91 protein-coding genes, 4 tRNA genes, 2 rRNA genes and 1 other RNA gene (2 of these 98 running past the window's edge) are annotated in these 115,343 nt (G+C 39.0%); 80 read left to right on the forward strand and 18 right to left on the reverse strand.

The genetic code is table 11. The features are described 5' to 3' along the window. The 43 genes from PYS62_RS02480 to PYS62_RS02690 all read left to right on the forward strand — a co-directional run. Positions 1–1,832 (forward strand): 23S ribosomal RNA (locus PYS62_RS02480) (it extends 1,069 nt beyond the left edge of the window). Between the two features lie 102 nt (positions 1,833–1,934). Beyond that, a 5S ribosomal RNA gene (gene rrf, locus PYS62_RS02485) occupies positions 1,935–2,051 on the forward strand. Positions 2,052–2,168: 117 nt separating this feature from the next. After that, positions 2,169–2,873 carry a response regulator gene (locus PYS62_RS02490; RefSeq protein WP_066713845.1) on the forward strand — a complete coding sequence of 235 codons (705 nt, stop codon included), beginning with the start codon at positions 2,169–2,171 and terminating at the stop codon, positions 2,871–2,873. A gap of 15 nt (positions 2,874–2,888) precedes the next feature. After that, positions 2,889–4,226 (forward strand): sensor histidine kinase, encoded by a 1,338-nt coding sequence (locus tag PYS62_RS02495; RefSeq protein WP_156422956.1) that lies wholly within the window; start codon positions 2,889–2,891, stop codon positions 4,224–4,226. Between the two features lie 12 nt (positions 4,227–4,238). Further along, positions 4,239–5,537 (forward strand): UDP-N-acetylglucosamine 1-carboxyvinyltransferase, encoded by a 1,299-nt coding sequence (murA, locus tag PYS62_RS02500; RefSeq protein WP_066713840.1) that lies wholly within the window; start codon positions 4,239–4,241, stop codon positions 5,535–5,537. Beyond that, a complete protein-coding gene (locus PYS62_RS02505; protein ID WP_066713837.1) occupies positions 5,537–6,001 on the forward strand; it encodes a 23S rRNA (pseudouridine(1915)-N(3))-methyltransferase RlmH in 465 nt (154 codons plus the stop codon). The genes murA and PYS62_RS02505 overlap by 1 nt, the downstream gene beginning before the upstream one ends. Positions 6,002–6,141: 140 nt before the next feature. Continuing rightward, positions 6,142–6,570: a 30S ribosomal protein S12 gene (gene rpsL, locus PYS62_RS02510; RefSeq protein WP_066713859.1), complete on the forward strand. Its 429-nt coding sequence runs from the start codon at positions 6,142–6,144 to the stop codon at positions 6,568–6,570. 128 nt (positions 6,571–6,698) lie between these two features. Next, positions 6,699–7,169, forward strand: a complete 471-nt coding sequence (gene rpsG, locus PYS62_RS02515; protein ID WP_066713834.1) for a 30S ribosomal protein S7 — start codon at positions 6,699–6,701, stop codon at positions 7,167–7,169. Between the two features lie 27 nt (positions 7,170–7,196). Next, the gene (gene fusA / locus PYS62_RS02520; protein WP_066713831.1) at positions 7,197–9,263 is read left to right on the forward strand and encodes an elongation factor G; all 2,067 of its coding nucleotides are present in this window, start codon (positions 7,197–7,199) and stop codon (positions 9,261–9,263) included. Between the two features lie 108 nt (positions 9,264–9,371). Continuing rightward, positions 9,372–10,574 carry an elongation factor Tu gene (gene tuf, locus PYS62_RS02525; protein WP_066713828.1) on the forward strand — a complete coding sequence of 401 codons (1,203 nt, stop codon included), beginning with the start codon at positions 9,372–9,374 and terminating at the stop codon, positions 10,572–10,574. A gap of 64 nt (positions 10,575–10,638) precedes the next feature. Beyond that, a complete protein-coding gene (gene lon, locus PYS62_RS02530) occupies positions 10,639–13,260 on the forward strand; it encodes an endopeptidase La (protein ID WP_156422955.1) in 2,622 nt (873 codons plus the stop codon). 6 nt (positions 13,261–13,266) lie between these two features. Then, complete coding sequence (locus PYS62_RS02535) at positions 13,267–13,938, forward strand: IMPACT family protein (protein ID WP_066713823.1); 672 nt, start codon at positions 13,267–13,269, stop codon at positions 13,936–13,938. Positions 13,939–14,131: 193 nt separating this feature from the next. Further along, positions 14,132–16,420: a protein translocase subunit SecD gene (gene secD / locus PYS62_RS02540; protein WP_066713820.1), complete on the forward strand. Its 2,289-nt coding sequence runs from the start codon at positions 14,132–14,134 to the stop codon at positions 16,418–16,420. A gap of 83 nt (positions 16,421–16,503) precedes the next feature. Further along, positions 16,504–18,693 carry a single-stranded-DNA-specific exonuclease RecJ gene (locus PYS62_RS02545; protein ID WP_066713817.1) on the forward strand — a complete coding sequence of 730 codons (2,190 nt, stop codon included), beginning with the start codon at positions 16,504–16,506 and terminating at the stop codon, positions 18,691–18,693. 39 nt (positions 18,694–18,732) lie between these two features. After that, positions 18,733–21,216 (forward strand): RelA/SpoT family protein, encoded by a 2,484-nt coding sequence (locus tag PYS62_RS02550; RefSeq protein WP_082714306.1) that lies wholly within the window; start codon positions 18,733–18,735, stop codon positions 21,214–21,216. Positions 21,217–21,304: 88 nt separating this feature from the next. Continuing rightward, entirely contained in the window at positions 21,305–22,009 is a 705-nt protein-coding gene (locus tag PYS62_RS02555) for a response regulator transcription factor (protein WP_066713816.1), read from the forward strand. Positions 22,010–22,069: 60 nt separating this feature from the next. Next, a complete protein-coding gene (locus tag PYS62_RS02560; RefSeq protein ID WP_082714305.1) occupies positions 22,070–24,097 on the forward strand; it encodes an ATP-binding protein in 2,028 nt (675 codons plus the stop codon). Further along, positions 24,084–24,965, forward strand: coding sequence for a pseudouridine synthase (locus PYS62_RS02565; RefSeq protein WP_315572789.1), 882 nt, complete (start codon positions 24,084–24,086; stop codon positions 24,963–24,965). Before PYS62_RS02560 ends, PYS62_RS02565 begins: the two co-directional genes overlap by 14 nt. Beyond that, the gene (locus PYS62_RS02570; RefSeq protein ID WP_315574210.1) at positions 24,958–25,794 is read left to right on the forward strand and encodes an RluA family pseudouridine synthase; all 837 of its coding nucleotides are present in this window, start codon (positions 24,958–24,960) and stop codon (positions 25,792–25,794) included. The genes PYS62_RS02565 and PYS62_RS02570 overlap by 8 nt, the downstream gene beginning before the upstream one ends. A 17-nt stretch (positions 25,795–25,811) precedes the next feature. Next, positions 25,812–29,003 (forward strand): DNA polymerase I, encoded by a 3,192-nt coding sequence (gene polA, locus PYS62_RS02575; protein WP_066713799.1) that lies wholly within the window; start codon positions 25,812–25,814, stop codon positions 29,001–29,003. A 42-nt stretch (positions 29,004–29,045) separates the two neighbouring features. Next, the gene (gene coaE, locus PYS62_RS02580; RefSeq protein ID WP_066713796.1) at positions 29,046–29,654 is read left to right on the forward strand and encodes a dephospho-CoA kinase; all 609 of its coding nucleotides are present in this window, start codon (positions 29,046–29,048) and stop codon (positions 29,652–29,654) included. Between the two features lie 47 nt (positions 29,655–29,701). Next, positions 29,702–30,043, forward strand: an RNA gene (gene rnpB / locus PYS62_RS02585) — RNase P RNA component class A. 139 nt (positions 30,044–30,182) lie between these two features. Then, positions 30,183–31,157, forward strand: coding sequence for a class D sortase (locus tag PYS62_RS02590; RefSeq protein WP_066713792.1), 975 nt, complete (start codon positions 30,183–30,185; stop codon positions 31,155–31,157). A 159-nt stretch (positions 31,158–31,316) separates the two neighbouring features. Continuing rightward, positions 31,317–31,490 (forward strand): 30S ribosomal protein S21, encoded by a 174-nt coding sequence (gene rpsU, locus PYS62_RS02595; protein WP_066713789.1) that lies wholly within the window; start codon positions 31,317–31,319, stop codon positions 31,488–31,490. Positions 31,491–31,542: 52 nt separating this feature from the next. After that, positions 31,543–31,631: transfer RNA gene (locus tag PYS62_RS02600), tRNA-Ser, on the forward strand. Positions 31,632–31,886: 255 nt separating this feature from the next. Beyond that, positions 31,887–32,621 (forward strand): pyruvate formate-lyase-activating protein, encoded by a 735-nt coding sequence (pflA, locus tag PYS62_RS02605; protein ID WP_066713785.1) that lies wholly within the window; start codon positions 31,887–31,889, stop codon positions 32,619–32,621. Beyond that, positions 32,605–32,934, forward strand: a complete 330-nt coding sequence (locus PYS62_RS02610) for a thioredoxin family protein (RefSeq protein ID WP_066713782.1) — start codon at positions 32,605–32,607, stop codon at positions 32,932–32,934. The genes pflA and PYS62_RS02610 overlap by 17 nt, the downstream gene beginning before the upstream one ends. Before the next feature lie 250 nt (positions 32,935–33,184). Further along, on the forward strand, positions 33,185–35,185 hold the full coding sequence (pflB, locus tag PYS62_RS02615; RefSeq protein ID WP_082714303.1) for a formate C-acetyltransferase: 2,001 nt from the start codon (positions 33,185–33,187) through the stop codon (positions 35,183–35,185). 56 nt (positions 35,186–35,241) lie between these two features. After that, on the forward strand, positions 35,242–35,475 hold the full coding sequence (locus PYS62_RS02620; protein ID WP_066713779.1) for a glycine radical domain-containing protein: 234 nt from the start codon (positions 35,242–35,244) through the stop codon (positions 35,473–35,475). Between the two features lie 87 nt (positions 35,476–35,562). Next, positions 35,563–35,880, forward strand: a complete 318-nt coding sequence (locus PYS62_RS02625) for a helix-turn-helix domain-containing protein (RefSeq protein WP_066713776.1) — start codon at positions 35,563–35,565, stop codon at positions 35,878–35,880. Positions 35,881–36,050: 170 nt separating this feature from the next. Further along, complete coding sequence (gene secG / locus PYS62_RS02630) at positions 36,051–36,281, forward strand: preprotein translocase subunit SecG (RefSeq protein WP_066713773.1); 231 nt, start codon at positions 36,051–36,053, stop codon at positions 36,279–36,281. Positions 36,282–36,374: 93 nt separating this feature from the next. Continuing rightward, entirely contained in the window at positions 36,375–38,117 is a 1,743-nt protein-coding gene (locus PYS62_RS02635; protein ID WP_066713770.1) for a ribonuclease R family protein, read from the forward strand. After that, on the forward strand, positions 38,098–39,528 hold the full coding sequence (gene mtaB / locus PYS62_RS02640) for a tRNA (N(6)-L-threonylcarbamoyladenosine(37)-C(2))-methylthiotransferase MtaB (protein ID WP_066713765.1): 1,431 nt from the start codon (positions 38,098–38,100) through the stop codon (positions 39,526–39,528). The genes PYS62_RS02635 and mtaB overlap by 20 nt, the downstream gene beginning before the upstream one ends. 50 nt (positions 39,529–39,578) lie before the next feature. Beyond that, positions 39,579–39,842, forward strand: a complete 264-nt coding sequence (locus PYS62_RS02645; RefSeq protein ID WP_066713760.1) for an IreB family regulatory phosphoprotein — start codon at positions 39,579–39,581, stop codon at positions 39,840–39,842. Then, entirely contained in the window at positions 39,839–40,264 is a 426-nt protein-coding gene (gene ruvX / locus PYS62_RS02650; RefSeq protein ID WP_066713758.1) for a Holliday junction resolvase RuvX, read from the forward strand. Before PYS62_RS02645 ends, ruvX begins: the two co-directional genes overlap by 4 nt. A gap of 178 nt (positions 40,265–40,442) precedes the next feature. Further along, entirely contained in the window at positions 40,443–43,349 is a 2,907-nt protein-coding gene (uvrA, locus tag PYS62_RS02655; protein ID WP_066713755.1) for an excinuclease ABC subunit UvrA, read from the forward strand. Positions 43,350–43,419: 70 nt separating this feature from the next. Then, positions 43,420–45,975, forward strand: a complete 2,556-nt coding sequence (locus PYS62_RS02660) for an ATP-dependent Clp protease ATP-binding subunit (RefSeq protein ID WP_315572769.1) — start codon at positions 43,420–43,422, stop codon at positions 45,973–45,975. Between the two features lie 333 nt (positions 45,976–46,308). Then, the gene (locus PYS62_RS02665) at positions 46,309–46,590 is read left to right on the forward strand and encodes a hypothetical protein (RefSeq protein ID WP_066713751.1); all 282 of its coding nucleotides are present in this window, start codon (positions 46,309–46,311) and stop codon (positions 46,588–46,590) included. A gap of 20 nt (positions 46,591–46,610) precedes the next feature. Beyond that, complete coding sequence (locus tag PYS62_RS02670) at positions 46,611–47,303, forward strand: ZinT/AdcA family metal-binding protein (RefSeq protein ID WP_066713748.1); 693 nt, start codon at positions 46,611–46,613, stop codon at positions 47,301–47,303. 131 nt (positions 47,304–47,434) lie between these two features. After that, positions 47,435–48,757 (forward strand): metal ABC transporter substrate-binding protein, encoded by a 1,323-nt coding sequence (locus PYS62_RS02675; RefSeq protein ID WP_082714301.1) that lies wholly within the window; start codon positions 47,435–47,437, stop codon positions 48,755–48,757. Then, the gene (locus PYS62_RS02680) at positions 48,754–49,425 is read left to right on the forward strand and encodes a metal ABC transporter ATP-binding protein (RefSeq protein WP_066713744.1); all 672 of its coding nucleotides are present in this window, start codon (positions 48,754–48,756) and stop codon (positions 49,423–49,425) included. The genes PYS62_RS02675 and PYS62_RS02680 overlap by 4 nt, the downstream gene beginning before the upstream one ends. Then, positions 49,419–50,216: a metal ABC transporter permease gene (locus PYS62_RS02685; RefSeq protein ID WP_066713742.1), complete on the forward strand. Its 798-nt coding sequence runs from the start codon at positions 49,419–49,421 to the stop codon at positions 50,214–50,216. The genes PYS62_RS02680 and PYS62_RS02685 overlap by 7 nt, the downstream gene beginning before the upstream one ends. Positions 50,217–50,313: 97 nt before the next feature. Next, positions 50,314–51,348 carry a serine hydrolase domain-containing protein gene (locus PYS62_RS02690; protein ID WP_066713739.1) on the forward strand — a complete coding sequence of 345 codons (1,035 nt, stop codon included), beginning with the start codon at positions 50,314–50,316 and terminating at the stop codon, positions 51,346–51,348. 88 nt (positions 51,349–51,436) lie between these two features. Here PYS62_RS02690 and PYS62_RS02695 read toward each other — a convergent pair whose 3' ends face one another. Together PYS62_RS02695 and PYS62_RS02700 are read right to left on the reverse strand one after the other, a co-directional pair. Beyond that, positions 51,437–52,102, reverse strand: coding sequence for a uracil-DNA glycosylase (locus tag PYS62_RS02695; protein ID WP_066713736.1), 666 nt, complete (start codon positions 52,100–52,102; stop codon positions 51,437–51,439). Between the two features lie 128 nt (positions 52,103–52,230). Next, a complete protein-coding gene (locus PYS62_RS02700; protein ID WP_066713733.1) occupies positions 52,231–54,903 on the reverse strand; it encodes a BspA family leucine-rich repeat surface protein in 2,673 nt (890 codons plus the stop codon). 594 nt (positions 54,904–55,497) lie between these two features. Here PYS62_RS02700 and PYS62_RS02705 point away from each other — a divergent pair. The 14 genes from PYS62_RS02705 (at position 55,498) to PYS62_RS02770 (ending at position 73,017) form a co-directional block, all read left to right on the forward strand. Beyond that, positions 55,498–55,571: transfer RNA gene (locus PYS62_RS02705), tRNA-Arg, on the forward strand. Between the two features lie 133 nt (positions 55,572–55,704). Beyond that, entirely contained in the window at positions 55,705–56,802 is a 1,098-nt protein-coding gene (gene ychF / locus PYS62_RS02710; RefSeq protein WP_066713731.1) for a redox-regulated ATPase YchF, read from the forward strand. 240 nt (positions 56,803–57,042) lie between these two features. After that, positions 57,043–58,761, forward strand: a complete 1,719-nt coding sequence (locus PYS62_RS02715) for a magnesium chelatase domain-containing protein (protein WP_066713729.1) — start codon at positions 57,043–57,045, stop codon at positions 58,759–58,761. Continuing rightward, positions 58,754–60,091 carry a DNA-processing protein DprA gene (gene dprA, locus PYS62_RS02720; RefSeq protein WP_066713727.1) on the forward strand — a complete coding sequence of 446 codons (1,338 nt, stop codon included), beginning with the start codon at positions 58,754–58,756 and terminating at the stop codon, positions 60,089–60,091. The genes PYS62_RS02715 and dprA overlap by 8 nt, the downstream gene beginning before the upstream one ends. A gap of 40 nt (positions 60,092–60,131) precedes the next feature. Beyond that, positions 60,132–62,438: a type I DNA topoisomerase gene (gene topA, locus PYS62_RS02725; RefSeq protein WP_082714300.1), complete on the forward strand. Its 2,307-nt coding sequence runs from the start codon at positions 60,132–60,134 to the stop codon at positions 62,436–62,438. A gap of 17 nt (positions 62,439–62,455) precedes the next feature. Then, on the forward strand, positions 62,456–63,880 hold the full coding sequence (trmFO, locus tag PYS62_RS02730; RefSeq protein ID WP_082714299.1) for a methylenetetrahydrofolate--tRNA-(uracil(54)-C(5))-methyltransferase (FADH(2)-oxidizing) TrmFO: 1,425 nt from the start codon (positions 62,456–62,458) through the stop codon (positions 63,878–63,880). An 81-nt stretch (positions 63,881–63,961) separates the two neighbouring features. After that, positions 63,962–65,023 carry a tRNA preQ1(34) S-adenosylmethionine ribosyltransferase-isomerase QueA gene (gene queA / locus PYS62_RS02735; protein WP_066713724.1) on the forward strand — a complete coding sequence of 354 codons (1,062 nt, stop codon included), beginning with the start codon at positions 63,962–63,964 and terminating at the stop codon, positions 65,021–65,023. Positions 65,024–65,044: 21 nt separating this feature from the next. Next, entirely contained in the window at positions 65,045–66,223 is a 1,179-nt protein-coding gene (tgt, locus tag PYS62_RS02740) for a tRNA guanosine(34) transglycosylase Tgt (RefSeq protein ID WP_066713720.1), read from the forward strand. Positions 66,224–66,353: 130 nt separating this feature from the next. Next, positions 66,354–66,692 (forward strand): preprotein translocase subunit YajC, encoded by a 339-nt coding sequence (yajC, locus tag PYS62_RS02745; protein ID WP_066713717.1) that lies wholly within the window; start codon positions 66,354–66,356, stop codon positions 66,690–66,692. A 17-nt stretch (positions 66,693–66,709) separates the two neighbouring features. Then, a complete protein-coding gene (scfA, locus tag PYS62_RS02750; RefSeq protein ID WP_066713714.1) occupies positions 66,710–66,856 on the forward strand; it encodes a six-cysteine ranthipeptide SCIFF in 147 nt (48 codons plus the stop codon). Positions 66,857–66,962: 106 nt separating this feature from the next. Continuing rightward, positions 66,963–68,456, forward strand: coding sequence for a thioether cross-link-forming SCIFF peptide maturase (gene scfB, locus PYS62_RS02755; RefSeq protein ID WP_082714298.1), 1,494 nt, complete (start codon positions 66,963–66,965; stop codon positions 68,454–68,456). A gap of 34 nt (positions 68,457–68,490) precedes the next feature. Further along, the gene (dnaG, locus tag PYS62_RS02760) at positions 68,491–70,413 is read left to right on the forward strand and encodes a DNA primase (protein WP_066713711.1); all 1,923 of its coding nucleotides are present in this window, start codon (positions 68,491–68,493) and stop codon (positions 70,411–70,413) included. A 453-nt stretch (positions 70,414–70,866) separates the two neighbouring features. Beyond that, a complete protein-coding gene (gene rpoD / locus PYS62_RS02765) occupies positions 70,867–71,958 on the forward strand; it encodes an RNA polymerase sigma factor RpoD (RefSeq protein ID WP_315574086.1) in 1,092 nt (363 codons plus the stop codon). An 18-nt stretch (positions 71,959–71,976) separates the two neighbouring features. After that, positions 71,977–73,017, forward strand: a complete 1,041-nt coding sequence (locus tag PYS62_RS02770; protein ID WP_066713708.1) for a tRNA (adenine(22)-N(1))-methyltransferase TrmK — start codon at positions 71,977–71,979, stop codon at positions 73,015–73,017. Positions 73,018–73,091: 74 nt separating this feature from the next. On the opposite strand, the gene PYS62_RS02775 is transcribed toward PYS62_RS02770, so the two are convergent. Then, positions 73,092–73,175, reverse strand: a tRNA-Leu gene (locus tag PYS62_RS02775). Positions 73,176–73,242: 67 nt separating this feature from the next. Next, positions 73,243–74,448, reverse strand: a complete 1,206-nt coding sequence (locus PYS62_RS02780) for a helix-turn-helix domain-containing protein (RefSeq protein WP_066713705.1) — start codon at positions 74,446–74,448, stop codon at positions 73,243–73,245. A gap of 158 nt (positions 74,449–74,606) precedes the next feature. Between PYS62_RS02780 and PYS62_RS02785 the strand changes: the two genes are divergently transcribed. From PYS62_RS02785 to PYS62_RS02800, 4 genes are all read left to right on the forward strand, one after another. Next, on the forward strand, positions 74,607–75,809 hold the full coding sequence (locus PYS62_RS02785) for a M20 metallopeptidase family protein (protein WP_315572749.1): 1,203 nt from the start codon (positions 74,607–74,609) through the stop codon (positions 75,807–75,809). Positions 75,810–75,915: 106 nt separating this feature from the next. Continuing rightward, a complete protein-coding gene (locus PYS62_RS02790) occupies positions 75,916–76,617 on the forward strand; it encodes a DUF5058 family protein (RefSeq protein ID WP_066713703.1) in 702 nt (233 codons plus the stop codon). A 12-nt stretch (positions 76,618–76,629) separates the two neighbouring features. Beyond that, positions 76,630–77,298, forward strand: coding sequence for a hypothetical protein (locus PYS62_RS02795; RefSeq protein WP_066713701.1), 669 nt, complete (start codon positions 76,630–76,632; stop codon positions 77,296–77,298). A gap of 31 nt (positions 77,299–77,329) precedes the next feature. Further along, on the forward strand, positions 77,330–78,457 hold the full coding sequence (locus PYS62_RS02800; RefSeq protein WP_066713699.1) for a M20/M25/M40 family metallo-hydrolase: 1,128 nt from the start codon (positions 77,330–77,332) through the stop codon (positions 78,455–78,457). Positions 78,458–78,626: 169 nt separating this feature from the next. Here the strand turns inward: PYS62_RS02800 and PYS62_RS02805 are convergent, their stop codons facing one another. From PYS62_RS02805 to PYS62_RS02815, 3 genes are all read right to left on the reverse strand, one after another. Further along, a complete protein-coding gene (locus tag PYS62_RS02805; protein ID WP_066713696.1) occupies positions 78,627–78,911 on the reverse strand; it encodes a hypothetical protein in 285 nt (94 codons plus the stop codon). Between the two features lie 500 nt (positions 78,912–79,411). Beyond that, the gene (locus tag PYS62_RS02810; RefSeq protein WP_082714282.1) at positions 79,412–80,299 is read right to left on the reverse strand and encodes an IS3 family transposase; all 888 of its coding nucleotides are present in this window, start codon (positions 80,297–80,299) and stop codon (positions 79,412–79,414) included. Then, positions 80,230–80,793, reverse strand: coding sequence for a helix-turn-helix domain-containing protein (locus PYS62_RS02815; RefSeq protein WP_066713357.1), 564 nt, complete (start codon positions 80,791–80,793; stop codon positions 80,230–80,232). The genes PYS62_RS02810 and PYS62_RS02815 overlap by 70 nt, the downstream gene beginning before the upstream one ends. Positions 80,794–81,260: 467 nt before the next feature. On the opposite strand from PYS62_RS02815, the gene PYS62_RS02820 reads away from it, so the two are divergent. From PYS62_RS02820 to PYS62_RS02845, 6 genes are all read left to right on the forward strand, one after another. Next, entirely contained in the window at positions 81,261–82,565 is a 1,305-nt protein-coding gene (locus PYS62_RS02820; protein WP_082714283.1) for a methionine gamma-lyase family protein, read from the forward strand. 108 nt (positions 82,566–82,673) lie between these two features. Further along, positions 82,674–84,746: an HlyD family efflux transporter periplasmic adaptor subunit gene (locus tag PYS62_RS02825; RefSeq protein ID WP_066713363.1), complete on the forward strand. Its 2,073-nt coding sequence runs from the start codon at positions 82,674–82,676 to the stop codon at positions 84,744–84,746. A 29-nt stretch (positions 84,747–84,775) separates the two neighbouring features. Then, a complete protein-coding gene (locus tag PYS62_RS02830) occupies positions 84,776–85,237 on the forward strand; it encodes a cell division protein SepF (RefSeq protein ID WP_315572743.1) in 462 nt (153 codons plus the stop codon). Between the two features lie 21 nt (positions 85,238–85,258). Next, on the forward strand, positions 85,259–86,365 hold the full coding sequence (locus PYS62_RS02835) for a glycosyltransferase family 2 protein (protein ID WP_066713368.1): 1,107 nt from the start codon (positions 85,259–85,261) through the stop codon (positions 86,363–86,365). A gap of 32 nt (positions 86,366–86,397) precedes the next feature. Then, complete coding sequence (locus tag PYS62_RS02840; RefSeq protein ID WP_066713371.1) at positions 86,398–88,251, forward strand: DUF3810 family protein; 1,854 nt, start codon at positions 86,398–86,400, stop codon at positions 88,249–88,251. Between the two features lie 4 nt (positions 88,252–88,255). Further along, positions 88,256–90,229 (forward strand): radical SAM protein, encoded by a 1,974-nt coding sequence (locus PYS62_RS02845; RefSeq protein ID WP_066713375.1) that lies wholly within the window; start codon positions 88,256–88,258, stop codon positions 90,227–90,229. Positions 90,230–90,393: 164 nt separating this feature from the next. Here the strand turns inward: PYS62_RS02845 and PYS62_RS02850 are convergent, their stop codons facing one another. From PYS62_RS02850 to PYS62_RS02860, 4 genes are all read right to left on the reverse strand, one after another. Beyond that, a complete protein-coding gene (locus PYS62_RS02850) occupies positions 90,394–90,660 on the reverse strand; it encodes a hypothetical protein (RefSeq protein WP_066713378.1) in 267 nt (88 codons plus the stop codon). 50 nt (positions 90,661–90,710) lie between these two features. Continuing rightward, positions 90,711–90,815, reverse strand: a complete 105-nt coding sequence (locus PYS62_RS07470; protein WP_082714284.1) for a helix-turn-helix domain-containing protein — start codon at positions 90,813–90,815, stop codon at positions 90,711–90,713. Positions 90,816–90,997: 182 nt separating this feature from the next. After that, on the reverse strand, positions 90,998–92,641 hold the full coding sequence (locus tag PYS62_RS02855; RefSeq protein ID WP_066713380.1) for a phospho-sugar mutase: 1,644 nt from the start codon (positions 92,639–92,641) through the stop codon (positions 90,998–91,000). A gap of 55 nt (positions 92,642–92,696) precedes the next feature. Then, positions 92,697–93,266 carry a hypothetical protein gene (locus PYS62_RS02860; RefSeq protein WP_066713382.1) on the reverse strand — a complete coding sequence of 190 codons (570 nt, stop codon included), beginning with the start codon at positions 93,264–93,266 and terminating at the stop codon, positions 92,697–92,699. A gap of 201 nt (positions 93,267–93,467) precedes the next feature. Here PYS62_RS02860 and PYS62_RS02865 point away from each other — a divergent pair, with 201 nt between their 5' ends. From PYS62_RS02865 to nagB, 5 genes are all read left to right on the forward strand, one after another. After that, entirely contained in the window at positions 93,468–94,454 is a 987-nt protein-coding gene (locus PYS62_RS02865; protein ID WP_066713384.1) for a GMP reductase, read from the forward strand. Positions 94,455–94,678: 224 nt separating this feature from the next. Beyond that, on the forward strand, positions 94,679–95,368 hold the full coding sequence (locus PYS62_RS02870) for an ECF transporter S component (RefSeq protein WP_082714286.1): 690 nt from the start codon (positions 94,679–94,681) through the stop codon (positions 95,366–95,368). An 8-nt stretch (positions 95,369–95,376) separates the two neighbouring features. After that, the gene (gene coaBC / locus PYS62_RS02875) at positions 95,377–96,579 is read left to right on the forward strand and encodes a bifunctional phosphopantothenoylcysteine decarboxylase/phosphopantothenate--cysteine ligase CoaBC (RefSeq protein WP_066713388.1); all 1,203 of its coding nucleotides are present in this window, start codon (positions 95,377–95,379) and stop codon (positions 96,577–96,579) included. A 14-nt stretch (positions 96,580–96,593) separates the two neighbouring features. After that, a complete protein-coding gene (locus PYS62_RS02880) occupies positions 96,594–97,385 on the forward strand; it encodes a type III pantothenate kinase (RefSeq protein WP_066713391.1) in 792 nt (263 codons plus the stop codon). Positions 97,386–97,450: 65 nt separating this feature from the next. Beyond that, positions 97,451–98,152 carry a glucosamine-6-phosphate deaminase gene (nagB, locus tag PYS62_RS02885; protein WP_066713394.1) on the forward strand — a complete coding sequence of 234 codons (702 nt, stop codon included), beginning with the start codon at positions 97,451–97,453 and terminating at the stop codon, positions 98,150–98,152. Between the two features lie 98 nt (positions 98,153–98,250). On the opposite strand, the gene PYS62_RS02890 is transcribed toward nagB, so the two are convergent. Continuing rightward, positions 98,251–99,684: a C69 family dipeptidase gene (locus tag PYS62_RS02890; RefSeq protein ID WP_066713397.1), complete on the reverse strand. Its 1,434-nt coding sequence runs from the start codon at positions 99,682–99,684 to the stop codon at positions 98,251–98,253. Between the two features lie 128 nt (positions 99,685–99,812). Here PYS62_RS02890 and PYS62_RS02895 point away from each other — a divergent pair, with 128 nt between their 5' ends. Beyond that, on the forward strand, positions 99,813–100,685 hold the full coding sequence (locus tag PYS62_RS02895) for a nitrilase-related carbon-nitrogen hydrolase (protein WP_066713400.1): 873 nt from the start codon (positions 99,813–99,815) through the stop codon (positions 100,683–100,685). 97 nt (positions 100,686–100,782) lie between these two features. Here the strand turns inward: PYS62_RS02895 and PYS62_RS02900 are convergent, their stop codons facing one another. From PYS62_RS02900 to PYS62_RS02920, 5 genes are all read right to left on the reverse strand, one after another. Beyond that, complete coding sequence (locus PYS62_RS02900) at positions 100,783–101,538, reverse strand: Crp/Fnr family transcriptional regulator (protein ID WP_066713404.1); 756 nt, start codon at positions 101,536–101,538, stop codon at positions 100,783–100,785. 128 nt (positions 101,539–101,666) lie between these two features. Further along, positions 101,667–102,338 (reverse strand): response regulator transcription factor, encoded by a 672-nt coding sequence (locus PYS62_RS02905; protein WP_066713407.1) that lies wholly within the window; start codon positions 102,336–102,338, stop codon positions 101,667–101,669. Position 102,339: 1 nt separating this feature from the next. Next, positions 102,340–103,389 carry a sensor histidine kinase gene (locus PYS62_RS02910; RefSeq protein WP_066713410.1) on the reverse strand — a complete coding sequence of 350 codons (1,050 nt, stop codon included), beginning with the start codon at positions 103,387–103,389 and terminating at the stop codon, positions 102,340–102,342. A 1-nt stretch (position 103,390) separates the two neighbouring features. Then, positions 103,391–104,221 (reverse strand): hypothetical protein, encoded by an 831-nt coding sequence (locus PYS62_RS02915; protein ID WP_066713413.1) that lies wholly within the window; start codon positions 104,219–104,221, stop codon positions 103,391–103,393. 2 nt (positions 104,222–104,223) lie between these two features. Beyond that, entirely contained in the window at positions 104,224–105,138 is a 915-nt protein-coding gene (locus PYS62_RS02920; protein WP_066713415.1) for an ATP-binding cassette domain-containing protein, read from the reverse strand. A 129-nt stretch (positions 105,139–105,267) separates the two neighbouring features. Here PYS62_RS02920 and PYS62_RS02925 point away from each other — a divergent pair. Beyond that, a tRNA-Thr gene (locus tag PYS62_RS02925) sits at positions 105,268–105,340 on the forward strand. Positions 105,341–105,429: 89 nt separating this feature from the next. Continuing rightward, on the forward strand, positions 105,430–107,007 hold the full coding sequence (locus PYS62_RS02930; RefSeq protein WP_066713417.1) for a C39 family peptidase: 1,578 nt from the start codon (positions 105,430–105,432) through the stop codon (positions 107,005–107,007). Between the two features lie 66 nt (positions 107,008–107,073). Here PYS62_RS02930 and PYS62_RS02935 read toward each other — a convergent pair whose 3' ends face one another. Continuing rightward, a complete protein-coding gene (locus PYS62_RS02935; RefSeq protein WP_066713420.1) occupies positions 107,074–107,478 on the reverse strand; it encodes a pyridoxamine 5'-phosphate oxidase family protein in 405 nt (134 codons plus the stop codon). 166 nt (positions 107,479–107,644) lie between these two features. Here PYS62_RS02935 and PYS62_RS02940 point away from each other — a divergent pair, with 166 nt between their 5' ends. The 5 genes from PYS62_RS02940 to pheT all read left to right on the forward strand — a co-directional run. Then, complete coding sequence (locus PYS62_RS02940) at positions 107,645–109,609, forward strand: transketolase family protein (RefSeq protein WP_082714289.1); 1,965 nt, start codon at positions 107,645–107,647, stop codon at positions 109,607–109,609. Positions 109,610–109,623: 14 nt separating this feature from the next. Further along, positions 109,624–110,592, forward strand: coding sequence for a prolyl aminopeptidase (gene pip, locus PYS62_RS02945; protein ID WP_066713423.1), 969 nt, complete (start codon positions 109,624–109,626; stop codon positions 110,590–110,592). A 27-nt stretch (positions 110,593–110,619) separates the two neighbouring features. Continuing rightward, complete coding sequence (locus PYS62_RS02950) at positions 110,620–112,734, forward strand: acyltransferase family protein (protein WP_066713426.1); 2,115 nt, start codon at positions 110,620–110,622, stop codon at positions 112,732–112,734. Between the two features lie 132 nt (positions 112,735–112,866). Then, positions 112,867–113,901 (forward strand): phenylalanine--tRNA ligase subunit alpha, encoded by a 1,035-nt coding sequence (locus PYS62_RS02955; protein ID WP_066713428.1) that lies wholly within the window; start codon positions 112,867–112,869, stop codon positions 113,899–113,901. A 26-nt stretch (positions 113,902–113,927) separates the two neighbouring features. Beyond that, on the forward strand, positions 113,928–115,343 hold the 5' portion of the coding sequence (pheT, locus tag PYS62_RS02960; protein ID WP_066713430.1) for a phenylalanine--tRNA ligase subunit beta. It continues 1,047 nt past the right edge of the window; the window shows 1,416 of its 2,463 coding nt (coding positions 1–1,416); its start codon is at positions 113,928–113,930; its stop codon lies beyond the right edge, outside the window.

The following is a 115,343-nucleotide window of genomic DNA, read 5'->3' on the forward strand; positions in this document are numbered from 1 at the left end:
AAGGATGTGAGTTTGCATAGACAGCTAGGATGTTGGCTTAGAAGCAGCCACTCATTAAAAGAGTGCGTAATAGCTCACTAGTCGAGTGAATTTGCGCCGAAGATAAACGGGGCTAAGCTGTATACCGAAGCTACGGAATCGAGAGATTGGTAGGGGAGCGTACTGTAAGCAGGAGAAGCATGAACGGAAGTACATGTGGATGTATCAGTAGTGAGAATGTTGGAATAAGTAACGAGAGCATAGTGAGAATCTATGCCGTCGAAAATCTAAGGTTTCCTGGGGAAGGTTCGTCCGCCCAGGGTTAGTCGGGACCTAAGACGAGGCCGAGAGGCGTAGCCGATGGAGAACAGGTCAAAATTCCTGTACCGCCGTTATATGTATAAGAGAGGCAGGGACACAGGAGGATAATTTAGCTCACTGCAAAAAGAGTGAGTTCAAGCAGAGAAGCTGGGATGTAGTAAAGAACGCATCCAAAGGCAAGCTGTGATGAGGAGGGAAATAAAGTACCGAAGTAAATGATTCCACACTGGCGAGAAAAGCTGCTATTTAGTATAAAGGCGCCCGTACCGTAAACCGACACAGGTAGATGAGGAGAGAATCCTAAGACGAGCGGGAGAAGCGTTGTTAAGGAACTCGGCAAATTAACCCCGTAAGTTCGCGAGAAGGGGAGCCTAAGCAATTAGGTCGCAGAGAAATGGCTCGAGCAACTGTTTAGCAAAAACACAGGTCTCCGCTAAATCGAAAGATGAAGTATGGGGGCTGACGCCTGCCCGGTGCTGGAAGGTCAAGGGGAAATGTTAGAGCAATCGAAGCATAGAACTTAAGCCCCAGTAAACGGCGGCCGTAACTATAACGGTCCTAAGGTAGCGAAATTCCTTGTCAGGTAAGTTCTGACCCGCACGAATGGCGTAATGACTTGAGCACTGTCTCAACAACGTACCCGGTGAAATTGTAGTACTTGTGAAGATGCAAGTTACCCGCAACTAGACGGAAAGACCCCATGGAGCTTCACTGTAGATTGTTACTGGGATTCGATATTATCTGTACAGCATAGGTGGGAAGCTGAGAACTTGAGTCGTCAGATTCAAGGGAGCTAACGGTGGGATACCACTCTGATGATATTGAATTTCTAACCAGTTGCCATAATCTGGCAATGGGACAATGGCAGTCGGGCAGTTTGACTGGGGCGGTCGCCTCCAAAAAAGTAACGGAGGCGTTCAAAGGTTTCCTCAGCACGGTTGGAAATCGTGCAACGAGTGCAAAGGCATAAGGGAGCCTGACTGCGAGACGTACATGTCGAGCAGATACGAAAGTAGGACTTAGTGATCCGGCGGTAGAAAGTGGAATTGCCGTCGCTCAACGGACAAAAGTTACCCTGGGGATAACAGGCTGATTCCTCCCAAGAGTTCACATCGACGGGGGAGTTTGGCACCTCGATGTCGGCTCATCACATCCTGGAGGGGAAGTCCCTTCCAAGGGTTCGGCTGTTCGCCGATTAAAGTGGTACGCGAGCTGGGTTCAGAACGTCGTGAGACAGTTCGGTCCCTATCTGTTGTGGGCGTTGGAAATTTGAGAAGAGCTGTCCCTAGTACGAGAGGACCGGGATGGACAAACCTCTGGTGTACCAGTTGTCATGTTCATGGCACAGCTGGGTAGCTAAGTTTGGACGGGATAAACGCTGAAAGCATCTAAGCGTGAAGCCTCCTTCAAGATGAGATTTCCTAAACCTTCAAGGTTATAAGATCCCTGAAAGACAAACAGGTTGATAGGTCTGGAGTGGAAGACAGTAATGTACGTAGCGGACAGATACTAATGATCGAAGACTTGACCACAATTTCAAAAGAGAGTAGTCTTAAAGATGACGAAGAACTTGAGGAAGTTATAGAGTTTACTAAGAGCTCTGTGTAGTTTTGAGGGTGTTTCACCCTTACCATTCCGGTGAAGATAACGAGGAGGCCACACCTGTTCCCATTCCGAACACAGAAGTTAAGCTCCTTTGTGCCGAAGATACTTGGCTGGAGACGGCCCGGGAAAATAGGTTTTCGCCGGATTTTTTTATGTCCTTTTTTATTAATATTTTTATTCCATTGCTTGCTACTATTGTGCGCAATGTTGTTTAGATAGCGTTTTTTTGCTATTATTTAAGTACTACGTAGAGGGTTATGGGTATGAGCTTTAAAATCTTAATTGTTGATGATGAAAAGAATATAGTTGATGTTTTGTCAACTAATTTAGAGCGTGAAGGTTACTTTACTCGTGCAGCTTATGATGGTTTGCAGGCACTTGAAATGATCGATAAGGATGTACCTGATCTGATTATTCTTGATTGTATGTTGCCAGGTATTGATGGCCTTGACGTTTGTAGACGTGTGCGCAAGAAGTTCCAAATGCCTATTATCATGCTTACTGCGAAGAGTGAGGAGATTGATAAGGTTTTGGGTCTTGAACTTGGAGCTGATGATTATATTACCAAGCCGTTTAGCATCCGTGAGGTTTTGGCACGTGTTAAGGCTTCTTTGCGTAGATCTAATCTTGGTGAAGTTGAGAACAACGATTCTAAGGTTATGAAATTCGGCGAGATTGAGATCGATTCTGACTGCTATGAAGTTAGACGTAATGGCGTAAATTTGCATTTGACTTTACGTGAATTTGAACTTGTACGTTTCTTGGCTGCTAATGCTGGACAAGTTTTCTCACGTGAAGATTTGTTATGCAAGGTTTGGGGCTATGAATATTATGGTGATGTTCGAACAGTTGATGTTACTATTCGACGTACCCGTGAAAAATTAGAGACCAATCAAGGTGATTATCGTTATATCATGACTAAGCGTGGTGTTGGCTATTATTTTGAGAAGAAGCCAGTAGTAGATTAGTTGGTTGAGGTTGCCTTGGATCCGTTATTAGTTGTTGGTTTAGCTTTGTCTTTTACAATTGTCTGTTTAATCTTGTTTTTGTTGCTCTTACGTAGGCATAAGCGACTTAGACAATTGTTTTTGCACTTTTTACCTTTCTTAGATTTCAGTTCGACGAATGATAAGGAGGCTAGCTTAGAGCTAGCAGCTTTTTCTGGTTTGCATTTAGGCATTATTTATTTTGATAAAAATGGTAAATGTACTTTCGTTAATAAAAGTGCTTTAGAGCTCTTATCTTTGCATGAGGAGCCTAGTTCTTTGACAGATATGTTGACTCTGTTTGGGCATGTACCTGGTATAAAGAGCTTATTTTTAATGCAAGTCAATCCAAAGTCTATTACGTTTACAGTTAACGATAAGTCTGTCAATTTAGCTGTTAAGACTAATTATCAGGATAAGCAACTTTTAAATACTGTAGTTGTCGTGCAGGATTTTACACAGCAAGAGTTACTAAATAAACAGCGAAAAGAATTTGTGGCGAACGTTTCACATGAACTTAAAACCCCGATTACAACAATTAAGGCTTATACGGAATCGCTATTAGATTGGGGCATTAAGGAAAAGGATAAGGCACAGATTAAACAAGATGTTGAAAAAATCCGTGATGATGCTTTTAGAATGGAAGCATTAGTCGGCGATTTGCTCTTACTGTCTAGTATTGATGGTAACAGACGTCAATCACACGTAGAACTTACTGAGGTTGAGCCTTTAATTAGAAGCCTGATTGATCGCTTTTCTATACAAGCTGCTGAAAAAGAGATTACTGTTAATTGCTATGTTTTGAATAAAGTGCCGATGATTTTTGCTGAACCTGATTCTTTATCTCGTGCTTTTGGTAATATTATAGGTAACGCTATAAAATATGGTGTACGCGGTGGCAAGCTTGATATTTATATCAGCTGTTTGCTGGAAGATGTTACAATTAAGTTTGCTGATAACGGTATTGGAATTTCTGAGGAGCATTTGCCTTACATATTTAACCGCTTTTATCGTGTGGATAATAGTGGAACAAGGCAAAGTGGCGGAACTGGTTTGGGACTTTCTATTGTCAAAGAACTGGTTAAGATGCATCATGGCGAGATTTTGGTACAGTCGGTATTAGGTTCTGGTACTGAGTTTACGATTATTTTGCCAGCGGAAGGTAGCATGTATCGTTCTATGATTAAAGCTGCAAATAAGAGTGATACGCTTACTGATCCATGGTTTATCGCAGCTAAGAATGAGTTGTTAGCGCAGGCCAAAGACTATGGCGTTGAAATTAAGAATATAGCTGATGTAAGTGATGCAGATTTGAAAATTGTTTTAGAACAGTAATGGTGTGTGACGATGACTAGTTATTATGTTAAAGGTGGACATAGGTTAAAAGGCGAGGTAACAGTTAGCGGTTCTAAGAATGCTGCTTTAGGTGTTATTTCTGCTAGTGTTTTATTGGATGGACCGTGTGTAATTGAAAATGTGCCCATGATTTCGGATATTGTATCTTTAGTTGAGATTATTCGTGATTTAGGCGCTGAAATAGAATTTAACAATGGTACTTTAAGAATAGATCCAACGACTATTAACACACATATAGTTACAAATACACGTGCTAGAGAGATTCGGGCTTCATACTATTTATGGGGTGCAATTTTAGGGCGTTTTGGTAAGGTACAGTGCTTTTTGCCAGGTGGCTGTAATTTTGGCACGCGTCCATTTGATTTGCATATTAAGGGCTTTAATGCGTTAGGTGCTAAACATTCTATTAGTTATGGCAAAATCAATTTTACAGTTGAGCGTTGCTTGACTGGTAATAAGATTTATATGGACAAAGTCAGTGTTGGTGCAACTATGAATTTGATGATTGCAGCAACTAAAGCTTTTGGCCGAACTGTGATAGAGAATGCTGCACGGGAACCACATATCGTTGATACAGCTAACTTTTTGAATGCTATGGGTGCTCAGATTCGTGGCGCTGGTACGGATGTAATACGTGTTGAAGGTGTTTCTTGTTTGCTTGCTAATGCTACATATTCAATTATTCCTGACCAGATTGAAGCTGGTACGTTTATGATTGCTGCAGCTATTACGCAGGGTAATGTTATTGTTAAAAATTTGATTCCTAAACATATGGAACCTTTAACTTCTAAATTTAAAGAGATGGGTATAGCTGTGATTTCCGGTGATGATTATTGTCATATCATTGCTGATTCAGAGAAAAAGTTTCATGCTACTTCTTTTATGACGTTGCCATATCCTGGCTTCCCAACTGATTTGCAACCGCAAACGGTTGTTTTATTAACTCAGGCTGTTGGTATCAGTAGGATGTTTGAAAACGTATGGGATAATCGTTTCCAATATGTGGATTATTTGCAGCAGATGGGAGCGCATATTCAGATAGCTGATCGTATGGCCTTGATTGAAGGGCCTTGTCAATTGACAAGCTCTGTTGTGGAAGCACATGATCTGCGTGCTGGAGCTGCGATGGTTTTGGCAGCATTAATTGCTAAAGGTGAAACTGAGATCTTTAAAGTAAGTTCCATTGAGCGTGGTTATGAGAATTTCGTGGAAAAACTGCAAGGTCTGGGTGCGGATATTTCAATTCGTAATGAATCTGAAGAAGCTTATTTTTCACAGGCAGGCGATTGATGCAGGTACAGATTGTAGCTGTTGGTTCTGTTAAGGAAAAATACATTCTCACGGGTATTAGTGATTTTCAGAAACGCTTAAGACGTTTTTGCAATTTAAGTATAGTTGAAATTACTGCACAGCCTGATCAGATGGAAGCTAGACGGGCACTCAAGATAGAAGCTGATTTAATTCGGCAAAAGTGGCTTACGAAAGCTTATAAGGTTGCTTTAACACCACATGGTAAAGAACTTAGCTCAGAAGAGTTAGCAGCGAAGCTACCTAAATGGTTGGAGCAAGGAAATTCGGAGCTTACATTGATAATAGGTTCTTCAAGAGGTCTTGCTGCTGATATAATTAAAGAATGTCAGGCGACATGGGCGTTTGGCCCTTTAACCTTAACGCATGGTGTAGCTAGATTTATTGCAATTGAACAAATTTACCGTGCATATAAAATAAATGCGAATGAAGCCTATCACAAATAGGCTGATTAGGTTGCGTAAAAGCTAAATTTTACGTGTTTTTTGGTCAAATTGGCCTTTTCAAAATACAAAAAGAAGATTATAATTGTGAAGATTGGTTTTGTGCCAATCTATTAGTTTTGCCTGTGAAAGGAGGAGTATTGATGCCAACGTTCAATCAGTTAGTTAAGCAAGGACGCAGCTCAAAGACTTACAAGCCAAAAGCACCAGCTTTGCATGTAAAGATGAATACTTTGAAGAAGCGTACAAGCAACGTTGTTTCACCACAAAAGCGCGGTGTTTGCACTGTCGTTAAGACAACAACACCAAAGAAACCAAACTCAGCTATGCGTAAGGTGGCTCGTGTTCGTTTGACTTCAGGTTTGGAAGTAACTTCATACATTCCTGGTATTGGTCACAACTTGCAAGAGCACTCAGTTGTTTTGATTCGTGGTGGCCGTGTTAAGGATTTACCTGGTGTTCGTTATCATATCATTCGCGGTACATTGGATACTGCTGGTGTTGCTAACAGAATGCAGGGTCGTTCTAAGTATGGTGCTAAACGACCAAAGTCAGCTAAGGTTAAGAAATAATCGGATCAGGTTGAACTCAAAGATCAGTACTCACATTTATACATGTGATGGCCTGACAGTCGCATTAGCGATTTGAGTACCTGTGATGGCGATGAAATTCGCACTATCATGTAAAGGAGGGAAGACAAGTGCCAAGAAAAGGACATGTCCCAACAAGAGAAGTTCTTCCTGATCCCCTGTATCATGATGTTAGAGTCAGTAAGTTGATCAATAACGTCATGTTGGACGGGAAGAAAGGTTTAGCCCAGAGAATCGTTTATGAAGCTCTTGCTATGGTAAACGAGAAAGCAAATACAGAGGGCTTAGAGATTTTTGAAAAAGCTTTAGAGAATACGATGCCACAATTGGAAGTTAAGGCTCGCCGTGTAGGTGGTGCTAACTACCAAGTCCCAGTCGAAGTAAGACCAGAGCGTCGTCAAACATTGTCACTGCGTTGGATCGTTGATTTTGCACGTAAGCGTAGCGAGAAGACTATGGTCGAGCGCTTAGCAGGTGAGCTTTTGGATGCAAGTAACAGTACCGGTGGTGCATTCAAACGTAAAGAAGAGATGCATCGTATGGCAGAAGCAAACCGTGCCTTTGCCCATTACAGATGGTAATTGCATTTAACAAAGGAGTAGTAATTAATGACAAGAGAATTCTCACTTGAGAATACACGTAACATTGGTATCATGGCGCACATCGATGCTGGTAAAACTACTACAACAGAACGTATCTTGTACTACACAGGTCGTATCTATAAGATGGTAGAAACACACGATGGTGGTGCAACCATGGACTGGATGGCACAAGAGCAGGAGCGTGGTATCACAATTACATCTGCTGCTACAACTGCACAATGGAGACATTGCCGCATCAATATCATTGATACTCCAGGTCACGTTGACTTTACAGTTGAAGTTGAACGTTCCTTGCGCGTCTTGGACGGAGCTGTCACAGTTTTGGATGCTAAGAGCGGTGTTGAGCCACAAACAGAGACTGTTTGGAGACAGGCTGATCACTATGGCGTTCCACGTGTCGTGTACATTAATAAGATGGATGTTACTGGTGCGGATTTCTATAAATCTGTGCAGTCAATTTACGATCGCCTACATGCTAATGCAGTACCTATTCAGATTCCAATCGGTACAGAAGATACATTCATTGGCGAAATTGATTTGATGACAATGAAGGCATATATCAGCCATGGCGAAGATGGCAAGGAAGTTGAAGAGACTGATATTCCAGCTGAGTATGTTGATTTGGCTAATGAGTGGCACGATAAGATGGTCGAGAAGATCGCAGAGTCTGATGATACTTTGATCGAGAAATACTTAGACGGCCAAACATTGACAATTGATGAGATGAAGGATGCTATGCGTAAGGCAACATGCCGTTGCGAGATGATCCCAGTAGTTTGTGGTTCTTCATATCGTAACAAGGGCGTTCAGAAAGTTTTGGATGCTGTTGTTGACTTCTTACCTTCACCATTAGATGTGCCACACATTAAGGGCGTAAATCCAGAAACTGAAGAAGAGGAAGAGAGACCATCCGATGATAATGCACCATTTGCTGGTTTAGCGTTTAAGATCGCTGTTGATCCGTTCGTAGGTAAGCTTTGCTTCTTCCGTGTTTATTCAGGTCATTTGGAAGCTGGTTCTTATGTTTTGAATGCAACAAAGAATAAGCGTGAGCGTGTCGGCCGTATCGTGCAAATGCATGCTAATCACCGTAAAGAGATCACTGATGTTTATGCTGGTGATATTGCAGCTATCGTTGGCTTTAAGGAAACAACAACTGGTGATACAATCTGCGACCCAGATCATCCAATCGTCTTGGAGTCAATGGAGTTCCCAGAACCAGTTATTTCTGTTGCTATTGAGCCAAAGTCAAAGGCATCACAAGATAAGATGATGATTGCTTTAGGTAAGTTAGCTGAGGAAGATCCTACATTTAGAACATATACTGATGCTGAAACAGGACAAACAATTATTTCTGGTATGGGTGAATTACACCTTGATATTATTGTTGATCGTTTGTTCCGTGAGTTTAAGGTTGAAGCTAATGTTGGCGCTCCACAAGTTGCTTACAAAGAGACTGTGCGTAAGCCTGCAAGAGCTCAGGGTAAGTTCGTACGTCAGTCTGGTGGTCATGGTCAATATGGTGACGCTGTTATCGAAATTGAACCTAATGAACCAGGTGCTGGTTATAGCTTTGAGAACGTAACAGTTGGTGGTGTTGTTCCTAAGGAATTTATTGCACCAATTGACGCTGGTGTTCAGGAAGCTATGAAGGCTGGTATCTTAGGTGGATATCCAGTTGTTGACGTTAAGGTTCGCTTGGTTGATGGTTCATATCACGAAGTTGACTCTTCTGAAATGGCATTTAAGGTCGCTGGTTCTATGGCTTTCAAGGAAGCTATGCGTAAGGCAGATCCAATTTTGTTGGAGCCTGTAATGCGTGTTGATATTACTGTACCTGAAGAGTACATGGGCGATGTTATGGGTGATATTAGCTCACGTCGTGGCCGTATCGAAGGTATGGAAGCTTTAACTGGTGCCCAAAAGATTAAGGCTATGGTTCCATTGGCTGAGATGTTTGGTTATGCTACAGCTTTGCGTTCTAAGACACAGGGCCGTGGTACATTCCAGATGCAAATTGACCACTTCGAAGAAGTGCCTAAGTCAATTATGGAAAAAGTATTAAAACAATAATCAAAGTGACGAAGTGACTTGCAAATTTTGTAAAAATCTTTAATATTAAGATATTGGCTTTTGCCGATTGTCATTTTAGTTGCGTTTAGCAAAAGGAGGATCCTTCATATGGGTAAGAAGGTTTATGAGAGAAAAAAGGACCACGTCAACATCGGCACGATTGGCCACGTTGACCACGGTAAAACAACTTTGACAGCTGCTATTACAAAAGTATTAGCTCTCGCTGGCGATGCAGAATACACTTCATACGATAACATCGATAAGACACCAGAGGAGCGTGAGCGTGGTATCACAATTAACTCTACACACGTTGAGTATGAGACTGAAAAACGTCACTATGCACACGTTGACTGCCCAGGGCACGCTGACTATGTTAAGAACATGATCACCGGTGCTGCTCAGATGGATGGTGCTATCTTGGTTGTTTCCGCTGCTGATGGTGTTATGCCTCAGACACGTGAGCACATCTTGTTAGCTCGTCAGGTTGGCGTTCCAACAATTGTTGTTTTCATGAATAAGACTGACCAAGTCGATGATGAAGAATTACTTGACTTAGTTGAGATGGAAGTTCGTGACCTCTTGAATGAATACGATTTCGATGGCGATAACACACCAATCGTTCGTGGTTCTGCTTTGAAGGTCTTGGAGAGCTCATCTACAGATATTAATGCTCCTGAGTATCAGTGCATTCTTGAATTGATGAAGAATGTTGATGAATACATCCCAACACCAGATCGTCCTATCGATCAACCATTCTTGATGCCTATCGAGGAAGTCTTCACAATTTCTGGTCGTGGTACTGTTGCTACTGGCCGTGTCGAGCGTGGTCAAGTCAAGTTGAACGAAGCTGCTGAAATCGTTGGTTTGAACGATGAGCCTGTTTCGACTGTTGTTACTGGTATTGAAATGTTCCACAAGAGCATGGAATTCGCACAAGCTGGTGAAAACATCGGTACATTGTTGCGTGGTATTGCTCGTGATGGTGTTGAGCGTGGTCAAGTTTTGGCTAAGCCTAACACAATTCATCCACATACTAAGTTTGAAGGCCAAGTTTACGTCTTGACACAAGCTGAAGGTGGTCGTCATAAGCCATTCTTTGATGGTTATCGTCCACAATTCTTCTTCCGTACAACAGACGTTACTGGTTCTATCAAATTGCCAGAAGGCACAGAGATGTGTATGCCTGGTGACCATATCAACATGGATATCGAATTGATTTACCCAATCGCTATTGAGCAAGGTTTACGTTTCGCTGTTCGTGAGGGTGGTCGTACAGTTGGTGCTGGTACAGTTGCTAAGATTTACGAGTAATCTATACTGTGTGATTATTTAAGGGTGGCTTACGCCACCCTTTTTTACTATATTGGTTGTTTATATGGCTAGGAAAAAGGTTAAATTAGATTTATTTGCTATTTATCAAGATGAGATGAATTATTTTGCTTCATTGCGTTCTAATGGGCAGACTTCTAACCAGCATGAAGTTTTCTTTAGGCAACTTTCAGAGCATGAAAAAGATAATGAACTATTGGTTATGCCTCAATTATCTGTGTATGAGAGTTGTGTTTTACCTGGAAGTAATGGTGTCTTTGATTGTGCTGATTATATTGCTTATCAAGGTGCGATGCGGAGCTTAGACGGTAATGGACTTGTTTTCATTGCTTCTTTGCTGGATGAGTCCGAGAAAGCTAGTTTAGCTGATTTTGCTAAATCTCAACATGTTACTAATAAAACTAAAGAACCTGAGTTTATTAGTTTCCGCGATAGTGAGTATAAACAACTTAAAGTCGGTGTGATTGGGCAGATTTTATCATTGCAGGACGATGATGATAATAATTCCACGCGTGTGATGATACAGGTACTTTGCCGTGCGGAACTAGTTGAACGGCAATCTGATGGGCAAATAGATCTGGTTCAGGTCAGATTGTTAGCTGATGATTATCAATTTAAAACTATCAATCGTTCGACTTTAGAGAAGCAAATCGGCTTTTCCTTACCTAAATCCGGTACAAAACTGAAAAACAATGATTTAGCTGCCTTGCAGGCTATTCTGCGCCTTTATTTTGAAAAATGGTTAGCTGAAAATAAGTCTGCGAATGATTTAGGCAAGTATCAGTCACTTTACACGAAGATGGATCTTTCTGCCTTGTGTGATGCCATTTCCGAGACAGTACCTGTTTCTTATATTGAAAAAGTTTATTTATTGGCCTGTCCACATGTGCTTGTGCGTTTGTATTTAACGTTGGATTTAGTTAAGCGCGATTTGGGTATGGCAAATCTAAGACGACAAATTGATCGTGAAACAGAAGATCTCATCAAAGCTGAGCAGCGCGATTATGTAATCAAAAACACAATAAAATTGTTGCGTAAAGAGCTGAGTAATGGTAAAGAAGATGATACGATTGCCAAACTTAACAAAAAACTAGCTGAATTTGAGCTCAAGCCAGATGTTCGTGCGCAATTACAAGAGGCGATCGATAAATTGGCCATTTTTGGTTCAACAAGCCCAGAAGCTGCTAATTTGCGTGATTATATTGATCTTTGTTTGAGTTTGCCATGGGGCAAAATGGTGGCTGAAAATTTTGATATTAAGCAAGTTAAGGCGAAGTTAGAGTCTGATCATTATGGTTTGGAGAAGGTCAAGAAGCGTATATTAGAATATTTGGCAATGCGTCATTTGCGTGTTGTCAAGCAAACGAAGGGGAAGACGGTTGAATTGTTGTGCCTGATCGGACCTCCTGGTATTGGTAAGACATCCATTGCGCGTTCAATAGCTGATGCACTTAAACGACCACTTGAGCGTATAAGTTTAGGTGGTGTAGATGACGAGTCTGAAATTCGCGGCCATAGACGCACTTATATTGGGGCTATGCCAGGTAGAATCATCAAGGCAATTCAAACAGCTCAATGTGACAATCCCGTTATTTTGCTAGATGAAATTGATAAGTTGGCTTATAGCAGTAAGGGTGATCCAGCAGCTGCTTTGTTGGAGGTTTTGGATGGCGAACAGAATGACAAGTTCCGCGATAATTACGTTGATTTACCATATGATTTGAGTAAGGTCTTGTTTATAGTCACAGCCAATGATTACGAAAATATACCGATGGCTTTGTACGATAGAATGGATGTAATTAATCTAAGTTCTTATACGGCAACTGAAAAGCTGCAAATTGCTAAGCATTATCTTTGGCCACAACTTTTAGCCTCAATAGCATACACTTCCAAGCAGATAAAAATTAGCGATAAGTGTTTACGTTACATTATTGATAATTACACGCGTGAAGCGGGTGTTAGACAGTTAGAAAGATGTTTGAAGACAATTTGCCGTACAATTGCGACAAAAATTTTGGCTGAGAGTGAAGATGCCTTGTTGCCTGTAAGCGTGAAAGTAAAAGATCTGGCTGACTATTTGGGAGTGGCGCCCTATATTGATGAAGGTGTGCATAAAGACGATTTAGTTGGCGTTGTTACAGGTCTAGCTTGGACTTATGTCGGCGGCGTGACGTTGGAAGTTGAAGTTAAGATCAGTAAGGGTAATGGTAAGATTCATTTAACTGGTAATTTAGGTGATGTGATGAAAGAATCAGCAAGCGTGGCTTGGACTTATATTATCAGTCAGGCAGATGAATTAAAGTTAGATGAAGTTAAATGGCAAGAATTAGATGTTCATATTCATATTCCTGAAGGTGCTACACCTAAAGACGGCCCTTCAGCAGGCGTAACTTTAGCAACGGCGCTTTATTCTGCCCTAAGTCATAAGAAAGTCAGACATGACATTGCCATGACAGGTGAATTGACTTTAACTGGACGCGTATTTCCAATCGGTGGCCTCAAAGAAAAATTGATGGCAGCTTATCGAGCTAAGATGCATACAGTTTTGATCCCAATTGCGAATGTTAAGGATTTAACAGATGTTGATAAGGAAGTAAAGGAAAACTTGCAGATTATCTCAGTTAAACGGGTCGAAGAAGTTTGGCAACATGCCTTGCTTAGTGAGTAGATATTTATGTTAAAAACAGAACTAGTTAAGGTACAGTCAGAAGCTACTATCAGCTTGACTATCAAACGTTCAGTTTTTATTGCGTATGCTGTACCCATTGCTAATTTAGCTGAGCTTGAGCAAAAACTAGCTGAAATTAGAACTAGGCAACCAGATGCCAAGCATCATGTCTATGCTTGGCAATTTTATGACACGCTGAATGAACAACAGTATGCCAAATTTAGTGATGATGGAGAGCCTAGTCAGACAGCAGGGGCCCCGCTTTTTCATGTTTTGACTGAAGCTGGAATAAATAACACGCTTTTGGTTGTTTCGAGAATCTTTGGCGGTATTTTGCTAGGGGCAGGTGGCTTGGTCAGAGCTTATAGCAAAGCAGGTAATTTGGCTTTACAAGAAGCTAGCTATGAACGTTTAGTCAAACGGGAAAAAGTGACATTTAGTTTGGATTATGCGCTTTATGATCAGTTCTGCTATTACGCTAACAAACAGAAGTGGCAGATATTTAGTAATGAGTTTGCTGCTAAAGTGACGTTGGTTTTGATCCTTAAACCTGAAGAAATAAGTGCGTTGGAAGTTTATTTAGATGAACTTAACGGCTCTAAACAACAAATTAAAAAGTTAGGCACAGAGCTAGTAACTATACCATATACACCTAATTTAAAAGGCGAAGATGGATAATTAATTTCTAGCGATTAGATTAACAAAATATCTATTTAAATAGATATAGCTAAAATGAATTATATGCTGGCGTTATATGGCTGAATAAGTCGGAGATGCTGGCTTTTTACGTCATTTGCTTGCCTTAGCTTTGAATTTTATGTAAAATGGACCAGTTATAGTGCTCATGTGAGCTAGAGGAAAGGATTAGGCTATGGCTAGAACTAAAATTCGCAAATCCCATAGTTGGAGTTTCTTTGTAGCTGTTTTATGTGTCGCTTTGGCAACCATTTTGTGTTGGACAGGTTTGACATTACCAGCTCCCAAAGGTAAGACTTTGCCGCTTTATGGCGCCAAAGATATTCGTTTAGGTATTGATATTAGAGGTGGTGTTGAGGCTGTATTTGCACCAAAGGATTACAGCGGGACACCAACTGATCGCGAGTTACGCTCAGTAGTTTCTGTTTTGGAGAAACGACTTGATAATTTGCAAATTCTTGATCGTGATGTTATTCCCGTTCCACAATCTGGACGTGTTATTGTTCGTTTCCCTTGGAAATCTAATGAACAGAATTTCAATCCAGAAGAGGCTATGCAAGAGTTAGGTCAGACAGCTCAGCTCACATTCAAAGATCCAGATGGCAAAGTTGTGTTGACTGGTAATGATGTAGCTAGCGCAGATGCTATGGCTGATACGCGGAGTGGTAGCAGTTTCGTTTCTTTGGATTTGAAACCAGAAGGCGCTAAGAAGTTTGCTGATGCTACATCACGCTTGTTAGGTAAACCTATTTCAATCAATATGGATGACAAGCTTTTGTCAGCGCCAATTGTGCAAGCTAAGATTATGGATGGTAAGGCTCAAATTACTGGTATGGAAGATGCACAGAGTGCAGCTCGTTTAGCTAACCAGATCAATGCTGGTGCTTTGCCTTTCTCAATCACAGCTATCAGTTCAAATGCTATTTCGCCTAAATTAGGTAATGACGCTTTGCGTGTGATGATTTTAGCTGGTCTTGTGGCTATGGTTATCATCTTTATTTTCCTATTGGAACGTTATCGTTTAGCTGGTATTGTTGCTTGTGTTGCCTTGGTTGCACAGATTGTTGGTATCCTATTGGTAATTTCAATTCCTCAGCAGACATTAACCTTGCAAGGTATAGCAGGTATTATTTTGTCAATTGGTATGGGTGTTGATGCTAATATCATCATTTGCGAGCGTATTCGTGAGGAATTGCGTTCAGGTACACCTACGCAAACAGCTATTCATTATGGATTTGACCGTGCCTTTGCTTCTATTTTGGATGGTAACGTCACAGTTGCTATTTCATCTATTTGCTTGATGGTCTTCGGCACAGGTTCCATGTTGTCATTCGGCTATTCATTGTTGACAGGTGTTATTTTGAACTTGTTCTGCGGTGCTTATTTGTCCAATACAATGATGCGCTCATTGGCTGTCTTCAAACCTTTGCGTAAGACAAGTCTTTATCGTGTAAGTGATAAGATGATTGCTAAGGAAAGCAAGATCAGAAGTGAAGAGAAGGACAATTACACAATTGCGAATCGTTTAGCACCTCTGTTTGGCTTTAGTTTCTATAAGAATCGTTACAAATTCTTGGCCGTTTCAATTGTATTGATTGCAATTGGCTTGGTCTCATGGGCTATCTTTGGCACGAAGTTGTCAATTGAATTTAAAGGTGGTTCAATCATTCGTTATACTGTCACTGGTGAGGGTGATATTAACACTGAGAAATTATCCGATGTAGCTAGTGAAAAATTGAGTGTGCCAGTCCTAGTGCAAGATTCAACTTCAGTTACAACTAATGAACGTTCATTGAGCGTTAGCGTATCTGGTAACAAAGCTTTGTTGCCTGAGGATTTGGTTGCTTTGCGTGACTTATTATCCAAGGAAGCTGGCGAAAATATCAAATTGACAGTTGCCGATTCAAACGTTGTCGATCCTTACATTGGTCGCGAGACTTTATTTAATGGATTGTTGGCCCTAATAGTTGCGTCAGTTTTGATCGTTTTGTATGTGTGGATTCGTTTCCGCCGCATTTCTGGTCTGTCAGCTGGTGCGTTCTCACTGTTGGCATTGATCCATGACGTTTTTATTGCTTTCTTAACTTTTATCGTGGCACGTTATGCCTTGAATGATACAGTTATTGCCGTTGTGCTTTCGATTTTGGGTTGGTCAGTCAATGATACGATTGTTATCTTCGACCGTATTCGTGAGAATTCCAAATTGTTTGGCGCTAAAGTTAGCTTGCCTGATTTGGTCGACTTATCAATTCGTGAATCTTGCTCACGTTCAATCTACACCTCAGTGTGTACGTTTATTGCCGTCTTAGTAGCCTTTGTCTTTGCAGCAGCAAATGGCATTACAAGTATCGTGCAATTTAGCTTGCCATTGATGGTCGGTATTATTGTTGGCTCTTACTCATCTGTTGCTTTGGCTACAGTATTCTGGGCGCAATATATTGTGAACAAGCGCAAGGCTAAGTAATTTTCTTAGTTAGCAATTTTGAAAAATGGACTAGTTCAAGTTAAACTTGACTAGTCTATTTTTTATTTTGAAAGAGAATAAAGATGCACTTTATAAAATATGATTTACATGCCACACAAGCTAAAGCTTATTTGACACCATTCCACGATTATAGTTTAGATGAGCCAATTACGTGGACAGATTCAATTTGTGATCCATTCAGATTACACGATATGAAAGCTACTTGTGAGAAGCTTATTTCAGCTTTAAGTAAGGAAACTAAAATTTTGATCTATGGTGATTATGATTTAGATGGTATGTCGGCAGCAAGTAGCCTTTATTTAACTTTTTTACGTCTAAGGGCTGCTTTGTGGCAGATGAAAGCTGAGCAAGCGACAGATTTAACTACTTTATTGTTAGATTTAGCCAAAAAGGATAATTGGCATGCCTTAATTAAAACTAGCAATTTTACAAGCTCACCTTTACAAAATGAGCGTTATAATTTGGCAGTTTATATACCTGATCGCTTACAAGAAGGTTATAGTTTAAGTCAACATGCTGTCGATTACATCTTAAAGAATCAATATGAATTGGTGATAACGGTTGATTGTGGGGTTAAATCTGCACCTGAAATTGCACAATTAAAGGCATCAGGGCTATGCGTATTGGTGACAGATCACCATGAGTGTCCAGAAATTTTGCCACCAGCAGATTTAGTCGTTAATCCTAAACGCTTAGATGAACAATATCCAAATCGTGATTTATCTGGCTCAGGCGTTGTTTTTAAGCTAGCGCAAGCTTTGGAAAAAACGTTAAATTTAGCTACAGGTTGCCTTACAAATTCAATTGTTGAAATAGCTGCTTTAGGCTTAATCAGCGATGTAATGCCACTTACTTTTGAAAATTGGCAGATCATTCGTGCCGCTTTTAATAAATTACAGCATGAGACTGGACAAATTGGCCTAAGTATTTTGCTTGCCAAATTAAATTTACAACGTAATTTGTTGACGTATAGTGATATTGCCTTTTATGTTTGCCCTAAGTTTAATGCTTGTGGGAGAATTGATGATGCTTATTTAGGCTTGCGTTGCTTACTTACGGATGACAAAGATCAGGTAGAGCAATATGTGTTAGATTTGCTCAAAGTTAATGCGAAACGCCAGAGTCTAACAGAAAAATATTGCGAAGAAGCAGAGGCTTTTTTGTATAGCCAACCAGAATTTTTGACAAAGCCGATTCTGTCTGTTCCACTTCATTCAGCTCATAGCGGTATTATTGGTTTGGTTGCAGCTCGTTTACAGACGAAATACCTAAAGCCCTGTCTTTGTTTCACAGAGGTTGAAACGGAGGGGCAGCGAGTTTTGAAAGCATCTGGCCGTTCTTATGGCAATTTTAACCTGTATGAAGCAATTTCTAATTTACAAGCTAAACAGCCAGATTTGTTTGTCAGCTTTGGTGGACATGCTTTGGCAGTAGGTCTTAGCATTTATGCAGCTAAATTTAATGAATTTAATAACTTACTTAATGAGTCTGTGCAGTCACAATTAGAAGCTGTGTCAGCCAAGGTAGAAATTAGTTATGATAGTTTAATTTCTGCTGAAAATGGTGAAGCTATTCTACCTAATGTCGAAGATTTAAAAAAGCAACTTTTAACTGAACCATATGGACCTAATCGACCTCTACCAATTTATTTATATGCTGGCAAATTAAAAAGTGCCAACTTAATTGGCAGTCAAGCTCGGCATAGCAAGATGTTGTTGGATAACGGTATAGCTCTTTTAGCTTTTAATCAGCCATTATTAGCGAAAATTGCCACGCAAACAGATACGCAGCTTAATTTATTATTTACAGCTAATTTGCACGAGTTTAGGCATACTATTTCAGCTCAGTATATTGTTAAAGGCGCTTATATTGTGGGCAATTTAAATCAAAATGGGCCTGAAACAGAAGTAGTTTCTACGCTAGAAGGGCTTAACGCTAAACAAATTTATACAATTTTGGCTGATTTCTATAACATTATTCAAACCTATGGTGAAATGAATTTGCTTTATTTAGATATAGCGGCTTTTGGTGAAATTTATTATCCTTGTTTAACTACGCTCAAACACAATGGCGAGCAGGCGTTTAGAATAGGTGTGAATGTAGTTTGCCAATGTTTGCAAATTTTGCGAGAATTAAATATCATTGAATCTTATAAACTAACTGACAAAGTTCAGCTACTTAAGTTTATGCCCTTAAAAAAACAACTATCTTTGCAGACGGCAGATACTTTTAGAATGTTAGTAGCCAAGTAGCCGTTAGCTATATTTGAAGATGTGACAAGAGGAAATATTATGGCGAATGAGAACATCGATACTGTCGAAACTAATCACGCCCACGAAGTGAATCGACATGAACATAGCAAATTACAACTTGAAGGGGAAGAAAGTTCTGCTTCGCATGATACAGGTGTGGACCAACTGACGCATGTTTATTATGGTCAATATCTGGAATTGATTCAGTCAACGTATATCAAATTAATTGAATCATATCAGGCTTATGCAGGTAAGGATACAGACCTAAGCTTGATTGAAAAAGCCTACATATTTGCCGCTCAAGCCCATGGCAATCAGAAACGCTTGACAGGTGAACCTTATATTATTCATCCTTTGTCAGTTGCGCAAATTTTGACGGGAATTGAGTCGGATGAAATTACAATCTGTGCCGCCCTATTACATGATACAGTTGAAGATACAGGTCGGACATTACAGGATATTTCAGAAAATTTTGGGACTGAGATTGCTAAATTAGTTGACGGTGTCACCAAATTAGGCAAGATGAGCTATGAGTCCAAGGAAGACTTACAGGCTGAAAATTTCCGCAAACTATTTTTGGCGATGGCCGAAGATATACGCGTTGTTTTGATCAAGTTGGCAGATCGTCTGCATAATATGCGCACGTTGAAGTCGCAACGTGATTACAAGCAAGAAAGAATCAGCCGAGAAACATTGGACATATATGCACCTTTAGCAGATCGCTTAGGTGTATATATGTGGAAATGGGAATTAGAAGACCTTTGCCTGTATTACCTTGATCGTGATGCTTACTATGAGCTAGTTGGCGCAATTACGCAAAAACGGGCTGAGCGGGAACGCTATTTACAAGAAATTATTGAACACCTTAGAGCTTTAATTAATGATATGCACATCAAGTGTGAGATTGATGGGCGCCCGAAACATTTTTATAGCATTTATCGCAAGATGAAGAACAAGTGCAAAAATTTGGACCAAATTTACGATCTATTTGCTTGCCGTATCATTGTCGATACTGTGGCTGATTGCTATTCAATTCTAGGCTTAGTCCATAAAACTTATACGCCTATACCTGGCCGTTTCAAAGATTATATTGCTATGCCTAAACCCAATATGTATCAGTCCTTGCATACGACGGTTGTTGGTCCTAAAGGCTATCCGTTTGAAGTGCAGATACGTACTTTTGCGATGCATAGAACAGCTGAATATGGTATTGCTGCACACTGGAAATACAAAGCAGGTCTCTTTGATAAACCAGGTTCTTTAGAAGCAGATAATAGCAATTTGCCATGGCTGAAAAACTTAGTTGAATGGCAAAAAGATTATTGCAATTCCAAAGAATATATGGATTCTTTGAAAACGGGCTTAATTGTTGAAGAGGTGTTCGTCATTACACCTAGAGGTGATGTTATTTCATTGCCGCAAGGAGCAATCCCTATCGATTTGGCATATGCGATTCATTCAGGCGTTGGCAATCATATGTATGGAGCTAAGGTCAATGGTAAAATTGTGCCGTTGACTTATGAACTACAAAATGGCGATATAGTCGAAATTTTGACTTCCGATAAAATACAAGGCCCAAGTCGCGATTGGCTGAATTTGGTAAAAAGCTCAACTGCTCGTAACAAAATTACGCACTGGTTCAAAAAAGAATTACGTGATGAAAATATTCAACGTGGTAAGCAATTACTGGAGAAGGAAATTAAAAAAATTGGTTTTAGTTCCTTGACACTAGTTAAGAGCGAATACGCCGATGCTATCTTGAAACGTTATAGTTTCCGTAATATTGATGACTTGTACGCGTCGATTGGTGATACTTCATCTGGCTTAACGGCAACTAAAGTAGCACCGAAATTGCGCGATTCTTATTTACGTAGCTTGAGTAGTACTGAATTAGAAGAGTTAGGCTATTACATTAACCGTTATGGCAATTTGATTTATAATCCTTTGGCCAAGCAGATCAAAGAAGAGACAGAAAACAATAGCCAGTCGACAAACGCTTTTACTTTGAACAAAAAAGAAACAAGTAAACACAAACATTGTTCGAATGATTTGGGTATCGAAGTTAAAGACATCGATAACTGTAAAGTCAGTTTGTCACGTTGTTGCTCGCCTGTTCCAGGGGATCTTATTATCGGCTATATTACACGGGGCCGAGGTGTCATGGTACATCGCCAAGATTGCGCCAATATTCGTTCAGTTTTGGAAAAGTCCGCTTTGAGTGTGATCGAGGCAGAGAAGGCTAGTCGATTGATTGAAGTTAGCTGGAATGTGGCTGAGCGTAAGGGCAATTATCCAGTTGCGTTGAAGATCATGGCCCACGATCGCTGGCATCTATTCGGCGATATTTCGAATGCTTTAGCTGATGAGAAGATAAATATTATTTCTGGTTCGATGAATTCAGTCAAAGATGTAACGGCTGTTTTGGATATTACGATTGAAGTTTGTTCACAAGAACAATATAACAGGGTAGTTGGTCGTTTGAAGGCTATACCAGATGTCATTTCAGTTAATCGCTCTAATTGAGCTAAACTTAAAGCTGATTTTGTATAAGCATGGTACAATTTATAGGGTAAAGAGTTGATGGTAGTGCCGGTGCAAAGGAGGAAAGAGTATGGAGTTAGTGGTATTAGTTTGTGACGATGATCCGATTGTGCACGAGTCATTACGCTTATATTTGCAAAAAGAAGGCATGAAGATGCATTCGGCGTTCAATGGCGAAGACGGCTTGAAGCTCGTTAAAGAATTGAAGCCGGATTTTGCGATAGTAGATGTTATGATGCCTGTTATGTCCGGCTTGGAAATGTGCCGCGAAGTGCGTAAATTCAGTAATATGCCGATTATTATGTTGACGGCTCGTGGCGAAGAAATAGACCGTATTTTGGGCTTGGAATTAGGCGCTGATGATTACATTGTGAAACCGTTTAGTCCAAGAGAAGTTATTGCTAGAATTAAGGCTATTTTGCGCAGAGTGGAAGAGACAAACGCGTATCGCGCCATTACAGCAGCTGGTAAGTTCGTCGAAATTCCTGGCTTAGAGATTGACTTGAAAAATGTGCAAGTAAAAGTAAATAGCGAGGAAGCTCATTTTACGAAGAAAGAGGCAGAATTGCTCTACTTCTTAGCTAAGTATCCGAATGTTACATTTAGTCGTGAGCAGATTTTGGAAAAAATCTGGGGCTATGAGAGCGTCGGACAGAGTCGTACTGTTGATACTCATATTAAACAGATTAGAAAGAAATTGAGTAATTATGATTTGCCATGGTCTGTGGAAACAGTGCACGGCGTTGGCTATCGCTTGAAGAGCACGAAGATTTGATTGAAATTAGCTCAGCATTAACAGTTTCGATGGAATTTTTAGTAGGCAGAAAGGAAAGCAATGAAAAAGTTAACTATTCTTCAGCAGGTTATTGTGCTGATTTTAACTTGCCTTTTGCTTTTCTCACTGCTTATTTTTGGCTTTTTTTCGTATGTAACGCAAAACTTATTTCAGAAAAATCAGCTTTCAGAATTGCAAGTGACTGTGCATGATATTGTTAAGACGGTCAAATCAATGTTCGGGCCAGGGACGGAAACTATTCATGGTCAAGAGATTTATCTGCACTTGTTACCCAATGCAATCAGCTCAGATATTTTTATTGTTTATTTTGATCCCTTGCGTGAAGTGCCTGCCAAAGGCCAAAAAGTAGGTCAAGCTTTATCTGCACATGTAGATTACAACGATACAATTACCTATTGCTTACGTGATCAGCATGGCTTTAGCGAAAAAGATTTAAGTGAGATTGTCAAGCAAATTAAGCAGACTATACCTGAACTTTTGCAGCAAAGTTATTATAATTTCAATTTAACTTTGCCAAAAACTAATAATTTATTGAATAAGCAGCACAAATCAACGCAGACTGAGTTACAAGAACAGAAGCAAGGCAATGAGTTCATGGTAATTTCATCTGCTTTTACAGTTAATGAAACGGTTAATAGCAAGGGACTAAAAGGCGCTGTTTACTTAGTTAAATCGAAGAAATTATTGCGCAGCAATGAAGTTGTGCTCAATCTCTTTTTGCTGATAGCGGTATCCTTGACCTTGTTAATTATGATTGTGCCAGTTGTTTTGATTGTTTCACGCTTGATCAAACCGCTTATGAAGACGCGCGATGTTGCGTTAGCCTTGGGCAACGGCGACTTCTCGCAGCGAGCAGATGAGAATGCCCCGGCTGAAATTGGTGATTTGGCTCGGAGCATGAATCAGTTGGCAAGCAATTTGGACATGACACTTAGCTCTTTGCGCTTCGAAAAGAATCGTTTGCAGCAAGTCTTGAATAATTTGGCAGAAGGTGTGCTTGCCTATGATTTGTCTGGGCATATTACACATCAGAATCCAGCTATGCAAGATATGTTTAGAGCCTATCTAGTTGAGAATGATTTATGGCCAGAAGATGGTAACGCTGTCGCTTGGCCACAAGCTTTGGGCTTAGTTAATGAATTTCAGCAAATTACCTTGCGTGGCGGCTCGCTAACTTTAAAACGGCAATACGGCAAGATGGTTGTCGAAATAGCTTTGGATGCGTTGAATAATGAATTAGGCAATATTGTTGGTTCCTTGGCTAGTTTTAGAGATATTACGGAGCAGGAAGAAAGAGAGCAGACGCAAAAAGATTATGTGGCCAATGTTTCCCATGAGCTTCGTACGCCTTTGACAGCTATTCGCGGCCTGATTGAACCGTTAAGTGATGGTTTAGTTGAAGAAGAAACTGAGCGGCATCGCTATTATAAAATTATTCTTGATGAAACTTTACGCTTATCAAGATTGATCAACGAAATTCTGAAATTGAGTCGTATGCAAGCAAATAGGGAAACTATTGAGTTAGACTATTTCCAAATTTCAGATCTCTTCTTGTCCCTGAAAAATAAATTTAGCATTTTGGCAACTGAAAAAAACATCACTTTCAATGTTCCGGATTTTTCTAAGCCATATATGTTCCAGGAACAAGAGATTAGACGCTTCAGGCGCTTTAATTTGAGCGACTTTATCGAGGAAGACTTGCTGATATGTTCCAGCTTCGATTATCTTGAACAATTGCTTGTTATTTTGATCGACAATGCGTTTAAGCATACACAATCTGGTGGAACGGTACAATTAATTCTCAGTCGAAATATCCATAAGCATTTAGTTATTTCTGTGCTAGATAATGGCGAAGGGATTGCGGCAGATCAACAAAAACACGTGTTTGAGCGCTTCTACAAGATTGATTCGTCTAGGGAACAAACAAAAGGTAACGGCTTAGGCTTGTCTATTGCCAAACAGATTGTCGAAAGTTTAGGCGGCCATATATATCTAGTTAGCCAGTTGCATGTTGGTAGTTGCTTTAGCTTTACAGTGAGGGAAAGGGAAGAAAGTGCAAAAAAATAAAACATTGAAAAAATTAGCTAATTTGACCGCACAGGTTAAGTTAGAACATTTGCCTAAAAATTTAAAAGAGCATAATTCCAAAGCTAAGCAAGCTTCAGCTTCTAAACTTAAAACAAATACAGTTCCTTTGAATGTAACTGATGAGCGCCTGAATAAATTTTTGGCCCGCTTGGGCATTTGTTCTAGGCGCGAGGCGGATGCGTTGATTAGTCAGGGACGCATACAAGTTAATGGCCAAATAGCTAGTTTGGGTAGCAGAGTGGACGTGACTGATACAATTTTACTAGATGGCAGGCTAATTAATGTTGAACGGCCTAAGGCCATATATTTGGCGCTTAATAAGCCACGGGGGATTGTTTGTACTACCGATTTACGCGAAAAGAATAACATAGTCAGTTATCTGAATTTGCCTGAGCGAATTTTCCCAATCGGGCGATTGGATAAAGATTCAAGTGGTTTGATTTTGTTGACCAATGATGGCAGTATCGTCAATTCGATTTTGCGTGAGCGCTATGGCCATAGCAAGGAATATGAAGTTGAAGTTGATCAGCCAATCACAGCTGATTTTGTAAAACAGATGCAAAGTGGTGTGCATATCTTGGGACAGATGACGAAGCCTTGTGAGGTCAGACAGCTTGGTACTAACAAGTTTAGAATTATTTTGACGCAGGGCTTAAACCGCCAAATTCGCCGTATGTGTGAAGCGTTAGGCTACAAAGTAATAAGTTTGGTTCGCTTGAGAATAATGGAGATAACGCTCGGCAATTTGCAATTGGGTGAATATCGCTATTTAACAGCTAAGGAGATCAAGCACTTAAAGGAAAATTTAAGCAAAGCTGAAGGGCAAGCTGGTGAACTTGATGACTGATTTAGCTGTCAGAGTTAAAAAACTCGTTTCTGAGCGTTTGGAAGCTAAACAAAGCCCATTACCAGTCGTTTATGAGGACAATCATTTGTTAGCTGTCTGCAAATATCCTTTCGTTTTGAGTCAGGCAGATGGCTCAAGCAAACTGGAAACTCTGAATTTAGAGAGAATGTATATCAGGCAGGAATCTGAGCGACAAGGCAGGCCTAAGTTAGGCAATATTTATTTGGTTGCATGTCACCGCTTGGATTACACAGTTGGCGGAGTTTTACTGTTGGCCAAAACAGAGAAGACAGCCAAACGAATGCAATCTGCAATTAAGTCAAGGCAACTTGCAAAATCGTATATTGCCATAACAGAAGCTAATCATTTAGCTTTAGCTAAACTCAAAGCTAAGGAAATTGAAGAAGGGCTTTATCATTTGGAGAATTATCTAGCTAAAGATGAAGAACATCTAAAGGCTCGTATTTGGCAAGCTAGCTCTTCTAATGTACCTGCTAATTATAAAAAAGCTAGTTTAACAATGCGCTTATTGGCTGAATACAAGGATGCTTTTATTTGGCAGATTAGTTTGGAGACAGGGCGTTTCCATCAAATCAGAGCCCAACTAGCTAATGTTAATTTACCTTTACTGGGTGACTACAAATATAATCAAGCACAGGCTCAAAAAAGTACTTTTGTAAGCCCCTTGCTTTGGGCTTACGAATTAGAATTTGAGCACCCTGTCAAAAAGATAAATATTAAGTTACAAGCTTGGCCGGAAGCTTTTTGCTTCCAAGCATATGCCAATTTTCCTTATGCAGATTATCTCGCTATAAGGTCAAACCATTAAGTTACAAGGAGATAAGCATGGCTTCGACAAAATATGATTTGCTAATTGTGGATGCAAACAGTTTGATTTATCGCACGCATTTTGCCTCTGCTCACAGTCAATTAAGTACAGATGGGCAAGCTATGGGAGCGACATATGGATTTTTTAATATTCTTTTGAAAGTCATGCAAAGTTACCCAACCCCTTATTTGGCTTTTTGTTGGGATGTAGCTAAAGAAACTTTTAGAAACAAATTATATAAAGATTACAAGTCAACTAGAGTCAGTATGCCTGAAGAATTGGCCAGCCAAATTCCTTTGGTGCGAAATAGCTTACAGTTAGCTGGCTTTAGTCAACTGGGCAAACAAGGTTATGAGGCTGATGATTTGATCGGCAGCTTAAGTTGCTTGGCTAAATCTAAGGGTATGCAGGTTTTGGTGTTATCAAGTGATAAGGACGACTTGCAATTGATAGATCCTAATGTTTCTATCTTAATGCCTAAGGGTGCTGGCGTTTATGAGCTATGGGATTTGGAGCGCTTACAAACTGAATATGGCGTAAATGGCGATGGTTGGTTACAGATGAAGGGCCTGATGGGCGATACATCTGATAATATACCTGGCGTTAAAGGCATAGGCATAAAAAGTGCAATGACCTTGATTAACAAATATCAAAACGTAGATAATTTGTTGGCGCACTTATCCGAATTAACTAAGACACAACAGAAGAAAATTAGCTTAGATCGTGACAACTTACTTTTATCACTAGAATTAAGTCGGATTAAGTGCGACTTACCTTTTGAGAGCAAATTGGAAAAAATCAAAAATCCAGGTTATTGGCAAAAAGATCTAGCCAATGTTTTGCAGAGCTTAAAATTTAAATCGCTTATCGAACGTTATCAATTACAAAGTTTAGCGACAACGACTTATAATTTTAGAGCTTTACTTACCCCGAATTTGCTTATAAATAGTCCTACGGAATTTGCACTTTGGCAGTGGCAGGAAAATATTACAGCTAATTATTTTACGCAAGAACCAGAGATTAAAATAGAAAAATTGGGCTGGCAGATTGGCCGTGAAAATATAAATAATAATTTACAATTAAGCAGTGCCTTATTGCGCGATTATATAGTTTTGAACTATTGGCAACTTTTGCAATATGATGAAGAAGCGCGTCAATTGCTACATAATTGGTTGCAGCTATTACAAGCTGAAAACCCTGAAATTAGCCCGTTTTATAGCTTAAATTCTGAGCTTCAACAAGCTTTTAAGAATTTGGCTAATTGGAAAATAAATTATGTGACAGAGTTTACTGACTTGCCACAAAATACGGAATATTTTTATCTGCCTTATCTAAAAATAACAAATGACAAGCATACCATCAAGGCGAATGAAATGGCCTTTATGTTGAGTAATTCAGTGACAGATGGTTTATTGTGGACTTTAGCTGAGCCAAGCACATTATATGTATTAGCTCCAGAAATTTTGCGTAAGCTATTATGCAAAGTCCAAACTGAACCTTTGACCTGTTTAGCTTCACAAACGCAAACATATGAAAAGGCTAATTTTTATAGTTGGCAATTAAAAGATTTATTGAAAGCACTTGATGTCTATAGCCTACGGCCAGATTTTGGCTTAGATTGCGAGAGTATCACACAAACTGAGTTGTTGAGGAACTCATGTGAAAATAAGCAAGTGAAAATGGTTAAAAGTGGTAGCGCTTACCTTGATATTGACCTTTTAGCCTACACTTTAGGCTGTTTACAGACAGATCTTTATCTTGAATTTTTTAATGAACACAAAAAAGAAGCTACAGTCACAGTGAAAGATATAGAGAGTTTGCTTGAAAATACGCTTTTCTATCTTGATGTTGCCTATGCACAGGTTATATGGACAAAGGCAGCCACATTGTTGTTTAGGATTGAGCAACCTTTAGTTGTAGTTTTGGCTAAGATGGAGAAGCAGGGGATTTTGCTAGATCAAGCTGCCTTGACCCAAGCGAAAGAGTTTTATCATACAGAGATGACGAAAGCTGAGCGCCAATTTATGTTTGCAGCTGGCCATCCAATCAACTTAAATTCACCAGAACAAATCAGTAACTTCTTATTTACGGAATTAAATTTGGTTAGTGGCGAGCAGAAACTGAACAAATCAGGCTTTATTTCAACTCGCAACGAATATTTGCAAGAATTAGCACCAACATATCCTTTGGTCCAAACTTTGTTAGATTATCGTAAGTATCAGAAATTGTTGGCATTTGCTGAAGGGTTACAGAAAGCTTGTAATCCAGAAACCAATAGGGTTTCAACAGAATTTTTGCAGACTAAAACAGCTACGGGACGTTTGTCTTCCCAAAATCCAAATTTGCAGAATATTCCTGTACGAGCTGAAGTTAAACATGGTTTACGGGAAGTGTTTGTAGCTGAGTCAGGCAGAGTATTATTAGATGTCGACTATTCTCAAATTGAATTAAGAATCATGGCTGCCTTGGCGAACGATCCTGTGATGCTGCAGGCGTTCAAAGACGGACGTGATATTCATTCTGAAGTTGCTAGTCATATCTTTCACAAAGAAATAAGTCAAATAACGCCGATTGAGCGCAGTCACGCTAAAGCAATTAATTTTAGCTTGATTTACGGTGCAACGGCCTTTGGTACAGCTAAACGTTTGAATATCAGCTTTAAAGAAGCCAAAACCTACCTTGAAAATTACTTCCATAAATTTTCAAAAATCAAAGATTATATGGACTTTTTGCAAAGTCTAGCTGCAAAGCATGATTATGTTGCAACTGTGTTTGCCCGCCGCCGTTATCTGGAAAAAGTTAGAGCGCATCAGCTTGAGAAAAGCAAATTTGAATTTACTAACAAGTTGCAAAGCCTAGCTAAAACTTGTTTGGCCAACATACAAGCCGATGCGGCAGATATGCACAATTTACCTGAACAAAAATTAAGCTTAGCTGATAAACGCATTATCATCAATACGCCAATTCAAGGTACAGGTGCTGATATTATCAAATTGGCTATGCTAAAGACAGTTTTAGCCCTGAAGGATGCTAACTTTGAAGCTGATTTGTTGCTGCAAGTTCACGATGAACTTTTATTTTCTGTCAAAAGTGAGGATGTAGAACAAGTTGCTAGCCTAGTTAAGAAAAGTATGGAGTCTCTAGTGGATATTGGAGTTAAATTAGAGGTCAAAATGGAATGGGGCGAAAATTGGGCAGAGATACATTAAAGCAGCTACAAAATAAATGAAAAGTCTAAGGAGAGGAAAAGAATGTTTGTTTTAGGAATTACAGGTGGCATAGGCTGTGGCAAGTCGACATTTTCCAACTTCTTTCGGGAAGCGGGCGTAAAAGTTGTTGATGCTGATGCAATTTCGCATGTAGTTACGGCTGTGGGTGGTAGCGCCTTAGATGAGTTACGTTTATGTTTACCAGCTACTTGCTTTCAGGCTGATGGCAGTTTAGACCGTGAACAAGTAGCAGCGCTTGTTTTTAATGACAAAACTTTGCTTGATCAAATCAGTTTGATTATTCATGAACAGGTGATCAATGAAATTCAAAAAGAAGTTGAGGCTGCCAAACAGGCTAGTTTACCTCTAATTGTCTTAGATGTACCTTTGCCTGTACAACATGGCTTCTTGGATTTATCTGACTTTGTGCTAGTAATTTGGGCAAATGAGGATGTCAGAATTGAACGCTTACAACAACGAGGCCTAGCTAAGTTGGCTGCTAAACAGCGAATAGCTTGTCAGATGACCAAAGAAGAGTATGCCAAATTGGCTAATTTGACAATTGATAATAGTGTAGATTTGGCAGCGCTTAAACAAAAGTTTAGTGAATTTGTTGAGCAAGAATTAAACAGTCGAGGCATTTTTCTCTAAGTATAATTACTTGGATTATCTTGCATAATCTGTTAGAATTGAAAAACTCAGATTAGTGAATAAACGCGCTACTTAGCTGAAAAGCTAAGTAGTGAGGAAAGTCCGAGCACCACGATCAAAAACGCCAGATAACGTCTGGTAAAGGTGACTTTAAGGATAGTGCAACAGAAATAGACAGCAGCTTAGGCTGTGATGGTGGAAAGGCGAGGTAAGAGCTCACCGGAACTGATAGGAGTCAGTTGCCCTGTAAACCCCGTTTGGTGCAACACTGTGGAAAGCGATAATATGATCGTAACGCTTTAGGAGGTGGCTTTCGAGCTAGTTGGCAACAACTAGAATAGATAAATGTTTATTCACGACAGAACTCGGCTTATAGCTAGTCTGAGATGAGCAGCTTTGGCAGGTCCTAGCTGCTTTTTAGATTTTTGTAACTAATACGCAAAACTTGTGCTATGTTCGTCAATAATTGCTCAATTGCCTGCAAAAAGTGTTATCATGAACGAGAACAAGAGTTCAAGGAGAAATCAAATGAAAAAAAGAAGTCCTATGGGACTGCCCCAAAATCAAAATCCTATGCAGCCTTATCCTGCTGGGCACGCAGATAATTATGTTGATTTTACTAATGATGTTAGGTCAACTCAGGCAGATAATACGGTTTTACAGAGAGACAATCAGTTGGCTAATCAGCCTAATCAAGCTACACAAGCATGGTTGGCTGCCAATCAAGATAGCAAAGCTTCACAAGCTCGGCATATGACTAGAAATAGGCAATTTAGAAGTCGAACAAGTAAGCGTAAACGCCGTCCATTGACGATTGCTTTGAACGTAGTCATTGTTTTGTTAGTGTTCATCGGTGTTTACTTGGTAGCACGTCCATTGATTCATCAGTGGAACCGTGATAGAAGCACACAGGCTTTGCTGGCTGGATTAGAGAAGAAGCAGCAATTGACTAATAGCACAGAAGAGATCAGCGAGACATTGTGGGTAGATCCTAATGCTAACCCTATCAATGGTGAAGAGTATGATTTGCCACCTGGAGTAAGTGCTGATGATTTAGTTGTCAACGAGAAGAAGAATGATAAGGGTCAGGTCTTGGTTGAAGCTATCGGTCGTATCGTGATTGATTCAGTTAATATCAACTTGCCTATTGTCAAGGGTGCAACTGAAACACCATTGAAGTATGGCGCTGGCTGGTATGATTATTCTTCAAAGATTGGTGAACAAGGCGGTAATGCTGTTATTTTGGCTCACCGTATGTTGACATACGGCCGTATGTTCAACCGCTTGGATGAAGTTAAGAATGGAGACATTGTTGAGATCAATTACGATAACAAGATTTATAAATACAAAGTTTATGATTCATTCTCAGTTGATCCTAAGCAACAAGATATGTATGAGTGCTTTAAGCCCCTAGATAATGGCAAGACTGTTATTACGTTGGTGACTTGCTCCAAGGATGATGGCCGTTTGAGGATCATGGTTAGAGCTGAACTAATCAGTTAAGTTAGAATTTGATTTAACAGAGCTCCAGGCATACGCTTGGGGCTCTAATTTTTAGTATTACGCTTTGAAACAGCGCTTGAAAAAACTCACTAAATAGATTATAATCCCCTCTGTTGCAAGGTTTTTGACCTAATATTTGCACTGAGAGGAGTGATTAAAATGGCAGTTGTACGCGTAAAAGAGAATGAAACACTCGAAAGTGCATTACGTCGTTTTAAACGTTCTTGCGCTCGCTCAGGCATTCTAGCTGAAGTACGTAAACGTGAACATTACGAGAAACCAAGTGTTCGCCGTAAGAAAAAACAAGAAGCAGCTCGTAAGCGCAAGCACTAAGTATTGTTGAGCATTCACTTGATGGTGGGTGCTCACTTTTCAATTAGCAGACGGAAACGTATCGAAGTGGTCATAACGGGCCTGACTCGAAATCAGGTAGTCCTCATTCGGGGCTCGAGGGTTCGAATCCCTCCGTTTCCGTTTTTTGTTTAATCAATTTTTAAAGAAATTTTCGCTTATATAACTTAATAAATCTACTTATTTTTAGCAAAATCTTGCAAAATGTAGCCTAAATCAATTTAATTTTAGTTCGTTTTATTTTAGATGATATAATTAAAGTATCATTACAGTATTAGGACAACGATATAAAAAGCGCATAGATTGCGTGACATAGATTAGCTGGTTAGGAGTTATGGTGAATTACTAATCAGACATAAGATAAGAGGTGAAGGATACATGAAAGCGAGAGTTCATTCTTTTGAGAGTTTCGGTACCGTTGATGGACCGGGTATACGCTTTGTCATCTTTATGCAGGGCTGTCCTTTGCGTTGTTTATACTGTCATAATCCTGATACGTGGACATTGAATGCAGGTACAGAGTATGATGTCGAAGAACTTGTACAAAAAGTGCTTAAGTACCGTAATTACATTAAAAGTGGTGGCGTGACAGTTAGTGGTGGCGAGCCATTATTGCAAATTGATTTTTTGATTGAGTTTTACAAACGGATGAAAGAAGAAGGAATTCATACTTGCTGTGATACTTCAGGCTATGTTTTCACGCCTAGAGCAACAGCAAAGTTTGATGAACTGATTAAGTATTGCGATTTGTTTTTACTTGATATTAAGCAGATTGATCCAGCTAAACACAAAGTTTTAACTGGTGTTAAATCTGATAATATCCTTAAGTTTGCACGCTATTTGAGTGATCATAATAAAACAATGTGGATTAGACATGTTTTAGTACCTGGTTATACAGATCAAAGAGAAGATTGGATTAAACTTAGACAATTTATTGATACGTTGAAGACAGTTGAGAAGGTCGAAATTCTGCCTTATCACACAATGGGTGTTAATAAGTATAAAATGATGAACATGAGCTATCCTTTGGAGGGGGTAGAACCGCCTAAGAAGGATGTCATAGAAATGGCACGTGCAGTTGTAGAAAGAGGAGAGTATGACAAAATCAGTTGAAATTGATAATGAGAACTTTCAAGAAGTTGTAGCAAACGGTACTCACTTGATTGAGTTGGGCGGTGATGGTTGTTCCGGGTGCATAGCTTTAAAGCCTATTGTTATGGATTTATTACCTAAATATCCTGATGTTATCTATCATAATGTTGTTGTTACACACCGGACATCTGAAATTTGCCATCGCTATGAGATAGATAGAATACCAGCCTTGCTCGTAATTCATAATGGTGTTTTAGTAGCTTCAGTTAAGGGCTTCCAACCTGCTGAAATCTTAGATTTGTGGCTTGAAGATGTTATCTCTAAATTGAAGTAAGCGTGAAAAAACTATAAAGCGTTAACTTAAATGCACAATATGTAGAAATATAGTAAAAAACACGCTTAAGGCTTGAAAAAAAGTAAGCTTATGTGCGAAAATAACTAAAAGTTGTGATGTGTCACAAAAAAACTTGGGCAAAGGTTACATTGTAATTGCCGTCATATTTTGTTAGCGATTACCTTGTTATACTAAAACCATCAGGTTAACAAAGCAAAACAATAGCCTGTATGCAGGCATAGGAGGAAATATGGAAGCTTATAGAAGTTTCAAAAAAGGTCATTGGATGGACACGATTGATGTTCGTGACTTTATCCAACACAACTACACACCCTATGAAGGCGATGATTCATTCTTGGAAGGACCAACCGAGGCAACTAATCAACTCTGGTCACAAGTAATGGAATTAAACAAGCAAGAAGCTGCTAAAGGCGGTGTCCTTGACGCTGATACAAAGATTGTATCAACAATTACATCACATGGCCCTGGTTATCTTAACAAAGATTTAGAGAAGATCGTTGGCTTCCAAACTGATAAGCCTTTCAAGCGTTCATTACAACCATTCGGTGGTATTCGTATGGCTGAGAGTGCTTTATCTGCTTATGGCTACACAATTGACCCTGAAGTTGAAGAAATTTTCACTAAGTATCGTAAGACACACAACCAAGGCGTTTTCGATGCTTACACACCAGAAATGAAGGCTGCACGTCATTGCGGTATCATTACTGGTTTGCCAGATGCTTATGGCCGCGGCCGTATCATTGGTGACTATCGTCGAGTTGCTCTTTATGGTATTGATCGTTTGATCGAAGATAAGAAAGAACAATTACATATTCTTGAAGCTCCAACAATGACAGCCGATATTATCCGTGATCGTGAAGAGATCAGCGAGCAAATCCGTGCTTTGGATGAAATGGCCCAAATGGCAGCTACATACGGGTTTGATATTCGTCGCCCAGCTGAGACAGCTCAGGAAGCTATTCAATGGCTCTATTTCGCTTACTTATCAGCTGTTAAGGAGCAAAACGGTGCTGCAATGAGCTTAGGCCGTACATCTACATTCTTGGATATTTACATTCAACGTGACTTGGAAGAAGGCCGTATCACAGAGAAGGAAGCTCAGGAATTCATGGATCACTTCGTTATGAAGTTACGTCTTGTCAAGTTCATGCGTACACCTGAATACAATGATTTGTTCTCTGGCGATCCTACATGGGTTACAGAGTCAATCGGTGGTATGGGTATTGATGGCCGTACATTGGTTACAAAGAACTCATTCCGTGTTTTGCATACATTGTCTAACTTAGGACCAGCCCCAGAACCAAACTTGACAGTTCTTTGGTCCCCACGTTTGCCAATTGGTTTCCGTCGCTTCTGCGCAAAGACATCAATCAACACATCTTCTATCCAATATGAGAGTGATGAATTGATGCGTGCTGAGATGTTCGATGACTATGCAATCGCTTGCTGCGTCAGCTCAATGCGTGTTGGTAAAGAAATGCAATTCTTTGGTGCTCGTGCTAACTTGGCTAAGTGCCTACTCTATGCTATCAACGGTGGTATGGATGAAAAGAAGAAGATGCAAGTTGCTCCTAAGTTCGCTCCTATCACAAGCGAGTATCTCGATTATGATGAAGTTATGGAGAAGTACACTCAAATGATGGAGTGGTTAGCTGGCTTGTATGTGAATGCTTTAAACATCATCCACTACATGCATGATAAGTATTGCTACGAGCGTTCAGAGATGGCTTTGCATGACCGTGTTGTTAAACGTTATTTCGCTACTGGTATCGCTGGCTTGAGTGTTGTGGCTGATAGCTTGTCTGCAATTAAGTATGCTAAGGTAAAGCCAATTCGTGACGAAGATGGTGTTGCTGTTGACTTCGAAATTGAAGGCGACTTCCCTAAGTATGGTAACAACGATGACCGTGTTGACTTGATCGCCGCTCACTTGGTATCTACTTTCATGAATATGATTCGTAAGCATCATACATATCGTAACAGTATCCCAACTATGAGTATCTTAACCATTACATCTAACGTTGTTTATGGTAAGAAGACAGGTACAACACCTGATGGCCGTAGGGCTGGTCAACCATTTGCCCCAGGTGCTAACCCAATGCATGGCCGTGATAGTAACGGAGCTTTGGCTTCCTTGGAGAGTGTTGCTAAGTTACCTTACAGCGATTCTCGTGACGGTATTTCAAATACATTCTCACTTGTACCTAACTCATTAGGTAAAGAGGATTAATTAGTTAATAAGTTAACTTATTTAAGTTATAAATTATTGTTTGGAGGAGATAGACTATGGCTAAAAGAGAAGACAACCTAGTTGAATTAATTGATGGTTATATCATGGATGGCGGTCACCATTTGAATGTTAACGTTTTCAATCGCGATACATTGTTGGACGCTCAAGCACATCCAGAAAAGTACCCACAATTGACAATTCGTGTCAGTGGTTATGCTGTTAACTTTAATAAGTTGACAAAGGAACAACAAGATGAGGTTATTGCTCGTACAATGCATGAGCATATGTAATCTTATTACTTGTTTCAGAAAAGGCGTTGCACTAGCAACGCCTTTTTTGTATTATTAGCTTATAGCCTTAACTAGTGGAGGTATCGTATGAATAACCGTCCATCCTTAGCCCCTTACATGAACTATAAGAAACGCTTTGCGCTTGAATTGCACATTGCGCGCAGTCACAAGCATATGTCACAGCGAGTTTTAGCTATGGAAATAGGTACAACTCAGAGTGAGGTTTGCAACTGGGAGCGAGCTAATATTTTCCCTAATCTATTCACGATCTTAGCTTTACAGCGCATCCTGAATGCTGATTTTTTAACTAATATAGTTGCAGCATATGATCAAAAAATGGAAGAGGAAGAGAAAAATAAGGCTGAGCATGGCGTTAAACGTGATTTTGTCATATTGAAAAGGTGACGGCCTTTTGCTTTAATAGTTTTGACAGGCTCTATGATTGCTTTTGTGACATGTTTCATAGAAGCTTAGAGGCAAATTTGCGTGTGAATGCAAGAAATTTGACATTGTTTAGCCTAATAGGTATAATTTAACTTGCTGTTTTAACAGGCTGTATTTGAAGGAGAAAGACAATGGTCTATGTAATCGCAGTATTAGATGTAATTATCTGTGTCGCATTGGTGATATTGGTTATGATGCAAGAAGGCAATACGAATGGTCTTGGCGTTATCGATGGTGGCGCTGGCACATTCTTTGGCCATAACAAAGCACGCAGCGTGGATGCTTTACTGAAGAAGGTTACAACTATTCTTGTTTGTATTCTAGTTGTGTTGACTATCATCTTGAACTTCTATTTGAACTAATACAAACGTTTAGGGAGATTATTTAAGCAGTCGGTTATACGGCTGCTTTTTTCGTATATTATATTGTTGAGTGAATGGATGGGAGTTTAATATTTGTTAAAAGAAAGAATTGATTTTATTCGTGATTATATTGAAAAGCAACAGCACTTTTCAGCTAAATGCAAGGCGGAAACTGAGCGCTTCCAGCCTAAAATAGATGGCCGCAGTTTCTCTAAGCGCAGCCCAAGACGTGATTTAAGAAATTTACCGACATTGACAATTGACGGTGCTTCCGCAAAGGACTTAGATGATGCTATTTCTTTAACTTTAGATGAAGCTGGTTTGCGCCACCTTTATGTTCATATTGCAGATGTCAGCCATTATGTGCAGGCAGGCACTTCGTTGGATGAAGAAGCTTATGCACGCGGCAATAGCTTTTATCTGGGCGAAATTGTCTTGCCGATGCTACCGAAGATATTAGCTAACAATCTTTGTTCTTTACAAGCAGGTACCAATAAGCTAACTTTGACAGCTGAATTAGTTTACGATCAAGAAGCTACGCTTGTCAGAACTGATTTTTACGAATCTGTCATTAAGAGTGATTTACGGGCGACATATGAAGATATATACGCCTATTTTCAAAAAGGTGAATTAGATGATCCATTAACGTATGAACTTTTAACAGAGGCTGATTTAGCGAATATGCCAGCAGCTTATCGTAAGCTGGCAAAAGAAATATGTTTGGCCAAACAGCTGGCAGCTCAGCTCAGGGCTAAAAGGATTAAACATGGTTCGATCATGTTTGAAGTGCCAGAGCTAGAGTTTACATTTAATGCCGAGCATGAACCAATTAAGGCTGGATTACACGTTATTACATGGACAAACCAACTGATTGAAGAGTTCATGATTGCTGCGAACGAGGCAGTAGCTGCTTATGCGAAAGCTAACAATATAGATATTGTTTATCGTACACATGGGCAACCAGAAGCTGAGAAATTTGCAAACTTTTTACAGCTAGCTAAGGCCTTAGGCGCAATTATTCCACGCTCGTTTTATCGTGGCGTTAAAGCAATCAAGCCAGTTGATATTAATCATTTCTTAACTAGGAATCAGACTAACGCCGCTTTTAGCACATTGGAGACCATGCTTTTAAGAAGTCAAGCTAAAGCTTGTTATCTACCGCAAGCTAAGGGCCATTTTGGTCTAGCTTTGGCTGATTATTGCCATTTTACTTCTCCAATCAGACGTTATAGCGATTTACTGACACATCGGGCCTTAAAAAATTATTGGCATAGGAAGAGTAACAAGCACTTAGCTAAAAATCTAAGTAAACAGTGTGAACATATTTCTGAACAGGAACGTATGGCGCTTATGATGGAACGCGATGTAGATGACATTTTATCTGCTAAGTATATGCAGCAATTTATTGGAGAGCGTTACACTGCAACTGTGAGTGGAATTGTTGCACATGGTGTATTCTTGGACTTGCCTAATGCCATTGAGGGCTTTTTGCCTTTTAGAGATTTAGCCGACCATTTCATTTTTATGCCTGAAAAAATGCTGGCGTTAGGCTTGCGTACGCGTAAAACTTTACATTTAGGTGATAAAATCGAAGTGGAGTTAGCTAGAGTCGACCTTGAAACTTATTTGATTGATTTTGTAGCACTTGATCCTTATTTAGGCGTCAAGAAGTCTAGTTCTAGAGTCAAAAAATCTAGTGCAAAAGCGAAAAAATCACATAAGGCTAAGGGAAAAGCAGTCAAGGTTATTCAAGCAAAACCGCATGCTAAAAAGCACAAAGTCATTAGGAAGCAAAGAAAAAAGGCTGGGAGAATTAATGACAGACACAAACAATAAGCAAACAGAGCGCTTGATTTTCAAGCTGGTTACCTTAGGTTGTCGAGTTAATCGTTATGAGTCTGATGCTATTAGCCAAGGCCTACAAAGCTATGGCTGGGAAGATCACGATTTAATTGAAGATAATGAGAGCCTGCCAGATGTTTATGTAATTAACACTTGTGGTGTTACCAAGGAAGCTGCCAGAAAATCTAGGCAGATGGTGCATAAGTGCCTGAAAGCTAATCCTAAAGCCTATGTTGTAGCTGTCGGTTGTCAGATTGATCTTGCACATGATACTTTGGGTGCTCATTTGGGTATCAGCAACAATGACAAAGCCAAAGCGGCGCAGATTGTCTATACACAATACAAAGATTTCTTAGCCCAGAATGGGACAGAATATCCTAAACATTTGCTACCTAGACGCCAGGCCGCCTGCACCTTTTCTGATTTTGGTATTGTTAAACAGCAGAGTGAAACGAGAGCGTTTATTAAAATTCAGGACGGTTGTCAATTAAATTGCTCGTATTGTGCTATTCCGTTAGCACGCGGACCTGTGCGCAGTCGGCCATTAGACGTAATTGTGGATGAAGCTAAGGCTTTATTAGCAAATGGCTTTAAAGAAATAGTTCTAACTGGCATACACATATCATCCTATGGACTAGACTTAAGGAAGCAGGCCGAAAATGTTAGCTTGATCGATGTGATGAGAGCAATTGATAATTTGCCAAATATCGAACGTTTACGTCTAGGCTCTTTGGAACCTCGTTTAATTACGGCCAAATTTGTGGAACAGATTGCAACTTTGAAGCATTTGACGCCGCATTTCCATTTATCTTTGCAAAGTGGCTCAGATTCAGTTCTGAGAAGGATGCGTAGACGCTATACAACTAGAGAATATAGTAAGGCAATTGATTTATTAAAGAACTTATATCCAGAGTTGAATTTAACGACGGATATAATCGCTGGTTTCCCAGGCGAAAGCCTAGAAGAACATCAGGCAAGCATGCGTTATGTCGAAGAAAAAGGCTTTACCCATTTGCACGTTTTCCCTTTTAGTCAGAGAGAGGGAACTTTGGCCAATACTATGCCGAATCAACTGGATAACAGTTTGAAACGAGCTCGGACTAAGGAGTTCATTAAGTTGAACAATATGCTTTGGCGCAAGCGTGCGAATTTGGAGATTGGCCGTCAGCATGAAGTTTTGCTGGAGTCTAAAATTGCCAAAGAGGATGCTTTAACAGCTGAACAACAGAAATTCTTCGGCCTTGAGAATGTTTTTGCTGAAGTTAGCGGCTACACATATAACTATTTGCCAGTTCGTCTGTTCTTTACGGATGAGGAGCAATTTAGGCAATGTCATTGCAATGATTTGGTCAAAGTTGAGATTTTTAGTCATGATGGTGATGATTTGTTCGCTAAATTGCTTTAATTCTGTTATAATATAGTAATATTGTAATTTTGCTTTAACAAGGAGTGAATATGACAAATAATAATACTGCTCGTTTCGATTTGCGCCTGGACAAAAATAGCGAGGCTGAACAGATTATGCAAGAGGTGTTGTTAGCACTTGAGGAGAAGGGCTACAATCCAATTAATCAATTGGTCGGATATTTCTTGTCAGGAGATCCTACTTATATTACGAATCATCGAGGAGCTAGAGCTGTGATTCGCCGGATGGAGCGTGATGAACTCTTAGAGGTTATCATTCGCTTGTATTGTGAGCAGCTCAAGAACAAAAGATGAGTCGAGTATTAGGTATTGATTTTGGCTTGGCACGGATAGGCTTAGCTTTAAGTGATCCGCTTGGTATGTTCGCCCGTGGCTATAAGACTTTGCAGAATAAGCCGAATTTGCAGGCTGAGATTATGGCTGAGATTAAGGACGTGATAGCCAAGGAAGATGTGACGGAAATTGTCTTAGGTCTGCCTAAGCGCACAGATGGCAAAGCTTCAAATAGCGAAGCGTTAGCTAGAGAATTTGGAGCTATGTTGGAAGCTGTCTGCAATTTACCTATTCACTTCTTTGATGAGCGCTTTACAACTGTTATTGCGCATCAAATTTTGAATGCGAGTGCTAAGAAGCGTGACAGTCACGCTAAACGCAAGGTCGTAGATCAAGTAGCAGCTGAGATAATTTTGCAAAACTATTTGGATAGTCGGCGCTGATGAGGCGCCTTTTTTATTGGCGCATTTACATTGCTGCTTAGAAGTAGCATATTTATGAATTTACAGACAATTGATGAATTTTTCGAGAATTAATTACTACAGTAGAGAAGACTTATATAGTGATGTCTAACGGAAGTTAGTAAAATTAGTTGACTAATAGCAATTAAAGGTTTAAGGCATGCAGAAATTTATACAAATACGAGGTGCGAGAGAGCACAATCTAAAAAATGTCAATTTAGATTTACCACGTGAAAAATTAATCGTCCTAACTGGCTTGAGTGGATCTGGCAAATCATCATTAGCTTTCGATACGATTTTTGCTGAAGGTCAGAGACGCTACATTGAATCTTTGTCGACTTACGCTAGGATGTTCTTGGGCCAAAGTCACAAGCCAGATGTTGATGCTATTCATGGCTTAAGCCCAACTGTGGCAATCGATCAAAAAACAAATTCACATAACCCACGTTCAACAGTTGGAACAGTAACAGAAGTTTATGATTATTTACGTTTGTTGTACGCAAGAATTGGTAAGGCGCATTGCCCAAATTGTAAGCAACCAATTGAACATTTGGCCAAAGACCAGATTTTGAAGTCAATCTTAGATCTAGGTGAGGGCAGTCGACTCTTAATTTTAGCGCCTTTAGTTTTGCAAGCTAAGGGTGAATACAAGAAATTATTTAGCAATTTTCATGATCAAGGCTATGTTCGTTTCTTTGTGGATGGCGAAATTTATGATCTTGATGATGGTCCAATTAATTTAGACAAAAACAAGAAGCATGTGATTGCCTTAGTTGTCGATCGTATCGTTTTGCGTCTGAATGATTTGGAGCGCATAAGCGCAGCTGTTGAGTTAGCACTAGATTTAGGTAAAGGAATGCTCTTTGTCAAAAAAATTGAGCGTAATTCAGAAGCTATGGTGAATAAGCTGCCTGAGAAAGGCAAAAATAATGTGCTAAATTTGCCTGAACTGGGTACATTGTATTCTACGCTTAATTCTTGCCCCAAATGTCAAATTAGCATCGGTAATATCGATCGGCCACTTTTTTCTTTTAATAGTCCGATTGGCGCTTGCCCAGAATGTAAGGGATTAGGTTCCTTCAAAAGCGTTAATTTGCAAGCAGTCGTGCGTTATCCTGAGCGTTCGATTAAAGATGGCGCAATTCAAGCCCCAGGCTGGAATTATGGTAGCAATAATTATGCGACAACTTTATTTGATGCCATAGCTAAACATTATGCCATTGATTTACAACGCCCATGGTGTGATTTATCTAAGCAAGAACAGGCAATAATTCTTTATGGTAACAATGGCGAAAAAATTGACGTAGATCCAAGTAAGTTGCGCTTCAAGACAAGTCAGACCAAGCGCGCGTTCGAAGGCGTAATTCCGTCCTTAAATCGCCGCTATTTGGAAAATTTGACGAACCCTGATGCCTTAGCTATTTATGAGCAGGTGATGAGTGAAACAATCTGCCCAATTTGTCACGGCCAACGTTTGAACAAAACGGCCTTATCTGTTTATTTCCTTGGCAAAAACATCGCAGAATTATGCGCTATGCCGATCAATGAATTAGCTGATTTTTTGGAACAGGGCAAGACAACTTTAAGTAAGAATGAGTTGAAAATTGCCGATAAGTTGCTTGGAGCTATTTTGAATCGCCTAGGCTTCATGTTAGAAGTTGGCCTTTCGTATTTAACTTTAGCTCGTTCAGCTATGACTTTAAGCGGTGGTGAATCGCAACGTATTCGCTTAGCGACCCAAATTGGTGCTGGCTTAACCGGTGTAGTTTATATTTTGGATGAGCCGTCTATCGGTTTACATCAACGCGATAATAGCAAACTTTTGCAGAGCTTAAGGCGTCTACAGGAACTTGGTAATACCGTTATCATCGTGGAACATGATGAAGAAACGATGCTGTCAGCTGATTATTTGGTTGACTTAGGTCCAGGTGCAGGCAAAAATGGTGGCGAAATTATAGCTTGTGGTACGCCAAAAGAAGTTATGGCTAACCCTAATTCATTGACAGCAGCTTATCTATCAGGCCGAAAGTATATTCCTTATAAAGCTGAAAAACGGGCTGGTAATGGCAAGTCCGTTTGCTTGGAGGGCGCAAGCTGCCACAACTTGCAGAACGTGACAGTTGATTTCCCGCTTGGCAAATTTATTGCCGTAACTGGCGTTTCTGGCTCTGGCAAATCTAGTTTGATTAATAGCACTTTATTACCAGCTTTACAGGCCAAACTCAATAAGTCCGATATTTTGCCAGCTAATTTGCAAACGATTAAGGGCTTTGAGCATATTGATAAGGTTATTAATATTGATCAATCACCTATCGGCCGCACACCTAGAAGTAATCCGGCTACTTATACAGGTGTTTTTGATTTGATTCGTGAATTATTTGCTATGATGCCATTAGCCAAAGCTAGAGGCTATAAGCCAGGCCGCTTCAGCTTTAATGTCCCAGGTGGCCGTTGTGAAGCTTGCAAAGGCGATGGCGTTAAGTGTATTTCGATGAATTTTTTGCCAGATGTCTATGTGAATTGCGACGTCTGCCAGGGCAAGCGTTATCAAGCAGATACTTTGGAAGTTAAGGTTAATGAGAAAAATATTTATGAAGTTTTAGAGATGGACATTGCCACAGCCTATGACTTTTTCCAAGCTTATCCTAAAATTGAACGCAAATTGAAAACTTTGCTTGATGTTGGCTTGGGTTATCTCAGTTTGGGCCATAATTCAACCCTTTTGTCAGGTGGTGAAGCACAACGCATCAAATTAGCCAGCGAATTAGCTAGACAGGCAACAGGTTCAACGTTCTATATTTTGGACGAGCCAACGACTGGTTTACATATCGATGATGTAGCGAGATTGATTGCAATTTTGCAAAAGTTAGTCGATCAGGGTAATACAGTTTTAGTGATTGAACATAATTTGGACGTGATAAAAGTGGCTGACTATATCATCGATTTAGGCCCAGAAGGTGGTAAAAATGGTGGAACTGTCATAGCAACTGGTACACCTAACGACTTGATGAAGACAGAAAAATCATTTACAGGTCAGTATTTGAAAAAACTTGATTTAAGGCCTTAGTTATTTCATTGCTGCGAAGAGCGTGTTAAACTAACAGTTAAATTTATTTTTGCTGAGAAAAGAGGAGAAGATGAATCCGCTAAACGGCTTAGGAAAAATTGAAGCTTGTGATAATTGCCATGAATATGTCGCTGTTATGCACATATTTAAGGGTAATAAGAATATGAAGCTGTGTATAAGCTGCGCTTATAAATTGGGTTTAGCTCAAGAAAATAGCGATATTGCCAAAGCCTTTGCTGCGATGGGCATTACGCAAGAGAATGCTGATATGTTCAATACCAGGATAGAAGATGTCCAAGATATGTTCCCAGATGGCGATATTTCAAGTGCTGTCCAAGAAACTTTTGGTACGACAAATGGCGCTGAAATTCAGAATATGTTAGGCGAATTGCAGAAAAATCTACTTAACAAGGCTGACAAAGACGAACAGACAGCAGATGATGCTTACGATGAAACTAGCGATGGCATGAATGAATCGAACTCACTTTTTGCGAATTTTCCGCTTTTTAAGCAGGATAAAAAGCCAAAGGGAGAGAATAAAGATAAGAGCAATCTTAAATTTTTGAGTAAATATGCGCTCAATTTGAATGAGCAGGCCAGACAAGGCAAGATTGATGCAATGATTGGTCGTAAAGAAGAATTGAGTCGTTTGATTCAGATTCTAAATCGGCGCAACAAAAACAATCCTGTCTTGTTGGGTGAACCTGGTGTTGGTAAAACAGCATTAGCTGAGGGATTGGCGACAGCCATTGTAAATGGTGAAGTGCCAGGTAAGTTGGCTGACTTTGAGGTTTATTTACTAGATATGACGGCTTTGGTAGCCGGGACACAATTTCGTGGCCAATTTGAAAACCGCTTAAAAGGTGTTGTGGATGAAGTTAAGCGCTTAGGTAATGTAATTTTGGTTATAGATGAATTACATAACATAATGGGCGCTGGCAATTCAGAAGGGGCAATGAATGCAGCTAATATCTTGAAACCAGCTTTGGCAAGAGGCGAAATTAGAATTATCGGCTCAACTACTTTAGCTGAATATAGAAAGTCAATTGAAAAGGACACAGCTTTAGAACGCCGTTTCCAGCCAATCATCGTGAATGAACCTAATCGCGAAGATACTCTAGCTATGCTTTATAGCAAGCGTGCCTATTTGGAAGATTATCACTATGTAACTTATTCTGATGAAATATTAACAGCCACGTTTGATTTAGCTGACCGTTATATTACCAATCGTTTCTTCCCAGATAAAGCGATTGATATTCTTGATGAAGCTGGCTCACAGGCCAATTTGAACAACAAAGATTTGAATATTTATCAAAAGGTGTTCAAAGCCTGTATTGAACTGAAGAAACAGATAAGTCAGACAGAAGAACTCGTAGATAAAGCCCGTGAGTCAGGTAAAGTTAATATCACGGAACAAGCTGATTCAAAACAGGGTAAATCAGCTGAACTTGATATTAACAAGTTATATGCAACTTTAGCTCAACTTAAAGCTGAATTAGCTCAACAAGAAGAGGTCAAGACAGCAGCTGAACAAAAGATGACGAGAACAAAGATTAAGTTCAGCGATATTGCAGCTGTTATTGAGAAATGGACGCATATTCCAGTTAAAGAAATCAGTCAAAGTGAATCAGAGCGCTTGTTGGCACTTAAAGAACGCTTAAGTTCTAAAGTTATTGGCCAACCTGAGGCAATTAATGCTTTAGCTCAAGCTATCAAGCGTAAACGCCTAGGCTTAGGCAAACCTGGCAAACCAAGCTCCTTTATCTTTGTTGGCCCAACTGGTGTAGGTAAAACAGAGTTAGTCAAAACTTTAGCAGAGGCAATGTTTGGGCGCAAAGATGCCTATATTCGCCTTGATATGTCTGAATACATGGAGAGTCATACGGTATCTAAGTTAATCGGTTCGCCACCAGGTTATGTTGGTTATGAAGATGCCGGCCAATTAACTGAGAAAGTTAGACGTAACCCATATAGCGTTATTCTGTTGGATGAAATAGAAAAAGCGCATCAAGATGTGTTTAATATACTCTTGCAAATTTTGGATGATGGTCGCCTAACTGACAGTCAGGGCCGCTTGGTCAATTTCAGTAATACCATTATTGTTATGACAAGTAACGCTGGTACAAGCTTGAAGCAAGCTTCAATTGGCTTTACGCCTGATGCATATACTTCTATGGAGCAAAAGGTGCAAGAAGCTTTGCGGCAAGTGTTTAAGCCAGAATTCTTGAACCGTGTGGATGAGATCATTGTCTTCCGCCAGCTTAAGCTGCCACAAATTAGAGAGATCATTGATTTGATGCTGAATGAGCTTAATGAATGCCTTGCTAAACGGCAGATCAATCTGACAATTAGCAAGGCTGCCAAAAACTTATTGTCACTTGTCGGTTATGATGAACAGTATGGCGCTCGCCCATTACGGCGAACAATAACTCGCTATATTGAAAATAAAATAGCTGATTTGTACTTGCTAAACAAGTTAGATCATGTGCATGAACTGTTTATCTCATTGCCAGAAGAACGAGAAGCAGTATGTAGTGATTGTGCAAATCTACAAAATTACTCTAAACAAGAATTAGCAATATGGGCAGCTGAAATTGTCTTTTCGGCTGATGGAAAGCAATTATAAACAGATTTAAGAGCGGTCGGATTTGCTAGCAAATTCGGCTGCTTTTTGTTGCTCTGATTTGAAAACACTATGCAAATAGTGCTCAAAATTATGAAACGTAAGGCAACAAATTGCATTAATAAAATGAAATAATTATGAACTAAACGACCTGATATGTGCATATTGCCCCAAAAATAGGGCTGAACTTGTCTGCTTTATCAATTTGCACTATTTTTTTGAAAATTGCTTGCAATTCGTTGCAGTCGCAACGTTATTAGCTTATAATATGGCCGTTTCATAAATTTATTTAGTTGCCTTGCTCATGGTAACGAGGCAATAGAAAGGTCTTTTATTATGAAGAAGAGTTTAGCATTAGCATTGTCTTTAGTATTGACAGCAGGTTTATTGGGCGCTTGCACAAGCGACAAGAAAGCTAAGGAAACAAAGAGTTCAGTTGCTGCTACAACTGTAGCTGCTGACAAGAAGGCTGAAGAGAGCAAAAAAGTAGAAGTTAGCGCTGCTCCAAGCAAGGAAGAAGCTAAAAAGTCCAAGGAAGAACAAAAGGAAAGCAAGGAGAGCAAGGCTGAAGCTACAAAGACAGCTGAGTCTGTCAAAGAGACTAAATCAGCAAAATAAATTTTTATAGGGGTGTTTATATGAAAAAACATATAGCATTAGCATTATCTTTGGTTCTGACTGCAAGTTTGTTTGCAGCATGTTCTAAGCAGGAAGCTAAGCCGACAAAGGCAGCTAAGGAAACAAAAGCTGCAGAGTCAGTGGCAGCTACTAAAGCTGAGAGCAAGGAAACAAAGTCATCCGAAGCTGACAAGAAGCCAGCCAAAGCCGAAGAGGTTTCTCTTGAGGATTGGAAGGGTACTTGGAATAGCATCGAGGGTTACTATGATGAGCCTGAAGTCAAGAAGGCTATGGAAGAAAAGGCTAAGGAGATCAAAAAGAAGTTTGATGATCTCAAGGCTGAAAAGTCTAAAGAATGTCATGTTGATTGGCTTGGCTTGAAGATCGACGGCAAGACGATCACTTTCTTAGACAACTTTGCAAGCAAAAACGGCAAAGAGCTTGAGAAGGTCGAATATGTCTTCAAAGAGATGAAGCAAGTCGGTAAAGAGGGCGAAGAGCACTCCAAATGGGCAGTGTTCGAAGCTAAAGACAAGAATGCAAAGCATCCTTTGTTGTTGATGATGCCAGTTCATGGCGAAGACGAAATTACACATTTCCATATTCGTTATGGTAAGAGTGTTGATGAAATGTTGAAGATGGATGAGTGGTGGCCTGTAATGGCTAAGGACTCCAGCACAATGGAGCAAGTTATCACAGAAGTGACACACTAAGTCCAACACTTTTATAGCTTAACAAAGGCTCGCTTTGATGCGAGCTTTTGTTGCATAAAAAATAAATTGAGATTTATCAAGTAATTGTACTGCTATTTAGTATAAAAGCTTCCTAATATAGATAGAAAAATATGAAAAATAGATTGATTCGCATGCTGGCTGTTTTGCTGGCTGTTACTTTTAGCCTGGGTGCTTGTCAAGCTAAACAAGATGCAAACAATGGTGAGCATAAACCAATTGTTTATGCTTCTTTTTTCCCAATTTATGATTTAGTTAGACAAGTTTCCGGCGATACACTTGATGTGCGTTCGTTTATGCCGACCAACACCGATTTACATACCTGGGAGCCAACTGGTCGCAATATGAAAGAATTAGCTAAGGCTGATATTCTGTTTGTGAATGGCGCTAACATGGAACGGTGGGTCGACAGTGTTAAACATAACTTCCCCAATTTGAAGGTTGTCAGTTTGGCTGATAAGGTACAGTTAATTACCTACAAAGGCGCAGCTTCGATTGGTGACTTTCAATATATGACTGAAATTTCTGCCAAGGCAGATACAACCTATAAGTTTGAGTTCGGACATACCCATGAAGATATTATGCGTGTGGCATTCATCCGCAAAGATAAAGATTATGCTTTGAAGGAGATCATTAATATCGGTAAAAAGGTGATGGAACAAAAAGGCGAACTTATACCGCAAGAGCAAGAAATTGCTGTTACACCCGATAAAGTTTATGCCTTAGAGATGGGGCATGTGAGCGGCCGTGTCTATTTCAAATTACCTGAAGATGGCGATTGGTATGTTTTGTCAGGTCGTGTGTCTGAACGTTTGTTGCCATATACTTTACAAACTAAGGCAGGCGAGAAGATTGAGCATAATGATTTGGTCACTACTTCCACTAATGGCCATGATAAAGTCACTTATGATCCGCATTCCTGGCTTTCATTAAATAATGCCAAGCGTTACTTGAATTATATTTATGACACGTTGAAAACAACTTATCCTGATAATGCCAAATTATATGGCAAGCGCAAGTTTAAGGCTGTTGATCGCCTAACTGATATTCAAGCGCAATATAAAGAAAAGTTCGCAAGCTTAGACAAAAAGGCGTTCCTAGTCACTCACTATGCTTGGGAATATTTAGCTAAGGAATATGGCTTGATGCAATATCCTTTGCAGGGCTTAATTTCAACAGAATCACCGAGTTTGAAGACAATCAAAAAGGCAATCAAATTCTGCCGCGATCAAGAGGTAAATACCGTTTTCTACGAGAGCAATATGCCGCCTAAAGAGGCGCAAGCTTTAGCCCAAGAGATAAACGGCAAGTTTGTTGATCTTACCAGTATGGAATTTGTGCCTAGTGATGATCAGGGCGAAATTGGTAGCTATACGAAGATTATGGAAGCTAATTTAGCTAAGTTGTATGCAGCGTTGAGCGGAGAGACAAAATGAAACAGATAGAAATAAATGATTTAAGTTTTGGCTTTAATAGTGAGCTGATTCTTAAAAATATTAATTTTGCCGAGGAGGCAGGCGAGATTGTCGCTATTCACGGCGAAAATGGTACGGGTAAAAGTACCTTATTGAAATTGATTTTAGGTGAATTAACCGCAACTAGTGGCGAAATAAAGGTACAAGGCCAAAATCTTAGAAAAATGAAAGATTTTTCTAAGATTGCTTATGTTCCGCAATTACAGACATTTGATAATATAACATTCCCAATTACCTGTACTGAGATTGTTGCTTTGAATTTGTATCGCCAATTTGGTTTCTTCAAAATTCCTAGAGCTTGTCATAGAGAAGCGGCTAGAAAAATTTTGACTGAGATGGGTCTACAAGATTATTTAGATACACCATATAATCAGCTGTCTGGTGGCTTCAAGCAACGTACACTCATTGCTAGGGCTATGATTAACAACCCAGAATTGTTGATTTTGGATGAGCCGACAGCTGGCGTTGATCAGGCAAGCAAAGTGAACTTCTTGCAATTAATTAAAGAGACGAATCAAAAGAAAAAGACAACTGTTTTGATCGTTACGCACGAGATGACCTTAGTTGAGCAGCAATTGCCGTTAGATGCTGTCTACGAGATGAAGAATGGGGGTCTCCAAAAATGTTAGAATTTGCTTTCATGCGTCATGCTTTGTTGGCTGGGTTCTTCCTGTCAATCATTATTCCAATGATCGGTATCGTGATGGTCAATCGCAAAACCAGTATGATTGGTGATGCCTTGTCACATACTTCTTTGAGTGGTGTAGCTTTAGGCTTGATCTTTGGCTTTAATCCAGTTTGGGGCGTCTTGCTTATCTGCCTGATTGCTGCATATGCAATTGAATATATTCGCGCTAAATTCCCGCATTATGGCGATATGGCTACGGCTGTTATTACAAGTACAGGCTTGGGCCTGGCAGCTGTATTAACGAAGTTTGCTGCAGGGGGTAACAATTTTGAAAGCTATCTATTTGGTAGTATTTCCGCTGTTACTTTGTATGATGTGGTGAGCGTGGCAATTGTCTTTGTGGCAGTTGTAGTTGTCAGCATCGTTTATTATGCCGCTTTACTTGATTTGGCAATTGATAGTAATTTGGCTCGCTTAGCTGGCGTCAATGTTAAATTGGTCAATGCTATTTATACATTCTTGTCAGCTGTGACAATTGCTTTGAGCTGTAAGATTGTTGGTGCCTTACTCGTTTTGTCAATGTTGGTATTACCTGTTGCGACAGCTTTGATTATTTGCCGAAGCTATAAGACAACTTATATCATGTCAATTGTTTTGGGCGTATTTTACACTATGTCAGGTATCATCATTTCCTATTATTATGATGTGCCGACAGGTGGTGCGATTGTTATCTTGGCCGTACTTGGGATGCTAATCACAGCCATCTATCGTAAATGCTGCCGTAAGAATTAATTACAATTAAGTTAAAGCTGAAAGCCGACTTATTTTTTAGTAAGTCGGCTTTTTATGTTATAGTTCAAACATAGAGCGTTTGAGAGGAATTTAGGGCATGGACAAATTAAAGGCTGAACTTTTAGCTTTAGGTGTTAAGAATTTGATTTTAAAAGAAGCTGGCAAAGTAGTTTGGCAATTTCAAACAGAGCCTAATCGCTTGTTCAATCAATATTCTGTGACAAAGGCTTTCACAGCTTTAGCCTGCTTAGCAGCGTGCAGAGCGGGCTTTTTGAGCTTAGACAGTAATGTGACAGAGCTTCTTAAAAAGCTAGAAGCGGCTAATAAAGCAAATTTAAGTTCGACTAATACTGAGCAGATAGAAACTCACATAAAGGCTAATTGTGTGGAGAATTTAGCCATAACAGCCAAAGAGGTTAGATATGATGTTTCTGAATTAAATGCGCTTGCTATTAAGTTAGAACAGGCTGAATTACAGCTTTTATTCTGCAATTTACCCAAACGTGCTAGGCTTGAGCAATTAACGATTAGACATTTATTGAATATGACAAGCGGGCATGGGCAGACGCATATGTTTATAGATGAAAGGCAAAAACTTAGTCTGGGGACAAACTGGTTTGATTTTTGCTTGAATTTGAGTTTTGCTAGGCGGCCTGGGACGCATTTTCTCTATACGAATGCTGGCCCTTATATGGCAGGTGTGCTTGTGCAAGCTTTAACAGGTAAGCGTTTAAGTCAGAATTTAGCTAATTTGTTCAAATTAGGCTTAGGCATGGAGCATGTGAAATGGCAGCAAGATCCGCTTGGCTATGAATTTGGGGCGAGTGAACTGTTTATGAGTACAGAGAAACTGAGTGAGTTCGCTGAGATTTTGCGTAAAGGTGGTCAAGCCTATACTTCAGAAGAAGCGGTTAAATTAGCAACGAGTGTGAGTTATAACAATGCTGAAAAAGGTATTTACTATGGCTATGGTTTTTGGCTGTATCCTGATGGAGCTTATAGAGCAGATGGTAGCCATGGCCAGTATATTATGGTCGATGCCAAGCGCAATTTAAGCTTAGCGGTGAACAGTGACGCAACAGACGAAAGACAACTCAAAGAGTTGTTGTATACAAGTTTAATTAAGCATTGATTAGCTTAAAGTAATTTATAAGACAATAAATAAGGGGCTTACAGATGTTTGCAAACATGCTTGCAACTTGTAAGTCCCATTTTGTTTCTTAGTTATAGTCAGGCAATTTCCAGTCGATAGCTTCTAAGTTGTGAGACACTAGAAAATCATTAGCCTTTTGAAAGTGTTTACAACCGGCAAAGCCACGATAAACAGCTAAAGGACTTGGGTGACTCGTCATTAAAAATAGTTGATTTTCTTTAGTTATAGCTGGCTTTAGAGCTTGGGCAGCTTTACCCCAGAACATGAAAACCATGGGCCTATCACTAGCATAAAGGTAGGACAGAATGTTGGTCGTAAAAGTTTCCCAACCTTGGTTTTGGTGGCTGAAGGCCTGGCTATCTCTAACAGTTAGCACTCTGTTTAGAAGAAAGACGCCTTGCTTTGCCCAATAGGTTAAATCGCCATGCTTAGGATTTTGCCCTTGTTCTTTGAAAATATTTTGGAGCGAGGGTGGAATTTGAACTCCACGATTCACCGAGAACGCAAGTCCCATGGCTTGGCCTTTTTGGTGATAGGGGTCTTGGCCGACGATAACGACTTTCACTTTGTCAAAGGGGCAGAAGTTGAAGCTGTTGAAAACTTGTTCTGCTGGCGGGTAAACAGCATAATGTTTACGTTCTTCTGTCACAAATTGGCGTAAGTGTGCAAAATAGGGCTTAGTCATCTCATTTGAGATAATATCGTACCAGTTATCCACTTCTTTGTTCCTCAACTATATTCGCATTGCTCGTCTTGCTGTTATTGTGCAAGATACTATCTTGCATAAGTATACGCATTTATTTATAAAAAGAGCAAATGCACTTGGCATTTGCTCCATAATTATGATGCTATCAAGCTGAGTTATTTGCGTCTTTTGGCAAGGATATAAGCTACACCGATAACCAAATATGCTAGATAATTTGTGGAGTTTATTAATTCACCCGTTTTAACAATTTGTCCACGTTTAGCTGGCGTAATTGCTCTCAATTCTACTGTACCGTTTGTGTCACTTGTGTCGCTTGGAATATAATTTGGCAAGTGAGCTTGTGGAGCTGGTTCAATTGGAACTTGACCTGTGCCAATCTCATGCTTTGTGCTATCACCGTTGCTAGACCATTCTGCATATAATTCAGTGTGCTGATTGTTGAAATCTAAATTAGTGAGATTAAATTGGTTGCTACCTTTCCAATCGAATTTTTGCGTTCCAACTTGATCCGTGGTCCACGCCATGAATTTATAGTCTTTGAAACTAGGATTAATTAGCTTAGCAAGATCAATACTAGGATCATTACTCAGTTTGCCATCAACAATAGAATTAGTAGGATTTTTTTGCCAGAAGCACTGTTCTATAATTGGCTCTGTTTTAGAGTTCTCCTTTTTTAGCTTAATATAGCCAACATATTTGTCTTCAACTTTTCCATCTTCGGCATTGTTGAGGTGCAGGGTGAGCTTCATGGGTACTCTGACGAAAGTCAGTTTATCTTGCTGAAGATTCTTTAATTTTGCACTGTATTTGAACATTTCTTCAGCTGTCATAGGCTCACCAACTGGATTTTCTTCTGTACCAGAGCTTGTTATAGTGCCTGTATTTTCGTCAATCTTATTAACTGCTCGCCATATGTTACCTAAGTCATCTTTAGAATATAGAACAGGATCTTTGCCAGCTATGTTCATTGTAACCCAATTACTTGGTATGTGAGTGCTAAAAAGAGCAGAATTTTTGCCAAGATCAATTTTTTGCAAACTTGAAGTGGCACATAGTAGCATCACTCGATTACAATTCTCTTGAATTTGCCATTTGCTTAAATCTAGTGAGCGTAAATTTTCTGCATACTCGAACATTTTTTCTATAGTATTTACTTTTCCGACATCCCAATTGCTGACATCGATAGCTTTTAATTTAGTACAGCTAAACATACACGCCATATCTTCTACATTTTGTGTCTGCCATTTACTTACATCTAAAGTTGCCAAATTTGTTTTACTGCCTAGGTGGGGGAAGGCATTACGCATGGTTGTAACTTTGCTGACATCTAAGTTGCTTACATCTAAGCTGTTTAGATTTTCACAATGCGCAAAGATGTTCTCCATATTTGTTAATGCTGTAGTTTTCCATTTGCTGATGTTTAAGTTCTTTAATTCCTGGGCACCTTTAAACATGTTCATCATGCTTGTGACCTTACTAACGTCCCAATTTTCAGTAGCTAATGTTGAAACATATTTTGTATTATTGAACATGTAGGTCATATCAGTAACATTAGCTGTTTGCCAATTACTGACATCAATGCTTTCTACTTTATCAGCTTCTGCAAACATCCTGTTCATGCTTGTAACTTGGCTACAGTTCCAATTTGCTGCATTAAGCTTTTTAAGTTGAGAGCCACCAAACATTGAACTCATATCTGTGACTTTGCTGACATCCCAATTTGTTAAGTCCAACTCACATTCACTAATTGAACCTGAAAAAGTGCTTATCATATTAGTAACTTTGCTTGTATTCCAGTTAGCAATATCATTGAGATTTCTAATTTTAGATTTATAGAATGTTGCTTCTAAGTTTTGAACTTCATCTGTTTTGAAGCTAGATAGATTATCTAGATTTTTTAAGCTGGGTGTGTTACAGAAAAGATAGCTGAAATTAATGACCTTAGAAGTATCCCAATTACTAATATTTAGCGTTTCTAACTTTTCCATATGAGCAAATGTACCACTTAAATCGGTGATATGGCTGATGTCCCAACTGCTTAAATCTAGCGACTGTAATTCTTTACAGCCTGCAAACATATAAGCAAGGCTCGTTAATTCACTGATATCTAAATTTTCTAAGCCAATGATTTCTTTAACAGCCCCTAAACCTGTGAAAGTATTATTAGTGCCAACAAATACAGAGTTGCCACCTTCAGCAGCTTTTACTTTTATTTTTCCACCACCAGTTTTTGTTTCGAGGATGATTTTTGTGATACTATCACGTTGTTCAAACCAGGGTGTTGCTTGCCCTCGCTCGAAGCCATATTTCCCCAAAAGAGAATCAAAGGCATGAAAATTTTTGGCTGTAGAATTAACCGAATACACCGTCGGACAAGGCAAAACGTCTGCGCTTATTGTTAAAGTGCCATTTTCTAAACGCCATTCTGCTGAGTTGTTATTTTTGTCAGTCCATGTTTGCCAGCTTGTGGCACGATCAGAATATATTGAGGCGTTGCTTTCCACTTTTACACCACTTAGAGCTTGATTTTCTGAATTATCAGCAAGTTTAGCACTGTTGTCATTTGCAAGCTTAACAATGTTAGAATTTAGCTTAACCTCAGTATCAGCTTTATCAATTTCTTGTGAATTAGGTTCATCTGAGGCTTGAACAGAATCAGACTTATGCTGACTATTATCATTTGAACTAGCTACATCTAAACTAGGCTCTTGCATGTTTAGCGACGTAGTTGCAGTACTGTTTTGTTCGGCATGTGTTTGAATACGATTGTTTACAAAAAGTGAACAAAAAAATAAGCTTGCAATGCCAATACTTAGTAGTTTACGCATAATCCGTACCTCTTGTGTAGTGTTATTAAACACTAACTTGCCAGACAGGGGCAACTAGGTAACAACTGTGTTACAAGCAGACTACATGTTTAAGAGGTACTGTTTGATAGCTAGTAGTATTACTATCTAGGCTTTGAAAGGTGAAGGAAGATAAAAGTTCAGTAAAGCCCCTAAATTTAGGGATAAATAACTGCATTTTTACAAATTCGATGGCTAATTTTTATGGTGATATCCGTCTAAATACGGGGTTTTAGTGAAATTTTAAGACATCAATTTCGGGTCAATTTCATGCCTATACGAAGCAAAAAGCTTATAAATTTAATTAGAACAATTGACTTATTCAGCGCCTAATCACTAACTTTTTACCAGGGATACAAAGATGGTGAGAGTAAAATAGAGAGGGAAGCAGATACCAAGATAAATAGAGGTACTTTAATTACAAGCTACTAAGAGGATTGAAAGTAAGTGATTTTTTTCGTGCTAAGCTCCAAAGCTTGGCGTTCCACAACAAAGTTGCATTGTATACATTACGAGTCAAACTATAACAAGCATTTGCTAAAAAGTTATACTTGAACTTATAATAAGTCTGTTCAAGTTCCAATAGCTCAGCTGGATAGAGCGACTGCCTCCTAAGCAGTAGGCCGGAGGTTCGAATCCTCTTTGGGACGTTAGCTTCCTGTTAAGCAGGGAGCTTTTATTTTAGCTGTATCGAAAGCTTATTGGCAAAAGTTATTTTCTAGCTTAAAAGATAGCCAGTTTTGAGCTAATTGTGCTAAACTAAATGGACGCAAGGAGAGAGATATGAAGATAGGTATTGTCGGTTTACCGAACGTCGGTAAAAGCACTTTATTTAATGCAATTACACAGGCTGGAGCTGAGGCTGCCAACTATCCTTTTTGTACAATTGAACCTAATGTCGGTATCGTTAGCGTACCAGATGAGCGTTTAGAGCCACTAGTTAAGCTTTATGATGCGGAGAAGTGTACGCCAGCTGTTGTTGAATTTGTCGATATTGCTGGCTTAGTTGCTGGTGCAAGTAAAGGTGAGGGCTTAGGCAATAAGTTCTTGTCCCATATCCGTGAATGCGATGCAATTTTGCAAGTTGTCAGATGCTTCGAAAATGAAAATATCGTGCATGTGAATGGTAAACCTGATCCAATCCGCGATATTGATATTATTGAAACTGAGTTGATTCTAGCTGATTTAGAATTCTTGGCTAAGCGCATTAGCAAGGTTGAGAAGCTTTGCAAAGGTGGCAACAAAGATGCCAATAAAGAACTAGCCTTCCTTGAACGTTTGCAAGCTTGGTTGAATGATAACCATTCAGCTCGCTCATTTGCAAGTAGCGATGAGGAAGCTGACTATTGGAATGAGCTTTATCTATTATCCCGTAAGCCAATTTTGTTTGTGGCTAATGTTAGCGAAGATGATATTCATGCCACAAGTGAAACAAACGACTTCATTAAGGATGTTAGTGAGAAAGCTAAAGAAGAACAAGCAGAAACTTTAGTAATTTCAGCTGAAATTGAATCAGAGATAGCAGCTTTAGATGATGAAGATAAAGAGATGTTCCTCAATGATTTGGGCCTCGAACAAAGTGGTTTGAACAGAATTATCAAAGCTAGCTACAAATTACTCGGCTTGATGTCTTATTTGACAGCAGGCCCAAAGGAAGTAAGAGCTTGGACGATTCCAATTGGTTGCACAGCGCCTAAGGCCGCTGGTAAAATTCACTCTGACTTTGAGCGTGGCTTTATCAGAGCTGAAGTTGTCAATTACAAAGATTTGTTAGAAGCTGGTTCCTTAGCCAAAGCCAAAGAAAAAGGCCTTGTGCGTTCAGAAGGTAAAGAGTACGTTATGCAAGATGGAGATGTGGTTCTCTTCCGCTTTAACGTTTGATTTTAGATTGAATAGATTATTTAGATTGGCCTAAGTTATTGCAACTTAGGCCATTTTTGTGCTGTTTTTAGGCTGCTGATAAGGGCCATTGATGCAAATTTTTAGCTTGCGAATTTACGAATTTTTGTTCGAAAATTCCTGCAAAAATTCGTTCTATCTAGTTTAACCTGTAATTAAGCCTTAATTAGGAATGGTCAACTGTTTCTAACTAGAGCTTAATAGTTATGTGAGGATAGAGAAATGGCCCATATCAGCAATGCAAGTATATATAGTTTGTATCGTAATGCTAAAAATCAGTTGCAACTTTGCCAAGTGGCAGTCAGCATCAGTAATGGCTTAAATGGTTGTCAAATTATAGGTGGCGTAGATAAGACGATTAAAGAGGCTTATTTTCGTGTGAAAGCAGCCATAAAGGCTAGTGATTTTCGTTACCCACCAGGTAAGATTGTGGTCAATTTAAGTCCGCTTGCGGCGGCTAAAAAAGGTAGTTGTTTTGATTTGGCGATTGCTTTGGCTTTATTAAAAGCGAGTAAACAGATTAAATTACCAGCAGTCTGTTTGGCCTATGGTGAATTGAGTTTAGCAGGTTCGTTGATTGAACCGAGTAATTTGTTGAGTGATGCAGATTTAGATTTGGATTCTAAGCAACTTAAAGCTTTGGTGACTTCTTTGAGACAGCTTTGCCCGAGTGAAACGATTGTCTGTTTGGGACCAGATTTGGATAAAACAGGTAGAATTACTTGCAATGTGCTTTGTCTGTTGGCTAAGTTTCAGAAAATTTCTGTTAAGACGGAAGCGATAAGTAACTTGAAAGATTTTAATTTGCTTAAATTTGCTGATGCCAAGCTTAATGCGAATGGTATGTCCTTGCCGGTGCCGTATATGTTGGATGTTGAGATAAGCTCTAAATTAGCTAGTTCAATAGATAGGGAGGAATTATTGGCTGAATTATCAGCTAGATCGAAAATAGCTTTGCAAACTTATTCAGCTCTGCGAAATATTGCTTTTTGCAAAGAAGTATTCAAATTGGCTTTGGCTGGCGGGCATAGTTTAGCATTGATTGGTTCCAACGGTTCAGGTAAGACTGAATTGTTGCATAGCGCAATTTATTTTTTAGCAAATGAAATAAAAGCACAGATTGAGCGAAAACAGTCTAATTTGATCGAGCTAAATAATTATGTACTTGACTTGGATTTTATGACTTTGCCGAGCAAATTATTGAATTACAAATTACAAACAGGTAAACTTTGGCATTTGCAAAATGGGCTAATTTTTCTATCCGAACTTAATAAGTTCAGGACTAAATCACTTCTCTGCTTGGAACAATTTTTTAAGCAGCAAATTGATTTGAGTCAGAACTGTAAACAGCAACAAATCATGCAAGCTGATCAACTAAATATAAGTCCGCATTGCCAAATGTTGGTAGATTTTAACCCATGTCCTTGTGGCAATCTGTTTGAGCCATGGCTGACTGCTTGTAGTTGTTCAAATTTCCAAATTAAGCAATTCAATCGGCGTTTAACAGGCGCTATTTGGGATAGATTGGCCTTAATTTGTATTGCAAGACGCATAACAGCTGAGGAGACAAAAGGCGAAAATATGCAAGTTCAATCTAATGGTAAGGAAGAGAAGCTGGAAGAATCTGCTAGCCAGGTTAAATATCAGATTGAACAATGTCGAAAATGGCAACGCGAACGAAATGGCAAAACGTGTATGCATGCTTGTTTGAACAGCCAATTGACGCTTGCTGAATTAAATACTGTACAGTTACTTTCAAATGATATGCATGACTTCTTGCATTTAATGCGTCTAAGTCGGCACTATTCTTATCGGCGCTTGTATTTTGTAAGAACGACAGCTTTAACGTTAGCTGATTTAGCTTGTGAAAAATGTCAACTTAAACATTTTTTACAAGCCAGCAATTATTGCTCGGTACCGGAGGAATTTAATTATGCTTAAGGAGTTAGATTTGGCGAAGTATCTAGCGAGAAATGGTCAATCTGAATTGTTAAATGTTTGGTCTGGCTCCTTTCTTTGTTTATTGGCTAGCACTTTGAAGATAGCAAGAAGCTATTTAGTCAAAGTCTTAGAAGAACAAGCAGATAGTCGCCCAGAGCTAGGTGAAAATTTAATAGTGTGGGCTAAGCGTTTTACAGTTTCAGTCTTAACTTATTATGCAGAAGATTTTAATAAGAAAGCTGGGACTTTTAGTAAGCTGAATTTGCTCTTTTCAGAGGCTAAAATTAGTGAAAATGCTTGTCATTTATCTAATAGTATATTAACTGAATTAGCGCAAATTGAGATTGATGTTAGAGAACTTTATGATATTAAGGTGATGCTTTGTTTTGAAAACAGATTCCCACGCCTCTTAAAAGAAATTGCCAATGCGCCAGCTTTGCTGTTTTATATTGGTAAAACTGAAAATATGCAATATAACTGTCTGCCAACTGTAGCTATTGTTGGCTCACGGCATATGACTAATTACGGAGCTATGGTTATTCGCCAACTTATGCAAAGTTTAAGTTTGTATAAGCTAAATATAGCTAGCGGTTTAGCCTATGGCTGCGATATTACAGCCCATAACAGTTGCTTAGATAACGGCTTAATTCCAATTGCTATCTTACCCAATGGACTTGCTAAATGTTATCCAAGTGAGCATCGGCCTTATTTGAATAAAATTAAGGAAAAAGGTTTTGTGTTTAGCGAGTTTTTGCCGTGGCAGATGGCACAGCCGAGTTTTTTTGCAGCGAGAAATAGATTGATAAGTGGTTTGGCACAGCTTGTAGTTATTATCGAGGCAGCCCAAAAGAGCGGCAGCCTAATTACAGCGTCTTTTGCAGCTACACAAGGTAGGGAAGTTTTAGCTGTGCCTGGTGCAATTACGCAAGCATATAGCGTTGGTTGTAATAACTTAATTTTAGATGGCTGTCAGCCATATTTAGGAGCAGAGCAAGTAACTAATATTCTAAATGCCAAATTTGCTATTTATCCTTTGCAATTAAAGGAAACTTTCACCTTGGATGCAGATGAAAGGAATTTGGCAGCTGACAAGCTACCAATTAATGAGGTGACAAATTTATCTAAGCATGCTAAATTAGCGGCATTGATTTGCCAAAGCTTACAAGAAAATGTTAGTATGCTAAGTCAGGATTTGTATGCTTGCGTAAGGCAAACAAAAGAATTTACGAATAATTTAGAAATTGGCGAATTTCTGAGCACTTTAGAACTTTTAGAATTAACCGGTAAAGTTAAAAAGCAGAGAATGCAATATTATTTAGCTTCAGGTTAGGTTGATTAAGCTTAGTAATTTGTATTAATGAGGATGAAAAATGGGGAAGAAACTGTTGATTGTTGAGTCGCCTGCTAAGGCCAAAACGATTAATCGGTATCTGGGTGATGATTATATGATAGCGGCATCAGTAGGCCACGTACGGGACTTGCCATCTATGAGTTTAGGGGTTGATGTTCGCCATGATTTTAAGCCACGTTATATCAATATGCGTGGTAAAGAAAAGGTAATTAAAGATTTAAAAGCTAAAGCAGAACAGGCTGACTGTATTTATATCGCAACCGACCCTGATCGCGAGGGAGAAGCGATTGGTTGGCATTTGGAAAAATTACTAAATTTAGACGAAACAGAGCCAGTTAGAATTACGTTTAATGAAATTACCAAAAATGCTATACAAAAAGCTGTTACAGAGCCAAGAACGATTGATATTAACTTAGTTAATGCGCAGCAAGCTAGACGTATTTTGGACAGATTAGTTGGCTATGAACTTAGTCCAGTTCTATGGCAGAAAATTCGTAAAGGTTTGTCTGCTGGTCGTGTGCAATCTGTTGCGACCAAGATCATAGTTGATCGCGAAAGAGAAATAAAAGCTTTCGTGCCAGAAGAATATTGGTTACTGAACGCAGAATTTGCTAAAGCTAATAGCCAAGCCTTTGCAGCTGAATTTTATGGTCGTTTACAAGCTGGCAAGATCAGTAAAGTCGAACTAAAAAATGAGATACGGGCCAAGGAAATTTATGAGCAGATTAAAGGTCAACAGGCTGTTGTTAAAGAGCTGAAAAAAGGCGAACGCAAACGTTCAGCAGCTCCGCCTTATACAACTTCAACTTTACAACAAGAAGCATCATGGCGTTTAGGCTTCGGTTCATCTAGGACGATGAAAATAGCGCAACAGCTATATGAAGGCGTTGAGATCCAAGGCTTAGGTCAAATTTCTTTGATCAGTTATATCCGTACAGACTCTGTGCGTATATCTGAGGAAGCTTTGAAAGTTGCAAGAGAGTTGATCAGTAAAAAATTTGGCGAAGCAGCTTTGCCAGCTAAACCGAATTATTACAAAAACAAAGGTGCTAGTCAGGATGCTCACGAAGCAATTCGTCCAACCCATTTTGAATTGGAGCCAGAATTTGTTAAGCACAGTTTGACCAATGAGCAATACCAATTATATAAGCTTATTTTCCAAAAATTTCTAGCTTCGCAGATGTGCCCAGCTGTTTTTAGCACGCAAAAATTAGACATTTTGGTGGCTGATGAATTTGTCTTCAAAGCTAAAGGCGAACGCTTACTCAAACCAGGCTTTTTAGCTGCTTTTAATAGCCGTAGTTGGGAAGAAAACCAAAAAGAGGGTATGCAAGATAATTTGTTACCTGAACTTACAGTTGGCGAAAAGTTGGAAAGCAAAAAATTGCGACTTGAACAAAAATTTACAAGTCCACCTAAAAGATATACGGAAGCTTCACTGATTAAATTGATGGAAGAACAAGGTATCGGCCGACCATCTACATATGCGCCAACGATTAAAACAATTATAGAGCGTGCTTATGTTGAGAAAGTTGAACGCAGCTTACAGCCAACAGAGCTAGGCATAATTGTTACAGAATTTTTGGAAGCTAATTTCCCAAAAATCGTCAATGTTTCTTTTACAAAAGCAATGGAAGATGACTTAGACTTGGTCGAGGCTGGTAAAAAAGATTATCCGACAGTTTTACACGAGTTTTACGAGCCTTTCAGCAAAGATATTAAAAATGTCAAGGAGAATATTGCTAAAGTTGAATTGGCAGTTAGCAAAACTGGTGAAAAATGTCCAGAATGCAAAGAGGGAGATTTGGTGTATAAAGAGGGGCGCTTTGGTAAGTTTATTGCTTGCGAGCGTTTCCCAGAATGTAAATATACACATAATGCTTATACAAAGACGGAGGCAATTTGTCCCCTTTGTGGCTCACCTATCATAGCCATGCGCTCGCACAAGCGGAAGAAAATTTTCTATGTTTGTGATAAATCCAAACAAGCAGATTGTGCGTTTATTAGCTGGAATTTGCCGTTAGCTGAGAAATGCGAAATTTGTGGCGCCTATAAGGAAGAAAGAATATTTAGACGGCAGAAGAGTATTATTTGTTCCAATGAAGAGTGCCCTAGCAGAGTGAAAAAAACCGATAAGACTAAGCAGACAGAGACAGATAATGAGGTTGAAAAGGAGCCTAAAGCCAAGAAAACGACCAAGGCTAAAAAGGCAACTAAAACTAGAAAAGCAGATACTGTAGAATCAGAAAATACAGCTGATTCTGCAAAGACATCTAAGACTAAAAATCTTAAAAAAGCAGCAAAAAAGGCCGCTTCTAGCAAGTAAGCTGAGGAAAAAACAGAATGAGAGTAATGATATATGGTGGCGGCTTAGCAGGATCGGAAGCTGCTTTGACTTTAGCTAAGTTAGGCGTAAAAGTTGATTTGTATGAGGAAAAAACGCTCACTGCTAAACCTGTATACAAGACAGATAAATTTGCAGAACTCGTTTGTTCTAATTCTTTGAAAGCCAAACGGCCATATGTAGCCTCAGGTATGCTAAAAGGTGAAGCTTTGGCCTTAGGTTCAACTTTGTTGCAATATGCGAAAGAGTCAGCTGTTGAAGCTGGCGGGGCTTTGGCTGTTGATAGAGACTGTTTTGCCGACAAAGTGACAGATGCTATTCAGGCTGAACCGTTAATTACGGTTCATCCAGCTAGCATAAAAGCTTTATGTGATGATGAATGTTACCAATTAGTAGCTACAGGTCCACTTACAGACATGGATTTCCTGACTAATTTGCAAACTTATTTGAGTAGCGCTGATAACAAAGTGAAATTAGCGTATTTCTTTGACGCTCAGGCACCTTTAATTGAAAAAGATTCAATTGACTTTGAGCATGCCTTTTACATGTCAAGATATGAGCGTGGCGAAGCGGCATATTTGAACTGCCCGATGAATAAGGCTGAATATACAGCTTTTTACGAAGCCTTAATTTCAGCTGAACGTGCAGAAGTGCATGACTTTGAGCGAAAATTATTATTTCAAGGTTGCATGCCGGTTGAACAGATAGCTATGACTGGTTACAAATCATTATTGTTTGGACCTTTAAAACCAGTTGGATTAGTGGATCCAGTAACAGGCAAACGGCCCTATGCTTGCGTGCAATTAAGACAAGATAATATGGCTAAGACTTTGTACAACATAGTTGGTTTTCAAACGCAATTAAAATGGCCAGAGCAAAAACGCGTGTTTGGCTTAATTCCAGCGCTAAAAGAGGCTAGTTTAGCCCGCTATGGAGTTATGCATCGAAACAGTTATTTACATAGTCCAGCTTTCTTAACTGACAGTTTGGCTTCTAAATATGCTAAAAGTGTTTATTTTGCTGGCCAAATTACAGGCATGGAAGGCTATGTACCAGCGATAGCTTCTGGTTTGTGGGCTGCTTTGAATATATATGTTGCCTTGCAAACTAACAATTCTAAGAACTTAGAATTGCCACAAGTTTGTATGTTAGGTTCTTTAATTAGATACATATGTACAGAGCAGGCTAATTTCCAACCAATGACAGCTAATTTGGGTATATTGCCTGAACTTGCTGAAAATTATCGTGATAAACGCTTGAAAGGTAAGGCTTATGCTAAGCGGAGCATTCAAGCATTAACAGAGTTTTTCCAAACAGAATTATGGCCTTTATTATCTGAACATACAGAATTTATTAAGTGCCAAACTCAGGCTTTGCAAGCTTGGCAACGAGCATTGGATACAGATGCAGAAGAAATTGCGTAAATTAGCTCCATTTCTGCGCTATAATGATGAGATGTACAGCTTAAAAACTGCAATTGAACTTTAGTAATCGAGGAAAAAGAAGTGAAAACGAGTGATTTTGGTTATGATTTGCCGCTAGAATTAATTGCCCAAAGTCCAACTGAACGGCGTGATGAATCAAGGCTTTTGATTGTAAATGGTGTCGGTGATGTAGATGATAGCCATTTTTATAATTTGCCGAATTATTTAAGACCAGGTGATACTTTAGTTTTGAATAATACCAAGGTTATGCCAGCACGTTTGATTGGCGCCAAAGAAGGCATGCAAAAACCAGTTGAAGTATTGCTACTTAAAAGAATTAATACAACAGATTGGCAATGCTTAGTTAATCCTGGTCGGCGCTTGCGTCCAGGCTGTCATATCGAATTTATTAAAGATGAGTTAAGTGCCGAAATCTTAGATTATAGTGATGATGGATCACGTATCGTTCATTTCAATTTCACTGGTGTGTGGGAAGAAATATTAGATAGAGCAGGAACAATGCCTTTGCCACCATATATCCATAAAAAGTTGGAAGACCAAAACCGTTATCAGACAGTTTATGCTAAGGAGAATGGTTCAGCAGCTGCCCCAACAGCAGGCTTACATTTTACGAAAGAGCTGTTAAAAAAATTAGCTGATATGGATATTTTACCAGTTTATCTGACTTTGCATGTTGGCTTAGGTACGTTTAGACCAGTTAAGGTGGAAAATGTAGAAGAGCATCATATGCATACTGAATATTATGTGATGCCAGCTGATACGGCTAAGATTATTAACGAGCGCAGAGCTAAAGGCGGACGTGTAATTGCAGTTGGTACTACATCTTGTCGTGTGCTAGAAACAGTAGCTTCTGAAGATGGCCACATAGAAGCTCAACATGGCAATACAAGTATTTTTATCTATCCTGGTTTCAAGTTCAAAATTGTCGATGCGATGATTACTAATTTTCACTTGCCTGAATCAACTTTGATGATGCTTGTTTCAGCTTTGGCAGGCAAAGAAGAAATTTTTAGTGCATATGATCATGCTATTAAAGAAAAATATCGTTTCTATAGCTTTGGTGATGCTATGTTGATTCATCGAAAAGGTATTGGTGCTTTTCGTGTAGAAGAGAAGAAGTGATAAGTGAGAAGAGAGGAAGATATGCTGAGCAAAAATTTGACAAAGGAAGAGTTGGCTAAGAAATATCCAATTTGGTTTGAATTAGAACATGTGTGTAAGCAAAGTGGCGCGAGAGCTGGTATTTTGCATACACCACATGGCGATATAGCTACGCCAACTTTTATGCCAGTTGGCACGCAGGCGACGGTTAAATGCATGGCGCCAGAAGAAATTTGGCAAATGGGCTCACGCATTCTATTGGCTAATACTTATCATTTGTGGATGCGTCCAGGAGAAGATATTGTAGCTGAAGCAGGTGGCTTGCATAAGTTTATGAATTGGCCCGGTGCTATTTTAACTGATAGTGGCGGCTTCCAAGTTTGGAGTTTAAGTGACCTTAGAAATATTAAAGAAGAGGGTGTTCATTTCCGCTCTGAATTAGATGGCTCAGCCCAGTTCTTGTCACCTGAAAAGGCAATCCAAATTGAAAATAAATTGGGTGCAGATATTATCATGGCTTTTGATGAATGTGCGCCATATGATGCAGATAGAAACTATATTATTGATTCAGCTAGTAGGACAACACGCTGGTTGGAGCGCTGCGTCAAATCACATAGTCGTTCGAAAGAACAAGGTTTATTCGGCATTATTCAAGGCGGTATGTTTGCCGATTTGCGTGTACAGTCAGCTAAAGAGATAACGTCATTTGATTTGCCTGGTTATTCAGTTGGTGGCTTAAGTATTGGTGAACCACCAGCGTTGATGAACTCAATGTTAGATGCAGTTCGGCCATATCTACCAGGGAATAAGCCGCATTATCTTATGGGTGTTGGCACACCAGATTATATTTTGGAAGGCGCCTTACGTGGTATAGATATGTTCGATTGTGTTTTGCCAACTAGAATTGGTAGAAATGGTTCGGCTTTGACTTGGCGAGGCAGAGAAATTATTCGAGATGCGAAAAATGCACGTTGCTTTGAGCCGATTGATGCTAATTGCACATGCTATGCTTGCAAAAATTATACACGTGCTTATATTCGTCACTTGCTGAAATGTAAAGAAATATTTGGTTTGCGCTTGATGTCGTGGCATAATTTGCAATTCTTGCAAGATTTCACAGTTGCGTTGCGGAAGGCTATTTTTGCAGATCGCAGCATGGATTTCAGGCATGATTTTTATGCAAATTCTAACTATGGTGCTAAGCAGGATTTTCAGTCGTAGAGCGGGAAAATACAGGCATTGTAAATATTAATTAATTGATTTTAGAGACAATTAGGGTATTTATAGCGCTTGATAGTAACAGACATTTCCGTTAGAATATATTCAGTAGTTTGATCAAGAGGTTTTTAATATGTTAGGAAACGCACAACATTTGGTTTTAGCAGCTAGCCCAACGGCTAGTATGGTAACAACACTTGGATTTACTATTTTGATGCTAGTTTTGATTTATTTCACGTTGATTCTGCCTCAGAAACGTACTGAGAAGCGCCAAAAGTTGGAACGTTCTCAACTTAAAGCCGGTGATCAGGTTATTACAATTGGCGGCTTGGTTGGTAAAATCGTTAATATTAAAGACGATGATATCACTATTGCTAGCAGTGTTGCCCAAACTATGGTGACTTTCCGGCGCGATGCAGTGAACCTGCTCAAACCAACCACAGCACAAGCGACCAAAACTGAAAAGAAGTAAGTAGAGGAGGCTGTAAAATGACACATTTTACTATGATTAGTAAAGGTTCTACAAAACTGTATGCTGTAGGCGCAGCTTGCGGTGAATGCCAAACGTCTTGTCAATCAGCTTGCAAGACCAGTTGTACGGTTGGTAACCAACCTTGCGAGAGAATTGCTGACTAAGGTCAACGGTTATTTTAATCTAAGCGAAAGAGAGCCGTTTTACGGCTCTTTATTTTCTCAAAAATTAGTTGCATCAGTAGTTATTATTGATGAGGAGGATTTGCGAATGTTACATTGCTTTGAGATGCAGGGCGATAAGCTCGTCTATGATGCAGAAACACAAGCATTAGTTTGTTGTGATGAATATGCCTGGGCCTTGTTGAAGGCTGTTAGTGAATTGGTTAATTGCAATAATCCGCCTCAATTATCTGATGATGAACGTAAATTAATAGCGGCAATGAACCATTTGGATTATGCCGAATTAGAGAAGTGCTGGGCAGATTTAAAACCTTTTATTGAAAGTGGCCATATTGGCGCTAAAACAGCTGAAATTAAACCTGAGCAGCTTTATCCAGCCGCACCACGTATTAAGTCAATGTGCTTGAATATCAGCCATGACTGTAACTTACGTTGCCAGTATTGCTTTGCATCTTGCGGTGATTATGCAACCGGCCACAGAGAGATGTTGTCATATGAAACAGGCAAAAAGGCGGTTGATTTCTTGATCAAAGCTTCCGGCCCACGCCGTAACTTGGATATTGACTTCTTCGGTGGTGAACCTTTGATGAACTGGAAAGTTTTGAAGGCTTTAACACTTTATTGTGAGGAAGAAGCACCAAAGCATAATAAGAAGATAAGATTGACTGTTACAACTAACGCACTTTTGTTAAACGATGAGCGTACAAAGTTTATCAATGAGCACATGAAGAACTGTGTTTTGTCAATTGATGGTCGTCCTGAAATTCAAGATAAGTTGCGCCCAGCTGTTGGTGGTCATGGCTCATATTCACACGTTATGCCAAAGATAAAGAAGTTCGTGCTAGATCGTGGTAACAAAGAGTATTACGTGCGTGGTACGTTTACCCATTACAATACTGACTTTAGCGAAGATGTTAAACATTTGGCTACTTTAGACTTACGTCAAATCAGTATGGAACCAGTTGTTGCGAAACCGACAGATGATTTTCGTTTGCGTGACAGTGATATACCAAAAGTTTTGGAAGAATATGAGAAGTTAGCTGTGCATTACCAACAGACCAAGGATGGTGAACATCCTTATCGCTTCTTCCACTTCAATGTGCAATTGGAAGGTGGAGCCTGCGCTTTCAAACGTTACAAAGGCTGTGGAGTTGGAACAGAGTATATTGCTGTGACACCTAACGGCTCGATTTACCCTTGTCACCAGTTCGTTGGTGAAGAACAGTACATCATGGGTAACGTCAATGATACGCAACCAGATGAATTAGATAAGAAAGTTCAAGCTAAATTTAAGGATTTGTTCACTTTGAATTCGCATGATTGCTTGAATTGTTGGTCACGTTACCATTGCGGTGGTGGTTGCCCAGCTAATAACTGGCACCAGAATAGCGATTTGCATAAAAATTACAAAATCGGTTGTATTATGGAGCAGAAACGACTTGAGTGCTCACTTTGGTTAAAGGCCAAAGAGCGTGGCGGTTTGCAGGCTCAAATTCAACCTGACATTGACGAAGTAGCTATTTGCGGCTCTGGCTGTGGCGGTGGCTGTGATACAGAAAGCAGTGCTGGCCCACATTGCTAATTAATAGCTATGTTTTGTTTGAGGAGCTTTAGTATTGACTGAGTATGCTAGAAGCGAATTGTATCAACAGATTAAGGACCAAATCGATATAGTCGATTTGGTTTCTGAATATGTTACGTTACAAAAAAAGAGCTCAAATAATTATTTTGGCATTTGTCCGTTTCATCAGGAGAAAACAGCCTCATTTAGTGTTTCAGCTAGCAAGCAAATTTATTATTGCTTTGGCTGCCATAAAGGTGGCGATTGTGTTGCCTTTATCCGCGATATTGAACATATTGAGTGGAAAGAGGCTCTAGCTTTTCTAGCTAAGCGTTTGCATATTGAATGGAAGTTAGATACTTACAAAGAATCAAAGGCTGAGCAAGTTGAGCAAGCCAAGGACAAACGCCAGTTTTTATTGGCTAATTTAGCAGCTAAATATTATTACGCTTGTTTGCAGAGCAAGTATGCAAGTCAAGTCCAAGCTTATTTACAATCTAGGTCTTTAGAGCAAAAGGCTGTGCAAGCTTATGGCTTAGGTGCAGCTTTGGGTTCAGGCCATGGCTTAACTAATTTTTTACTTAAACAACATTTCACCAAGACTGAGATGCTAGATTCAGGGTTGGTGCGTGAGAAAAATGGCCAATTGTATGATCTGTTTAGAAATCGTTTGATATTTCCAATTATGGATCGCTATGATCGTGTAGTTGCGTTTGGCGGCCGTGTTTTGGATCAGAGCAAACCCAAATATATTAATTCACCCGAAACTCCAATTTATGTCAAAGGACAGCATCTTTATGCTTACAACTTTGCTAAGCGCTCAAATGCAGAGGAAATTCTTGTTGTTGAAGGCTATATGGATGCTATCAGTTTATTGAGCCGTGGCTATCAGCAGGTGGTAGCTTGCTTAGGGACGGCTTTGACGAACAAACAAGCTCATTTATTGAAATTGTTAAATCGGCAAGTAGTTTTGTGCTTTGATAGTGATCAAGCTGGTCAAAAAGCCAGTCATCTTAGCTTGTTACGCTTGGAATTGCAGGGCTTACAACCGCAAGTTTTGAAAGTTAAAGATGCAAAAGATCCTGATGAATATGTGCGCAAATTTGGTATAGACGCGTTTCAGCGCCTAGTCAAAACAGCTGAGTCTGCTTTAACGTGGCGTATAAATAGTGCTTTTGATAATGCTAGAACAAGTAACGGGGCTTTTGATGAGGTTGTTTTTTTCAAAGAAGCAATAGCTATTTTGGCTAACTTGCGTGGCCCTATTAATTTTGCAAGAGGTTTGCAGGAAGTTAGAAAAAAAGTTGCTTCGTATAGCGAGGAAACCATTAAGCAAGAAGTTTTGCTATACAAAAAATCTGACGAGTATCGGCAGTTTTTGCGTAACATGGAGTACGAAGCGAAGCAGACACAAACTTTGCCTAGTCAAGTAGTAAAATTGCCTAGTTCAGAGAGCAATGTTAAGTCAACTTCTTCGATTGATGAACAAGCTATTAGATCGAAAACTGAACTTACAGCTAAGCAGAATAAAGATTTACCACAGCCTTTTTTGAACATTTTATGGTTGTTAATCAACGATAATCTACTGTATCAAGAATGTGCTGAGACTTTAGATAAAGAGTTTTCGAAATTATCGACAATAAAAGATTTGTGGCTAACTTTGAAGCCGCTATTAGCTAAAAATCAGTTAGATACGGCGACATTGTTGCATTTACTTGCATTTAATTCAGTAAGTACTAAAACAGCCAGTGAGATAGCTAAATTGTTTATGCAGGAAAATGAAATTACAGATAAAAAAGCTAGTCATAACAGCTTGCATAATAATTTACTCTTATTGAAGTGTGAGAGCTTGCAGAAGCAAATTAACAAGCTGTCATGGCAGATTAGAAATAAGCTTTATGCCTCAGATGAGGAAAAGGCAAAGCTGAGACAACACTACCAGCAATTGAACCGAGAATTGGCGATTCTTAGGCGTTAAATGGCCAAGTAGCGATGAATTATGGTATAATAAACGCTAACTGTCTAATAGTTATTTAATGAAAGCAGGTGTCTTATGGCGAAAAAGATTACGATAAAATCCACCGAAATGGAGACATTGAAGGATAAAGTAGCTAAGGCGAAGGTAAAGCCCGAGAAAGTGAAGGGTACTACTAAAAAGACAAGCAAAACTGTTACTAAGAAGAGCATAAAAAAAGACACGCTGACAGATAATTCAAGCGAAGAATTGTTGGATGATGATTACTCGGTGGCTCAGCTAAAAGACGAGGAAGAAGAAATCGAGTTTGACGGCAATATTTCTTACGAGGATGAAATAGTTGATACGAATTTAGATTTGAATAGTTTGTCTTCTTTAGATGATCAAGTTGCAAAGTCTGAAGATGACGATGATGATGAACTGATTGAAGCTACTGATGATGAGCGCAAAAAAGCTTTGTTAGCTTGCAAGCGTTTGGCAAGTCATGATGCTAAAGGTTCTGTTTTAGATGCTATCGTTGAATTAGCTAAGAATAATGATAATCACGTAAGTATGCGTGAAATTAACGAACAGTTTGAATTGTTCGATTTGGAGCCAGATGATATTGCTAGCATTATTGAAGAACTGAATGAACGCAACATCGAGGTAAGCGATGAAGATGAAGAAGAGGAAGAGATCACCGAAGAAGAGAAGGATAATGCAGCTAACTATGATTTAGTTGGTGTTGATGATCCTGTTCGTATGTACTTGAAAGAGATTGGTAAAGTTAATCTATTGACAGCTGAAGATGAGAAGGTCTTAGCTCAACGCATGCAAGCTGGCGATATTGAAGCTAGAGATCACCTCTGTGAGGCTAACTTACGTTTGGTAGTTTCGATTGCTAAGCGCTATGTCGGACGTGGCATGAGCTTCCTTGATTTAATTCAAGAGGGTAATTTGGGCTTACTTAAAGCTGTTGAAAAGTTCGACTATACAAAAGGATTCAAATTTAGTACCTATGCAACCTGGTGGATCCGCCAAGCAATTACACGTGCGATTGCTGACCAAGCACGTACAATTCGTATTCCTGTGCATATGGTTGAAACGATTAATAAGCTTGTGCGTGCACAACGTACTTTGTTGCAGGAATTAGGCAGAGAGCCAGAAGTTGATGAACTAGCTAAGGTGTTAGAACTTAAAGAAGATAAGGTACGTGAAATTATGAAGATTTCGCAAGAGCCTGTATCGCTTGAAAAGCCAATTGGTGAAGAGGAAGATAGCCACTTGGGTGACTTTATTCCAGATGATGATGCACCATCACCAGAGCATCAGACGGCTTTCTCATTGTTGAAAGAACAGCTTAACGACGTCTTGTCAACATTGACACCACGTGAGGAAAAGGTTTTGCGTTTGCGCTTTGGACTTGATGATGGCAGGACACGCACGTTGGAAGAAGTTGGCAAAGAATTTGATGTTACACGTGAAAGAATTCGTCAGATTGAAGCCAAGGCTTTGCGTAAATTGCGTCATCCAAATCGTTCAAAGCATTTGCGTGGCTATATGGATTAGGCATTAATTTTTTAGTTTATGGCAGATAAACAACTGGAACCTAGATTAGCTACAATCGTAGCCATTTTAGAGGCACTAGCTTGTTATAGGGTGCATGACTTAGCCTGTGATCATGGCTTGGTCAGCGCAGCATATGCTAGTGCTTTTCCTTTGTCTGAAGTTTTTGCCTCAGATATTGCAAGTAAACCTCTAGCTCGTGCAAAAGACTTATTACTAAGCAAATTAAAACTTAACAATGTGCATTGTCTTTTATCTGATGGATTAAGCAAGCATGAGAAGGTGGAGGCTGGTGATTCTGTTGTTTTAGCTGGTTTAAGTGGTGAAACGCTTTGGCAGATTATCTGTAACGACAAGCGCCTGGCAGCTTTAGATTATAAAGATAGAGTACCGTTGTTTATAGTAGCGCAGCCTATGCAGTTAGCGGCCAAATTCAAATTAGCAGCTTATTTGCATGACTTTTCCATTTTGCATGAGTCATTAGTCCTTGACAAAGGACGGGTGCAAGAAGTTATTTTATTGCAAAATTACCCATATCAGGCTTTACAAATTAAACAGGCACAAACAGATAGATTGCTTAAATTAGCTAAAAATTGCGGTCAAGCGATGCTATTAGCTGATAGAGCTAAGGTGAAGCAACTTGCTTTATGGCAGCAAACTTGCAAGGCCAAAATTGGCCTTAATTCTAATTGGCGTAGCGATGATGTACAAGTAATTTTGACTGAAATTACGAAATTATATAATCAAGCTAGTCAAATTGAACAAAAGGCAGATTACTGGCAATATCTGTTAGCTTTGATTAATTGTGGATTAACGGCGCTATTAACAGTCGGAGAAGCTAATTTGCCGTTAGAATTTCCCAAATGGGTTAATTATCCAGCTTTGTGCGGAGATAAAACTTTGAATTTGGCTGGACCAAAGGTGAGTGCCAAGGCAGAATACCTTGATGTTTTACTTAAATATTATAAGCATAAATTAGCTTATCTATATACAAAAGTTGAGCATGTACCAAGTGAAGAAAAAGCGCTTTGGCAAGCATTTTTGCATTGCTTAAATTGTTAGATGCTAAATGTCTGCAATAGGGAGCTGCAAGACTATATAAAATAAAAAATCCAGACTCAAGTCTGGACTCAAAATGCGGTCGACAAGATTCGAACTTGCAAGGATTTTACTCCACAGCGACCTCAACGCTGCGTGTCTACCAGTTTCACCACGACCGCGAAACACTATAGAATAATAGCTAATTTTTAGAGGAAAGTCAAATTTTTATAATCTGCGTGCTTTCAGCTAAATAAGTAGTTCTATGCATTTCTCGCGTCGACCTATTGTGTCTGTATAAGTTGGAATTTCACGCGCATATTGAGCTTGTACAAGCGTGTTCATGATTCTTGAAGCAGAACGCTTGGTTAAGCCTAGAATGATTGCTAGTTGTGAAGTAGTGAGTTTACAGTCTTCATTATTCTGCATATAGTTTACGAGATTATGAAGATGTTTGCGTAAAAGACCAGTTTTACTAGAAATTTCGCTGATTAAATCAACAGCCACCGATTTTTCATTCGCAGTTAGACTATAACGTTGCACTTGATGGTCAGTATACAAAGCAAGTGGATAGTGCTCATCAATAAAACTACGTGCATAAATTGAGTTATCAATGCAGTTTTGAACATTACTGCCATCAGCTATGCTAATACTTAATTGACCAGCTTGCTTTATTCCTAATGTCTCCAAAAGGTAATACCGCAATTGATCTATATTGAAGCTGTTGTTACTGATAACTAAATGTTGCTCAGTATTGGGAAGATAGATACCCTGGACAAAATTAGCATAAGCTTTATAAAAATGCATTTGTTCACCTTTATCGCCTGAAAAGTGAAGATTATGCACGCTGATAGCCTTGTGCTTATTTTGCTGTAATTCAATTTCACGCATCAGATTTTGAAAGTCAGCCAGTAAATCATACTTGGTAGCTGGGATACGGAAGCAGGGGATGTTTAAGGTTTTTAACATGTCGTAAGTATAGCCAAAGGCTGTAAAGATGACGTCTACTTCAGCAGTTTTGTACAAGTTTATGTATGAAAGTAAATAATGACTTTCACTTACTCTCTGATCGTATTCAATAATTGTTGTTTTCTCAAATTCTAGTTCGTATTGACTGATTAAATATTCAACTAGTTTTCGATCAATAATGTCAAATAATGGCCTCTTGTAATTTTTTTTGCTCCTTAAATAAGCGACAATGCTTTTACTAAAGCCTAAGACCAATCGTTTAGCGTAATAAATTGGAACGGTTGGATGATAATTATTGATAATTTCGTAATATACAGCTTTACCACTTGCGAAAATACCATCGATATTAGTTGGTAAAGCTGCTAGCTGATTTTTAATTTCAGAAGTATCTTCAGCATAGCAACAAGTGGTTTCGACGGGAAAGTCTGCAACCATATTTTTTATTTCACGTACAGACTCTGCCGTACCAATTAGTAAGATGTTCATGACTAAATTATAGCAGATTTACCTAAAAATGTGCTTGACGTCACAACAAAGTTGTATATAATTTTAATTAAAGACAAGTTTAAGACGTGATATAGACGCGTTTCAGAAATTGTTCTTGTGCTTGTATATCAGATATAAATGGAGAAAGTGTGATTGGTATGGCTATGAAAGCGTTAGCATTAGCCCAGGAATATTCAGAATTATGTAGAAAGTTTAGACGAGATTTACACCAAATCCCCGAACCTGAATTGAATTTACCAGAAACAAGTCAATATATACAGACTGTTTTGCAAAAATATGGTATTGAATACAAGCTTCTATTGGAGGGTAATGCCATTGTAGCATTAGTGAAAGGACAAGATCCTAATGCTGATGCAGACCATAATTGCTTAGCTATTCGTGCTGATATGGATGGTTTGCCAATAAAGGAGGCAACTGGATTAGAGTTTAGTTCGAAACATCCCGGCTTTATGCACGCTTGTGGACATGATTCGCATATGGCAATGGCTCTGACAACAGCCGTAATTTTAAGTCAGCATCCTAATTTCTTTCATGGAACTGTGAAATTTTTGTTTCAACCTGGTGAAGAAATTCCAGGTGGGGCTTTGCCAATGATTAAAGAGGGAGCAATGCAAGATCCTAAGCCAAATGCAGTTATCGGTTTGCATGTCGGTAATTTATTGGAAGGCGTTAAAAATGGCCAAGTTGCTTTTAAGAGTGGAGCGCTGATGGCAGCTATGGATAAGTTTACATTGACTATAAAGGGCAAAAGCGGACATGGTGCTAATCCTGATCGCAGTATTGATCCGATTGTGATAGCGGCTGAAGTTATTTTAGCTTTGCAAAAAATTGTTTCAAGGGAGATTCCACCAGTCGAAAGAGCAGTTGTTTCAGTTTGCAAAATAGAAGGTGGTTTTACCCAAAATATTATTCCAGATCAAGTGGTTTTGACTGGTACATCACGAAGCTTAAATGCGAAAGTACAGGATTTAATTGAAAGACGAATTGGAGAAATAGCTCAGGGTATAGCTCAGACATATGGAGGGTCAGTCGAGTTAAATTATGAACGTTATTATCCAATCCTAAATAATGATAAGAATTTTACAGAACGAGTCAAAGCTTTAGCTAAGGAGATGTTCCAAGATAGAGTTATTACTATTGAAAATCCAACAATGGGTGGCGATGATATGGCCTATTTCTTAAATGAAGTTCCAGGTACATATTTCTTCCTTTTGAATTCAATGACAGATGAAAATGGACATTATTACTCTAATCATTCAGATCATTTCACGATTGACGAATCCAGTTTAGTTACAGGTATGGCAATCTTTTTAGCGACGGTTGAGGACTTTTTAAATTAAGTTAATAGCTAGATTAGTTTATGGCGATTGTTTTAGTCGACAAAGACAAAAGCTGGTAGATGAAGCTAGTTAAAAATATAGCTACGGCTAATTTAAGGGGGTTATTATGAATAACCAATGGTATTATGCGCACCATCCTTTAATGTATTTGGTGTGCGGATTAGGTATTTTGCTTATCTTGGTTCAAGCAACAATCATTTTGCAAAAATCTTTGCAATGTTCTAAAGAAATTGGCATGGATCAGGCTCAAGTTAAACAAGGTATGAAAACAGCCTTTTTGAATTCTATTGGACCTGCACTAGGGGTTGTTGGTTCGATTTGGGCGCTAATTGTAACATTGGGTGCCCCTGTTACCGCTTTACGTATGAGCGTTATCGGTGGTACTAACTATGAAACAATGGCTGCTAATTTTGGTGCTAAAGCAATGGGTGGTGAATTAGCTACAAGCATGGATCCAGTTGTGTTTGCGAATGCTTTGTGGACACCAGCTTTAGGTGTTATGGGCTGGCTCATTTTTACATTCTTCTTTGCACATCGTATGGAAGCTGTTAATAAGTTACTTACAGGCGGACGCAAAGCTCTTTTGCCAGCAGTTAGTGTTGGCGCTATGCTTGGTGCTTTTGCTTATTTCAATGTCGACAATATTTTGAAAGTTACAGTAAATCCAGCTGTTACAGTTGCTGGTGCTTTAGGTTTAGTGATTATGGTTGTTTGCCAAATGATGGGTAAGAAAATTCCATGGCTTAAGCAATGGTCATTAACATTTGCTATGTTCGGCGGCGCTATTATCGCTGTTTTGTTCTTCTAATGGAGGTGTAAAATGGATGCTTTTGAAAAATATAATCGCGGCATAGTTCGAGTCGGTCGAACAACCATGGTTTTGGGTGCTATTGCTTGCTTATTACCACCTTTGTTGATGGCAGTCTATTTTGGCTATTTCCCAGGTTGGGCAGCTGTTGTAGCTGGTGCAATTTCCCAAATTTCTGTTTCAGGCGCCTTTTATCTGAGTGAACCAATTTCTTATTATCCAATTGTTGGTACAGCTGGTTTGTATCTTTCAACCTTGTCTGGTAACTCTGTAAATATGCGTATTCCAGCAGCTGCTACAGCTATTGAAGGTTCTGGTTTTAAAACTGGTACACGTGAAGGTTCGTTGATTGGTACTATTGGTATGGCAGTTTCAGTTTACGTTGGTATTTTCTTTGTATTCTTGGCTACAGTTTTAGGTCAGACTATCATTTCAAGTTTACCAGATAGCGTTTCTAGAGTGCTTGGCTTAATTATTCCAGCTCTATATGGTGGTATCTTTGGTCAATTTGCAATTAAATCCTGGAAGACGGCTGTCTGGGCTTTAGGTATTTCACTTGTTATGACCAAGATTGTGCAATTTATACCTGGCAATTTCTCGTTCTTAGTGACTTTAACAGCTGTTTTCAGTTCAATTATGGTTGCTAAAACACAAATTGAAGAAATCAAAAAACATAGCTAATAACACATTAGGTGTCTAGAAAGAGGTTAATATGGAAAAGTTGAATAGGCAGGAATTAGTGGATTTATTTAAAACACTGGTCAGCATTCATTCACCAGCAAAACATGAAAAGAATATGGGCGATTTTGTCACCAAGTTCATGCGTGATCTAGGCGCTGAAATTTATGCTGATAATTCCAATGAGAAATTCGGTGGCGATTTAGGCAGTATTTTCTGTAAATTAGAGGGCACAGTGCCAGGTGAAGGCGTTACAATTTCTGTACATCTGGACGTAGTACAACCTAATGAGGGCGTTAAGCCAATTGAAGATGGCGATATTATCAAAACAGATGGTACGACAACTTTAGGTGCTGATGACAAAGGTGGCGTAGCTTGTGTGCTTTATGCACTTAAATATTTGGTTGACCATCATTATGATCATGAGCCAATTTGGGTGATTTTCACACCTGGCGAAGAGACAGGCTTAATTGGTGCGCGTAATATTGATTGGCAAGAAGTTTACAAACATATGCAACCAAGCAAGCGCGTAATTGTTGTTGATAATGCTGGTCCATCCAAGTATGTTGCTTATAAGGCACCAACTGCAACAAATTATCGTTTGATTGCTCATGGTAAGGCTGCACATGGTGGTATCGAACCTGAAAAAGGTATAAATGCAATCATGATCTTGGCTGAAACTATTTTGCAATATAAGACAGCTCGTGTTGATAATGAGACAACAGCAAACATTTCTATTTTCAAAGCGGATGGTCCTACAAACGTTGTGCAAAATTATGCTGAGGCTTACGGCGAGATGCGCTCACATTCAGAAGAGAAGATTGAGAAATACTTAGCTGAATATGAAGAAATTGGTAAAAAGACAGCTGCTAAATATGGTGGTAGTTTTAAACTTGTTAAGGAATGGCAATATCCACGCTTGAATTCACCAGATGATTGTGCTTTTGCAAAGGAATTTATCGAAGTTTACAAGCAAATTGGTGTTGATGCTGAGTTACAAGTTATTGGTGGTGGATCAGATGCAAACTTCTTCGCTTATGAAGGATTTAACTCAATTATCATTGGCGTTGGTATGATTAATCCTCATACTGTGCGTGAAGCAATTGATGTCCGTGAAATGCTAGTAGCTTGTCAGGCATTGTTAAAATTCTGGAAGAAATAAAATTTGCACTTTTTTAGTGCTCCACCTAGAGGTTCGTCAGTTTAAACTGACGAACCTTTTTATATATTATAAAACTTAGTTTTAATGCTTCTATATATAGATTTTTTAGTGTAAATGGTAAGAGCAATTAGGAACAGTACAAATCCATTTGCTTTAGCTTTTAGCTCACCTATTTTACTGACAGTCTTTCGTTAGGGACATAATTCGGAGCAGGATTTGGCTTGCTTTTGTCGTCATCGTCGTCAGAAACTGGCTTTAGCGGTGAACTTGCGGTAATTTCGTAAGAGAAATCAGCGTTATCGATAAGCTTATAATTCCCGTTAGATTTCTTATATAACATACATTGACCATCTAATTTGCCAGCTTTACTAGCTATATATTTTTGGTTATATTGTTTGAAAAAGGTTGAATTTTGCAATTGTACAGGTTTACCATTTTCCTTAAATCCTTCCAAATAGCTTACTTGATAATTATTTTGATCCGAGATAGTAAGAGACTGTGTATAAGCAGCGCCCACTTCAATTTTAGTTGTTCCGAGAGTTTGGTTAGAAAAGGGTGCGCTCCCTAGATTATTTAAATTTTGTTGGTCAATATTGAATTTTATTTTGGCAAAATCACCTTAGGCTACAATTTCACTAATTTTGTTATCTGTAAAGGCTTGTTCGCCTAGGCCTTCAGCTGTGTCAGAGGATAAACTTGCAGGTAAGATAACCTTGCTTATCTTGTTACTTTGAAATGAGACACGTCCAACATACATAATATTTGGCGGTAAAGTTAAAGTTCCCTCTATGCTATTTCCAAAGAAAGCGCCATATGCAATTTTTTTAGAGAACTAGGAAAAATAATTTGCTTGATAGTTTGTTTGTGATGGTTAAAATTGAAAGCATTTTCATCAATGTATTCTACCCCTTCAGGAATGATATGTACCCAGAATACTGGACACATATTTATGAACTAGGCTGGACACATGGATGCTATCCTGTATTGTACAGGAGGCATCCATTTTGTTTTTGCCTGAATTCTTTTATTATTATAGTAATCTATATATTCTTCAACTGCTTTTGAGAATTCTTCGAAGGAGGAATAATCTTTCTCATAGCCGTAATACATCTCATTCTTTAGTCTTCCGAAGAAGGTTTCCATTATACAGTTGTCATAACAATTACCTTTTCGCGACATAGACTGTACAATACCGTGTTTCTGTAAGGTATTTCTAAAATAGGCATGCATATACTGCCAACCTTGGTCTGAATGAAATATAAGCCCTTCAACAGATGGGAATTTTTCAAAAGCTCTATCCAGCATTCTTGATACCTGCTCAAGATTCGGGCTTGTTGATAAATTATATGAAATGATTTCATTCGTATTCATATCCAGTACTGGAGAGATATAGCATTTCCCCCATGAAAAATTAAACTGAGAGACATCTGTTGTCCATTTCTGCAATGGTGCTGTTGTACTGAAATCCCTATTTATTACATTATCAGCAATCTTACCTACTTCGCCCTTATAAGAATGATATTTTTCCTTTGGACGCTTACCAGCTAATCCTGCTTTATGCATAAGGCGTTGAACTCGCTTATGATTTATATGATATCCACGATTTAGTAATTCATGATAAATTCTACGAACACCATATCTATGCTTGTTTTTTTCAAATATTTCTCTAATAACAATCAGTAATTCTTCATTGCGATCAGCAACTACATCTGATTTGTTAATCTCAAAATAATAAGTTGATTTAGACATGCCAATAGCTTTTAAGAGATATTTTAATTGGTATCCTTTTTCACGGAGTTCTTTGATGATTGCTGCTTTTTCGCCTTGAGTTCCGCAGCCCATTTTTCGTGTCTCAAGGCGATTAATTTTTTTATTGCTTCATTCTCCGTTTTTAAGTATTCAGTTTCTGCTCTAAGACGAATTAATTCTTCACGTTCTGATGGGGTTAAATCAGTGGGTTTGGATTTCTTGCTCACGTTTGCTTCCTTCTTACTTTTTCTGCCTTTTTTGAGATTTAATCCTTCATACCCTTTAACTTTATATGTCTGAACCCATTTAGACAATAATCCACTATCAATTCCTGCACTAATAGCAACAGATTTTTGTGATTCACCAGCAAGTACACGAGCTACTAACTGATATCTACATTCAGCCGAACGTTCTTTACATGTAGTTGGATGCCGAAGAGAATCAAGACCATATATATCTGCAATTCTTGACCATTGTACAATTCTTTTTCTAAAATTCTTTTGACTTATACCTTCTGGTGTCTCAATCCACTGACCAGAGCGATATAGTTCTACAGCATTAAGTTTAAAAGCATAATCGTATTTCATACAAAACCCCTTTCACTGGTTGTGTCCAGTAAAAGGGGTACATATCAGAATGACAAGCGTATGGGGTTGCTTTATTTTTTCCATCTCCTGGTCACTGAACGGGTTACCATAAGACGATTCGTTTGCTGTGACAACACGGGCAGTAATGCCTTTCTTGTCTTGAGCAAGTCTAAAATCACTTAGTTCCCAAGTTAGACTATTATTTGCAGGTGGGGGGGAGTTTCGTTATCAGCTTTGACAGTTATATTCATGACTGAAAGAGTGACAAGTAAAGTAAGTAGTTTTTCATCTAAAAAATTCCCTCTCTAATTACTCTAGAAAATTATACATACTTATAAAAAATATAGTCAATATAAAAATGTGATTAATGTACGTATTTTTTGACAAATTCCTATAAATAGCCTATTTTAAATATTTGTGCATATTAAGCTATTTGCTTACCATTTAAGCACATGACAGGAGATAGTATGACTAATATAGATGAGTATCGTTTGAATTTAGCTAAACAAGCTTATGGACTTTGGGGCATTAAGCCTGAATTAGTTAGTGAAGCTGAAACAGTTGAAGCAGAATTAAGCGAAAGCTTCGCCAGAATCGAGGCTAATAAGGCGTATAATCAACTGAAAGTTTTACATGCTATGCAGGATGCGAAGTATGCTGAAACTGATTTTGTAGCTAGCACGGGCTATGGTTACAATGACAGCGGCAGAGAAAAATTAGAACAAATATATGCTAAGGCATTTGGCGCTGAATCTGCTTTGGTGCGCTTAAGTATTAGCTCTGGCACACAGGCTATCGCAACAGCCTTATACGCTTGCTTAAGACCAGGCGATGAGCTATTAGCTGCTTTTTCCAAGCCATATGATACATTAGACAGCATCCTTGGCTTTGGCGAGGCTGCTAACAAAGATTTAGGCTCCTTACGTGATTTAGGCGTAACTTATCAACAAGCAGAATTAACAGCCAAAGGTTTACCTAATATTCCTGAAATACTCAGTAAGATCAATGAAAAAACAAAGGTCGTGCATTTGCAACGCTCACGTGGCTATCAACGCAGAAAGGCCTTTACGATTAACGAGTTGAAAGAAGTAATCGCAGCAGTTAAAGCTAAAAAGCCAGAAGTAATTGTTTTTGTTGATAATTGTTATGGCGAATTTACTGAAACTATGGAGCCAACTCAAGTCGGCGCAGATTTAATTGCCGGCTCTCTAATCAAGAATCCAGGCGGTGGCTTAGCTCCTTGTGGCGGTTATGTGGCTGGTAGAGCTGATTTAGTAGAAAAAGCACATGCACATTTGACAGCACCGGGCTTAGGGGGAGAAGTTGGACCTTCACTTGGCTTTAACAGGAACTTGGTCCAAGGCTTCTATTTTGCCCCGCATGTCGTGGCTGAGTGCCTTAAAGGTATGGAATTTGCCGCGTTATGGTTCAGTAAACATGGTGTTGTTTCGCAGCCAAAAGCAAAGGGTATCCGTTCGGATATAGTGCAATTATTGGAATTTGCTAAACCAGAAGAACTTGTAAAGTTCTGTCAGGCAATTCAAGCAGCTTCTCCAATTGATAGCCACTTTAAGCCAATCCCTTGGGCAATGCCAGGCTATGATTCAGAAGTTATTATGGCTTGTGGCGCCTTTGTTCAAGGCTCTTCTTTGGAATTAAGTGCCGATGGCCCAATCAAAGCACCGTATACAGCCTATATGCAAGGTGGCTTGGTTTATGAAAATGTCAAACTAGCTGTTTTGCTAGCTACTAACGATTTGCTTAATTCATGATTTAATATGTTTTAAGATAATTAAAGTCTACCGAATAGATTGATGGTATACTTAACATACTTGTAGGCTGTTACTAGTCAGCCTCAATTTATAGTTGATGTGGTAAAGATGGCGATAGGGAAGAAGAACAAGCGATTTAAGGCCATTCAGAATTTGGCTAATAGTTTGCAAGCTAAACTTAGCAATAAACAAGCTCAGATCGAGCAAGATGTTGCTAAGCAGGATGCCTTGCGCCTTGAAGATTACCTTTATGAGCAGGGACAAGTTAATAGTTCGGCTTTGGCTAAGCGCAAGATGCAAGAGCGCCGTGGCTTCAAAGCGTTCGAGAGAGAATTCTATTCAGGTTATCCGCAATCTAACTACCCTAAGCAGCAAGTTACCAATTATAAACCTGAAACAAAAAATCCTGTTCGTTTAGCGGAAACTATGGGCGTAACGGGGCAGCTTACTTCCGATTCGTCAAAAAAGAAGCATACCATTAAAGACAGATTAGACGGATTTTTTCAGAGATTTGCGAAAGCTAAAAATAAGCGACAACAGATGGCTAAGAAGCAGCCTGCCTTGGTCCAGACTGTTAATAAACAGTCTAATTCTAAGGCTTGGCAGCCACCTGTTCCTAATTTACAGAGTAGACAAGCTACATATATGCCTGAGCAGATGCAGAATTTGCAAACAGCTTCAGCCAATATAGGTGCAAGTCCCAAAGCATTATCCAAACAGCCAACTAAGCCTAACAAATTTACAGACCAAATTTTTAAGCTTTTCTACACCATAGTTGCGATATTTATGAAGCCTAAGAAGTTGGATCTGTCCAAGCAAAATGCTGAAGAACCAGCTACAAGTGGCAAGTTGCCAAAATACGATTTAGCAGATGTTAATCGTAAGATTGATTCAGCTATTTTTAAAATGCAACGCCAAGAGAAAAGAAGACGCTTGATAACAGTCTTTTGCTTTAGCTTTAGCTTGCTACTTTTAGCAATTGTGATTGGTAAAGTCATTCTTAATCAGACAAGCGCCAAGATGGAGCTGCATATTTTGAAAAATGGCGATTTGGAGCAGCAGTTTCCAGCCTTTGGCTTTGTCGCAAGAGAAGAAAAAGTTTTGTATTCGCCAGTGGCAGGTGAGATTGAAGCTATCAAGGCAGAAGGCAGTTTGGTAGCAGCTGATGAAGAGATTGCTAATATTGTGACGAGTGACATTAGCGAAATTAAACACAAAAATGACAACATTGAGCGCCAAATTTCAGAGCAGATTTTAACTTTATTGAAACGTGGCCAAAACACACAGGCTAACCAATTGTTTGCCAAGGCTGACGTTGCTATGTTGCCAACTTTGAATTTGTTAAGGCAAGATTTGGCTGAGAATAAACTAGGACATATAAACAATTACGTTTATACATTGCAGCCTTTCTTACAAGAGCGTAATTTCTCTCTGCGCCAAATGAATTTGGCTGACCCTATCATTGATAGCTTAAGAACAGAGCAAAAAGTTTTGGTTCATGAGTTACAAGAAAAGGCGCGCATTATTGAAACACCATCAGCTGGTTTGATTTCATATAAGATAAATCCGCAATTGATAGATATTAACACTGAAACGATTCAAAGCATGAGTTATGATCAGTTTATTACCTATTACAATGCTGCGAAGCCATCAGCTTCCAGTAACGGCAAGAAAGTTAAGGAGCAGGTACCAGTTATCAGATTGGTTGATACACGTTACCAGTATTTCTTGTTACAGGTTGCAAATGCTAAGAGCAGCGACTTTACAGTGAATAAAGCCTACAAATTGCTCGTTGCGGGTGTTGGTCAGACAATAGAAAATTGTACGGTTTTACGTGTAACACCTGATAATGGTGGTGTATTACTCTTGTTGAAGAGTGACCGTAATGTTGAAGTCTTGCTAGATCAAGTAGCTATTAAAGCTAAACTCATCAAAGCGACAAAGAGCGGCTTGATTGTCCCGAAAGTTGCGCTTGTTTATGAAGATGCTAAGCGTGAAAGTACAGCTTATGTTGAAGTGTTAAAAGGCGGTTTTGTCGAAAAAGTTAGTGTGAGAGTTGTTGATAGCAATGAACAATACGCCATTATTGAAGGCTTAAACGAAAAAGATAATGTAATTAGTGAAAATGCAATTGTTGTGTTGAATCCACGTCAAGTTAAAGTGGGGCAACAAGTTACATAATTAGAAAACAAAAGAGAATCGAGGAAAATATGGCTTTTTTTAAAAATATTTTGAAACCAGTAGATGGAGAGGATGCTACTTATGCTGAGAATTATGCAGCTAATCAGGCAGATTATAGTAATGCTGAAAGTCAGGCAGCTGGTGCAAGAAGAGTAACACCTAGCAATATGAGTGCTGGTGCAGCTTATTTAAGAAATATGCCAAATAGTGGAGAGATTGTTTTAGTTGAAGCTAGCGATATTGCTGGAGCCCAAGAGATTGCTTTACATTTTAAACGGGGAGCATCAGTTGTTTGCGATTTAAGTAACATGAATGCGACTGATTTTCAGCGTAGCTTAGATTTTATCTCAGGTGTTGCCTTTGTTTTAGAGGGTAATTTTACTAAAGTTAGTCGTGAAATTTATTTATTAATGCCTAAAAATGTAACATATCGTACAGATAAATCTGCAAACGATATTGAAAATCAGACACAAGCTCCAGCTGAATATTAATTTAAGTTGAAGGAGAACTTTATGCCTGCAGATTTAAGTAGATTTGAGCCACGCGTACCGAGAACTGAGTTATGTGATGGTAAAATATTGACCATTGCCGTGCCTGCATATAATGCGGCCAAGTTTTTGCCGCGTACTTTGGGCCCATTTATGGATTTAGATGAGCAATATCGGAAATTGCTTGAAATTATTATCGTCAATGACGGATCTAAGGATAATACAGCTGAGATTGCGCAGACTTATGTCGATAAATATCCAGAATTGTTTGTGTTGGTTAATAAAGAAAATGGCGGCCATGGTTCAGGTGTGAACTATGGTATGCAACATGGCCGTGGACTTTATTATTATGTTTTAGATGCTGACGATTGGCTAGACATAACAAGCTTAAAACACGTTATTGATTTTTTACAAGTCCAACGTGAGGCCTATCTTGATAAGAAGTCTGATAAGCTGACTGATTTATTATTGGTCGATTATACTTATGAAAATATCGAGGAAGGTCAAAACCGCATCTCCTTGAGACGCCAATTGCCAGTTGAAAGTTTCTTTGAATTTACTGAAACAAAACACTTTACGCAAGGCACTTATTTGACCATGCATTCGATGATTTATCGCATGGACATTTTGGCCCAAGCAAAGTTAGTTTTGCCTGAGCATTGTTTCTACGTCGATAACCTTTTAGCTTATATACCGCTACCATATTGTCATAGCTTTTATTATTTGCCAGTTGAACTTTATCACTATGAAGTTGGCCGCAATGATCAGTCGGTGAATGAACAGATTTTCATTAAGCGGATTGATCAGCAAATTAGAGTCACTAAGCTCTTAACAGAGGCATTCCACCTTTATGCAATTTTGCCAGGTAAAACAGGCAAGTGCTTACGTAGCTACCTGTTACATTATTTAGCTGCGATGTATACTGTAAGCGTGGTGCATTTAAGGATAATTGCTGATGATGTGGCCAAGGCGAAAATTGAAGATCTGTGGTCATTTTTGCACGATTTTGATGAGGAAATGTATCAGGCTGTGCGCCATTCACCAGCCAATTCTTTGCTGACATTGCCTTTGAGCAATGAGATTGTGACGATGATTTATCGCGTAGTAAAGAAATTTTTGAAATTTAATTAGTTTTATAGCTACTAGCTAGAAAGGATGTAGACATGCTGAACAACAAATTAATCAAACGCTTGTGGCAATTATTTTTAGTTGTGTTGCCTGCATTAGTTCTAGCTTGTGTTGGCTACATTAAGCAGGGCGATGTAGCCTTCTTTGAAAAAGTTGCGAAATACATTGCACCTTTTGTTGCTTGGCCAATTCGCTTTATCAGCAATCTCATGCCTTTTTCTGTAACAGAGTTGATGGCCTGGTTTGTACCGTTAGCTTTGTTAATTGTTGTTTTATTGCTTGTTTCAAGAACTTTAGTCTGGGTCTTACAAAGTTTGTTGGCTATACCTAGGATTTTCAATAACAAATACATTGCTTATTGGCAAGAGAAGACACTATTTTATTGGCGTTACATTGGCAAATTAGCTTTCGTGTTAGTTTGTGTTGCTTCTTATGTTGTTTCAACTTATCTTTTATTTCATGGCTACAATTATGGCCGAGAGCGTATCAGTTCCAAATTGAATTTGCCAGTTGAACAAGTTGATGAAACTGATTTAGAGATGGCAAGTATTTACGTTTTTCAAAAGTTGAGCGAGTTTAGTGCTGATTTTTCTGAACCAGCTGATTTAGCTGAAACTAAAGAAACTGAGTTGGAAACAAGTTCAACTACGCAAGCTGAAACTGAGATAATTACTAGTAAGTCTTTGCCAACTATTTCAGGTGAAAAAACATTACCGAGTGCTGATTCAAGTGAAACTACTCCAAAAATTCCAACAGAATCTGTAACCAAGCCTAGCCAGGTGCATCTTACCTTTGGCGAGAATGCAGCAGTGCTAGCTGATAATATGAGTGAATTAACCTTGTCAGATACTGGTGATGTAGTACAAGGTGCAGAAAGTCCAAATCAAGTTATGCCAGTTGGGGCAGGCTTAGATGAAACTGCTAATGAAGCTAATTCAGATAAAGTTGTTGTTGATGGCTCTGTCATCGACAGAGATAGCCTAGATAGTGCTACCATAGATGGTGCTAATTTGGATGAATCTGAGCAAGCAGCCCCATTAGTTCCAGCTTTTACAAAGGTTGCTACAAATAATCCTGCACCTACGTCTACAACAAGTATAACGACTAAGCCTGAAACTAGTAAAACAGAAACTAAAGCTAGCGAAATTGAAGCTGAAACAACTAATGAGAGTGAGACTAAGCGTGAAACAAGTTCGCAGACTGATGACAGATCATTAGTAAATTTAAGCACTCAATTACAAGTGCCAAGCTCTAATCAAGCGTTGTTTAATTTAGCTTTGCAAGCTTATCAAGAATCGGCTAGATATTATAATTTCTTGGATGGTCAGACGTTAGCTTTGAAGGCAGTTACAATGTCATATTATTGGTCTTTTACTCATACTACTGGTATGTATATGCCACTATTTATGGAAGCCAACGTTAATGTGAGTCAATTGCCACCTTACATTCTGTTCACAGCAGCGCATGAATTAGCTCATCAGCGTTTCTTTGCCCGTGAGGATGAGGCTAATTTCTTAGCTTTCTTTACACTAAGTAAAAGTCAAGATAGATATGCTAATTACAGTGCTTATCTTAATGCTTGGACCTATTTGAGCAAGGATTTATTTAAGGTTAATCATAATTTAGCAATTGAATTATATCGGGCCTTGCCAGCTGTATGTCGTCGTGACATAGAGCTAGAGGATGCATATTGGCAGCAATTTAAGACACAAGTTGCGCGTGACAGCCAGCAGCTTAACAATGAGTTTATCAAGGCGAACGGTGATGAGCGTGGCGTTGTAGCTTATGATGAAGTTAGCAAATTGATTGTTGCGCATTTTAAAGCTACGGGTCAATTAGATGAAGTTAAGCAGACAAAATTAGCTAAGTCAGCAAAAGGGTTGAACTAAACTGATGGCAGAGACAAAAAATATTCGGCTTGAGTTATACGGCCATCGTGATTTTTACAATCTCCAAGATGTAGTGCGCTTGTTTTATGGCTTGAGTATCTTGCATGAAACAGCCGAGCCAGCTTATTTGGACGTAACACTTTCAGTAAATTCCAAATTGTATAATTTGTTGGAACAGGGCGAAGTTAAGCTCATCAGTGCGTATGATCAAGCAAATGAAACTATTACGGCGAAGCTCTTGTTAGCTGACAAATGCCTACTAGTTAAATCAGCCAAAGTTGCAGATTTTAAGCTTTATTGGGCTGAAGTAATGCATACTTTCTCGCAGTCTAATTCAGCTGAACAAGCAACTTATATAGCTACAATTGAGGATAAGCTAGTTCAAGCCTTGCTTACGCCTAAGCGCCTAGTCAAGAAATTACTCTATGATTTATTGTGCGAAATTGAGGGGCTATGTTTTCCGTGGGGAAGTTTGACTGGCATTCGGCCAACTTATATGGCAACTGAAATTTATCAGTGCCTATATAATTGGCGGGCGCTTTTAGATTATAAATTAGCGAAAGAAACAGCTTATACTTTAGAGCCGAATTTAGCTAATTTAAGCGAGAATGCTTGCTTGAGCAAAGAAATGTTGGCCAATTTATCTACTTGTCGTTTGGCCATGACCAAATATGATTGTGTAGATCTGTGGCAGATAGTATCTAATTGTTTACAGTCGCTTTATGGCCTCAGCGTGGAGAAGGCGGAATTAGTTTGTAAGACAGCTTCTAATGAAAATAAATTGTTGGCTAGAGCTTGTTATAAGCCACTAACTAATAAAGTTAGCACCAGTTCTTCAGAAAAAGTAGGGGATATTAAATTAGCCGTAACTAAATTAGAAACAACTAAATTAGCCTCAAAAGATGAGCGTTTACTATCTATTTATATTGGTATCCCTTTTTGCTTCACACGTTGTGCTTATTGTTCATTTGCACCTAGAGACGGAATTAAGGCCAAAACAGAATTAGTAACAGCCTATGTCACAACTTTGATTAAGGAGTTACAGACATTATGGCCGTTAATTCGCGGCAAAATTCAGACTTTGTATATTGGTGGTGGTACGCCGTCAGCTTTGGATGAAGCTAATCTAGAGCGTCTGTGTAATTGCCTAACTAGCCTTCCAATGTGGAACGAAATTTCAGAGAAAACGTTCGAAGCTGGTCGGGCTGACACGATCACTAAAACAAAGTTGGAAATTGTTAGACAAGCTGGCTTTCAGCACGTTTGTGTTAATCCCCAGTCATTTAATGTAGAAACTTTGAAACATCTCGGGCGGCCTGCTTATGCTGATGAGATTAAAAATGTGATGCAGATGGTGCGCGATTTGAAGTTTCCTGTTTGCAATATGGATTTGATCTTTGGTTTGCCAGGTGAGAAAAGACAAGATATGCTCTATTCTTTGGAGCAAGCTTTAAGCTTTGCACCAGAAAATATCACCATTCATACCTTAGCTTTCAAACGAAAATCATGGCTAGGCCAATTGCGTAATTCTGAGCGTTCTGTGCCGGAAACTGTGCGCCAAGACAGCACCTTGCAAGCTTTTGCCCATGGCTTAAACCAATTACAGTTTGTGCAAAGTGAGCTACATCAGACGCTAACTGATGGGCAAAATTTGTTACAGGCACACGCCTATTTGCCTTATTACATGTATCGGCAAAAAGATGCCGTTTCAGCTCTTGAAAACACTGGTTTTGCAAGGCCGGTTAAATTGGAACAGGCTGGGACGTCAACTTATAGCCTTGGCAATTTATATAATGTACTGATGATGCTGGATCAAACTTCAATTCTAGGTTTTGGCTGTTGTGCGATGAGCAAGTTCGTCAACAAAAGTCAGGTTGAGCGCTTCAGTAATGCCCGCTCCGTTGCTAGTTATTTAGAAAATAGCGAGGCACACAACCTCGCTAAAGCCAAATTAATTGAGCGTTATTTTGGTGCTTAATTAGTTCACTTTTTGTAGTTTCTTAAATTTTAAGTTATCTATTTCAAATTTATTGTCATTAACTCGCTTTTCTAATAAGCGCTGTTCGATGTATTTATCAGTCATACAAACTAGATATTGCTGATTAAATGTTGTTACCCAATAATAATCGTGACTTAAATTTTTCAGACCTTCGATTGCATCGGGAATAGCAAAAGGGCAATGCCTAAAAAGCCAATGGCGTTATCAATTAGCTTTTCTGATTTGCTCAGCTTGGGTACAGCCATCAGGTTGTAAATTTCATCATCTGGAAATTTTTTGCAGATCCAGTAATCTTTTTTGACCTTTTTAGTTTGACCTAAAGCAAGTTCAAGCTCATAATTTTCACGTGTAGTTAAAGTTTGCGTAAGCTCGTCATTATTGAGTAAGTCATCTAGACTTGTATTGAGCAATTTAGATATTGCCTTTATGTTTTCAATGTCAGCATGCCTGTATCTGTTTCCTATTTAGCAATCGCTGAGCGTGAAACACACAGCTTATCTGCTAATTGTTCTTGTGATAAAGCAGCTTTTTTCCTAGCTAGTTTAAGTTTGCTAATCAGAGTCATAATACACCTCTGAAATGACTAAATTTTCCAAAGAGAATTATCTGTTGATTCAACTATAAATATTGGCATGCGTTGACTCAAGCTACTTATCGAAACAACGCTGTTACGCTACGTAACAACAGAAAAGCTGGCTACAAGCGCCAGCTTCTGACTTAATTCACCACTTGAATTACTTAGCAAAATTACCTAGCCAAATCCTTAACTTCTTTGACAGCTTGGGCCAAAATAGATTCAGCTTCTTTTTCAGTTCCCGCCAGCACATCAATATAGAATTTTAATTTAGGTTCTGTGCCAGATGGCCTTAGAGCGACAGTTAGATTATTATCGTAGCGGAATTTCAAAAGATTTTGCGCTGATAGATGTAGCTTTAGAACATGACTTACTGTTGCTGTTTGGTCTACCCAAGTGTAATAAGTTCTAGTTAGAGGTAAATAATCCTCAACATATGCCAATTTACCGCCTGCCAAATTAAGAGGCAGATTGCTTCTGAATTTCTCAACGATGCCTTGAATGATTTTAACGCCTTCTTTTGTAGCATTGACGATATTGAATGGAGAAGAGAGGAAGTAACCATATTTTTTACGCAAACTTGTGAAGAATTGCCACAAACTGGATCCTTCAGCTTTTAAGTTAGCAGCAGCCATAGCAAGGGTATAACAGCTAGCCAAACCATCTTTATCACGGACAAAATCAGGATAAGCATAACCGATACTTTCTTCATAGCCCATGAAGAAAGACTTGCCTTCTGCTTTTAGATAAGGAATGGTACCACAGATATTTTTGAAACCAGTTAAACTCTCTTTGACACCTAGGCCATGCTCTAGGGCGATAGTTGCGCCAAAATCATTAGTGACAACGCTTTTTACAAGCACATCGTCAGCTGTTAATTTTTTGCCACAAGCTTCAGCATTATGTAAGCGGACAGCCAAAATCAAAGCGCCAATTTCATTACCACTTAGAATATGCCAGTTTTTGGTTTGATCAACTAAGGCGCAGGCAGAGCGGTCAGCATCAGGATCAGAAGCAACGACTAATTCTGCATCACTTTGTTTAGCCAAATTAATCGCCAAGGTTAAAACTTCTGGATATTCTGGGTTAGGTTGAGGTGCAGTTGGAAAATCTGCATCAGGCTCTTTTTGTTCAGGTACAACCTGCAAATTGCTAAAACCAGCTTGCGTAAGTAGAGGGACAAAATATTTAGCACCTGTGCCGTGAACTGGAGTGTAAACGACTTTTAAGTCATGCTTAGCTTTAGTAAAGGCTGAATTATGCGAATGGACTTGCCACAATGTTTGAATATCACGCAAATAGTTGCTGACAATTGTTTCTGGTACGAAATTAGCCTTAGGCAATTTTTTAATTAAATTGTCTTTACAGTTACCATTTACAAAATATGTCGTATTAGCTTTGGCCATTTCCATAGCGTTAGCGACAAAGTTAGCAGTTTCTTCGCCAATTTGGATACCATCAGCGCCATAAACTTTGTAACCGTTATAATCTTTGGGGTTATGGGAAGCTGTTAGCACGATACCACAGTCGCAGCCTAAAGGCCGAATACTGTAGGCTAGCATTGGTGTAGGGGCATATGTTTCAAAGATATAAACTTCATGTCCCTCGTTAGTGAGGATAGCGCTTGCTAAAGTAGCGTATTCTTTTGAGTGATGGCGTGTGTCATAGGCTAAAACAACTTTAGTAGTTTGATTGGGCTTAATATGTTTGAGCCATGCTGAAATACCTAGCGTTGCCAAAGATACCGTGTATGCGTTTAAGCCATCTAGGCTAGGCTCCATCAAGCCACGCAAACCGGCTGTACCGAATTTGATCATGAGATTGCCTCTTTTCATATACATTAAGTATAAAATTTATTAGGTCGTAAACAACTTAGGCTAGAAAATCGTAAGCCAGTCGTTCGCCACCGTGCTTAATGAATATTTTACCGCAATAAACAAAGTGTGTTCGCTTAAGTGCAGCTTGCATCGGCTTATTGTCAGAATGCGTGTCAATGCGTATATAGCTGTAGCCATACAGTTCCTTTGTTTTATATAAAGCAAATTTAACTATCTCGGAAAAAGTATGCTTAAGCTTGTGATTGCTAGCTACACGATGTAAAGTGACATAATTAAGTTCATTATTAGACCATTGACCATGAATTTTTTGATAGTTAGGTTCTATGCCTAATTGAAAGACGAAAGAAGCTAATAGACTATGATTAGATTGTAAGACATCAGTTTCTACTGCTTCGAGGATATAGAGCTGTTTCTTATGAATATCTTCTGTTAAAATTTCTTTACTAGGATAGCCTTGCCATTGGGTGGGATTGCCGCTTTCTATCATATAGAGTCTAGTTTGGTGATAATGTTCTAATAAATTGGGCATATCTGTAAGCTGAGCAAGCCGAATTTGATAGTTAAGAGAGTCTTTACTTGCCCGATAAATCTTAGTTTGCTTCATATGAGAAAACCTCTAATTACATTCTGCCACTTTAGTTGTATTCTTTAAGTATAACAGACAGAAGCATAAATGTTTGCACCTATGATTGTAACTTTTGTAGGTTATAATCTACTCCGTTTGGGCTTTGCCTGAATAGTCACGCAATTTTGCGGTGGCTTAAAAGTTGTTTGAGTAATTGTTCAGTTGATAGGAGGACATAAAATGATTAACAGCTTTAATATTTTTGACTACGAAGATATTCAATTGATCCCGGCTAAATGTATCGTCAAAAGCCGTAAAGAATGTGATACATCAGTTAAATTAGGTAAATTTACGTTTAAAATGCCGGTTGTCCCATCGAATATGCAGACTGTTATTGATGAAAATTTAGCTACCTTATTAGCAAAAAATAATTTCTTCTATATCATGCATCGCTTTGCACCAGATAATCGCTTGAAATTCATCGAGAAAATGCAGGCTGATGGTCTTTATGCTTCTATCAGTATCGGTGTTAAACCGAGCGAGTATGAACTTCTAAAAAAGATCAAAGCAGCTCATTTGCAACCAGAATATATTACAATTGATATTGCACATGGCCACGCTGATACAGTTATTGACATGATTAAATATCTAAAAGAGAATTTCCCAGATTCATTCGTAATTGCTGGTAACGTGGCTACACCTGAAGCTGTGCGTGACTTAGAAAATGCTGGAGCTGACGCAACCAAAGTCGGTATTGGCCCTGGTAAAGTCTGCATCACAAAGTTAAAAACAGGTTTCGGTACAGGTGGTTGGCAGCTATCAGCCTTAAATTGGTGCAGAAAGGCTGCTAACAAGCCAATAATTGCTGATGGTGGCATTCGTCAACATGGTGATATTGCCAAATCCATTCGCTTTGGCGCAACTATGGTCATGATCGGATCACTTTTTTCTGGTCATGAAGAAAGCCCAGGCGATGTGATTGAAAAAGATGGCAAGTTGTACAAGCCTTACTACGGTTCAGCTTCTGAATATCAGAAGGGAACACATGAAAATGTGGAAGGCAAGAAGATTTACTTACCATTAAAGGGTAGTATCATGGATACACTTACAGAGATGCAACAAGATTTGCAGTCAGCTATTTCTTATGCCGGTGGACGCTCGTTGGGTGCTTTGAAGTTAGTTGATTACGCGATTGTGAAAAATTCTATATTCAATGGTGACTATTAAATTTAACTAAGTGGCGAAGGTTTACTTAGACCAAAGTGGAAAGTACATAGTATGAATGAGACGGAGAGATCCGCCTCATTTTTTATTTCAGGAAATATTTTTTTGTACAGTTTCTTGGCTGAAAAAGTGATTCAATTGCTTGCTTTTTTTATAAGCCAGGTTAAACTGTTTCTTAGTCAGAACATTGCATCTTTTCATGGTAAAAGAGCGATAGGAGGTAGATTATGCAAAAATTAAATGTGCTGTCAAATGGCAGTGGGAAGCTATCAGCAAACTCAACTGTTAGTAACGTACAGCAACAAACCAAGGCTAAAATTAAGCGCTTAGCAATCTTAGCCATTTTCGTCAGTATCGAGTTGTTACTCTTTTTCACACCTTTGGGCTTCGTGCCAGTTGGTCCAGTTAATGCCACAACTTTACATATTCCAGTTATAATTGCGGCTCTTTTATTAGGCCCAACAGCTGGTTTATCCGTAGGTTTTGTGTTTGGTCTTTTGAGCTTACTCAAAAATACATTTAATCCAACTATTACCAGTTTCGTTTTTTCACCTTTTTATAGTATTGGTGAAATTCACGGTAATTTGGCTAGTTTGTGGATCGTGCTTGGACCACGCTTAATCTTAGGCTTAGGCACAGCTTTGTTGTTCCGCTTATGTGTGAAACTTTGGCATAAGCCAGCTTTATCCGCTGGATTTAGTGCCGTCGTAATGACTTTTATGCATACGATTCTTGTTATGTCGAGTATCTATATTTTCTTTGCAAAGCCTTATGCTCAAGTTAGACAGGCAGCTCCGATGACTTTGTTTACCGTAATAGGTACAGTCATTGCTTTGAACGGCGTAATGGAGTTACTTTTAGCTTGCTTCTGTGCTATTGGTTTTGTCAAAGTTGTCAAGCCTGATTGGGTCAAATAGGAGGAACAATGGCCAAAAAGCATATTGTTTTAGTTATAAGTGGCGGTATTGCCTGCTTTAAAGCTTGTCAATTATGTAGTGATTTAAGCAAAAAATATGAAGTGCAAGTGATTTTAACCAAACATGCAGCTGAGTTCGTGAGCCCAGTTACCTTTGCTACATTAACTAAACGCCCATGTCTGATTGATATGTTCTCAGCTGAAACTGACTACACTAAAGTTATACATATTGAACTAGCTAAGTGGGCTGATTTGGTAGTAGTAGCGCCGGCAACAGCTAATATTTTAGCCAAAATGGCAAACGGTATTGCTGATGATTTAGCTTCAACTACTTTATTGGCTGCTAGATCCAAAATATTAGTTTGCCCAGCTATGAATAGTTTCATGTTGGATAATTTAGCTACGCAAGCTAATATAGCAACTTTGTGTAAGCGGGGAATTGAAGTTATGCAGGCGGAAACTGGCTTTTTGGCTTGTGGTGATATCGGGCGGGGCAAATTACCAGTTCCATCTGAGATTGAAGCTAAAATTGCAAACTTACTTTTAGAAAGTCAAACCTTAAAAGGCTTAAAAATAATAGTTACAGCTGGTCCGACAGTTGAAGCAATTGATCCAGTTCGTTATATCACCAATCATTCTAGCGGTAAGATGGGCTATGCCATTGCCAAAGTTGCGGCGATTAAGGGAGCAGATGTCACGTTAATTTCTGGCCCTGTGAATTTAGAGACTCCTGTCAATGTGAATGTAGTTCAAGTTAAGACAGCCTTAGATATGTTAGAGGCAGTTAAAGCTAACTGGTCGGATCATGATATGTTAATTATGGCGGCAGCGGTGGCTGATTATCGACTTAATAAAGTTGCTAACCAGAAAATTAAAAAGTCGGAAGCAAGCTTGCAGCTTGAATTAGTCAAAAATCCAGATATCTTACAATGGGCTGGTGAACATAAACAAGCAAAACAAGTGCTTTGTGGTTTTGCCATGGAAACTGAACACTTGTTAGAAAATGCTAAGAATAAGTTGTTAGCTAAAAACTGTGATTTGTTAGTAGCCAATGACTTGACTACTAAAGGTGCAGGTTTTGCTGGCGATACAAATGTTGCAACATTGCTGTGGCCTGACAAACAAGAGAGTTTAGCACTTATGAGCAAGACTGACTTAGCTTCTAAGTTGCTTTCAGTTTGTCATGAATTATATCAGACTAAGAATAAGTAAGGTGGATCTAACATATGTTAATGACAATTGATGTAGGTAATACAACGATTTTGGTTGGCGTGTTCAAAGGTGAAGATTTATATGCTTCATTTCGCCTAAACTCACGTACGGAACGTACTTCTGATGAATTAGGTATCTTGCTCTTAAATATGTTAGCTAGCAAAGGTATAAGTGACAAAGGTATCAACGATGCAATAATTAGTTCTGTTGTACCTAAATGCATGCATGCTTTGACCTCAGCTTTGCAGAAGTATTTTCATGTTAAACCATTAATAGTAGGACCGGGAACTAAAACAGGCATTGAAGTAAGGACAGATAATCCAAAAGAAGTAGGCGCTGATAGAATAACTAATGTGGCAGCCTGTCATGCCATGTACAAGGGAAATAGCTGTTTGGTGATTGATTTTGGTACGGCCACAACCTTTGACTATATAGACAAAGACGGCGTGTTTAAGCATACAGTTATCATGCCAGGTTTGGAAATTTCAACTAGAGCTTTGTTCACTTGTACAGCCAAATTGCCAGAAGTTGAAATTAAAAAGCCAAGTAGCATCTTAGTCAGCAATACTGTTCAAGGTATGCAAGCTGGCATTGTTTATGGTTATATTGGGTCGGTTGAGTACATTATTAAAGCAATGAAAAAAGAACTCAACGATGAACCGTATGTTATTGCCACAGGTGGCTTAGGTAGCTTGATTTACAACGAGACAGATCTTATCGACATTTACGATCCAGATATTGCATTTAAGGGCATGAAAGTGATCTATAAAAAGACGAGAAAGATTCAATCTGATCTCATTGATTAATAACTTTTGTGATAGACTTAGAAGGTAGTTAATTAAGCTGAAAAAATTATTCGAGGTGACTTTAGATGAACGTTATTAAAGTAAAAGATCAAGTTGCAGGTGGTCAGGCTGCTTTTAAGTTGATTAAGCAGGCCATAGAAGCTGGGGCTCAAGTTTTAGGTTTGGCAACAGGCAGTTCGCCTGAAACTTTGTATCAAGAGATGGTGAACAGTGATTTGGATTTCTCCAATATGTTAGCTTTCAATCTTGATGAATATGTCGGGTTAGCCGCTGATAATGAGCAAAGTTATCATTATTTCATGCAGGAACATTTATTCAAATTTAAGCCATTTAAAGCTACTTATATTGAAAATGGTTTGGCTAAGGATTTGGAAGCTGAAGTTGAGCGCTATGAACAACTTTTACAAGCTCATACGATCGATGTGCAAATTCTAGGCATTGGTGTGAATGGTCATATTGGGTTTAATGAGCCAGGAACTTCGTTTGACTCATTGACGCATGTGACTAATTTAACTGAGTCTACAATTCAAGCTAACAAACGCTTCTTTAATGATATTTCTGAAGTGCCAACTAAAGCTCTCACGATGGGTATTAAGTCCATTTTGCAAAGCAAACAGATCATCTTGTTAGCTTATGGTAAAGCCAAAGCTCCAATTATTAAGCGCTTATTATCTGGTGAAGTGACGGAAGAAGTACCAGCTAGTGCTTTACAGAAACATCCTAACGTTACAATCATTATTGATGAGGAAGCAGCTAGCTTGCTCTAAGTTAGTTAAGCCAAAATAATAGCCACTATATTCTTTGAACATAGTGGCCTTTTTTTATGCAAACTAGTGGATTTTTAATTAGCTAAAATAGAGTCTAATTAAAGATTCTTATCCATCGTGAAGCTCATCTTGGAGAAGCTGAGACTCTGTTGCAATAAGTCTGTTAAGAGATTGCGTGTCTTTGTTAAGACATAATCAGCTGTAACTTGGTTAGCTTCTGTCAAATAATTTGTCAAAGCTCCACCTGTTAATTTTTGCTCAGTTACGGCTTTTCTAACCTCGGCAATACGCTTCCTAGAATAGCTTTGCATCTCGTAAAGATAAGCGTTGTCCTTATCTGCAAATGTATCATAATGGCTCTCTACAACGTAGCTTAAGAGCTTAAACAACCAATAAGCTGAATTTGTATCCAACTTGTTAGGGGAGTACTGATAAGCTTTTGGTGTGTCATTGACATTTGCAAAGAATGGCACATAAGGTGTGAAAGCGTTTGTAGCAAATGATAACCACTGAATTGCTTGTGAACCGTTTGTAATTTCAGGTTGAATTTGCATGATATGTGATTCTTGTGTACGAGACAAGGAGATAGCACGGAAACGCTTGCGGCTAGCTTCAGTACCCATATGACCGATAGGATCGAATTCTGTTTCATTGTAGTGAGAACTTAAGCAATAAGCGACATCCTCAACACTTAAGAGTCTATCTGCTTTGTTGATGAAAGGCAGATATGGGGAAGTTGGCTCGTCATAGAACTCTTCATCGAGGTAAGTATGAATGAACCAAGCACGTGGTGTGTTGTAAACACGATCCTTAACATTGGAAGTACCGAAGATGTGTCTGAAAACAAACCCTTCACGATCTGGATTCAATTTGTGTTCGTTGACGAACTCTTGAATACCAGTTGACCAAATGTAATTAGCTGGATCATTGAAATCAATATCTTCGATTGAAACCTGGTTAGGAGCAACTGCGTAGCAATCATCAGGAATACGGACAGCTACATAGTGGTGGCCACATGGAATTTCCATATACCAAGCTTCATCTTTATCAGCGAACAAAATGCCGTTACCCTCGGCAGAACCGTATTTTTCAATCAACTTGCCTAAGAACTCTACGCCTTCACGAGCCGAATGAATGAAAGGAGCCACGATATGATTGAGGGCATCTTCAGCTATACCATCTTCAACAAGTGGATCATAAGCTAAAACGCGTGGATTGCCATACACACTCTCAGTAGCACTGATGCTAACATTATCTGAGTTCCAACTTGCTTGACCATATTCACCTTCGACAGATGGGTCAGCTTGTGGCACATAGGTGCAACGCATAGCCTTACTTGGTAGGTCAACTGTAACACCAGTATGTACTGAATGATAGGTGCGATTAGCTACATCACTTGCTTGTTGAACAACAAAAATTTTCGGATCGATTGTATCGTGATGGTCTTCATTACGAGCAATCATAATGCTGCCATCAATACTAGCTTTTTTACCAACGATTAAAGTAGTACATGAACTACGGGAATTTGTCATAGAAAAATCTCCTTTGCAATACTTAAACATATATAGTATAACGCAAAAGCGATTATGGTTGGATGCAAATACTCATGTTTATAAAGCGTGGTACAATGAACAAAGCTAGAAGAAAGAGAGCCAGCTAGATGAAGATAGGTTTAGTAGTTTGTCCGACATTAGTTAAGCAACCATTTCAGGCGCTTAAGCAGATGGAACTTATTATGCAGCAACAAGTTAAGAATGCTTATGACCTTTTAGTCTTCCCACAAGCTTATCTTCAGGGAATTTACGCAATTTCGGATGATGCTAATACAGCTAATCGAATTGCCATACGCCAAGATAGCAAGTTAATTAATAAGCTGCGTTCTTTCTGTGCCAAATATTGCTTGGGCGTGGCGTTTGGCTTTTATGAAAAAGATGATGCCAATGCAATTTATGACAGCTTTATGATTGTCAATCGTGAGGGCAAAATTCGGAGCATCCAGCGCCAATTGAGTAGTCATTGGGGCGAAACTGCAGGTAATCAAGGGGCTGACAATACAAACAGCGAAAAAGTTAATTTGGACCAACTTGCTTTGAATGATTTATTGTTCGAAGAAGCTGAGCAAAAGGAGTTGTTAGCTGAATTAGAGCAAAATGATGCGATAGATTCTGAACATCCTTTGCAGGCCAATTTCAGCCAGGGCGATGCCTTACAATGCTCTTTTTTTGCTGGCAAACGAGTACTTATTTTAATTGGTCAGGATTTGGTGCAAGAGAGCTTAATTGAAGCGGCTGCCAGTTTGGAACCAGACATCGTGCTTTGCCCAGATGCTTTGGCTTTGACTGAGAAAGAATATGACGAACACAAACATAAAGTCTGGCCAGCTATTTCCGAGCGCTTAGATTGTCCACTGTTAATTGTTAATGGCTGTTATCAAGATACCTATGTTAAAGGCGGAGCTTTGGCCTATATTGGGCGTAAGTTTCCTTTAGAATTAAAAATAGGCGAGATGGGTATTTTGCCAGTTGAACTTTAGTTGTTAATTTAACGAAAATAGTTAATTCAAATTAAGACAAGAAAAGCAGCCTTAGGAGCTGCTTTTAATATGTAGATTAACTTTTGTTTCCCATAAATTAGATCATACGCTTTAATTTTTCTTCATCTTTAATACAAATTGACTTTGGTCCGACAAATTCAATCAAACCTTCATCTGAGAATTGATTAAGTTTACGGCTCATTGTCTCTCTGGCTAAGCCAGCGTAAGAACCCATCTCTTCACGATTGATTGTTAAATGCAAAACTGTTCCACGCTCAGTTTTTTCACCATAAGATTCACTCAAACGCAACAAAACACTAGCCACCTTGGCATCAGCAGAGCTAGAAACTAGGCAATTAATCAAGTTTTCTGCCCATCTGATACGGTCATAGCATTTGTCGATGATCAAGCGCAAGATAGATGGCTGGTCATAACAATATTTCATAAAACTGGATTTGCCGATAGCTGCGACTAAACAATTTTCAACTGCTTGGCCAGTGTAGAGATAATTGTGATCTTTTAATAAGTTAAGACCACCGATAAAATCACCAGCCGTATAAATATAGAGAATCTGCTCACGTCCATCGGAGGTATAGCTGTAAATTTTGCAACGTCCGTCAATTAAAATATAAAAGACATTAGCATCATCGCCACTTCTAAAACAATAGTCACCTTTATTCAGACTGAAAATATCAATTTCTTTAGCTAAAGCATTTTGATCTGCTTCAGATAGGTCACGTAAAATGGCGATTTTTTCGGCGTTGACCAGTCCACCACCGCGTACAGGAATAAGTAAAGGGGCAGATTTCGGTAAACGGTATTTCGAAGACTGCCGATTTGAAAATTGATTCATAGCCGTAACTCACTTTCTGTCTAATAGATTACCATATATAGTAACTTCTTGACAAGAAGACAAATTGAAATACCATAAGTAGTGGCATTACTGCTTGAGGTAGGCAAAGGGCTTAATTTTTGGGGCAATTAGCGTAGGCGCCAACCAACACCCCAAATAACTTTTATGCAATCATTAAAACCAGCATTGCGCAATTTATTGCGTAAATGTGAGAGGTGAACAGTCAAAGTTTGCTCCTGCATGAAATCATCACCCCAAACAAAAGCATAAATTTGCTGCTTGGTAAATACACGCATAGGCTCTTTTACAAATAAGGCCAAAATTTTAAATTCAATCTTTGTCAGTTTCAAAGCCTGCTGATTGACAGTTACAGTTTGAGTGTATGGATTAAGCTCAAGATTATCGAAAACTAAAATTTGCTGCTTTTCAGGGAAGCGTTGCTCAATTAATTTCCGTAAGCGGGCGATAACTTCCTCGCGATGAAATGGCTTTGCAATATAGTCACCAGCGCCTTTAGCCAAAACATCAACTAATGTATTGACATCATTTTTAGCCGTGATAACTAATACAGCAATTTTTTTGCTCTGACAGAGGGCTAAAAGTTCTTCGCCGCTCACAAAAGGCAGCATCAAGTCAAGCAATACAATATCAACAGGCTTATTGGTAATGTAATTCTTAGCTTCACTACCGGTATAACAACATGCACAGTTGATATTTGTGTAAGTTTCTTTTAGGCCATCTACGATTGATTTAAGGATATTGTTAATGGAAAAATCATCTTCGACGATCAAAAAATTCATATCAGAGTTGATCCTTTCTTTTTGTACTTGCATAATCCGTAAAAGTTAGCGTGAGATATAATCTGGCCTTATGGCCTGTGATGAGTAATTTTTTAGAATTTGTTTGAGATGCTTCATTTTCAGCAATGACCTTAGTAGTTTCATAGGGCTTTTCGTAAATTGTCAGTTTAATATTTAAACTTTCAGCTAAATCATGTACGATGCTCATACCTAAGCCAGCGTGGGGATTGGTTGAAACTTGGCTGCGGGCGCTATCTATGCGATAACTACGTTGACAGATCAAACTCAAATCGCTGATACCAGGGTTATACCAAACATTACTAAAAGTCAAAATTTGTTTAGCAAAACTACTTTTGAGGCTGATTTTAAGTTCCTCTTCGCCGTGTTCCAGACAGTTTTTCAACAAATTGGCGACAATGCGCTGACAGCTTAATTTGTCTTGCTTAATTTGAGGGAGATCTTCATCTAAATCAATCTGTACATGATTAGCAAAGCGTTGCTCAATTTCGCTAGCTCTAGCTGCAATTTCATTGGCAACTAAGTCAAATAGGCTAAATTCTGTGATGTTTGGGGCTTTATCGCCGCTGTCAATCAAAGAATAAAGATAAAAACTCTTAACTTGAGAGCTTAAACTAATTGTGCGCTCCTTAATTAAATTGAGTTCGTCGGTTAAGGTTTGACCTGTTGAAAGTTTTACGTTTGTCAAATTCTCTTTTTCTAATAGTTCGATTGTGCCAAGCATAGTGGTGAGTGGAGTTTGAAAATCATGTGCGATGGACGCAATTAAATTTTTCTCTTCCTGTAAAGCCTGAATATGGTCTTTTCGTAATTTTTCAGTCCGCTTGTGATAAGCTTGAATTTTTTGCTCAAGTTCTCTATGCGCTGGCATCCAAAAGTTTATTTGGCTTTGCCAAGCCAAATTGTCATTATTGAATAAGAGCTCCAAATTATGCAGAAATTCATGCAGATGTTTATTTTCATATGTATATAAAGCTAGGCCACATACACTGAGAATTGTAAAAATTATACTTGCTAAATAGAAATAAAACATATTAAATATCCTGCTTTTTGAATATATGATATGCCAAGGCCAAAATTACGACAAGATAAACCAAGATGAGTAAGTAATCATTTAATGTCCAGAATAATTCTGTGCGGACAATATTATGAATTTCATCAGAAAATGGGTGAATTATTTCCCGAGGTAGGTAGAGGAAGATGAATGGCAATTTGCTTTTAAGACTGAATGCATAAAAATTACTTCTATATGTATCTAGTGGTAGAAATATACCTAGAAAGTAAATACTGCTAGCAAATAACAAACTGAGATAATTGCCTTTTAAGATTATTACGAAAAGTAGCAAAAGCGCTATATAGAGCCAATTGAGATAACAACATTCGATACAGGCAATCAATAAGATTTTGTAGTAGGCGGGATTAGCAAATGCTCCAAAAACTGGTGTATACGCGGCTGCAAAAATTAATGCATATAAGCAAATGAGGGTGCTAGCTAATAAGCAAGCATATAGATAAAGACTCAAGAAAATTTCTGTTCGTTTGTAAGCACTGTTGATACAGAGCGTGACTTGATTTTGGCGATAAAAATGGCAGAAGAGAAAAGCTCCTATGTATAGTAGCTCAAAAATCGGGATAACTTCAGCTGTCAGGGTGTCAAGGATGTAAAACATGTCCCATTCATGTCTGAAGACTATTTCGCTCAAAATGGAATTCTTTAGATTGATAGGTTCAGAAGTGCTATAAGAAAAACAGGAATTGACCATGCCAGAAAGCAAAAGGACACATACTAAAATTACGAGCAGCGAAAATTGTTTTGCCTTGTTTTTCCAGAACGTAGTATGGAGAAAATTGATTAGATTAAACATATCTAAACCTCCTTGTTTAACTCATACACGTATTGATCAATACTGAGCTTATCTTGGCCAAGTTTTTCTATATACACATTGTTGGTATAGAGCAACTTGTTAAGTTTAACGTAATCGAGCTTAGTGGCGCAGTTAAAAGTGATACCTTCTTCATCATCAAAACGTAAATTTCTTAAATCAGGCAACTTGCTTAGTAAGGATAGCGCTTCTTTGTTGTTGGTAGTCGATAGCTGAAATGTCATGTTACTTAAATTGTTTAGTTCATTTCGGTTCAAGTTTTGCTTAATTTTGCCATGCTGAAGAAAGGCGAAGTTATCTGCTAACTGATTTAGTAAGTACAGGTTATGAGAGCAGATGATAAAACTTTGCTGTTTCTCTAATTGGCGCTTCTTGATGAGCTCTATCAACTTATGGGTACTAATTGCATCTAAGTTGATAAAAGGTTCATCCAAAATATAAAGCGCTTTATCTGCCATAAAAGTCATAATCAAAAGTATACGTTGCTTAATACCTTTTGAAAGTTTGTTAACATTGGTATCTAGGTGGGTGATTATATCAAAATAAGAAGCTAGTTCAGACCAATTTGCTTTATCGATCCGTTGAAGTTGACAGACTAGATCAAGATTTTGCCGAACTGTCAAAGCTTGATTTAACAAATCGCTACCTTGATAAGCTATCTGCTGGCGTGCTATTTGCAAAGCTTCTTTCTCCATTTGGCCAAACAGGCTAATTGTGCCGCTATCCGCCTGATATAAACCGATGATGATTTTGCAGAGCGTACTCTTGCCAACGCCGTTTACACCAATTAATGCCTGAATCGTGCCAGATTCAACTGTAAGGTCTAGTCCATCCAAGACGCGACCCTTTGCTATAAATGTTTTGCAAATATTTTTTACAGATAGTAGTTTCGCTTGCATTTTGACCTCCATATTCATTTTAAGCGGTGTTCGCTCCTTAAGTATTAAAAAAGTTATAATTTGCCTAGCTGTTTTTTGCTTTAATTTGAGCTTGCATCGAGGGTGCCTTTTTGGTATAGTTTGCGTGTTGCCTCCATAGCTCAGTAGGTAGAGCGCATCCATGGTAAGGATGAGGTCACCAGTTCGATCCTGGTTGGAGGCTCTTTTCTTTACCAAATTTTAGATAATTTTCAACATCTAACAGTGTATAATGACAAAAATAAAAGGTTTTACCCTAAAAAGGAGGTATGGATGGATAGACAGTATAATTTTCAGCGCGATTATAATAATCAGTTATATGATCAATTTGATAAGCCAGGCCAAGGGGCAACTTATGAAGCTGATTACTATGTTGAATCTGAACAACCGAGAGTTAACAGAAAGCGAACAAGACGCCCGTTAATTGGTAGTTTGTATGGGGAAGACTACGTGGACGATGATATGCTTGAAGAAACATATCAAGCAGGTCCGAATTATACAGCTAATCCATACAATTTGCCGACAAATAACAATCTACCTTATGAAAGAGAGTCTTATTTTGAGGATAATTATGAGAGGCAGCCTAATTATGCTCAATATGCAAAAACTACGCAGTATGATGAGAATTTGCGCTACGCTGAAGATCCACGCTATGCAGAACAAACACGCTACGCAGAAGAACCAAGGTATGCAGAAGAACCACGTTATGTAGAGGTAAAAAATTATAAGCAAGCTCCTATACGCCCTAAGAAAAGACGTAGTCGCGTAGGCGTATTCAGCTTGCTTGGCTTAATTGCTTTAAGTATGCTCTTTTTGCTAATTTATCGTAGGATGATGCCTAAACGTACTACAACTAAAAATTCATTTAGTTTATTTGACCATCAGCGAGGCAAGAATAAACCAGCTGCTAGTAATTTAACTAATGCAGCTAAAAAAACTAAAACAAATAATTCCGTGCCTAATATCAGTAAGGTAGCTGAAACATTAGATAATTCAGAAGTACAACAAGCTCCCCAACAAGCAGCAAGTATAGGTGGAAGTGAGAACTTCCAAGGTGCCATTAATTTATCAGATGAGCAAATTTCACGTATGCTTAATCTTAACTTGCAGCCAGAAGAGGAAAATGTGCGTCACAATTTAGCTATCTTAGGTGAAAATGATAAACGAGTAGCTGAATTGATTGACGCTGAGGAAGAAGGCAAGTTAGCTCCTAGTATGTTACGTTTGGCTGCTAAAAACGAGGCATTTGATTTCGTGTACAAATATTTACAATTGCCAGCCAATTCAGAATTGAAGCAAGCGACAGCTACGAGCAAAACAGGTGCAAGTAGCTTGGGTAATTATAAGTTACCAGCCGGCAAAGTTTTACAAGCTCCTTATTATAAACAATGGGATGAACGCTGGGGCTACAAGCCTTATGCAGGTAGCGTGATTGGGACTTATGGTTGTGGAGTTACTTGTATGGCTAGTGTGCTTGGTTATCTTACGAATGATGCAACAATTTTACCAGACAAGCTAGCGTTACTATCGAATGAGTCCAATATGAATCATGGCGGTACAGATACGAGCTTTATACTGCTTGCAGCAGCGAAATATGGTTTTCAAGCTGTAGGAATTCCAGTTTTGGCTAATAATTTCAAGGCAGCGATAGATAACAATAACGCGATTGTCCTGAATGTTGGACAAGGCAATTTCACAGCCGGTGGTCATTATATTGCAATTATTGGTTACACAGATGAGGGCAATTTCATTATCTATGATCCAGTTAGTCCTTATCATACAAGTCAAGTTTGGCCGATTGAGTTATTACAAAAGCAAAATGCAAAGGCCTGTTGGGCGATTGGAAAGTAAAGAAGCTGTATTGAAAAAGGTCCACTTTTTGGTGGACCTTAGTGTATACGTAGATTGGGTTAATTTTTATTCAGCAATCAATTCACCGGCATGAGCGCCTGAATCCAAAAGATAAATCTTTTCACAAGTGAAGACAACAGCCAACTTTGGTTTACCCATCTTCAAACCTGGAGCTGCTTCAACACAGTCAGCAAAAGGCTTTGTACCTTCTTCAAAGATTTCGCAAGTTCCAACAAAGCGGAAACCTTTAACTTTGGCACGATCAACTACGGCAATAGCTACCTTGCTGCCAGCGCGAATATCCTTGATAATTTGCTTATTAGTATTTTCATTCCAAATAATTTGATTATCGCTATAAAGACGACCAGAACGCTTAGGACCAATATTTGGTAAACCTTCACCTGAACATGTTGCAATCATGCACAATTGCTCTTTAATCATCTCTTTCATAGCATCAGTAAAATTAGCCATTTCATACCTCCTTGATTGCTTATCATTATACTGGAAAATCGTGATTAAATCAGGCCTGATCTGGTAACTTTGCATGAAAATATGTCCTTAAACACATTTAGGAAATTTTGAGTAGCACTTATTTTTGCGCTATACTTAACGGACTAGAGCATTTAAGAGGTACAGCATGAGTACGAAAAAGATTTTGGAACTAAAAGAACTAGCTTTGCAGATTCGCTTAGCATTGATGGATGAGATTATGTACTTAGGTTTTGGTCACTTAAGTGGTAGCTTATCTATTGTAGATACGTTGGCTGTTTTATACGGTGAAAAGATGCACGTACGCTACAAGGAGCCTGATTGGTCAGGTCGTGATTACTTAGTAATGAGTAAAGGTCACGCCGGCCCAGCAGTTTATGCTACTTTAGCTTTGAAGGGCTTCTTCCCACGTAGCTGGTTACATACATTGAATCAAGGCGGCAGCAATTTGCCAAGCCATTGTGACCGGACAAAGACACCAGGCGTAGATATGACAGCTGGTTCATTAGGTCAAGGTATTTGTGCAGCAGCAGGTATGGCCCTGGGACTTAAACGTCAAGGTAGTCAACAGAAAGTTTATTGCGTAGTTGGCGATGGTGAACTTGATGAAGGTTCATGCTGGGAAGCAATTATGTTTGCAGCCCAACATCAATTGAACAACTTCTATTTGTTAGTTGATAAGAATGATAAACAACTTGATGGTGATACAGATGAAATTTTGTGCCATCATAATTTTGCTGAACAATTCAAGTCTTTTGATTGGCAAGTTCAAGATGTATTAGATGGTAATGACGTTCAGGCCATTTCAGAAAACATGCAAGCTGCTGAAGAGACAAATAAGCATGGCAATACACAGCCACATTGCTTAGTCTTACATACAATTAAAGGTAAGGGCTATGCAGAGTTGGAAGCTTTGAAACTCAATCACCATGTACAAGTTAAGCAAGATGAAGCAAAACAAGCTTGTGTAAGATTGGAAGCTGAGTTAGCTAATGTACAAGCTGAATTAAAGAAGTATGCTGATGAGAAGTCCGAAGTTTCAGGCGTTGTTCCTGAAAAAGAGGCAAATAGTGCTGAATTCTGTCAAGCTTATTTGGCAAAGATTCAAGATAGAATGTACGTCAAACCAGGCAAAATTAGTGGCGAGCCTAAGTTTGAAGTTGCTTACAATGGCGAGAATCATGTTCAGAACAAAGAGAATTTCTTGCACAGCTTAGAAGAATTACGTGAAGTTGATGATAAGATCATTTACTTAGACGCTGACTTAATCAATTCTTCAGGTGCTTACAAATTCTGGCAAGCTCATCCAGAAAATGTAGTTGAATGCGGTATTTGTGAAGCTAACATGATTGGTGTAGCAGCAGGTTTAAGTGTGGTTGGTTATAAGCCATATTGTCATACATTTGGCCCATTTGCTTCACGTCGTTGCTATGATCATGCCTTTATTTCTGTAGCATATGCTGGCAATTCAGTGCGTATCTTTGGCTCTGATGAAGGTGTTTGCGCAGCTTATAACGGCGGTACACATATGCCATTTGAAGATTTGGCTTTGTACAGAGCTATTCCACATGCCACGGTTTTGGATATTTCTGATGGTACTTTGTTTAAGCAAGTTATGAAATTGACAAAGGATCATCCAGGTTTGACTTATTTCCGTGGTACACGTAAAGCTTTCAAACGTATTTACAGTGATGATTCACAATTTGTCATTGGCAAGGCTAATGTCCTCAAGAAAGGTACAGATTTAACCTTGATTGCTTGTGGCTTGATGGTTGGAGAAGCTTATCAGGCAGCTTTGGATTTGGAGAAAGAAGGCTACTCTGTTGGCGTAATTGATATGTGGACATTGAAGCCATTAGATGTTGAAGCTATTTTGACAGCTACTAAAGAGTCCAAGGCAATTATGACTGTGGAAAATCACAATGTTATCGGTGGCTTAGGTGATGCAGTGGCTGCTTATCTGGCTGAAAATAGCATTGCATGTAAGTTTAAGAAATACGGTGTTAATGATGAATTTGGCCAAGTTGGTACACAAGATTGGTTGCAAAAAACTTATAAGCTGACAAGTGCTGATTTGGTTGCATACGCCAAAGAACATATGCTTACAAAATAAAAGGAAATAGCGTAATGGGACACAATGTTTATGTTAATACGCCGATAAACAACAGCTTTTATCTACGCGTATCTGATATGCATGAATTGTATGTTGAAGAACGAGGCAATCCTAATGGTATTCCAGTAGTTTATCTACATGGTGGACCAGGTGGTTGTATAGGCGAAGATTCAGCTAGGTTCTTCGATCCAGCTTATTATCGCGTTATCTTATTTGATCAGCGTGGGTGCGGCAAGAGTCGCCCCTTCGCTGAGCTTAAGGATAACAATTTGTATGAGCTTGTTCATGATATTGAGAAAATTCGTAGGCACTTAAAGATTGAGCGTTGGCATGTGTTTGGTGGTTCATTTGGCACAACATTGGCCCTCACTTACGCCATTAATTATCCTGAGACTTGTATGTCACTTGTTTTACGTGGCATCTTTTTGGGTCGCATGGATGATATTTACTGGTTGAATCAAGCGGGTGCATCTTATTATTATCCTGAGCAGTTTAGCTATTATCGTGACTTGATTCCACCACGTGAGCGTGGTGATTTGGTGGCTGCTTATTATAAGATTTTCACAGGCAATGATGAGACACTGAAAGCAATTGCTGCTAAGCGTTGGAGCAATTGGGAAGCTTCAGTCGTTTGCTTGGAAAGAAAGATTACAACTTTACCTAATGAAGCTGATGTGACGAGCCCTGAGCAGGTAGCGTTAGCATTGTTAGAGTGTCATTATTTTGTCAATAAGATGTTCTGGAATTTATTTGGTGCGACTGATGATCAATATATTTTGCATAATGTCGAGAAAATAGAACATATTCCAACTTATATTGTGCATGGCCGCTATGATATAGATTGCCGGCCATCTGGCGCTTACACTTTACATACACAATTGCCTAAATCCAAATTGTGGTTTACACAGGCTGGCCATAGTTCGTCTGAAAAAGAAACTAGAGAATGCCTTGTGCAAATCATGGATGAACTTAAGTTAAATTAGTTTGACTAAACATAGGGAAGGAACAGTATGCTTGGGGAGCAAAGTGCTAGTTTGACTAGTTTGAGAAAACTGCCGCGTCTAGTGTTGCTTGATGTTTTAAGAATAGTAGCTCTTTTACAAGTTAGTATTTTTCATCAGAATGCTAGGTTATTATCATCAGGATATTTAGCTGTTTTGACATTCTTCGTTCTCTCGGCATATTTACTATTTAGAGCCTACATATGGCGGCGTTATGCCTCGTATCTTGACCTTAGCTTACGGCAGCCTGAACGTAAGATTAGTTATCAAGAATGTGATGAAAGTTTGGGCACACGTTTGCACATTTTTGCTAAACAAATGGCTAAGCTGTATCTGCCTTTTGTCAGCTTGGTTTTCATATTGACTTTAGTTCTATTTATTTTTTATCCAGCCTATTTAGCTAAGCAGGCGGCTACCTTGCGCGCTTCATTACTCGGCATCAACAACTTCCAACAATTAATTCAAGGTAAATCTTATTTCAGAGGTGCTGGCTTCTTAGCAGTATTTACGCATATCTGGGCTTTGAGTGTTGAGTGGCAGTATTATGTATTGTTATTCTTCATCTTTATTCCGCTCTATCAAAAACTTGCTAAGTGGAAATTTCGGAGAATCTGTTTGATTTTGGCTGCCTTAAGTCAAGCTTTACTTTGGGTGGTGGCGTTGCTGCCAAGCTTACAGGAACGGGCTTATTTTGCTAGTTTTTGTCGGAGCATGCCATTCTTTAGTGGCCTTTTCTTAGCTAGTATTTTAACTGTGCAAGAATATCGATTGAAGCGCTTATTGTATAGTTACATTTACAGTCATGATCAACGTTACTATGAACAGGCCAAAACTTGCTTTAACTTTTCACCATTAGTCGCACGTCTCATATGTATTATAAGCGGCGTTTTGTTGATAGCTTTACCATACGTTAAGCTGAATTTAAAACAGTTTTATATTTGGCAGAGCTTGTTGTATAACGTAGCTTTAGTGGCCTTTATTGTAGCGACGATGAATTTAGAGATGTATGCTAATTTACAAGCTGTTTCTAAACAGATGGTTCAGATTGATTCAAGTAGCAGGGCGACATGGCGCATGCAATATGGCCCAATTTTAGCCAAATTAACTGTATTTTCGTATCACTTTTATCTCTGGCATTTTCCTATTCAAGCTATCTTAGCGAAAGCTAGTGCTAATTTAACGTGGCCCGTTTGGCTGTTTGATTTTGTTTCATTAGCACTCAGCACACTTGTCAGTTATGCAAGTTATCGCTTAACTTCAGCTTGGCAAAAAAATATTAAACAAGTTTATCTGAAAGTTGCAAGTTTACTTTTAGCTGTTATTCTGTTGCTTTTACCATACGAAAGTTTGGGCAAGGCTAAACAGGCAGAATTAGATGCAATTGCCGACAAGATTACTAACTATGAACAACAAGCGCATATAACAGTTTCGGTAGGCGAGTCGAGTGTACCTAAAATTAGCGCAACTAAGAGTAAATTTTCAAATGCACAAATAGATCCAGCCAAATTACCTCTGACTGACAATGTTAAGTCAGAAGAAGATCGCCAGTATTTAGCTCAATTTGAGCAAAAGATGCTGACTATCATGCAAAATGACCCAAGCTTAGAGTTTAATCTGATGGATTTTGAAAATTTGCGCTTGAATAAATATACGATCCTTGGCGATTCAATCGGAATATTTTTGAGCTTCTTCGTTTCATATTATTTGCCGAATGCTGAACTCGATGTGAAGTCAGTTAGACGCATGGTTGAAGCGGCTAATGTTTATGAGCAAGCCAAAGCTGATGGCAAATTAGGTGATGCTGTAATTGCCTTGTTTGGCACCAATGGCATTATTCAAGTTGAAGAAGTGGAAGCTTTGTACAAATTAGCGCAAGCTGACAAAAAGCCTCTATTCTTAGCAACTGTTGTCTTGCCTTGGATTGATCAAGAAACAGAGAATAATAATTTGTTGAAAAAGTTTGTTTCTGAACATGCAGATTGTTATCTAATTGATTGGCATAAGTATGCAAAGGGGAACTACACTTATTTTGAAGCTGATAGTATCCATCCATCAGCAGCAGGCTGCGAGCTGTATATGCATTTAATTTGTAAAAGCTTAGTGGAAGCTACGTTTAAGCATTAACTTATAATTGCTTGGCTTAACGAAAACTGTCTGCACTTAGATAATCGGTAGAATTTTATTTTAAGGGGAAATTTTTGCAGTAAAATTTCTAGTGACGTATAATATAGGCATTTTAGCAAACAAAGGTGGAATATGGAACAGATTGATTTAAGCAAGTTAGAAGTAATTGCTGCTAAGTACTTTGCTCAAGCTGCAGAAGTGCATGATACGGCAGCCTTGGAAACCTTGCGCTTGGCCTTCTTTGGCAAGAATGGCGATATTAAACAATTGCAAAAGGGTTTGGGTTCAGTGGTAGCTGAATTAAGACCACAATATGGACAAGCTATCAATGAATTGAAGACGAAGCTTGAAAGTGATTTTGTTGCCTTAAAAGACAAATTAGAGCAAGCTGCACATAGAGCTAAACAGGCATCTGAACAGATCGATATTAACTTGCCAGCCAAAGGCACAGAATTAGGTACTTTGCACCCAATCACCAAGACGATTCAAGATATGGAACATATTTTTATCGGCTTAGGCTATGAGATAGCAGAGGGACCAGAAATTGAATGGGTCAAAAACAATTTTGATCTCTTAAATATTCCTGAAGGCCATCCATCGAGAGAGTTTAGCGATACTTTTTATCTGAATGATAAAATTTGTTTGCGTACACAGACATCACCAGTCCAAATCCGTGTGATGCAGAATCGAAAACCACCTATCTATATTATTTGCCCAGGTAAGGTTTATCGACCAGATACAGCTGATGCGACTCACTCACCAGTTTTCCATCAAGTTGAAGGCTTGGTTGTTGATAAGGGAATTCGCATGAGTGACTTAGTTGGTACATTGAAATACATGGCCAAGGCTTTGTTTGGCGCAAATACTGAAATTCGCTTGCGTCCGCACCATTTCCCATTCACAGAGCCATCTTGTGAAGTAGACGTGACTTGTTGGAAGTGCCATGGCTCAGGTTGCCCAACTTGTAAAGGTGAAGGCTTCGTGGAAGTTTTGGGCGCTGGTATGGTGCATCCTAAAGTCCTCAAAAATTGTGGGATTGATCCTGATGTATATAGCGGATTTGCTTTCGGTATCGGTGCTGAGCGTGTTTGTATGGCCCATTATGACATTGCTGATATTCGTTATTTCTCAGAGAACAATTTGCGCTTCTTAGCACAATTCAAATAATTAGAGCTTGAGGTTAGGGTAGAAAAATGAAAGTAAGTATTGAATGGTTACGTGATTTCACGGATGTTGATGTTGATTTAGCAACATTGGCAGACAAATTGACCCGTACAGGTACAAAAGTAGAAACAACTGCTGTGACAGGCTCTGAATTTTCAGGTGTTTATGTTGGCCAAATTACGAAAATTGAGCCACATACAAATTCTGATCATTTGCAAATTTGTCGTGTAAATATGGGCTCGCTAAGTAAAGAGTTGTGTCCAGCTTTGGATGAAGAAGCTTGTTTACAAATTGTGACGGCTGCTAAGAATGTTTTTGTTGGTGCGAAGGTGCCAGTTGCTATTATCGGAGCAAAATTAGCTGATGGTACAGCTATTAAGGCCGCTAAGTTGCGTGGCGTTCCTTCACAAGGTATGTTCTGCAGCGTAGCTGAAACTGGTTATACAACTAAGAATTATCCAGAAGCTAGTGAAGATGGGATTTGGATTTTAGCTGATAGCACAGAGTTAGGCATCAAATTACAAGACTATATGGGCTTAGGCGATGAGGTTTTAGATTTTGAAATTACATCTAATCGTCCTGATTGCCTTTCAGTTGAAGGCTTGGCACGTGAAACAGCTTTGACTTTGCACAATTACTTTTTGCCACTTCCATATCATGAAATAGTTGGCGATTTAACCGATAAGAGCAGCAATTATATCAAAGTGACGAATGAGGCACCAGATGCTTGCTTGCGCTATTTTGGCCGTGTGGTTAAAAATGTGAAAATAGCTGAGTCACCACTTTGGCTTAGGAGAAGGTTGCTAGCTTTAGGCTTGCATCCAATTAACAATATTGTTGATATTACGAACTATGTTATGTTGGAACTTGGGCAACCAATGCATGCCTTTGACCTACGCGATTTAGCTGGCTCTGAGATTGTCATTCGCCATGCCAAAGCTAACGAAAAGTTGAAGACACTTGATGGTGTAGAGCGTACATTGAGTGAAGAGATGCTTGTAATTAGCGATGCTTGCAAGGCGGTAGCCTTAGCTGGTGTTATGGGTGGCGAAAATTCAGAGATTAAAGATGACACAACTACGATTTTCTTTGAATCTGCTAACTTTGTGCCAGAAGTTGTTAGAAGACAAGCTGCTAAATTGCACTTGCGTTCTGAAGCTTCCAGTCGTTACGACAAAGCTGTTGATCCAGATTTGGCAAAACGTGGTTTAGCTAGAGCTTTGGAATTAGTTGAACAGTTACAAGCTGGTGAAGTAGTCAGTGAAACAATGAGTGTGCCTGAGCAAGCCTTTAGCCTGCCTGCAAGCGTGTTTACAGCTGATAAAATCAACAAGTTCTTGGGAACAGATGTCGACAGTGAGTTTATGCAGGACATCTTTACTAAACTTGGCTGCGAAGTTAAGTTAGTTTCAGCTGATACCATGCAAGTTACGCCACCAAATTGG

It is taken from the genome of Amygdalobacter nucleatus, assembly GCF_029167365.1.
Taxonomy (GTDB): domain Bacteria; phylum Bacillota; class Clostridia; order Saccharofermentanales; family Fastidiosipilaceae; genus Amygdalobacter; species Amygdalobacter nucleatus.

Excerpts from the sequence above, each read along its gene's own strand:
- ruvX (WP_066713758.1), top strand. The coding sequence starts at position 39,839 with ATGAGTCGAGTATTAGGTATTGATTTTGGCTTGGCACGGATAGGCTTA.
- PYS62_RS02915 (WP_066713413.1), bottom strand. The coding sequence starts at position 104,221 with ATGTTTAATCTAATCAATTTTCTCCATACTACGTTCTGGAAAAACAAG.
- PYS62_RS02900 (WP_066713404.1), bottom strand. The coding sequence starts at position 101,538 with ATGAATCAATTTTCAAATCGGCAGTCTTCGAAATACCGTTTACCGAAA.
- PYS62_RS02860 (WP_066713382.1), bottom strand. The coding sequence starts at position 93,266 with ATGAAGCAAACTAAGATTTATCGGGCAAGTAAAGACTCTCTTAACTAT.
- pflB (WP_082714303.1), top strand. The coding sequence starts at position 33,185 with ATGGAAGCTTATAGAAGTTTCAAAAAAGGTCATTGGATGGACACGATT.
- PYS62_RS02910 (WP_066713410.1), bottom strand. The coding sequence starts at position 103,389 with ATGTTTTATTTCTATTTAGCAAGTATAATTTTTACAATTCTCAGTGTA.
- murA (WP_066713840.1), top strand. The coding sequence starts at position 4,239 with ATGACTAGTTATTATGTTAAAGGTGGACATAGGTTAAAAGGCGAGGTA.
- scfB (WP_082714298.1), top strand. The coding sequence starts at position 66,963 with ATGTTACATTGCTTTGAGATGCAGGGCGATAAGCTCGTCTATGATGCA.
- PYS62_RS02815 (WP_066713357.1), bottom strand. The coding sequence starts at position 80,793 with ATGAAATACGATTATGCTTTTAAACTTAATGCTGTAGAACTATATCGC.
- tgt (WP_066713720.1), top strand. The coding sequence starts at position 65,045 with ATGCTGAGCAAAAATTTGACAAAGGAAGAGTTGGCTAAGAAATATCCA.
- PYS62_RS02865 (WP_066713384.1), top strand. The coding sequence starts at position 93,468 with ATGATTAACAGCTTTAATATTTTTGACTACGAAGATATTCAATTGATC.
- PYS62_RS02895 (WP_066713400.1), top strand. The coding sequence starts at position 99,813 with ATGAAGATAGGTTTAGTAGTTTGTCCGACATTAGTTAAGCAACCATTT.
- PYS62_RS02535 (WP_066713823.1), top strand. The coding sequence starts at position 13,267 with ATGTTAAAAACAGAACTAGTTAAGGTACAGTCAGAAGCTACTATCAGC.
- yajC (WP_066713717.1), top strand. The coding sequence starts at position 66,354 with ATGTTAGGAAACGCACAACATTTGGTTTTAGCAGCTAGCCCAACGGCT.
- PYS62_RS02820 (WP_082714283.1), top strand. The coding sequence starts at position 81,261 with ATGACTAATATAGATGAGTATCGTTTGAATTTAGCTAAACAAGCTTAT.
- PYS62_RS02610 (WP_066713782.1), top strand. The coding sequence starts at position 32,605 with ATGACAAAATCAGTTGAAATTGATAATGAGAACTTTCAAGAAGTTGTA.
- PYS62_RS02790 (WP_066713703.1), top strand. The coding sequence starts at position 75,916 with ATGAATAACCAATGGTATTATGCGCACCATCCTTTAATGTATTTGGTG.
- PYS62_RS02955 (WP_066713428.1), top strand. The coding sequence starts at position 112,867 with ATGGAACAGATTGATTTAAGCAAGTTAGAAGTAATTGCTGCTAAGTAC.
- tuf (WP_066713828.1), top strand. The coding sequence starts at position 9,372 with ATGGGTAAGAAGGTTTATGAGAGAAAAAAGGACCACGTCAACATCGGC.
- PYS62_RS02785 (WP_315572749.1), top strand. The coding sequence starts at position 74,607 with ATGGCTATGAAAGCGTTAGCATTAGCCCAGGAATATTCAGAATTATGT.
- PYS62_RS02660 (WP_315572769.1), top strand. The coding sequence starts at position 43,420 with ATGAATCCGCTAAACGGCTTAGGAAAAATTGAAGCTTGTGATAATTGC.
- scfA (WP_066713714.1), top strand. The coding sequence starts at position 66,710 with ATGACACATTTTACTATGATTAGTAAAGGTTCTACAAAACTGTATGCT.
- PYS62_RS02830 (WP_315572743.1), top strand. The coding sequence starts at position 84,776 with ATGGCTTTTTTTAAAAATATTTTGAAACCAGTAGATGGAGAGGATGCT.
- PYS62_RS02680 (WP_066713744.1), top strand. The coding sequence starts at position 48,754 with ATGAAACAGATAGAAATAAATGATTTAAGTTTTGGCTTTAATAGTGAG.
- PYS62_RS02930 (WP_066713417.1), top strand. The coding sequence starts at position 105,430 with ATGGATAGACAGTATAATTTTCAGCGCGATTATAATAATCAGTTATAT.
- PYS62_RS02825 (WP_066713363.1), top strand. The coding sequence starts at position 82,674 with ATGGCGATAGGGAAGAAGAACAAGCGATTTAAGGCCATTCAGAATTTG.
- uvrA (WP_066713755.1), top strand. The coding sequence starts at position 40,443 with ATGCAGAAATTTATACAAATACGAGGTGCGAGAGAGCACAATCTAAAA.
- PYS62_RS02950 (WP_066713426.1), top strand. The coding sequence starts at position 110,620 with ATGCTTGGGGAGCAAAGTGCTAGTTTGACTAGTTTGAGAAAACTGCCG.
- rpsU (WP_066713789.1), top strand. The coding sequence starts at position 31,317 with ATGGCAGTTGTACGCGTAAAAGAGAATGAAACACTCGAAAGTGCATTA.
- PYS62_RS02550 (WP_082714306.1), top strand. The coding sequence starts at position 18,733 with ATGGCGAATGAGAACATCGATACTGTCGAAACTAATCACGCCCACGAA.
- PYS62_RS02835 (WP_066713368.1), top strand. The coding sequence starts at position 85,259 with ATGCCTGCAGATTTAAGTAGATTTGAGCCACGCGTACCGAGAACTGAG.
- PYS62_RS02905 (WP_066713407.1), bottom strand. The coding sequence starts at position 102,338 with ATGAATTTTTTGATCGTCGAAGATGATTTTTCCATTAACAATATCCTT.
- PYS62_RS02935 (WP_066713420.1), bottom strand. The coding sequence starts at position 107,478 with ATGGCTAATTTTACTGATGCTATGAAAGAGATGATTAAAGAGCAATTG.
- PYS62_RS02670 (WP_066713748.1), top strand. The coding sequence starts at position 46,611 with ATGAAAAAACATATAGCATTAGCATTATCTTTGGTTCTGACTGCAAGT.
- PYS62_RS02625 (WP_066713776.1), top strand. The coding sequence starts at position 35,563 with ATGAATAACCGTCCATCCTTAGCCCCTTACATGAACTATAAGAAACGC.
- PYS62_RS02555 (WP_066713816.1), top strand. The coding sequence starts at position 21,305 with ATGGAGTTAGTGGTATTAGTTTGTGACGATGATCCGATTGTGCACGAG.
- mtaB (WP_066713765.1), top strand. The coding sequence starts at position 38,098 with ATGACAGACACAAACAATAAGCAAACAGAGCGCTTGATTTTCAAGCTG.
- PYS62_RS02855 (WP_066713380.1), bottom strand. The coding sequence starts at position 92,641 with ATGATCAAATTCGGTACAGCCGGTTTGCGTGGCTTGATGGAGCCTAGC.
- PYS62_RS02645 (WP_066713760.1), top strand. The coding sequence starts at position 39,579 with ATGACAAATAATAATACTGCTCGTTTCGATTTGCGCCTGGACAAAAAT.
- PYS62_RS07470 (WP_082714284.1), bottom strand. The coding sequence starts at position 90,815 with ATGACTCTGATTAGCAAACTTAAACTAGCTAGGAAAAAAGCTGCTTTA.
- PYS62_RS02715 (WP_066713729.1), top strand. The coding sequence starts at position 57,043 with ATGGCCCATATCAGCAATGCAAGTATATATAGTTTGTATCGTAATGCT.
- PYS62_RS02590 (WP_066713792.1), top strand. The coding sequence starts at position 30,183 with ATGAAAAAAAGAAGTCCTATGGGACTGCCCCAAAATCAAAATCCTATG.
- PYS62_RS02800 (WP_066713699.1), top strand. The coding sequence starts at position 77,330 with ATGGAAAAGTTGAATAGGCAGGAATTAGTGGATTTATTTAAAACACTG.
- PYS62_RS02690 (WP_066713739.1), top strand. The coding sequence starts at position 50,314 with ATGGACAAATTAAAGGCTGAACTTTTAGCTTTAGGTGTTAAGAATTTG.
- PYS62_RS02890 (WP_066713397.1), bottom strand. The coding sequence starts at position 99,684 with ATGACAAATTCCCGTAGTTCATGTACTACTTTAATCGTTGGTAAAAAA.
- topA (WP_082714300.1), top strand. The coding sequence starts at position 60,132 with ATGGGGAAGAAACTGTTGATTGTTGAGTCGCCTGCTAAGGCCAAAACG.
- PYS62_RS02810 (WP_082714282.1), bottom strand. The coding sequence starts at position 80,299 with ATGGGCTGCGGAACTCAAGGCGAAAAAGCAGCAATCATCAAAGAACTC.
- PYS62_RS02795 (WP_066713701.1), top strand. The coding sequence starts at position 76,630 with ATGGATGCTTTTGAAAAATATAATCGCGGCATAGTTCGAGTCGGTCGA.
- PYS62_RS02845 (WP_066713375.1), top strand. The coding sequence starts at position 88,256 with ATGGCAGAGACAAAAAATATTCGGCTTGAGTTATACGGCCATCGTGAT.
- PYS62_RS02570 (WP_315574210.1), top strand. The coding sequence starts at position 24,958 with ATGACTGATTTAGCTGTCAGAGTTAAAAAACTCGTTTCTGAGCGTTTG.
- PYS62_RS02665 (WP_066713751.1), top strand. The coding sequence starts at position 46,309 with ATGAAGAAGAGTTTAGCATTAGCATTGTCTTTAGTATTGACAGCAGGT.
- PYS62_RS02620 (WP_066713779.1), top strand. The coding sequence starts at position 35,242 with ATGGCTAAAAGAGAAGACAACCTAGTTGAATTAATTGATGGTTATATC.
- PYS62_RS02780 (WP_066713705.1), bottom strand. The coding sequence starts at position 74,448 with ATGAACATCTTACTAATTGGTACGGCAGAGTCTGTACGTGAAATAAAA.
- rpsL (WP_066713859.1), top strand. The coding sequence starts at position 6,142 with ATGCCAACGTTCAATCAGTTAGTTAAGCAAGGACGCAGCTCAAAGACT.
- PYS62_RS02675 (WP_082714301.1), top strand. The coding sequence starts at position 47,435 with ATGAAAAATAGATTGATTCGCATGCTGGCTGTTTTGCTGGCTGTTACT.
- PYS62_RS02560 (WP_082714305.1), top strand. The coding sequence starts at position 22,070 with ATGAAAAAGTTAACTATTCTTCAGCAGGTTATTGTGCTGATTTTAACT.
- PYS62_RS02920 (WP_066713415.1), bottom strand. The coding sequence starts at position 105,138 with ATGCAAGCGAAACTACTATCTGTAAAAAATATTTGCAAAACATTTATA.
- secD (WP_066713820.1), top strand. The coding sequence starts at position 14,132 with ATGGCTAGAACTAAAATTCGCAAATCCCATAGTTGGAGTTTCTTTGTA.
- lon (WP_156422955.1), top strand. The coding sequence starts at position 10,639 with ATGGCTAGGAAAAAGGTTAAATTAGATTTATTTGCTATTTATCAAGAT.
- PYS62_RS02545 (WP_066713817.1), top strand. The coding sequence starts at position 16,504 with ATGCACTTTATAAAATATGATTTACATGCCACACAAGCTAAAGCTTAT.
- PYS62_RS02490 (WP_066713845.1), top strand. The coding sequence starts at position 2,169 with ATGAGCTTTAAAATCTTAATTGTTGATGATGAAAAGAATATAGTTGAT.
- polA (WP_066713799.1), top strand. The coding sequence starts at position 25,812 with ATGGCTTCGACAAAATATGATTTGCTAATTGTGGATGCAAACAGTTTG.
- PYS62_RS02770 (WP_066713708.1), top strand. The coding sequence starts at position 71,977 with ATGGCAGATAAACAACTGGAACCTAGATTAGCTACAATCGTAGCCATT.
- PYS62_RS02870 (WP_082714286.1), top strand. The coding sequence starts at position 94,679 with ATGCAAAAATTAAATGTGCTGTCAAATGGCAGTGGGAAGCTATCAGCA.
- pip (WP_066713423.1), top strand. The coding sequence starts at position 109,624 with ATGGGACACAATGTTTATGTTAATACGCCGATAAACAACAGCTTTTAT.
- PYS62_RS02940 (WP_082714289.1), top strand. The coding sequence starts at position 107,645 with ATGAGTACGAAAAAGATTTTGGAACTAAAAGAACTAGCTTTGCAGATT.
- fusA (WP_066713831.1), top strand. The coding sequence starts at position 7,197 with ATGACAAGAGAATTCTCACTTGAGAATACACGTAACATTGGTATCATG.
- PYS62_RS02840 (WP_066713371.1), top strand. The coding sequence starts at position 86,398 with ATGCTGAACAACAAATTAATCAAACGCTTGTGGCAATTATTTTTAGTT.
- pflA (WP_066713785.1), top strand. The coding sequence starts at position 31,887 with ATGAAAGCGAGAGTTCATTCTTTTGAGAGTTTCGGTACCGTTGATGGA.
- secG (WP_066713773.1), top strand. The coding sequence starts at position 36,051 with ATGGTCTATGTAATCGCAGTATTAGATGTAATTATCTGTGTCGCATTG.
- trmFO (WP_082714299.1), top strand. The coding sequence starts at position 62,456 with ATGAGAGTAATGATATATGGTGGCGGCTTAGCAGGATCGGAAGCTGCT.
- PYS62_RS02700 (WP_066713733.1), bottom strand. The coding sequence starts at position 54,903 with ATGCGTAAACTACTAAGTATTGGCATTGCAAGCTTATTTTTTTGTTCA.
- coaBC (WP_066713388.1), top strand. The coding sequence starts at position 95,377 with ATGGCCAAAAAGCATATTGTTTTAGTTATAAGTGGCGGTATTGCCTGC.
- ychF (WP_066713731.1), top strand. The coding sequence starts at position 55,705 with ATGAAGATAGGTATTGTCGGTTTACCGAACGTCGGTAAAAGCACTTTA.
- PYS62_RS02880 (WP_066713391.1), top strand. The coding sequence starts at position 96,594 with ATGTTAATGACAATTGATGTAGGTAATACAACGATTTTGGTTGGCGTG.
- dprA (WP_066713727.1), top strand. The coding sequence starts at position 58,754 with ATGCTTAAGGAGTTAGATTTGGCGAAGTATCTAGCGAGAAATGGTCAA.
- PYS62_RS02505 (WP_066713837.1), top strand. The coding sequence starts at position 5,537 with ATGCAGGTACAGATTGTAGCTGTTGGTTCTGTTAAGGAAAAATACATT.
- PYS62_RS02685 (WP_066713742.1), top strand. The coding sequence starts at position 49,419 with ATGTTAGAATTTGCTTTCATGCGTCATGCTTTGTTGGCTGGGTTCTTC.
- nagB (WP_066713394.1), top strand. The coding sequence starts at position 97,451 with ATGAACGTTATTAAAGTAAAAGATCAAGTTGCAGGTGGTCAGGCTGCT.
- coaE (WP_066713796.1), top strand. The coding sequence starts at position 29,046 with ATGTTTGTTTTAGGAATTACAGGTGGCATAGGCTGTGGCAAGTCGACA.